The following is a 115,343-nucleotide window of genomic DNA, read 5'->3' on the forward strand; positions in this document are numbered from 1 at the left end:
CAGCTTTATTTGCTGGGGCATTTATTGGTATCGGTCTTGGGATCATATTTAAATACGGCGGAACTACTGGCGGTGTAGATATTATTGCGAGACTCGCTCATAAATATGTTGGCTGGAGTATGGGGAAAACGATGTTTATGTTTGATGCTATCGTCATTATCGTCTCTATCCTTACCTATTTATCATATCGCGAGGGTATGTATACGTTAGTTGCTGTTTTTATCGGGGCGAAAGTCATTGATTTTATGCAAGAAGGAGCCTATGCAGCAAAAGGAGCAACTATTATCTCCGATAAAAACGATGAAATTGCTGCTAAAATTTTATCTGAGATGGAGCGCGGAGCGACCTTTTTAAAAGCTGTTGGATCGTATACAAAAGTGGAACGGAACGTATTGTATTGCGTTGTTGCTAAAAATGAAATCGTGAAATTAAAAAATATTATTACTTCTGTAGATCCTCATGCATTTGTTGCAGTAAGTGACGTACATGATGTAGTTGGTGAAGGTTTTACGTTGGATGAAAATAAAAACCCATTACATACATAAACACAACTAGAAAAGCTTTTTAGCTTTTCTAGTTTTTTATTACGTATTGCTTAAGTTTCTCTAAATCCTCATAAATAAGCTCCAATAAGCTCCGATTATAAAAAATGGAAGCAGGATGGAAGGTCGGAAAAATATGATATTCTTTCTCTGACCATGTAAATTCTGCACTTTGCATATCCTTTAATTTTTGAATGGGTTGTTTGAATAATTGCCCGTGTACATCTGTGATTTTTTTACCTTTTCCTGTTAAACGCTGAAGACCGATATTGCCAAGCGTGACAATTAGCTTCGGATTTAGTTTCTCTAATTCATAATCTAACAAAGGTGCATGGGCAACTATTTCTCCTTGATTTGGCGTTCTATTATACTTTTTTTGTATAATAGAACCATTTCGTTCTTTTTTCTCTCGCCACTTATAAGGTCTACTCCGAACAGCACTCGTAATATATACTTCTTCCCTTGTAACGTGAATACGTTCTAAAAAACCCATTAATTGTTTTCCCGCTCTCCCGCTAAACGGAATCCCATTATGAATTTCTGTTTCACCAGGCGCTTCTCCTAACAACATAAATTTCGGATTTTCAGGGCCTTGTCCACTTAAAAAACCTTCTAATTGATAAGGAGCACTACGCTCTTTCACCTGTTTTACTAAATGGTCTGGATATTTCATTTCCCCACCGCCTTTCCGCATTACTTCTATTATTTCTATTTGCAATACATTATATAATTCAATCCACAAAACAAAAAAGACTATCAAAATTGATAGTCTTTAGTCGTCGCTACGCTGCATACCAGTATAAATTAATACGAGACGTAATAATTCAAATACCGCTACGGCTGCAGCTGCTACATATGTTAATGCTGCCGCATTTAATACTTTACGAGCTTGGCCATATTCATCTGTTGATACGATTCCTAACGCTTCAATTTGTTGCATCGCACGCTTTGATGCATCAAACTCAACTGGTAATGTAACGAGTTGGAACACAACACCTGCTGCCATTAAAATGATACCTAAAAATATCATGTTGGCCATCGATGCAAAAATACCGATCATAATAAATATCCAAGAAATATTTGAACCAAAGTTCGCAACTGGCACTAACGAATGACGAATACGCATAAAGTTATAATCTTTTGCATCTTGAATTGCGTGTCCTACTTCGTGTGCTGCAACTGCTGTACCAGCAACTGAATGACCGTAATAGTTATCTGTTGATAATCGAACTGTTTTGGCAGTTGGATCATAATGGTCTGATAAATGACCTGGTGTTTCTTCTACAGCTACGTTGTATAATCCATTCTCATCTAAAATTTTCCGAGCCACTTCTGCTCCTGTCATACCTGATGTTGAATAAACTTGTGAATACTTGCTATAGGCACTACGTACTTTTGACTGTGCATACAACGGTATGATCAAAATGATCGCGAAGTAAATTAAATAAAACATCATGAACCTCCATTGAAGTTTTAATTATAGTACTTCTCATTCTATTTTCTTCTGCCACCATTGTCAATGAATAAACCTTACAATCCGAATCTTTATTTATTACATTATCTATTCTTAGAATGTACATTACTTTTTCTTTTTTCTCTCTCTCCTTTATACTTTCTCCACCCAACATAAGTTAATGTGAATAAAATAAGACCTCCAGTAATTGTCATAAACCAAATGAGAGAAGGTGCAATTTCATCTTTTTTTACTGTATGAAATATTTTTTGCAAATCTCCTTTAATGATTCCTAATTGCATTTGCCCACCTTTTGTTTTTAACATAACGTTACGAAATTCATCTAAATAAGATAAATGGGCATTTACACGCTGCACTTCATTTTCTGGCAAGGCAATCATTAAGCTTGGATAAATAATATTAAATTCATGTAAAAATGTGTTTAACGTTTGTTGAAACTGTCCCGTATCTTCTTTTTTCATCGCTTTTTCCATTTGAGAAAAGGCATCCATTACTTTTCCTTCTCTTTCCATCCAAAGTGGTTGATATTTCGATACTTGCGCATCGACAGCGAGCTGCAGGGCTAACACATTATCAATTTTAACTTGTTTCCTTACATCTTCTTCCGCGAGAGATTGTTTCGCCTTGTCGTAAGCTAAAGAAATAACTCTAACTTGATCTGGCGTTACTTCCTGCTTCTTTTCATTCCCCTTTATTACAAACTGCTCCGAGAAATGTTGCAGTACTTGTACTGCTTTTTCATCTTCATTACGCTTCACTAATTGTAATGAGTCATCTAACAACCCTGTTAGTTCACTCCACTCCTCAGCATATATACGTAACGGAAACATGATAATTAGAAATGCAATCAGTCCAATTAATGTTCTCTTCATCACGGTCCCCCCTATAACTACTAGTACAAAATATGTTAATGTGGACAAGAATAGAACAGAACTGGACCGAAAAATATATTATCGTTTTACAAACAAAAAAATTCTCTTTAAACAGAGAATTTTTCTTTTGAAATCCTTTTCTTTTTTACGAAATATTTATACAAGCTATAACAAATTATGCTACCACATAAAATAAATAATAAAATAGCACACGCTGCATGCATAAAAAACTCTTCTGGTAACATTAATATAATCGGATCCTTCTCAGGATCAAAAACCCAATAATCATTACTGAATAAAAGCTTATGGAATATCACAAAACTCTTTTCAAAATTAATAACAATCGGTAACATTAACGCTATTGGAAAAATGATTGTTAAAATAGATCCATGTAGTAAAAACTTTTCATTTTTCTTTTTTAACAAATACATGCCGCCTACTATTGCAATTATAATTGTCGCATACATTACATATTGAATCTTTACTAAAATGTTTTTCACATCTACAAAATGAACACGGCCATTTGTAGACATATCTAGTGTTGGCAAATGTAATGCTCCGTCATAAAATGGCGATAAATATGTGATAAGCACATCATAATTTCTTTTAATATCATCCTTCGTCATATCTGCTAAATCTGGAATGTTCAAAAAATCAATTTCAAAATAATATAGCCATTTTCCATATACAACCGCCGTTGTTGCGAGTGCAAATATAGAAAATGCTATGCTATATGAAACAATTATCGTAATCAATCGATCCAATATTTTTGTACCACTCGTATTTTTCTTCATTTTCTCCCCCTACATATTCTAACTATCATAAAGAAAACTGTTTTCGATTCTCACGTAAGCAATAATAATATGTCATACAAAGCACAGCAATGCTTAACCAGAACGTAAAATAACCAATTTCTCCTACAAACAAATGCATAATTCCGTATCTCGGCATTTGCCAGAACAAATAATCAATTGCATCATTATGTAATGTCCATATAGCGGCTACCGCAAAATGCCATTTTTTTATACGGTAAAACGGTGCATATAGCACTGCTTGTACTGCCATCGCAAAATGCGAAAGCATTAACATATACCCGATAAGGCCAATAGGACCTTTTACATAGATCATAACCCCATTTACAACAACAGCCCATATACCATATTTTATTAAAGTAACAATCGCTAGCGCCTCTATTAATCCCCAATTTCTCTTTATTAAAAAAGCGATTAAAACAAAGACAAAAAAAAGACTTGCCATAGGACTATCGGGTACAAACGGCCAAAATATAGGTAAAGTTTCTTTTAATTGATTTCCATACCATATGAATCCGTATATTGTACCTAATATGTTAACAACTAATAAAAATAATAATACGGAGCGTTGCCTTAACATTGCATACAAGTAAACCAAGCTGTATGTCCAACACCTTTCATTCTTTCATCAAACTCTACTCTATTATATAGTAAACTTTCTATCATCAAAATAAAAAGCTGACTACAAATTTTGTAGTCAGCTTTTTATTATTTTTTATTATACTTTGCAACGAATTCCGAAAGCTTCTTCAGTTCCTCATCTGTACCTTTAAATACACCTTTAGGCATGGAACCTTTTCCCTCTTTCGCAATTTTAGCAATTTCTTCTGGCTTCAAAGTTAAATTTTGCAGTGCTGGTGCTGCTGCGCCGCCCTGTAAATTGTCACCGTGACATGTTAAACAAGTATTTTTTTGCATTAATTTATAACCGTCATCATTTTTATCAACTGGTGCTGTTTTTACAATTGCTCCTTGTTTTTTTGCAGCTTCCCAGTCGTGGTGTGCTACAGATTCCCAAGTTAAAAAGATAATCGATGCAACTGCTAAAAGCATAAATCCCGTTGCTACAGGACGCTTCAATGGGCGTCTTTCTGGGCCTCGATCAAGAAATGGAGCTAACAGTAATGCGCCAAACGCAATCCCTGGCATAATGAACGCTCCAATTACAGTAAATGAGCCAGAAGCATAAGAATACTTTAATAACTGATACAAGAATAAGAAATACCAATCTGGAAGTGGTATATACCCAGCATCAGTTGGATCCGCCATTCTTTCAAGCGGTGACGGATGCGCCACTGTTAAACATAAATAACCGATTAAAAAAACTGCACCAACCATCCATTCTTTTAACAAGAAGTTCGGCCAAAATGCTTCTGTTTTCCCTGGGTATTCCGAATAGTCTTTTGGAATATTTGGTTTCCGAGCTACTGGTACCCGAGAATCTCCTACAAACTTCATCCCTTTGCCGCGATGCATAATCTCCCTCCTTTAGTTCTTTCCCCTTTAATTTAGCAATCTCTTATAGTGGACCGGAAATACCTTGTTTGCGAATCATGATGAAGTGGAAGGCCATTAAACCTAGAAGTGCTGCTGGTAAGAAGAAGACGTGAATAGCAAAGAAGCGAGTTAATGTTTGAGCGCCAACAATTTCGGAATGACCAGCGAGTAATGTTTTAATGTAAGGACCAATGAGCGGCGTTTGCTCTGCAATTTGAATCCCTACTTTCGTAGCAAATAACGCTTTCATATCCCACGGTAATAAATATCCGGTAAAACCAAGACCTAACATAACAAAGAAAATAAGAACACCAACAATCCAGTTTAGCTCACGAGGCTTTTTATACGCACCCTGGAAGAAAACTCTAAGTGTATGTAAAAACATCATTACAATGACGAGACTAGCACCCCAGTGGTGCATACCACGAACAATTTGCCCATATGCAACTTCATTTTGCAAATAATAAACCGATTCCCAAGCATTTTTAATATCAGGCACATAATACATCGTCAAAAACATTCCAGATAAAATTTGAATTACAGTAACGAAAAAGGTAAGTCCGCCAAAGCAATAAACGAATGCAGAAAAGTGATGTGCCGGGTTTACATGTTCAGGTACTTCATGATCAGCGATATCACGCCATATTGGTGTAATATCTAACCTTTCATCTACCCAATCATAAATTTTATTTAGCATCTACTTTGCACCCCCTCTTGGCTTCGCTTTTCCTAAGTACAGCGTTCCATCTTTCACTTTAGATTCGTATACATCAAGTGGAGCAAGGGGCGGCGTGCCTTTAATGTTTATCCCGTCTTTTGTGTAACGGCCCCCGTGACATGGACAAAAGAATTGATTCGGATGTGCTTTGTCCGAATTCCAGTTCACTGTACATCCTAAATGTTTACATACTGGAGAGAACGCAACAATGTCTCCGCTTTCATCTTTATGAACCCAAGCTGATTTTGGCTCTTCGGACTTGTACCAACCATCAACCTGCTTCACCTTAAAGTCGAAACGTTTCGGCTCTGTTGTAATATCCTTTACTTGTGCAACAGCAACCATATCCGTTCCCGCTTCTTTTCTTAACACCGGATCAAGCGCAAATCGCGTCATCGGCATTAAAATACCCGCTGCCATAAAGCCTCCTACCCCTGTAAGGGTGTAATTTAAAAACTGTCTTCTTGACACACGATGTTCTTTCTCGCTCACGAAAATTTCCCCCCTCTATCAGAAATTGTCCCCTCGTGATAAATTATATAAAAAATAAAAACTAGGACACTATCATGATATAATACGCTCATGCACAGGTCAATATCATACTACTCATAATAATAAGAACTTTCTGTTTATTATTATTTTCCCCATTTTTCTTCTAACATTACCATTATATTTTTTATATGTGCATGAATCACTTCTCTTTTCGCTTGATCACTAAATTGTTCTAACGCTAATGAAGGAAACCAAAATAAATCTCCCTGCAATTCTTGCATATCTTCTTTCCATGAAAAATCACTTGTAACATAAGCAATATGCTTAAAACCTTGCTTTTTCAAATGATTTGTCCATTCTTGCAAACGACCTTTTTCGTTTTTTTGACTTTCTACTAGATACGTAAATGCAGGTAATAAAAGCACTCTTCCTTTATATTCTCTTTCTAGCTCCATACTCAACAATTCGATAAATTCCCCTTGTTCTACTACCATTTTCATTTCTTTCGCTGCTGAAATTGATAAAAGTGGTATAACACCCGTATCTACATATTCTCTTGCTTGCTCAAACTGTTCCACATCTTTTACAATCCATTTCAAATGTCTTCCCTCCCCCATCTATAAATGACAGAACTTTCACTTTATATATATTAAACCATACTAAAAGAGGTAAAAAAAGAAAAACTACCTATATTAAGGTAGTTTTTCTTGAAAAAGTCTGAAATTTGTAAAATTTTATGGATCCAAATGAATTCTATAACATCTTTAACTCCGCTGTCAACCTATGAAACGCTTCCTTATCTTGCTTATCCAGCGCTTCATCAATTTGTTTCAAAAGACGTTCTCTTCTAAAAGAAAATACACTTTCTTCTAAAAACCTTTCTGCAAGTAAACGATCTTTTTCATTTACTTCAATGTGCTTTGGTAAATATGGGTTTTCTTCTAATACAGCTACGTAATTGGCATTTTGAAACGATGATTTAAAATTGAGTTGAATATAAATATCCTCATCTCGATTTAAACGAATATCATGAAACGATTTTTCAGCATCTGTTGTCATAACATTTTGTTTAAAAAAGTGAAACGGTGTGTCTTTTACACAATTCGCGGACATTACTAAGCCACGCGGACAATATTTTGCATGCTCTACGAAGTGGACTTTATGCATCAATTGGTCGTGACTCATTAAATAATTCAAAATCCATACACATTCACGCTGTTTCAGTTGGTAATTATTCAAAAACCATTTTACAAAATCCTTCTTCTCGTTTACAGAAACAGGGGTATTCATAGCAATTAAGTCCCTCCTCTGTCTTTCTCTTTTCTTTTTAGATTCAAGAAGCGGTATTCAGTTTCCTTCCAACTTATGAAAAATCCTCTAAATTATATAACAATTCTTCAATATGAATTTGTGTCGGGTCTAGTTGTATTAACTGAGTAAATACTTCTTTCGCCTCTTTTCGCATACCTTCTTCCAATAAGAAATAACCGTACTCTTCCAAGAAGTCTGGATGATTCTTAAAAGAAGTATATGCACTTTCATAGTGTTTTAATGCATCCGAATACATTTCTAATTGTTTTTTTGCAAACGCAAGATCCCAAAGTAGTTGTGTATCTGGTTCTCCGCTATCGATAGCACGCTCTACAACGGCAATTAGCTCTTCATACTTTTCTTGTTCCTTTAAGATGTACGCATATTTTAATGTTGCACCTAAATGTCCTGGATCTAACTCAAGCGCTTTTTGAAGCACTTCCTCTGCTTCCGCTATTTTCCCTAATTTCGCTGCAATGTTCGCTAATTCTACATAGAATGGTACAGAAAGTTCATCTACTTTAATTCCTTCATGAAGTGTTTCATAGCTTTCTTGAAGCATTCCTTCTTTTTCATAGCTTTTCGCTAAATACATGTAAAGGGATGCATACTCAGGATCTAATTCTTTCAGTTCTTGCCAAGCACCAATTGCTCTTTGGTATTCTTCACCTTGGTATAATGTGAAGGCATATCCAAACAATGAGTGAATATCTTTTTGTTCTTCTAAACCTGCTTCGTAGTAAGAAATCGCCTCTTCCCAATTTCCAATCGCACTTAACGTTTCTCCAAGGCGTAAGGCAATGACAACACCACCCATTACTTTATGTTCCGCTAATAGCGACTCATAATAAGTGATTGCCTTTTGTTCTTCACCTTTACTACTATATAACTCTGCTAATCCAAACGTAATGACAGGCTCGTCAGGCATCATTTCTTTCGCCTTTAATAGTTTTTGTTCTGCTACATCATCGAAACCTTGCATTTGGAATAAATCCGCTACAAGTAATAACGATTGAACATATAAATCATCATTTTCCGGAATATCATGAAGTACTTCAATCGCTTCATCTTCTTTATCTAGATCAATATATAATTCTGCTAAAAATACAGTGAATTCACTTTCCTCTGGATACAATAAACGCAAATCTTCTGTAATAGATAACGCTTCATCCGTAAATCCAAGAGTATGATAATAGCGAGCAATATCATACTTCTCTTCATCATTCGCAATTTTTAATTGCTCTTTTAATAATTGTAATCCTTTTTCCGCTTCACCATTTTCAATATATGAAACAGCTTGTTCAAACTTTTGCATAAACGTCTCCTTTAATTCTAAAAAATATTCTTTTCTGTTCATTTACCCCGCTATTAACGGGCAGTAAGACCCCACCTCAAAATTCAGCTAGGGCAAAGAAGTTAGTTTTGGGGGCAACTGTCCGTAAAAGCCCGATTGGTGTGGGCTAATAATCAGCGGGGGATAAACATCCCCCCACTGATTAAAGTTTCACTTTATCATAAGCAACTCATTGTTAGAACGCAACCTTTAGAATGAGCATGCTTCTTCTTACAGAGTAGTTAATTGTTCAAAAGGTTCGGATATGATACCTTCTTACCTTCTTACCTTCTTACCTTCTTACCTTCTTACCTTCTTACCTTCTTACCTTCTTACCTTCTTCTATTGTACCGCTTTCTTTTATGACCGTGCAAATAACTTCTCCCACTAATTATCGAGCCATACCAATCTTGATTTACAGAACAACTTAATTACTAAACTTCAACTTTTTTAATGCGATAAAAAAGACTCCTCTAATAGGAGCCTTCACAATCTCTTAAGAATATGTTTCCTCTTTCTGTACTTGCTCATTTACAAGTTCTTTCAGTAACTCTATAATTTCATCATTTTCTTCTTTCAAACCGACAGTAATACGAATGCCATCATCGATACCAAATGCAGCACCAGAACGAACAATATATCCTTTTTTCATTAATCGTTCAAAAGCTTCATTACCAGGAATACCGAGTTTTAAGAAAATGAAATTTGTTTGAGATGGATAATAGAATACGTTATATTCCTTACAAAATGCGTAATATTGATGTAATCCTTCTTCATTCTTTTTCACACATTCTTGTAAAAATGCTTGATCTTCTAATGCAGCAAGTGCTACAGATTGCGCTACAGTCGATGTATTAAACGGTAACCTCGCTACTTCTAGCTGCCCGATTAACTCCGTATTACCAACTGCATATCCGATACGGAAAGCAGCTAAACCATATGCTTTTGAAAACGTACGCAATACCATAAGATTTTCATACTTTTCAAGAAGTGGTAATGTTTGCGGATAGTCTTCTGCTCCCGCATATTCATAATATGCTTCGTCCATAATAACAAGCGCTGACTTAGGAACTGATTCTAAAAATGAAAGTAATTTTTGTTTTTCTACATATGTACCTGTCGGATTATTCGGGTTACAAATCCATACAATCTTCGTTTGATCATCTACTTGCTGTAACATCGCATCTAAATCGTGAACGCCATCTTTAAGTGGTACTTCACGAACTTCTGCTCCTTCAATAACAGCATGGTGATGGTATTGTGAGAATGTTGGATTCGCCATTACAACATTTGTTCCTTCGTGTAGTAACGCACGACTAATCATTTGAATAACTTCATCTAATCCACTACCAAATAACAGTTGTTCCGCTTTAACACCTAAATGTTTTGCTACTTGTGTCCGAAGTTCAAAGGCATGTCCATCTGGATAAAGAGCGTATTGACTCGCTAAAGAAGTTAATGCTTCTGTTACGCGTGCTGAGCAACCGAATGGATTTTCGTTCGATGCTAATTTCACAATTTTTGATAATCCATATTCCCTTTTTACTTCTTCAATATTTTTCCCAGGTACATATGCTCTCAAAGTTAACAATTGCTCTTTCACTCTCATTTTTCTTCCCCCAGTCGTTTTATTCAATTCGATTACAATACGGTTATACTCCCTTACTATAATCGTTTATCATAACTGTCACTATTACGAAAATGCTTCTAAATAGGCTCTCCATAGCTGTTATCTACTTCTTATACCCATATCCTTTTGAAATGCCTCTAACGCAATATGAACAGTCTCATCAGGAATAGATACGACATTCACTACCCCATATTCCTGCATAAGTACCATATGAATTGTTCCTGCATTCGCTTTCTTATCTTGTTTCATCAACCCGACGAGGCGTTCTACACTTAAATCACTTGGCATTTTTGGATAGCCGTACTTCAAGAACCACTGCTTCATCTCTTCATAAGCAAGATTTACCTTATACACTTGTTCACTTAAGAATATAGCAAATAACATTCCAACCGCTACTCCGTCACCGTGAGTAATATTTCCATATCCTAGTTCTTTTTCTAGAGCATGGCCTAACGTATGTCCAAAGTTTAAATGTGCACGTACGCCTTTTTCTGTTTCATCTTGCGCTACAATGTTTGCCTTTACAGGAATCGCCTTCGTTAATATGTGGATTAATTTCTCATCACGAAGATCTGCTAATGTTTGCACTTCTTCTTTTAGCCAATAATATAGCTTTACATCACCAATTAGAGCATGTTTTATCACTTCTGCATAACCTGAGCGCCACTCTTTTTCAGGAAGAGACTGTAAAAACGGCGTATGATATACAACTGCTTCTGGTTGATGGAATGCACCTATCATATTTTTACCTAACGGATGATTGATTGCTACTTTCCCACCTACCGCGCTATCGTGAGCTAATAAAGTAGTGGGAACTTGAACAAAGCGAATTCCACGCATAAACGACGCAGCAACAAAACCAGCTAAATCTCCAATCATCCCGCCTCCAAGTGCGATAATTAAAGAATTTCTATCTAATTTATTTTCAAGAGCTGACGTATGAGCCGCATAGAAATTTTCAAAGGACTTCTCTTTTTCACCACTCGGTACAACGAATGAAAATACTTTTTGATCTATTTGCAACGCATCTACAACTGTCTGTAAATGTAAAGGTGCAACAGCCTCATCTGAAATAATCATAATGTTTGATACAGATGGCTGCATGTTTTGAACGATTGTTGTCAAATGTGACAACGATTCTTTTCCTACATGTACATCATATTCTTTTGATTTCGTTTGAATATGTATGTTTTCCATTAAAATCCCCTCGCATATTCATTATGTTTCTCAATATTTTCACGAATAAGGTCCATACGATCTAATCCAAATTGTTCTATTAAAGCTGTCGCTAATTCCCAAGCTACAACCGCTTCCGCAACGACACTAGCTGCTGGAACAGCACAACTATCTGAACGTTCAATACTTGCTGTAAAAGGCTCTTTCGTATCAATATCGACACTTTGAAGAGGTTTATATAGTGTAGGTATCGGTTTCATCACTCCGCGCACAACAATTGGCATTCCAGTCGTCATACCGCCTTCTAAACCACCCGCGTTATTTGTTCTTCTTGTATATCCATGCTCTTCATCCCACAAAATTTCATCATGAACTTCGCTACCCGGTCTATGTGCTGCTTCAAAACCAATTCCAATCTCGACCCCTTTAAAGGCATTAATGCTCATTATTGCGGCTGCTAATTTTGCATCTAGTTTTCGATCATAGTGCACATAGCTGCCTACTCCAATTGGCATTCCTTCCACAATTACTTCCACGATGCCACCGATTGAATCACCATTTGATTTCGCATCATCAATTGCTTTTATCATTTGATTACCAGCTTCTTCATCTAAACAGCGTACAGGTGATGCTTCTGTAATACTTTTTAATTCTTCAATTGAACGATACGTAGTCTCTTTAGCCTGTACACCTCCAATTTCAATTACATGGCCTGCTACTGCAATACCAAGTTCCGCTAACACTTTTTTTGCAACCGCACCAGCAGCAACACGTACTGTCGTTTCGCGTGCCGAAGAGCGTTCCAGTACATTTCTCATATCTCTATGACCATATTTAATCGCACCATTTAAATCAGCATGTCCAGGTCTTGGTTTTGTTACTTTCCTTTTCATTTCTTTTTCTTCTTGTTCCGTTAACGGCTCTGCACCCATAATTTTTGTCCAATGTGCAAAATCACGGTTTTCAACAACAAGTGCAATTGGAGAACCTAATGTCTCTCCATGTCTAACACCACTTACAATTTGCACTTGATCTGTTTCAATTTGCATGCGTCTACCACGCCCATATCCCTTTTGCCTTCTAGCTAACTCTTCATTTATATCATCCGCTACTAATGGTAGTCCGGCTGGAACACCTTCTATAATCGTTGTAAGTTGTGGACCATGAGATTCACCAGCTGTAATATATCGCATACGTTATTCCTCTTTTCGTATATGTATTTATCTCGCTATATTAAGCAATAATTTTATCTTTCATTACTCTAAAAATATGAAAGAGTTATTCATACATCAGCCATTCGCTTATTCTCCGATAGGCCTTTACTTTACATATCAATATATCATAACAGCTCTAACTTCGTAACTAATAGAAATAAAAAAAGTGCAAGAAGAATACCCCTATTCTCCTTGCACTTTCTACTATTATCACAGTGATTAAAGCGTTTACAAATTATTTCAAAATAATTAGTAAATCCATTCATTCATTAATTTTGAGTAGTCAACTAATTCTTCTTCCTTAAAGAAAATACCAATCTCGCGCTCTGCACTTTCTAACGAATCAGAACCATGGATAATGTTTTTTGCAACAGTTACACCGAAATCTCCACGAATTGTTCCAGGAGCTGCTTCATGTGGTCTTGTTTTACCCATCATGTTACGAGCTGTATCTACTACACCTTCACCTTGCCATACCATTGTGAATACAGGACCAGATGTAATAAAGTCTACTAATTCACCAAAGAAAGGTTTTTCTGTGTGCTCAGCATAGTGTTGTCCAGCGATTTCTGGAGTGACTTGCATTAATTTTGCACCAACTAATTGAAAGCCCTTCTTCTCAAAACGAGCTACAATTTCCCCAATGAAGGCACGTTGTACACCGTCTGGTTTAACCATTAGAAATGTTTTTTCCATAAAAAATCTCTCCACTTCTGAATTATGTATGTAATTGTATATCCCCACACACATATTAACACCCTTATCACAATTGTGCAATAGTTTTGAAATAGAGAGATTATTTTATTTTTTAGAAAAAACACTAAAATTTTCGTTTTCCAATATACTTTGCTACATTTTGTAATGCATACTTTGCTTGTCCACGTGGGAGTGGTTTTATCATTTCTAATGCTTTATGTAAATAACGTTCACTAAACGCAAATGCTTTATCAATAGCAGCACTATTCTTTACAGCTTCAATAATTTCTTTCATTTCGTCCGCTGTTGTATTTTCATGTACAGATCTGATTTTCTTACAAAGGATTGGATCTTCCATAGCATATAAGGCAGGAAGCGTAATGTTTCCTTGCAATAAATCGCCCCCAGCAGGTTTTCCAAGTTTCTCTTCTGTAGAAACGAAGTCTAAAATGTCATCAATAATTTGATACGACATCCCTACGAAATAGCCATACCAAAACAGACGGCTTACCGTATCACGATTAGCGCCAGCAGCAATCGCTCCTAGTTGGCAACTTGCAGCAATTAATAAAGCGGTTTTTCGCTTTATTCTTCTTAAATATGTTCTTAAATTTTGGTCATAGTTATACTTATCTTTAATTTGTTCGATTTCACCTTTACAAACTTCTAAAATGGTATGCGATAGCGCCTGATGCGCCTCTGGAATTTCAATATTCGTTATACATTCAAGAGACTTAGCGAATAAATAGTCCCCTGTATACATTGCAATACGATCTCCCCATTTCGCATTCACAGTTGCACTACCACGTCGTAAAAACGCAGCATCAATAACATCATCGTGAACAAGAGAAGCCATATGAATAAGTTCTAACGCAACAGCTACATGCTTAATTGCATCTAACTTATAATCTCCAAATTTCCCCGCAAGCAACACAAATACAGGACGAATTCGCTTCCCACCAGCTTCAATAAGTTGTAATGCCGCCTCTTCTACTAATGGCTGTTCAGAAGCAACTGTCTTTTTTAATTCTTTTTCTATCACATTAATATCCGATCGTAAAAAAGAGTACATAAGTTGTAACTTCATATTGTTCACCTTAACCTAAAACTTCTTTTTTCTATTTTGATTCTGGTTTCATGCCTAAATGCATCGCTGCTACCCCAAAAGTAAATGGCTTCACTTGCACACGTTCAAGTCCAGCTTTTTCGAACATATTAGCCAATTCTTTCATACCTGGGAATGTACTAGCAGATTCTTGTAGCCATGAATATTCTTTATAACTTTTCGCAAATAACTTTCCAAATAACGGCATGATATATTTAAAGTATAAAATATAACCTTGTCGAAAACCAATCATTGTTGGTTGAGATGTTTCTAAACAAATTACTTTTCCACCTGGTTTTACTACACGCGTCATTTCTTTTAATACGTGCATATAATCCGGTACATTACGTAAACCAAATCCAATCGTTACATAATCAAACGTGTTATCTTCAAATGGAAGTTCCATTGCATTCCCGTGCAGAAGTTCTACTTGTTTTAATTGTAACGCCTCTACCTTTTGCTTACCAACAGATAACATATTTTCGCTGAAGTCTAAACCAACAACCTTGCCCTGTTCACCCACCGCTCCAGCTAGCGCAATTGTCCAGTCCGCTGTTCCGCAACATACATCAAGCGCTTTACTACCTGGTTTTACATCCATAATGCGCATCGTCTCTTTGCGCCACGCTTTATGTCTTTGAAAACTAATTACAGAATTCATCACATCGTATTTATCAGAGATTTTCTCAAATACATCATGTACTCTTTCTTCTTTTGATTGTTGCATGCTCGTACCTTCTTCCAATGTAAAATTGCTTATGTCTTCGATGTATCTCTTAACACAGAGTTTATTTCGCTTATATCTGTGTGATTTTCTAAAAATTGATTTTCTTTCTTCCTAAGTTTCATCATCCATCCATTCATAACTGTTTCTGCATCTGCTTTATCGTTCACAATCCCTTGAACAGCTTGAAAAACAGGTGAATGTTGTTTATTAACATGTAGTTCACATTCTTTTTGGAGACGATTTTTCCCTAGTACATATGTTATAAACGGCTTCCAATGCGCTAAATGAAAATGATCACATGTTTTTTGCAACAGTGCAGACTCAATCATTACTACACTCTCCATTATGTCATCCACCGTTTTATGCGCTTTTTGATATAACATTATTTTGTGTTCATTAATTTCTTTAATTCCTTCAGCAAGCGCACGAATTAAAACAATATCACGATTCATAGACAATAAGTAATAATATAACCCGCTATAGTAATCACCAGCAAGCACTGTTAACTGGCGACGCTTATGCGATTCATTCGCTTCTTCCCCTGCTTTATTTGATACTCTTTCATGTGTATCAAGCGCAATTTGCACAAGCATAATCGTCACTACATAATGCTCAATTTGTTCTATATGTAAATTTGCACCTTTTAAAGCACCATATAACAATGCGATTTTCTCTTCATCAATAAATGGTTCTTCAATATAGTTTATAAAATAAGGATGGCGTAATTTCACCATCAATTTCTCTCTTATACCCGCATACCCTCCGTAGATGTCACACACAAAAATCACCCTTATTTTCTAATTCATAAAACTTATTATAACACATACACTCTATTTTCTATAACCAAAACTTGGCTACTCTTTCCAAACTTCTACCGAACTACATAACATCTTCTATTCTTTTAAGTAATCTTTCTATTCTCACTCTGCCTCGCTAAAACTATATCATTTATTTACAAAAAAAAAAAAAGAAAAGCAGTTTCCCACTTTTCTTTACTTCGTTTTAATAAAAGATAAAATTTCACTACGTGCTGCAGCATCATTTTCTAGCACACCACGTACTGCTGTTGTTACTGTTTTTGCACCTGGCTTTTTCACACCGCGCATCGTCATACACATATGTTCCGCTTCTACTACTACCATTACACCATGCGGCTCTAGTACTTCCATAATAGAGTTCGCTACCGTTGATGTAATACGTTCTTGCAGTTGTGGACGACGTGCAATTGTATCTACAGTACGAGCTAATTTACTTAACCCTGTCACTTTTCCGCCTTGCGGAATATATGCAACGTGAGCAACTCCATAGAATGGAACTAAATGATGCTCACACATCGAATAAAACGGTATATCTTTTACTAGTACAAGCTCCTCATGATCTTCTCCGAACACTTTGTGTAAATGTTCTTTCGGATCTTCATGCATACCTGAGAACACTTCTGCGTACATTTTTGCAACACGCTTTGGTGTATCAAGTACTCCCTCTCGATTAGGATCATCTCCAATTGCCTCTAAAATAAGGCGTACTGCATGTTCAATTTGTTCTAAATTAACTTTTGCCATCCGCTAGCCCTCCCGAAAACCTAAAAGTGATACGAACACATTCTAGCATATTTATGTTTTTAAAAGCAAAAAGAAGAGTTTCCAAAAAGGAAACTCTTCTTCCCTGTTAATATGTAAGGATTATTTAACCGCATCTTTTAACGCTTTACCAGGTTTGAATGCAGGTACTTTACTTGCAGCGATTTCAATCTCCTCACCTGTTTGTGGGTTACGACCTTTACGAGCCGCACGCTCACGAACTTCGAAGTTACCGAATCCGATCAGTTGTACTTTATCACCTTGTTTTAAAGCTTCTAAGATAGAATCAAAAACAGCGTCTACTGCTTTTGTTGCGTCCTTTTTAGAAAGGGAACTTGCTTCTGCAACAGCATTGATTAAATCTGTCTTGTTCATGCCATTCACCTCCTCCCAAAGATAAGACTGTATAATGATCATAAAATGAGTCTTACTTTCATTTGTAGGCAATTTTTGCAAATTCTATACTACAAAGATGTAGATAAATCATTATCAACGCCTATATTATACGATTCTCCTTTATAATTCAATATTTTTAAGGAAATTGTTACTCTTAAAATGTGAAAATCTGATGAAACTTGACAATTTACAACAATATATTAGATAATAGCTGTTTATTTTCCTATTCTATATGCGAAAATTAAAAAATCCCTCTACGATGAGAGGGATTTTTTCTTATAATATAATCGCAATTAATCCGCCAGATCCTTCATTAATAATTCTTTCTAGCGTTTCTTTTAATTTATATCTCGCATTTTCTGGCATTAAAGATAGTTTCGCTTGAATGCCTTCCCGAACAATAGAACTCAGTGAACGTCCAAATATATCAGAATTCCAAATTGATAATGGATCATCTTCAAAATCTTGCATTAAGTAACGAACTAGTTCTTCACTTTGTTTTTCCGTACCAATGATTGGCTCAAACGTAGACTCCACATCTACTTTAATCATATGAATAGATGGAGCTACAGCTTTTAATTTCACACCAAATCTTGAACCGTGACGAATAATTTCTGGTTCATCTAAACTCATGTCAGCTAACGCAGGCGCCGCTACACCATATCCTGTTTGTTTGACCATACGCAGAGCATCCGCCACTTGATCGTATTCTATTTTCGCATGAGATAAATCGAGCATAAGCTTCAATAAATGATCTTTCCCTCGAATTTCTACTCCTACTACTTCTTTTAAAATTTGATCATATAATTCATCTGGTGCATATAAATCAATCTCTGCTACGCCTTGCCCCATATCAATGCCAGCTAGGCTCGCTCGATCAATAAATTCATACTGACTAAACTGCCATACGACACGGTCTACATCACGAAGACGTTTTATATCCTTCACAGTCTCTTGAACGGCTTCTTGATAACTTTGGCGTAACCAATGCCCTTCATTTAGCACCATTACCCAGCTCGGAAGGTTCACATTCACTTCTAAAACAGGGAACTCGAATAACGCCTCTCGAAGTACATTGTATACATCTGTTTCTCTTAAACTTTCAACACTCATGGCAATGACTGGGATATCATATTCTTCAGATAAGCTTTGGCGCAATTGCTCTGTATCTGGATGATACGGCTGTACAGTGTTAATGATCATAATGAAAGGTTTTCCGACTTCTTTTAGCTCATTTACGACGCGTTCTTCTGCCTCTATATAATCTCTTCTTGGAATTTCACCAATCGTTCCATCTGTTGTAATTACAACACCAATTGTTGAATGTTCTTGAATTACTTTACGTGTTCCGATTTCTGCAGCTTCATGGAATGGAATAGGTTCTTCATACCAAGGAGTATTAATCATGCGCGGGCCATTCTCATCTTCATAACCTTTCGCTCCTGGAACAGTATATCCGACGCAATCTACTAATCGAATATTCACTTCAAGACCTTCATCTACTTCGATAGAAACCGCTTGGTTTGGAACAAATTTCGGTTCCGTCGTCATAATTGTACGGCCAGCAGCACTTTGAGGTAGTTCATCCTGCGCTCTTTGACGGTCAGACTCATTTTCAATATTAGGAATAACTACAAGTTCCATAAATTTTTTAATGAATGTTGATTTCCCTGTTCGAACAGCTCCTACAACTCCAAAATAAATATCACCGCCTGTGCGTTCCGCAATATCTTTAAAAATATCTACCTTTTCCAAGTGATTCCCTCCCTCAATATTTTTGGGAATAATTCCACGTTTATAGTCAACTAATACCTTCTCTAACGTTGCCTATAATATCTGATATAATATAATGGTATTCTAGAAGTTCGGACAATATATCATATAATTTTGTCCAATTTCATATGACTATTAAAAAAATACCTTTTGTTTGCATCGCAAGTTGTGTAACATAAAAAACCTTTCTTCTAGAACTTATTCACTAAAAGAAAGGTTCATGACTTATGATTTTAAAAAAATTGGTTCTCCACTCTTTACCGTATACGGTAAAGAATACGCAGGTACAAACGGAGAATCTTTCGAAAGTATATTTCGAATATCTTCCCCCTCCTTAAATTGCCCTTCATTTTTTTTCAACGCTTCATATAAGTCGATTCTATAATCAACATAAATTTCTCCCTTCTCATTAATTACAAAAGGAAGGCCTTTACCAGAATATGGACTTGTCACTTGCGGTACATCTTTATATCCAAGTTTTTTGAAATCTAATTCATACACACCATCTGAAATTACCTTTTTAAATGGTGGATATTGATGTTCATCTCGATACATCCTCAGCTTTAATGATAATTGCTGAATTTGTTCAGCCATCCTCACATCAATTAATTTTACTGTTGGGTTTGTTTCAACGTCTATTAATACGTATTGATATACTCCCCCGCTTTCATAGGCATTCCCTGGTGCTTCTTGTATGTAACGCGGAGAAATCTTTTGAAAATCGATTGGGTATTTTTGATAAATAGGCGTATTCATATCCCGCGTCTTAATTGGCAATATCCCGTCATTTTGCTCCTTAAATGTCGCAACAGCTTTTTGAACGACTTGTAGCTGATCTTCATAAGGAACAGCATTTTGTTTCATATTTTCTTTTGGATACAGACACCCTGTTAAAATGCTCATACAACAAAATATTAAAATAATATGGACTTTTTTCACTAGTAATCACCTTTTCATACTAATATAACTCGCTCCGTACCATGCCCTTTACTGCTGTACAGGACCACTAAATACAACAAGAAAAATAACAATTCCTGACACAATCATGAGGGTGTACGCTACCAATGCTGTAATCCCTTTCAAAACTTTATTCTTTATTTTATATCTGCTTAGTAAAATAAAACTTACTGCAAAAAACATAAATCCAATTGCCCCTAAAGCAAACCACATTTTTATAAGCCCTTCCGACATATACACACCCCTTTTTATCAATCTATTTTTATACTATTTTAACAAATTAAAATCTTTAAACAAATACAAAAAAGAACATTTTACTACAAATCGAGAATATGTAGTTTTAATCAATAGGTTTTTTAGCATTTTCCACCAGTCTAGATAAAAATAAAACCGAAGCGAGCATATCTCTCGCTTCGGTTGACCAAATATGCCCAAAACAGCTCTATTCCCATACTTTCATGGCTATCATATGCAATTTACAAACTCTTTGTTTCTCATATTTTATTTTTTAAACATTTTGCTTAACGAGCCAAAATCTGTCGGCATATTATTGTTAATAATCGCTTTTACAATTTGATCCTCTTGTTCTTTCGGCACTTCACGTCCTGCCATAAGAGCCACTTGATGAATCAATTGACGAAGTACAGTCTCATCACGTAAATTCGCATTTTGTACCGATGATGCTAATTTAAAAATATCTTCTTTATTCACTTTCGCTTCTTTTTCAATGTTATTAAAAATGTTGTTATCCATTCTTTTCACCCTCTCCTCAAGTTACTCTTCATCCTATGCAAAAATAAAAAAATGGTGAAAAGACCCAAAAAATAAAAAGCGACAGAAGTACAAATGTACTTCTGTCGCTTTTCTTTAAAGTAAGTCAGGTATAGCTTCCACTTCGTGTTTTCGAACACGCCCCATTAATGAGCCTACTGCATCTTTTACATTATTCCCATTGAATAGCACATCATATAAAGCAGCTGTAATCGGCATTTCTACTTCCATTTTTTCTGCCAATTCATGAGCAGCTTTCGTTGTTCTTACACCTTCGACAACCATACCCATACTTTCTAACACTTCTTCTAAAGAGTGTCCTTTTCCAAGCATATTTCCAGCACGCCAATTTCGGCTATGAACACTTGTACAAGTTACAATTAAGTCACCCATACCAGTTAGTCCAGCAAACGTTAACGGATTTCCACCCATTTTTCTTCCTAAACGAGCAATCTCCGTTAAACCACGCGTCATTAATGCCGCTTTCGCATTATCACCTAATCCAAGACCATCAGTTATCCCAGCAGCTAATGCGATAATATTTTTTAACGCACCACCAAGTTCAACTCCAACGATATCTGGATTTGTGTATACACGGAAGTAACTATTCATAAACAAATCTTGTACTTCCTCAGCCGCTTCCATACGCTTTGCTGCAGACGTAACAGTTGTCGCTTGACGCAACCCTACTTCTTCAGCATGACTCGGTCCAGACAGTACAACAACATCTTTAATCAAGTCCTCTGGAATTTCTTCCTCAATCACTTCCGAAATACGTTTTGACGTACCAGGTTCAATTCCTTTACTTGCATGAATCCAAGTAGTCGGGCCCGCTACATATTTCTTCATATCTTGCAGTACTTCTCTATACGCTTTCGTTGGTACTACAAGAAGTACTACATTTACATCTACTAATGCTTCTTCTAAAGAAGAGTAGGCTACGATTGTGCTTGGCAATGTAATTCCTGGGAGATATCGACTATTCTCATGTTTTGTATTAATCTCATCCATAAGCTCAGAACGATTTCCCCAAATACGTACATCATGCCCATTGTCAGCTAATACCATCGCTAACGCTGTTCCCCAGCTACCTGCTCCAACTACTGTGATTTTTGTCATAAAATCACATCCTCTCCATTAGTCTCTTGCTCTAGCGATAATGTGAATCGGTGTTCCTACAAAGCCGAATGATTCACGTAAACGATTCTTTAAGAAGCGCTCATATGAGAAGTGCAATAGTTCTGGATCGTTTACAAACACAACAAATGTTGGTGGTTTTACCGCAACTTGTGTTGCATAGAAAATCTTCAGACGACTACCATTATGCGTTGGCGTTGGATTCATCGCTACCGCATCCATAATTACATCATTTAATACGTTCGTTTGAATACGGATACTATGGCTTTCATTTACCTCATCAATAACCGGTATTAACGTTTGTGTACGTTTTCTCGTTTTTGCAGATAAGAATACAATCGGTGCGTACTCTAAAAATTGGAAATGAGCACGGATGTTTTCTTCAAATGCTTTCATTGTTTTCTCGTCTTTTTTCACTGCGTCCCATTTGTTTACAACGATCACGACAGCTCGCCCTGAATCATGAGCGTATCCAGCGATTTTTTTATCTTGTTCAATAATTCCTTCTTCACCGTCTAAAACGACTAAAACAACGTCAGAACGTTCAATCGCTCTTAGTGCACGAAGTACACTATACTTTTCTGTACTTTCATACACTTTCCCTTTTTTACGCATACCAGCTGTATCGATAATTACATAATCTTTTCCATCTTTACTATATGGTGTATCGACAGCATCACGAGTTGTTCCTGCTACATTACTAACAATTACACGCTCTTGACCAAGAAGAGCATTTACAAGTGATGATTTCCCTACGTTTGGACGTCCAATTAAAGAGAAACGAATTGTATCTTCATCATATCCGTCTTCTTCAATCTTTGGAAAATGCTGTGCAGCTTCGTCTAATAAGTCACCTAATCCTAATCCGTGTGTACCTGAAATTGGGAATGGCTCACCAAATCCTAATGCATAGAAATCATAAATGTCACTGCGCATTTCCGGATTGTCCACTTTATTTACTGCAAGTACAACCGGTTTATTTGAACGATATAATATTTTCGCAACTTCTTCATCAGCTGCTGTTACACCGTCACGACCATTTGTCATAAAAATGATAACATCCGCTTCATCAATTGCCACTTCAGCTTGTTGACGAATTTGTGTCAAAAATGGCTCGTCTCCAATATCAATTCCACCTGTATCAATAATGTTAAATTCATGATTTAACCATTCTCCAGCGCTATAAATACGATCGCGCGTTACACCTGGAATATCTTCTACAATTGAAACTCTCTCTCCAACAATTCTATTGAAAATAGTAGATTTCCCTACGTTCGGGCGGCCTACTATTGCTATTACTGGTTTCGGCATATACTTTCATCCTTTCAACTTGCTTCTGTTTATTATGTAAAAAACCCTTCTTTGTGCAAGAAGGGATTTGCATTCCAGAATATTTCTCAGCGTATCAAAACACCTCACATTATAACACACGTTGCTAATGTTTCACAATAATATATACATTCTCTTGTAAGCGATGCGCAATGCCATCTAGAATTGCCTCTAAATTATTTGCAACAAATTCTAACTCCTCTGTCGATTCACAAGTAAACAGAGGGGCACCACCAGCAAATTTCTCCGGAGTCGTTGTAATAACTGCAAGAATTACACTTTCTAACATCATCTCTTATCTCCCCTTCCTTTCGGGGCTTCCGATGACATATGAACAGCACTTTCTAACGTCGGCACGTTCCCTATGACACCTATTGCTTTCTCCACATCTTGATCTTGTGGTAAGACAAAGATTCCAACCCTGCCATCCTCTAAATCACGCTTTGCTAGCGGCGCAAGTGCCGGCGTACCAGAATCTCTATAAATCCCTAAAGCAACAGAAACATCATGTAAAATAGCTTGTCGTTGCCCTAAGTTTGAGATTGTCACCATCGCATCAATTGATTTCGGTCTTAAAATAAAGCCCATTCCATATTTCATAATTTCCTCTTGTCTTGCTGGCAATCCAATATTCATAATGTAAATATTATCAATATATAGCCCCGCCCCTTCAAAACGAAGTGGAACATGCTCGATATCAACAAGATCATGCAACCTCTTACCAGACATTAATGTTTTCGCGATAAAAAATGCGATGATAGCCATAACGACTCCAGCAATCCATGAACGGAACCCTATATAAGCAAACGTCGTTACAAACGACGTTAACATCGCCAAATAGTTGCGACTTTCAAAAACTAATGCAATTCCTTCAATATATGTATTCCCACGTGGTACAAGCTCATAACCATCTAATTGTTGAAGTGTATTTCTTTCCATATTACGCACATCACGAAACTGTGTTGCTGCTAACGTAAGAAACGTAATGGCAGAAAAATCTTTTTTCAATATAGACGGAATTGCAATCGCTCCTAAAGCCGCCGCAATTAACCCCATCGCAATATGAATAATTTTCCCGTGGAGCCTCGTCGGATATTGCCGGGTATCTGTCCGAAGCATGAGCACTCTCGTTACTGTCCCTGCTATTACGCCGCATAAAATGGCCGGTGTATATTCAATCATGTATTACCCTCGCCTTTCTTTTACGTGTTTTCCTCTTAAACTGTTCCATGTGTACGGAGACTTTCGCAATCCAAAATAAAATTGCCATGAATAATGTAGAAACAGCAACGATATCAAAAAACGCTAAACTACCGTAATCGTAAGGAAAATGCAGTTTCCGAAAAATAATCGTCACAAACAATTCTCCCTGTAACATCCCTATATAAAGAGAACATAGTCGTAATATGCGATCCTCATGTAATAAAACGGATGCATATACAAGAGCACTACTTAACAAAAACAACCTGTCCACCACAATCCAAATTGGATCATATACTTCTAACAAATGAAAACTTGTATATAACATTGCAATAATAAGTGCCGAAAGTAAGCTATATAATTTTTTCCAAATAGAATAGAGCGTGAGTCCTATAAAAGCTATACCAGAAAGTAAAAGTGCATTTACTGATACCGTGAATGAAGCAATCGTTACATGTAACGGAGAACAAATAATAAAAATCAATATACAGGCGCTTATCTTCCACCGAATAGAGTCCTTTTTCATAAAAAATGTTACGACAATCCACCCTATCCAAGCTACAAAATAAAAAGTACTCCCTTCCATCATTTCACCTCCTATGTTTTCCATTATGGGAACTTTTTATGAAAGTTAATCCACTTTCTTCGCGCATAGTTTTTTCATATAACAGCAACACTTTTAATAAGGAGGTGCTATTCATTATGGGTAAAGATCGTCAAGAAAAAAAACTAAGAGAATCTCGCCGCGTTGAATCTGATCGTGACCAATCACTACAATATCCGGGTGCAACTGGACTTGATACACCTGAGCAAGCTCGAAAACAGAATCAGCACTAATGAATACAAAAAGACGGTTTCGATATTGTACGAAACCGTCTTTTACATATTTCTTCATAATTTCTATTCATATTGAAATAACATTTCACATACAAATCTTTCTAAACTTTATTTTTATCCATACCTATTTTTCTTAGAAAAATTAAACCTTCTGCAATAATTCAATGGCACATTATCTACATTTCTCAGTCGCAAATTTTACAAGATACTGTTTATATATAGGAATTATTTCATTTTTCTAGAATATCAATTCCATCCCTCGCTTTATATTACTAAAATGAATAGAAAACAAAAAAATCAACCAAACGGTCGATTTTTTATCTTCTACTATAATGCGTCGTATCAATGCCACGCTGCGTTAACCAATGATACGTTTCGCCCTTTACAACAAGAGGAACAGACTGTAACTCTTCTATCGTCTTCGCGCCAAGAGCTGTCATAATAAATTTCAAGTCTGCATGTAATAGATCAATTTCATCCACTAACTTCTCGATGCCATCTTGCATTAAAATGCGTAAAAAGTATCCAGCAAAAGCAGTTGTATTCGCCCCTAATGCGATTGCTTTCGCTACGTCAAGCGCTGTTTGTATACCCCCAGATGCAATAAAAGAGAGGTTATTATTTGTAGAGGTTGCTTCAATAATCGAGGTAGCTGTTTGTATGCCCCAGTTATTAAAATAAGAAAGCATTCGCTGTCTTCTTTCATTTTCAACAGCAGCAAAATTCGTACCACCTTGTCCGCCAATATCAATTGCCGTTACACCTACGCTCGCTAACTGTTGCATTGTTTCCTTACTCATCCCAAATCCAACTTCTTTTACAATGACAGGAACTTTACTATTTAAAACAATTTTCTCAATACGCTGAAGTACACCAGTAAAGTCACGGTCTCCTTCTGGCATCGTTAACTCTTGTATGACATTTAAATGAATTTGCAATGCATTCGCTTCAACCATATCAACAGCACGCTCTGCCTGTTCAACAGTTGCCTCACTACCTAAATTAGCAAAGAAAATACCATTTGGATTTACCTTTCTAATAATCTTATAAGAAGCAGCCTCACTTTCATCTTTTAACGCTGCCATTTGCGATCCTACAGCCATAGCAAGGTTATGACGTTTCGCTACATATGCTAATTGCTCATTAATATGTAACGTTTTCTCTCCTCCACCACCAGTCATCGCATTGATAAAAATCGGCGAACTTAGTGAAAGTTCGCCGATTTTTGTTTCACATGTTATTGTGTCATAATTTGAATTTGGCAAGCTTTGATGCACAAAATCAATATCATGAAAGCCATGCGTACGAGACTGACCAGTAGAAAGAGCGTATTCAATATGATCTAATTTACGTTTTGCCCTTACCACTTGTACCCCTCTTTATTTTTTTAATTTTTTCAGTTGTTCACCAATAATGTCACTTAATTGGAAAGTAGCAGAATCAGCATTCGGTTCATACTGACTATAATCTTCAGTTACATTATTTTCCTCAAGCGCTTCTTTTATACTTAAAGAAATACGTTTCTCTGCTACATGCACTTCAAGCACTTTCACTTTTACTTCTTGTCCCATTTCCAATACTTCATTTGGATTTTTCACGTGACGATTTGCAATTTGAGATACATGCACAAGACCTTCAACGCCCGGTAAAATTTCAACGAATGCACCGAATGTAACAAGACGTTTTACTACTCCTTCACGAATATCTCCAGCTTTTACTTCGCCACCAACATTTTCCCAAGGTCCCGGTTGAGCTGCTTTAATTGATAAAGAAATACGTTGTGTGTCAGCATCAACAGATAATACCTTTACTTTTACCTTTTGACCTTGCTCTAATACTTCAGAAGGTTGCTCTACACGTTCGTGTGAAATTTGTGAAATATGAACTAAACCGTCCACACCGCCAACATTAACGAAAGCACCAAAATCCGTTAGTCGTTGTACTGTCCCTTCAACAACGTCGCCTTCTTTTAATGAAGAAATTGCTTCTTTCTTCTTAGAATCTAGTTCTAATTCTACTACCGCTTTATGCGAAAGGATTACACGATTTTTTTCACGGTCCAATTCAACAATTTTCACGGCTAATGTTTTGCCTTTATAGTCAGTAAAATCTTCTACATAATGTACTTCTACAAGTGAAGCTGGTATAAAGCCACGAACACCAAGGTCCACAACTAATCCACCATTCACGATATCTTTTACGGTAACATCAAATACGTGACCAGAAGTAAATTTCTCTTGTAATTCTACCCATGCTTTTTCTGCATCAACAGCACGTTTAGATAATACAAGATCATCCTCTTCTAACTTAATAACCTTTAATTCTAGTGTTTGATCTAATTCTACAACATCGCTTGCTTTTTCAATATGAACGTTAGCTAATTCACTAATTGGAATTACGCCATCTGTTTTGTATCCAACATTTACAAGCACTTGTTTCTCTTCAACTTTCGTTACAGTACCTGTAACAACGTCACCAACTTGTAATTCTTTTGAATCCATAACTTCTTCATTCATTTTCTCTACCATGGAAATACCTCCCTACAGAATTGACAAAGCATTTTTTATGTATATACGAAATGAAAACAATTGTTTTCATTTGCATGTTTAAGAATTTATCATCACATACGTAAGCTTCATACATTTCACTAGAAAATATATTAAACCTATATAAATAGTATACAGCAAAATCATGTTGAAGAAAGTATGTTTTGAAATATAATAGCGAATATATTCTGACAGTTTTATTCCTCTTTAACTAACTTCTTATAAATCCAGTCATTTGTCAAGGAAAGAGACTCACAATTCACGTATCCTTTACATTTTTATATAAACAAAAAAGAAAGAGGCTCCCCCCTTTCTTTATTTCGCAAACACTCCCGAAACAATACCCATAATTTTTTGGACAACTTCTTCAATTGATAAAGAAGTTGTATCTAATTCCAATGCATCATCAGCTTTTTTTAGAGGAGAAACTTCGCGTTCTGAATCTAATTTATCACGCTGAGCAATTTCTTCTTTTAATTGCTCTAAATTAGAATCGAAACCTTTATTCATATTTTCTAAATGTCTTCTTTCTGCTCTTTCTTCAACAGAAGCAAGCATAAAGATCTTCACTTCAGCATCTGGTAACACATGTGTACCAATATCACGACCATCCATTACAACGCCGCCTTTTTCCGCTAACTCTTGTTGACGGCGTACCATTTCTTCACGAACAAGGCGATGTTTCGCCACAATCGATACTCGATTCGTTACCTCAGGTGTACGAATTACTTCAGAAACATCTTGTCCATTTAAAAATACAAGTTGTGTATTTTCTCCTTGCTGAAACTCGATTTTCACATTTTTTACAACTTCCATTAACTGCTCTTCATTTTCAATATCCACTTTTTGCTCAAGGGCTGCGTATGTAATCGTACGATACATTGCGCCTGTATCAATATAAACGTAAGAAAGCTTCTTCGCTACAACTTTCGCAACTGTACTTTTTCCAGCAGCTGCTGGACCATCTATAGCAATTGAAATTCGTTTATCCATTGTAACACCTCATTTTTTCACTTATAAAACAAAACGAAAAGCAGGTATTCTCCTGCTTCTTCTCATTTGCTTCACGTCATTAAATCCTCAATTATTGTAGCATAATCCTTCATAGAAGAAAATGAAAACTACCTATTCACCTGTAAGATTTCTGCTTTGTTTTTTACCATGACACCTTCATAATAAACAATTTTAGATAAATATTTCACTGATGACTTATGTATAAATAACAATTGCACAACAGAAAGACAAATGAATTGTATTATTAATATACGAATAAGCATTCTCTCCATCTTTTTCAACGTAATGGCTCCCTCCTATACTGTATTTGCACATTTCGTTTCGTAATTTTATACATCGTACATATAGCATTTCATTTTATTGTCATTTTCGAGGCATACTTTTATACATTTCCATTGTCGAATTTACTCAAAACATGTTATGTTCTAAATGTATTTTTTTACTTGAAAGGGGTATAAGCATTGAAAAGAATCCTAGTTTTACACACAGGTGGAACAATTGCAATGGAGGAAGATAAAGAAACTGGGGTCGTACAACCAGGTGAAAAAAATCCTCTTTTAAAATTCATTCCTGATTTAGAAGGCGATGTTGATTTAATCGTTGAAGATGTGTTTCATCTACCATCTCCTCATATGACACCGAGCGAAATGTTACAATTACAAGTCATCATTGATGAAAGAGTAAAACAAGACAACATTCATGGCGTAGTCATTACGCATGGTACGGATACATTAGAAGAAACGGCCTATTTCTTAGATTTAACAGTACAAGCAACTATTCCGATCGTTGTAACAGGCGCAATGCGCTCTAGCAATGAATTAGGTGCTGATGGTCTATATAACTTCTTATCAGCTGTAAAAGTCGCTAGCAGTAGTGAAGCTGCCGAAAAAGGCGTTTTAGTCGTATTAAACGACGAAATTCATTGCGCTACAAACGTAACGAAAACACATACAAGTAATGTAGCAACATTCCAAAGTCCACAGTATGGACCAATCGGTATGGTAACAAAACGTGGTGTTGTATTCCACCATGCTTTAGTACATCACGAAACATATTCAGTAAATAAGGTTTCTAAAAATGTAGTCGTTCTAAAAGCGTACGCTGGTATGGACGATACATTGTTAGCAGCAATTGAAAATCTTCCAGTAGACGGGATTGTTATTGAAGCGCTTGGACAAGGTAATTTACCTCCAAGAACACTTCCTAGTCTAGAACGGCTAATAAATAAAGGAATTCCTGTCGTATTAGTTTCTCGCTGTTTCAATGGGATCGTTCAAGATGTATATTCATATGAAGGTGGCGGCAAACAATTAAAAGATATGGGTATTGTATTCACATACGGTTTAAACGCTCAAAAAGCACGTATTAAATTATTAGTTGCATTAGAGAATACAACTTCTCATGAAGCAATCCAAAACATGTTTATGCACGATTAAAAAAGAAGCTGTCGAAGTTTATTCCGACAGCTTCTTTTTATATTTCTCTTGTTGCAATGGTTTGCGCAATCGCATCCCCATGAAATCGACCGTTCTCAATAAATATTTCATTTGCATTATTTCCAGCAGCAATTACACCTGCAATGAAAATATTTGCAGCGTTCGTTTCCATCGTATCCTCTGCATAAATTGGACGTCCTGTCGCTTCATCAATCCGAACACCCATCTTTGTTAAGAAACTATGATCAGGATGGTAACCAGTCATCGCAAATACAAAATCATTTTGGATTGTATATGCTTCGCCATCAACTGTATACGTTAATGTATGTTCAGTAATTTCTTTCACATGAGCCCCGAAATGCATGTGAATTGTACCATTTCGAACTAACGCCTCAAACTCTGGCAAAATCCAAGGCTTTATGCTTGGTGAATACTCACTTCCGCGATATAGTACCGTTACACGCGCACCAGCTTTCACAAGCTCTAACGCGGCATCTACACTCGAGTTTTTCCCACCTATAACTACTACATCTCGATCAAAATAAGGATGTCCTTCTTTAAAATAGTGAGCTACCTTCTTCAATTCCTCACCTGGAACGTTCATATAATTTGGATTGTCATAATATCCAGTTGCTACAACAATATATTTCGCTATATACATTTCTTTACTTCCGTCACGCTTTGTCGTTTCAACCTGAAAAACTTCTCCATCTTTTTGAACTTTCTCTACTCGTTCAAAAGCATTTACACGTACAGATTTACGCTTTACTACTTCACGATAATACGCAAGCGCTTGATTTCGAACAGGCTTACGATTTTCTGTAATAAAAGCTACATCACCAATTTCTAACTTTTCACTAGAAGAGAAAAATGTTTGATGGGTTGGATAATTATAAATCGCATTTACAATGTTTCCTTTTTCAATTACTAACGGATTTATCCCTACCTTTTGCAACGAAATTGCTGCTGCTAATCCGCACGGACCGCCTCCAATTATGATAGCTGTTTCTTTCTGCATACTCGGTTCACTCCTAGTCTTCTACCAATACACTATTTATAAAAACAAGAAAAAACCTACTTACAGCAGTAGGCACCTATCTTTATTGTATTCATTTTTCATATATTTGTCATCTAAACGAAACGTACATCCGATAGACATCTGCTAAAAACTGCTGAAATTTAATACCTTGTTTCCCTAAAACATTTTCAGGATCAATCTTTCTGGCTGGATCAAGTGTTTTATGTGATACGATATCTTTTTTCGGATTCAAGCCGAAGTTTTGACATAAATACGCATGATACCACGTAAAACGTGTATATGCTTCCCAAAAATTAACATCACCGCCATAACAAAGCTCCACTCCAATGGCAGCCTTATTGGCATCATACCCATATAAGTCATTATCTGTCGGCACACCATATCGAACATGATAAGCAACTTCATTTATAGGAATAATTTCTAGTATTGTTTTGTCATCTATAAATGTATGTGCCGAAGCTTTCGGTTGTATTTCATTAAAATAATCCCGATTCCCAATCGCATTGCTACCAGGATTCCCCGTATCATGGCTTACAATAAACCTTACTTTAGAAAGAGGAATTCCCGGCCGTGAACTTCCATATCCAATATAGTTACGCTCTATAGGAAACATCGCCATTACTACCAACTCCCGCTTCAGAAGATTACCTTACTTCTTTATATATGTATTCGGTAGCAATGTCCTTATAGCATATTTCTTACGCGAAGAGAAAATCGAAAATATTTGATGTGAACACCATAAATAATAAAATACTTACAGCAACTCCATAAAAACCGTAAAACCAAACACAATCTTCTTTCGTATCTAAACCGAAAAATTTATTTACTGATTGTAATAATGTGCCGCGCTTACTTTGTTTGTTTCTTAATACTTCCACTCGTTCTACAACATCCGCTGGCATCATAAATCTTTGGTCTACTGTCATTTTCATCATTTATCTCTCCTTAAAATCATTTCCGTTTTGTTTATCTAAGGAGAGTATAGCACGTTTGTTCGCATAGAACAAGCGTTCTTTTCGTTTTTATTTTATTTTTCAGCAAATCCAGTAAGAATCGTGATTACAAAGGCGATAATTGGCCCTACTACAACCGCACCAAATATTAAAAACAGTAGCCCTTCCCCGAACACCCGAACAATACTTGTCTTTTTGGCTTTCGTCGTTCTTGCAAGTTCTCCCTCTAACCTCTTAACCTTTTCTTCTAATTGTTCTACCCGTTCCATCATTTCATTTCCCATTTACAACACCTCACTCTAATACTTCAACAAAAAAAACGTGATTCCCTCGAAAGGAATCACGTTTTCTCACAATATAATATTATACCCAACCTCTGAAGCGACTTGCTTCAGCCATTTTACGAACACCGACCATATACGCTGCTAAGCGCATATTCACTTTACGAACTTGTGCTGTTTCATAAATAGAATCAAATGATCTTACCATTACTTTTTCTAAACGTTGTTCTACTTCTTCTTCAGTCCAGTAGTAACCTTGGTTATTTTGTACCCACTCAAAGTAAGATACTGTTACCCCACCAGCACTCGCTAATACGTCTGGAACAAGTAAAATTCCGCGATCTGTTAAAATTTTAGTTGCTTCTAATGTTGTTGGACCATTTGCAGCTTCAACAACGATTTTTGCTTTAATATCATTAGCATTTTCTTCTGTAATTTGGTTCTCAATTGCAGCTGGAACTAAAATGTCGCAATCAAGTTCTAACAATTCTTTGTTTGAAATTGTATTATTAAATAGTTTTGTTACTGTACCGAAGCTATCACGACGGTCTAATAAATAATCAATATCTAATCCGTTTGGATCATGTAATGCGCCGTAAGCATCTGAGATCGCAATAACTTTCGCACCTGCATCATGCATAAATTTAGCTAAGAAGCTACCAGCATTACCGAATCCTTGAACAACAACGCGTGCACCTTTAATATCAATGTCGCGTTTTTTTGCAGCTTCGCGAATACAAATTGTAACACCTTTCGCTGTTGCTGTTTCACGTCCATGTGATCCACCTAATACAAGTGGCTTACCTGTAATAAATCCTGGTGAATTAAATTCGTCAATACGGCTATACTCATCCATCATCCATGCCATAATTTGAGAGTTTGTGAATACATCTGGAGCTGGAATATCTTTCGTCGGTCCTACGATTTGGCTAATTGCTCGTACATAACCGCGGCTTAATCTTTCTAACTCACGGAATGACATTTCACGCGGGTCACAGATAATTCCACCTTTACCTCCGCCATATGGTAAATCAACAATACCACATTTTAAACTCATCCAAATTGAAAGTGCTTTCACTTCATTTTCTGTTACATTCGGATGGAAGCGAATTCCACCTTTCGTTGGACCAACAGCATCATTATGTTGTGCACGATATCCTGTAAATATTTTAACAGTCCCGTCATCCATACGAACTGGTATTTTCACTGTCATCATACGAACTGGTTCTTTTAATAATTCATATACTTCGTTTGGATAACCCAATTTTTCTAACGCTTCACTGATAACAATTTGTGTTGAATTCAATAGTTCAAAATGTTGTTCCCTTTGTTGTTGTGTTTTTGTTTGAGTTCCCTTTTCGGCTACCATAGTAAGTAAACCCCCTGTAATTTCACTTGTTTAGTAAACCTTCATTGCCTAGTATACACCGTTAAATTTGGAATGCAATAGAAAACGCTAACAAATATATACAAAGTATTTTCTTTTGCAAGCGTTTTCACTATCATTATAGTCCTTTTATCGCTTTTAGAAAAGTAAAATACTTAAATATTTAAATATTTTTTATTTTATTCATGTACAGTACTTTGAAAAAATACATTTAAGTAAGGTAAAAAACAAAACCTTAGCTATGTTACATTAGCTAAGGTTTTGTTTTTTCACAAAGTAATTGTGTATTTGTTCAATTGCTTGAGAAGCCATTAATTCTTTACCATACTCCATTAGACGATAAATAGTTGCTGTAGACGGATTACCATATTCCGCTAAAATAGCTATAAAATCTGCCTTCAGTAATTGTATTTGCTCCTCTTCTTCCATCCAAAGATAGAAACGCCCATCCCACGTATATAATTTTCCGCCAGTTACATCAAGGTTATATAAACGATTCGACAGGTTAATTACGTCATCTAGTGTAGCAAACTCATAAAGGATATGCTCGCTTTCATCTAGAGTCACTTGCATTTCAATAAACTCGTCACGGAACTCATCATCTGTATCCGCTTCTTGATGTTCTTTCGTTACAATTACGACCATTCCTTGTGCTTGTAGAGAAAATACTTCAACTGCAATCGGGCCATCCGCTTCAAATCCCAATTCTTTATTTGCTTCTTGCATCATATCACGAAATAATTGCTGTACTTTCGGTGCATTTCTCCACAAATCTTCTTTCGTTAATCCTCGTTCAGATAAATCATCAAATGTTAAGAAAATTTTTATCTTATTGTAATTTAATCGTTCCAGCCTCATCTCATACCCTCCCTACGCAACCAATGAATATAATTTTTATTATATGAAATAGAAAATAGATGGTTCTTTTCGAACAACTATTCTAACATTTTTAACCAATCATCCCATTCTTCTTTCGTGTCACCAATTAGGCTTGTTTGAATGTTCAACTGATCTCCAGCACCTATTTCTCCTATAACCCCAACAGAAAGGTTTTCACTTTTTTCTTGCAACAAATTCAAGTAGCTCGTTGCGTTCTTCAGTTCTCGTCCGTCATCAAAAGAGATTACTACATATTTAGGTCTTATTTGCTCAACAGCTAACGTAATACTATCTTCCGCTAAGCTTGCCCTAATATATATCACCTCATATCCTTTTAATCGTAAATACGTTGAGAAAACAAACCCTTTCAACATATTACTTTCTAACACAACAACTTTGTGTATAGAAGAAAACAATGATGCATTATGATATACCATCCCTAGACGCGTTTGTAAAAATGATACGACATATTGGAATTGCACCATTGTAACTTCATTATTATTTTTTAACGTTAACAATTTATTTGACACTTGAAGAACAATACTTGCGATAACTTTTTCTGTTGCATAAATACTAAAGGCCTCGTTTAACAATGCAGAAGTTGTAATTTCATCAAATTTTAACAAAGCTTGTAGTAAATCGTCCACTAAAACAACTTCTCTATCGTAATGTATTTCATTTTGAACACTATTCTGCAAACGATTCCCTTCTAATAATTGAACTGCTTGTCCAATCATCATGCCGGAAGAAACCTTGTCCATTAACCATTTCAAAATTTGAATATGCTCTTCTGTATATAATCGATGCCCCGCATGATTCCGCTTTGGGGCAATCATTTGATATCTTCTTTCCCATGCACGAAGCGTACTTGGTTGAACTCCAATTATTTTTGAAACAGCTTTTATGTTATATTTTCCGTTTAGAGTTGGCATCATTTCCCTCCGCATAACGTAATAATATGTGTTTGAGCAGGTGCTCGGAAGCGAAGTGGAATCAACGTTGTTCCATACCCATTACTAACAAAAAGAGTTATATTTGAATGCTTATATACGCCACCTTTTAAATATTTTTTAGATGGGAATAATCGAATCTGCCCTCCATGTGTATGTCCACTTAGCACAAGTGAAATTTGTTCTTTTCCAGACATTTTATTTATTATATCAGGGTTGTGGCTAATTAATATGCGAAAACCATCTTCTTTACAATCAGCCAACGCTAAATCTAAACGATCACGTTCCAAACCAACATCATCTACACCGAGCAAACAAATTTTCTCTCCTAATTCAGACTCAAATACAACTCTTGTATTATCTAAAACTTTTACATTATTTTCTAATAACAAAGCATCTAATTCATGATATTCAATTTCATAATCATTATTTCCCCATACAAAATATACAGGAGCTATCGCTCTTAGCTTTTGTATATTTGCAGAGATTTTCGATAAAGGGACACCTTTTTCCGCTAAATCACCACCAATAATTACAAGATCAACTCTTCCTTTTACTTGTTCAATTAACGAATTCGAAATGACCCTTCTATGAATATCAGATATAAAAAATACATTTACTTTTTGAAAACTTTTCGGAAATTCTTCAAATATTAAAGTATGTTCTAGCACCGTATTACGCATTGCTTCTGTATACATTACAAGAAGCATTATAATACCAATACAAACGAGAGTACTTAATAAGATAATCCATATCATATATTTTTACTCCCCTCCTCATAAAGATAATCCTCAGTTTTTATAGTAAGTATTTTACTAACTTTCTCGCTTTGTGGACTTATCTTTTATCGGAATTTTTAATTCTTGACCTACATTCACTTCATCTTTTTGTAAATCATTATACTTTTTAATCACTTCGATCCCAGTTTCATCTGAAAAATATTGCTTCGCTATACTTTCTAAAGTTTCTCCCTCTTTCACCGTATGCGTGACGACTTTCTCAGATGATGCCTCGGACTCAGATTTAGCTGAATCAAAAAAAATAACCTCAAATGCACTTTTTCCAGCGTTATTACTATCACTTTTCACCTGAATATATTTATCTGTATACCATAAGATGCTAATTGGTAGTAATATGAATAGAAATGTTAAAACTCGAACGAAAATATGATTCATTTTAAACTTTTGTTTTTTTTCTTTATTTCTATGAATTTCACTACGCGGCGGTAAACCTTCTTTTTCTTCCACTCGCTCAACTTCTAATTCCTCTTCAAAATCAGGAATTCGTCTTCTCATGTTGTTCACCACCACCTTCCATTTATTTTCTTAATTGGAGTCCCATTATAAAATCAACAAGAAAGTGTGCAAAGATTGTTATAAACAAATTTCCTGTCCATTCAAATACGTAACCAAAGACAAAACTAATGAAACAGACGAAACAAAACAAAAATGGCTTTTTTATATACCGAATATGTAACACTGCAAATACAAAACTCGCTATTACAATTCCAAAGTGCGTCTGCACTACACCTCTAAATAAAAATTCTTCTGCAAAGCCGATAATGAACGTAATAACGAGTAGATGCATAACTGACATCCCTTGAAACATCCTATCATTAATACCACCATCATCAAACCAAGACTCTGGAAATACTCGCATTGCAACATAATCTAATAACACAATACCAATCGCTAACAAGCCACCTATTATAAATATAGACACCGGTTCCCATTTCCACAGACTATACACCGATTTTATATCTCGGAATAGTATATATGCTAGTAAACAACCGATACCGATAATAATGAACTGTGTGATATACAGATTCAGCCTTATTTCTTTCGGACTCATATCTTCAATATTATGCCTTTGAATGTTCATCATTCCCCCATCTTTTCTAGACCGAAAAGCTTTTGTAACTCTGTTTCCCAATTATAGTCGAAATCCGATTGTTGCGCTTGTCTTTTTTTATAATCTGTTTTTGTAATATGACAATAGTCGCAGCAATTCTTTAACTCGCCCTCTTTTCTGTAATCGAACTGTTGTAGCAAATATTCACGTCTACATCCTTTCACTTGTATCCACGATTTCATATTTTCTAGCTCACTATATTTATTACGTAACCTTATTTCTACTTCAGCTATTAATCTGTTCATAATTTCATCTGACAAGCTCTCTAATATTAGTTTTCGTTGTTGTATGATTCCAAGCTGTTCAAGATGATAGCGGATGAAACGCCAATATTGTTCATTAAATCTTGCTGCATTATAACAAATTTCTTCTACCTCTTCTATTGGTAATTCTTTCGTTTGAAACATTCTTTCCTGTAGTAAAGAAAATAAAAATTGTATTTGTGACTGGCTTGGCAATTCATCTTCAATTATTGAAATTGGTAAATCGTGATCTAACGGACTACATAGTAAAATAGCTATACTTGGTTCACCATCTCTTCCAGCTCTTCCGATTTCTTGTAAATAAGAAGTTATATTAGTCGGATAGTGAAAATGAATAATATATCTCGTGTTCGATTTATTTACTCCCATACCAAAAGCACTTGTACATATTACAAGCTGTAATTGGTCATTCATAAACTGCTGTTGAATTAACATACGCTCTTCATGTTCCATACCACCATGATAGAAAGCGACACCAGTAACGCCTTTTCCTCTTAAATATTCCGTTAAACGTTCTGTCCACGCTCTGCTTGAACAATATACAATCCCCGGCCCTTGTAAATACATCACCTGGTCCAAAAGCGCCTCTTTCTTCTCTTCTATCGTCTCTACAAATTGTACTTCCATTGCTATATTTGGACGATCAATAGAGTATACATGCTGCGTCACATTCTCCAAATTCAAACTCTCTGCTATATCTCGGAGTACATCTTTCGTCGCTGTTGCAGTTAATGCTAGCACTGTAGGAGACCCAATATTCTTAATAACTACATTTAGTTTTTTATAATCTGGTCTAAAATCATAACCCCATTGCGAAATACAATGAGCTTCATCCACAACAAATAATGAAATATGAACTTTCTTCAATTCTCTTATTAACAATTCCGACTGCAACATCTCTGGTGATACAAAAATAAATTTATAAGAAGCTAATCTTTTCATCGCTTCTCTTTTTTCCTGTAATGTCCGAAAACTATTAAATGCTATCACTCGGTTTTTCACAACATATTTTAATTGTGTAACCTGATCTTCCATCAAAGATAATAATGGTGATACAACAAGTACTGTCCCTTCTTGCATGAGCCCGGGAAGTTGATAGCACATAGACTTCCCTCTTCCGGTCGGAAGCATCGCTATAACATCTTTTCCTTCCAATAAATCTGTAATTACCCCTTTTTGACCTGGACGAAATTCAGAATATCCAAACCACCTATATAAATATTCCTCAAGTTTCATTTATACCCTCCATCCGCGCCAATACAAGACGAACTTCAAAATAAGAGATATCCTCTCCAACCGCTTGTTTCAACTCACGCAGCTTACGTGTTTGTAATGCATCAATTACTTCTGTTACTTTATCTATTTTGTCTTTTTCCATAAACATCTCGATTGAAAAATCTCTTTCTCGCAAAGCAATTTCAACAAAATGATCTTCTATCGTTGCAACCTTTAGATTTCTAATTGTCGCTATTTCTTCTAATGAGCGCCCTTGCCTCCAAAAATTATATGTTTTTTTTGTTGATAAACTAAATAATTCAGCTCTCTCATTTGGATAAGAAATAATTTCAGCTAATAATGGAAATTCATTTTCATAATCGCGAACTTCTTGTATAAGGAAATGAATTGTACCCCAAAATAAAAAGTACACCCTGAAAACATCTCGTTTCGTAATTTCTGCTAACTGCTGCAATGTACAACCGATACGTTCATATCCTGTTAATCTATATGTTACAATCGTTGCTTCTACCACATCACATTTCCTTAAAAGAGTATATATTTCTTTCCATAATCTTTTTGCCAATTCACTACGCCTATACGGCATACCTGTTAAAAAGCGTTTCACCCAAACCATTATTTCTGTATCTTGTTGAATAGGAATAAACTTCGTATTATTCTGTTGTAAATTAGATATAGTTTGAATAATTAAAGATAATCTTTTCCAAAATGTTTCACCTAATTCACCATAGTGCAAACCATGTAAATGCGCTGGAAAAGCATACCCTTCCTCCCATGTATGTAACTGCATTTTACCTTTAGGTGTTAACAAATATGTATTTTCATGTATTTCTTGAATCAAATCTGCTTGCAACAACTTTGCAACTTCACGATCATATTCAGCTCTATTTAGCGATTTATATATTCCAAACAAAAAAGAAATTCGGAACATATTTCCATCTTGTAACGTTTGCGAAGAACGTTTTCCCTTTAATAAATAATAAATAGAAGAAACGGTCCTTTCACCATTCAATTGTTTTAAACAATACAATACAGTATATTGTAGTTGCATTACCGCTTCCACCTTTCAATCTAACTTAGTTACTCATTAAACTTATCATATGGGCAATATGTACTTGTATATATTCTATTGTACCAAACGAAATAACATTTACGTATTTTGAAAATCTTATGACATAATGCAGAAATTAGTTGACACTCTAATTGATAAGGATTATCATTATAATTTTATGTTGAAAAGTTTTAAAAACCGTTTTACAATAAGGTTATAATTTTTATGGCGAGCTTTTCACATACATATTATCAGGAGGGAAAAAAGATGGCAAAATATACAATCGTTGATAAAGATACTTGTATCGCATGTGGTGCTTGTGGCGCTGCTGCACCAGACATTTATGACTATGATGATGAAGGTATTGCATTCGTAACATTAGACGATAACCAAGGTATTGTTGAAATTCCAGATGTATTACTTGAAGATATGATGGATGCATTTGAAGGTTGTCCAACTGACTCAATTAAAGTTGCTGACGAATCATTCGACGGCGATGCTTTAAAGTTCGAATAGTCTTTTATTAACTTCAAAAAATACCCCTCATTTCTTTGAGGGGTATTTTTTGTTTTCTATTTTCATTCTCCTTATTAAAAAACCATTAGTAGTTACATACTACTAATGGTTTTATTTTATATTTTATGCATTTTTCATTTTTGCAAACACCCATACTTTCAGGCGTGAGAATAACGCTACAAATACAATTGTCACAACAATTCCTTTAATCAAATTAAATGGTAAGATTGCCGTTACAACCGTTGTCTTTATCGCTTCGCTAGACATAGCTGGTGAATTTAAAAACCAAGTGTAAGCTGGGAATATGATGATGTAATTTAATATGCTCATAATAAGAGCCATTGTAATTGTCCCTAGCATTAATCCTGTCGTTAAACTCTTAACAGTACGATACTTTCTAAATAAGAAAGCTGCTGGTCCAATAAATAAACATCCTGCAATAAAGTTAGCAATTTCTCCAACTGGTACTCCCGTTAAACTCCCTTGAATCCCGTAATGTAAAATATTCTTTATCGCTTCTACAATTATCCCTGCAACCGGCCCGAAAATAATTGCAGCAATTAGAGCTGGTACATCACTAAAATCAATTTTTAAAAATGGCGGAAGCCCTGGGAATGGGAAATCCAACATCATCAGTAAATATGCAATACTACTTAGCATCGCTACACTCACCATCTGCACTACACTGTTTTTTTGTTTCATCTTTCTCTCTCCTTTTCCATCGATCATCTCATGGAAAGTGGAAAGGTTCTGCTATGCCTACTTTTTCATAGAACGAAAAAACCCTTTGTGTTTTACACAAAGGGAGAATTTAAGGCACATCAAACAGACGTTCAAATACTTATCTTTTTTGAACGCTTGAACCTCCATCTTCTCCCATCCAGACTGTACTGTCGGCTTTGGAATCACACCAAATCCTGCCTTAACGGCTCGCGGGCTTAGAACAAAATCACATATAGTTCATCACCGCCGGTCGGGATTTTCACCCTGCCCCGAAGATAGACCGATATTCTATTTTCCACTTCATTATACAACAACATGATCGTATTGTGAACAAAAAAATCGTAACTTATTAAAAATAAGTTGTTGATTTTACATAATCAAAATCATTCATTATATTTTACAATACACTCCATATTTTTTAGTATTCGGCATTTCTCCTATGAATCCCCTAGTCATATATAATTAAAAGTGATAAGATGTTGAATTGTTAAGATAAGAACATTTTCTGGATTATGGAGGAAATGTCATGAAGAAAGAGAAGAGACACTCTATTCGAGAAACAATGAAAAAAAACTTAAGGAAAGAATACTTTTACTTAAAAAAAGAATTACTTTTCTACTGTCCAATTGATTTAGGCACATTCTCAAGCGAGACATACTATGCTGCTTTCGATGAAGATGGCATCAGTATTTATCAGTATGATAAAAAGACAGAAAGTAAATTAAAATTATGTGAGCGTCATCCGTGGAAGAGTTGGAATAAAGTGAAGGTGGATCATTATTTAACAACTTCACAATTTATTTTTCAAGGTGAGCGAAACTGGATATTATCCCTTTTCCAAAAAGGAAAAGAAGCTCAAAAAATAATCGAAGAGCATACATCTTTACAAACTGAAGTTGTTTCCCGCTCTTTCTTAAAAAAACTTCCTGGTTTCCGTTCTAATGCACCGTTGAATAAATACATCGGCAGCATTTGCTATACTGCACTCATTGCATTTTTATTAAAATGGATGATTCCATTTCAAGGACCACAAATCGCCCTGTACTCTATTTCAATCGGTTGTATGCTTCTTGGTTTACTTTGTTTGACAATTGGTTTAATTGAACCGACTATTGTACTATTTCGAACAAACGAAAAAACAAGAGCGAAAGTATTTTACTTATATAGCTACTTAGCTATTTCTGGATTTATATGTGTCTTTATTTTTTGGTAAAAAAGAGCTAGTTAAACTAGCTCTTTTTTTTACTTTACATATAATTGTTGATTTGGATAAATGAGCTCTTGTTGCAACCCATTTTTTTCTTGAATTTCCTTAACGGACATTCTAAATTTCCGTGCAATGCTAACTAGAGTATCACCTTTTTGGACAACGTATAACGATGAAGAAACTGTTTCATTTCTTTGTTCATGTAAAACAAGCAATGGATTCATCGCATTCTTTTTTGCCATCGTCCATCTTCCTTGATGAACTTCTAAATGTAAGTGTGCACCTCGGGATTCTCCTGTATTTCCTACTTCTCCAATTATTTCTCCTTTTGAAATATAATCCCCTTGAACTACATATCTCTTATTTAAATGTGCATACACAGCCTCATATTCTCCATGTTTAATAAATATAACGTTTCCATAACTACTTGAATAATAAGACTTTGTTACCTTCCCTTCTTGAATAGCTGACACAGGCGTGCCGATCGGTGCCGCTATATCTATACCGTAGTGTTTTCCGTGCCTTGTTCCAAAATAATCACTTATCTGTCCTTCAACAGGCCATGCCCATTGATTTCCCTCTGCGTACACATGTAATTGAGATAAAAACAGTACTGTCAATAACATGACGCCGTATTTTAAAGCTTTCATATACATCCTCCGTTTTCTAATTACGACCATACCTTCTCTATTTTGGTATATTACAGAAAAAAGTATACAAAAAAAGAAAGTGAATCACTCCACTTCCTTCTCTTTCTTATCACGAAAAACGATTGCACTGCGATTATACTCTACATCTTTTACTTGTAATCGAGCGTTTATTACTCTAGCCACTGCAAATAAATAGTCAGATAATCTATTGACATACTTTAGAACAACTGCATTTATTTCTCCTTCCTTTTGCAAGGACACAATACATCGTTCTGCTCGCCTTACAACTGTACGTGCAATATGAATAGCAGCTGCTGATTCGCTTCCACCTGGTAAAATAAAGCGCTCTAGCGGCGGTGCTTCTTCTATATATGAATCAATTCTACCTTCTAAGTTTTCGACCATTTCAATTTTTACTTTATAAGGAATTTTCTCACCTACTATCGCCAAGTCTCCCCCGCAATCAAATAGTTCATGTTGAATATTTTCAAGTTCATTGTAAATATCTCCGAAAACCCCGCCTTGTAGTTTAGTCATCGCATATCCAATATGAGAATTCGCCTCATCTATCGTGCCATATGCTTCCACTCGGATATTATCTTTATCCACTCTGCCACCTATTACACTTGTTGTCCCTTTATCTCCTGTTTTTGTATATAATTTCATTGCTTTACGACACCCCTCTCATCATTCTTCATTCGACTAAGTTAGAAAAAAAGTTCTACTATTATTTATTTAATTGATTTTACAAAAAAATAAACAACAGTAGAACTTTATTCATTATCAACTTTTAAAACGCATATTTAAATTATACGATTCGGTAAATATACAGAGAATGTAGTTCCCTCTCCAACAACACTTGAAACAGCAATTTTCCCATCATGGCCTTGCACAATATTTTTTGCAATCGCAAGCCCGAGTCCTGTTCCACCTTTTTTCCCACGTGTTCTTGCTTTATCAGCTTTATAGAAACGATCAAATAAAAATGGAATATCTTCTTCTGGAATACCAGCGCCCGAATCTTGTACTTCAAAAATAAGACCATTATTTTTCGTATCAATTACAAGCGTTACGTGTCCACCTGCGTTCGTATGACGTATTGCGTTATCAATTAAATTCGTCAATACTTGTTCCATACGATCTGCATCAAACGGGTATTGCTCAATTGGATTTTTGAAATCAACCGTTAACGCGACTTCTTTATCCTTTGCAATTCCTTGGAATTTACGACCTATTTTTTCAACGAAAGGATGAATATCAACTTCACCTATATGTAACTCTACATTACCACTTTCCATACGCGCTAAATCTAACAATTCATTTACAAGTTTCCCTAAACGAACGGATTCATCATAAATGATTTGAACAAACTCGTTAATTTCTTCTTTTGTTTGCACAATATCATCTAAAATTGCTTCACTATACCCTTGGAGCATGACCATCGGTGTACGAAGTTCATGTGATACGTTCGCAATAAAGTCTTGGCGCATTTTCTCAAGACGGCGTTCTTCCGTCATATCACGCAATACAGCTACAGCCCCACGAATTTTCGTTTGATTGTAAAGCGGCGTCATAAGAACTACATAGTTACCTTTTTGTAAATTAATTTCAACCACTTGTTGTTGTTCGCTTTCTACAACGAGATGGAATAGTTCAACAAGTTCAGAAGGTAGTTTTTTACTGAGCTCTATCTCTTTTTCTTCTTGCCAAACTTGTAAGAAATGTTCAGCCGGCGGATTGATTACAACGACTTCACCCTCTTGATTTAATGTAATAACCCCATCTGCCATACTACTTAAAATACTAGCTAACTGTTCTTTCTCTTGCTGCAGGGCATTCATATTAAACTTCAACTGTTTCCCCATTTGATTTAAGGCTGTTGCAAGCTCACCAATCTCGTCCTGGGATACCATAGGAGCTTTTGCATCAAACTTCCCACGCGACACCTCAAAAGCAACCTCACGCATTTTACGAAGTGGCGCTGTAATTCGAGTAGATAAGAAGAATGCAAAGAAAGTTGTTAATATAATCGCAATCCCTGCTGATAAGAATATAAAATCAGTCGTTCTTTCCATACCTTGTATCGGTACTTGTAAAGATTCGTATACAAACACTGCACTTTGATTTTTTGACTGCACTGGTTTTCCGACAATCATAATATCATTTTCAGTATTTTTATTCTTTCTACTATTAGAGGCTTTTCTAATGTTATTCTTAATTTCTTTTTTGTCTGTAAAAACAGCCGCTAATTCTTTATCTTCTTTCAAATCATCCATTGTAAGAGTGACTAATCCTTCTTGTTTCGGTGAAGAAGATATTTCTTTACCATCTTCTACAATAATGATCCTTGAAAGTGGGTCAGAGAATTTGTACGCGATATTCTCAATCGTTTTTACATCGGCACCTTCTTCAATTAACTCTGAAACACTTGTTGCAACTTTTTGAAGCCTAGCTTCACTCATATCTACATAATATGTTCTAAAAAACTGTGAAAGTAAAATCGCAACAAATCCAAGCACGAACGAAACGAGAAGTAATATGGTCATCCATAACTTCCCTACTACACTTCTCCAAAGCATCAGTCGTTCACAACCTCAAACTTGTAACCTACGCCCCAAACGGTAACAATCATCTTCGCAGCATCGGGTGATTTTTTACTTAACTTCTCACGTAAACGCTTTACATGCGTATCAACTGTACGTAAATCTCCGAAGAATTCATATTGCCATACTTCTTTTAGCAATTGCTCACGATCGAATACTTTATCAGGCGCTTTCGCTAAGAATAATAGTAATTCGTACTCTTTCGGTGTTAAGTTCACCTCATTACCATCTGCTGTAACACGGTGTGCATCATTATCAATTGTTAAATGAGGGAATACAGTAACATCTTTTGTCGTTGTATCTTGTGTAAAGAATGTTGTTGGTACAGAACGGCGTAAGACCGCTTTCACTCGAAGCACTACTTCACGTGGGCTAAATGGTTTCACAATATAATCATCGGTTCCTACCTCAAACCCTTGTACTCGATTTACTTCTTCACCTTTTGCTGTCAACATAATAATTGGCGTCGCTTTCTTCTCACGAACCCCTTTACATACTTCAATACCATCTTTACCAGGCATCATAAGATCTAATAGGATTAAATCATAATCATTTTGCAGCGCCATTTCTAAAGCTGTATCACCATTGTCTGCTTCTTCAATTGTGTATTGTTCTCTCTCTAAATACATTTTCAACAAACGACGAATACGATCCTCATCGTCTACAATTAAAATTCTTGATTCATTTTCCATTTCTACCCGTTGCGTACTTTTACCACAACGGTTCACACCTACCCTTCTATACTATTATGTTGCGCTATTCTCGTTTATTTAAGCAATCTTCTAAATGTTTCACTTCCCATATTATGCTTCACAAGAATAATAAAGTTTGTTCAATTTTTTTCCAAAACTATGTATTTTTTTTGAACAGTATATAATGTCCTCGACATCATTTTACAAAATCAACCGCTACTTTGTCATGTTTTTCTCAAAAAAGAAGAAAAGTTGACAAAAATAAAATAGGAAAGTGACATACACTCTCCTATTTTATTTCTCTATGCGTATGAATGTAAACCCGCGATAATTAAGTTTACTACAATAAAGTTAAACATAATGATTGCAAAACCAATTACCGCTAACCATGCTGACTTCTCTCCATGCCATCCTTTTGATAAACGTAAATGTAATACCGCCGCATAAAAGAGCCACGTTATAAGTGCCCAAACCTCTTTCGGATCCCAGCCCCAAAAACGTGTCCACGCTATTTGAGCCCAAATCATAGCGAAAATTAATGCACCCAATGTGAAAACTGGGAATCCAATTGCAATAGAACGATATCCTATTTCATCTAACAAATCGCTATTCGTATTTTTCACTAACGGCTGAAGTGCCGCTGATAATCGTTTACGTAAAATTAGCCTTAATACAATATAGAGTAACGTTCCGACTAACACTGACCAAATAACAGTATTTAATTTTTTCGCATTTACAATCGCCGGAACTTCAACTGTCGGCTCTAATTTATTTTCTGTCAGTAACTTCCCTTCATGCGGCCCCACTAAAGCCGGAAGATTGTATTTCATTTCCACTTGTTGTTCATTTTTATCAATCCATTGAAACTTTGCTTCATATTTCATACTAGAATATACCGTTGTTACTCCAATAAACCCAACTGTACAAACAAGTGTGAATACTACCGTCTCTAGCCAAAATGTACGTTTACTTTTCACTGATTGATCTACATTTTTCAATAAATACATAACGCCTGTAATAAAACTAATTGCTAAAATTGCTTGCCCTGCAGCCGCAGTCGTCACGTGAATATGTAACCAATTACTTTTTAAAGATGGAATAAGCGGTGATATTTCCCTCGGAAACATACTCGCGTAGGCAATTAATAAAAGCGCAACTGGTAATGCAAAGAGCCCAATTATACTTACGCGGTACATAAAATACATGACAATAAATGCTCCGACAAGCATCATGCCGAAAAACGTACCGAACTCAAAAAAGTTACTAACCGGTGCATGTCCTGATGCAATCCATCTTGTAACAAAATATACCGTTTGTGCAATAAACCCTAAAATTGTAATCGTTATTCCTACATTTGCCCATTTATGACCCTTTTCTTTAATTGCTCCCCCAAAAAATAGAGTGGCAATTAAATATAAAATAAATGCGGTAAAGAGAAAGTTACTACTTATTTGCACCATATCGTTTCCCCACCTTAACTAATTTTTTTATCGACTACTTTATCATTTGGTTGCGGAATTGCTGTACCTTCTAGTACTCTTTCAATATCTTTCTTTAAACCGAACCAGTTTTTATTCGTATGTCCTGCAATCCACCATTCATCATTAACGCGTTGTATCCAAATACGGCGATGATTCCAATACATTCCTTGAATGACACCAACCATAAATATAAACCCTCCAATACCGAGAATCCAAAGCGTTAAATCTTTTCTTACAGTAAGTGCTGTTGCATTTTGCATTTCCACACCTGCAAAGGACATTTTATATTTGTTATTCCCATCAGGTTCTATATTTTGCTGGATACCAACAAAACTCACTTCACCATCTGGTGTTTCAGGTGTAAACATTTTAAATACAAATGCAGGGTTGTTTGGTAATTTTGTTTTTGTATTTGGTCTTCCATTCTCATCAAAATAAAAATCAGGGAAATAGCTTAATAGTTCTAAAGAATAACCATTTCCTAAATCATATTTTTCTGCAGGGTTTGTTAAATCAACTTTAATCGGTCCCCACTTTTGATTATTTTCTTTATTTTGCAAGTTAAAGGACATACTTTTAAATTCATTTTCTTTATAATCCACTTGATACACTGCAAACTTATCAAATTTCAGTGGTTCATTCACTCGAATTTCCGCTTCTTTTACTTTTTCCAATTTCGGCTTTTGTCCTGCTATATTTTCCCCTACTGCTTTATACAATACAGCATTCGTTTGGAAGTTTTTCGCAATCATTTTATCACCTACACGGTCAATTGCTTCATCAAAAACCTCCTTGTCCTTACTTTTATCATAAACTTCCTTTATAAACTTCTCGTTTTTTAAATAGTATTGACCATCTGTCCCTGGTATTTCTTTCATTTCTCCATCACGTAACCAAATCGCTTCGTCTACGTACATACTTGGTAAAAAACGGAGCATCGCACCGAATAAAAAGATGATGAGACCGATATGATTCACATATGGACCCCAGCGTGAAAACCGTCCCTTTTCTGCCAAAATATTTCCGTCTTCCACTTTTACGTTATAGTTTCTTTTCTTTAAATTCTTTTGAACTCTTTCAAAATCACCATCTTGCGGTGTACCAGTACCGTATAATCTTTGTCTCTTTAAAAAGCTAGGGTGTCTTTTCACCCCTTGCTTCTTTAAAGCTTTATAAAGTGGAATGACACGATCTAAACTGCATATCACAAGTGAAATACCAATTGAAGCAATTAAAATCATATACCACCACGAACCGTATAAATTATTAAAGCCTAATTGATAGTATAATTGCCCTAAAAATCCGTATTCTTGCTTATAATATTCAGCTGGTGCAATTCCTGGAGTTATGTACATTTCTTGCGGAAAAATAGTCCCTATCGCCGATGCAGCTAAAGTGATTACAATGAGCCATACACCGACTTTTACAGAAGAGAAAAAGCTCCAAATTTTATCAATAATCGTTTTTGTTTGCGTGAGAGATCTCCGAGCACTCCCCTCATAGCGCATATCCAATAGTTTTATATTTTCATTGCTTTCAAATGGTTTCCCGCAAGCTTCACAAAAAACAGTTCCTATCGGATTCACATGTCCACATTCACATTTAATTTCTTTCAACACTCTCACCGCCCCTGTATCTATATGTACTATTGTATATTCTAACCTCAAGTTACCGCAATACTCAGAATTTTTAAACCAAAGGCACTATAGGTAAGCGCCTTGTATGTAAAGGTTTTCTTTATTACGGAGTGATTTTCTTTAAATACTCCTCCAATTGTTCCTTCGTTTGTTCACCTTTAATCTCTTGAATCACCTTACCATCTTTATCAATCAAGAAGCTTGTTGGTAATGGTATTACTCCATACGTTTTTATAATTTCTCCACCTTTATCGATTGCAACAGGGAACTTAAGATCGTATTGTTTCACAAAATTCTTAACAGCAATATCCGTTTCATCTGCATCTAACGCAATGATTTCAACGTCTTTTTCTTTATACTTTGGATATAGTTCATTCATATAAGGCATTTCTTTTTCACAAGGTTTACACCACGTACCCCAAAAGTTTAAAAATACACCTTTTCCCTTAAAATCTTTTAGCTCAATTTTCTTTCCTTCTAAATCTGTCACAACAAAGTTAGGTGCTTCTTTTCCAATTTCCATTTTCTCTTCTTTAGAGAAATATCCTTGATAAAGTGTAAATCCTACAGCACCACATAAAATGAGCAGAATAATAACGCGAAATAATAAGCGATTTTTTTTCATATTGTCTCCCCTCTCTTCGACGAGTGATGAATATATGTATTTTTTAATAAATCACCAGCGGAGCATTCCACTGGTGAAATTTTCACAATATCGATTAGCGAGGCTTTGTAGAAGCCAATGCACGTAATTGTTTTACCTCATGTGGTGTCAATTCTCTTGCATCACCAGGTCGCAGGCTTCCTACTTCTAAGAAAGCATAGCGTTCACGCTTTAGTTTCACTACTTTACAATCTAACACTTCAAACATACGACGTACTTGACGGTTACGTCCTTCATGAATTGTTAATTGTACAATCGCCATTTCTTTACGCTTGTCCCAAGAAATAATCTTCACACGTGCTGGTGCTGTTTTTCCGTCTTCTAACATAACACCGCGTTCTAACATGCGGATTTTTTCACCTGTTAGAGGTCCTTTTATTTTTGCAACATATGTTTTTTCAACTTTATATCTAGGGTGCATTAATACGTTTGCGAAGTCCCCATCGTTTGTCATTAATAATACGCCAGACGTATCATAATCTAAACGTCCGATTGGGAATAAACGTTGTGTAATTTCCGGGAAAAAGTCTGTTACAACACTTCTTCCTTTATCATCTGATACACTTGAAATTACGCCAGTTGGTTTATATAGTAAAAAATAAACAGGTTCTTCTTTTTCAAGAGGGATGTTATTTACTTCTACTTTATCTTGAGGAGTTACTTTCGTTCCTAACTCCTTCACTATTTTTCCGTTAACTTTCACTTTTCCTTGCTGAATTAATTCCTCAGCCTTTCTTCTCGATGCAATACCTGCTTGCGCAATCACTTTTTGTAATCGTTCCATTTCTTTTTTTCACCTCGAATTTATCTTACCTTACATTAGAAAGACTTGGCAACCGCATACGCTTGACGGCTTTTTGCTCCATCTTACTTAAACAACATAGCGATGATAATAAACATATAAAGGTCAAATCATGTTTTTACCTTTTATTATTGTCCATATTTTTCATATTGCTCACAATAAAAGTTCATTATTTTGTCAAAAATACCGCATAAAAAAACCACTATTAAGCAACACCTTAATAGTGGTCGTATACGTATTATAAGCGAAATAGCATAAAAAATGAATAGCATTACTGAAACAATAGAGAAACAAATACAATCGAACAAATAATTCCGATTAAATCGGCAAAAAGTCCTACTTTTAATGCATCTCCCATTTTTCTAATTCCAACAGCTCCGAAGTATACTGTTAAAATATAAAAAGTTGTGTCTGTACTCCCTTGCATCGTAGAAGCCAATCGCCCAATGAACGAGTCCGGTCCATACGTCGCAATTAAATCGGTCGTAATACTTAAACCAGCAGAGCCCGAAATAGGACGTATAAGTGCTAGTGGAACAATTTCTGCTGGGACATGAATTAAATCTAACATCGGCTTCATTACTGATATCATTGCATCTAATGCACCTGAAGCTCGAAATATAGAAATAGATACGAGCATTCCAACCATAAACGGTAAAATAGAGATTGCAATTTGAATCCCTTCTTTTCCTCCCTCAACGAACGATTCATACGTCGGAACTTTCTTTATCGTGCCATATAGAAGGATAAAACCAATGACACAAGGGATTACCCATAATGATATCGTATTGACAATGCTCATTTTTTCCGCCCCTTCCTACTCCTTCTTCGGTAAAAATAGCGGTCAATCCAAATCGCTCCGATCATAGAGAGTACTTGTGCAATGAATGTTACCCCAACAATTTCAGTTGGATTTGCTGATTCATACGTCATTCGAATCGAAATGACGGTCGTAGGAATTAAAGTAATCGCTGATGTATTTAATGCCAAAAACGTTACCATAGAACGGCTCGCCGAATCCTTCCCTCCATTTAACTCTTTCAATTGTTCCATCGCTTTAATGCCAAGAGGGGTCGCTGCATTACCTAAACCAAAAAAGTTTGCCATCATATTTGATAAAATAAATCCCATTGACGGATGATCCTTCGGTATTTCTGGAAACAGCCTTTTTACTATCGGCATAAAAAGTGCCACTAACTTTTTTAACAATCCGGCTTCCTCTGCAATTTTCATTAAGCCGAGCCAAAATACTAAAACACTAATGAGTCCTATACAAATCGTTACCGCATCTTTCGCTCCATCAAATACAGCTTTATTTATTTCTTCCATTGTTCCATTTATCATCGCATACACAATCCCAATGACAGCCATCGCTACCCATACGAGATTAACCATCGTTCCCAACACCTATCATGTAAGAAAAAATTTCTTTCACATTATTCCAGTACATTCCCGTTGTAGCTACTAACTTTCGTTTACTATAAAATAAATTCCGTTCTCCAACTTTCTCATTGCCAACATAAACGTCTGTCTTTCCAACCTTTACTCCATCCACAAGCTTTGCACTTTTATCTAGTTCAACTTTTAATACTACGCTCTTTTTTTCTTCTTCAGTTAAAGGTACTGAAAAACTATTTTTCGTGTAAACATGATTGGCGTATTTCTTTTCGGTTATTTCAGCAAGTGCTCCTTGTCCTAAAACTTTTGTTTGTTCGAAACGGTCAAAACCTTTATCAAATAAATTCATATGATCATCCCAATCACTAGAAGCGCTCAAAGTTACGACAATTAGATCTAGTCCATCTTTTGATGCTGTTGTAACAAGCGTTCTTCCTGCTTTCTTCGTAAAACCTGTTTTTCCCCCTGTTGCAAATTCATAATACGACGTCACAAGTTTATGTTTATTTTTCCACGGATAATCCCACGAATCTGATTTATACGTTTTTGTTCCAAAAATTTTCTTAAAAGTTTCGTTCCCCATTGCATACCTTGTTAAAAGTGCCATATCATAGGCCGACGAATAATGGGATCCATCTCCATCCAAACCATGTGGGTTTGAAAAGTGAGTGTCTTTCATTCCAATTTGTTTCGCCTTTTCATTCATTAAATATACAAACCCTTCTATACTCCCTCCTACATTTTCAGCAATTACTTGTGCTGCATCATTACCAGATCTAAGCATGAGTCCATATACTAAATCCTCTAATTTTACTTTCTGTCCAGGCTTTAAATAAATTGCTGAGCCTTCTACTCTCACTGCTTCATTACTAACCGAGACCATTTCTTTCATTTTTCCTGACTCAGCAGCTAACAAGGCAGTCATAATTTTTGTTATACTAGCAATCTTTTGCGGCTCATGTTCTGCTTTTCCGTATAATACGCGACCTGACTGTTGCTCCATTAATACAGCATTTCGAGCACTAACATTGCTGGTCATCTTTGCATATGTAGGAATTGGTATAACGCTTGCGTACATAATAAGAAGCGTAATGATTACACAAATTCGTCTCATATTTCCCCCCACGTCCTTTTGGCACTTTTTGTACAAGTGTATGCTTGGCCTTTTAAAATATGAACGAAATCTCCCTCTCCTTCCAATAAAAAAGACGCAGAGAACCTGCGTCTAATAAGGTGTCCATTCTATTTGTTTTGCACTTTCAAATCTTTTTTCTACATCCGGCCAATTTACAACATTCCACCAATTTTTAATATATTCATCTTTTCGATTTTGGTATTGTAAATAATACGCATGTTCCCACACGTCTAGTACAAGGAGCGGTATCGTATCCCATTGTGTAAATAATTGATGAAGTGTACTCTGTAAAATTTCTAATCTTCCCGATCGCGGAACCCAAACGAGAATTGCCCATCCTGAACCTTCCACTTTAGAGGCTGCTTCTGTAAAATGTTTTTGAAAACGCAAGAAACTTCCAAAATCTTGTTCAATCCGGTGTGAAAGAGCCCCTCTTGGACTTCCGCCGCCACCTTTTTTCATGTTATTCCAAAATATTGTGTGCAAGTAATGACCTGATCCATGAAAAGCAGCTTCTCTTTCCCAATGCTTAATTAAATCAAATTGATTTGTTTTTCTTGCTTCTTCCATCATCTTCTCTGCCTTATTTAATCCTTCCACGTAACTACGATGATGTTTATCATGGTGTAACATCATAATTTCTCTAGAAATATACGGTTCTAACGCATTATATGGATAAGGTAGTGGTGGGAGTGTATGCCCTCCAATTGGAACAGCTCGTTCACTATCCCCTCTTTCACATAGTTCATATTCCTCTTCCCCCTGCACGAATACTTCCTGCAAATGATGCTGAATATGTTCTACATCATCACTTATTTCATACATAAACTCTGCATCTGTATCATACTCATGCTCTTTCATACGGTCTAATAACGTTTGAATTTTATAAGCAAGCATATGGACATCATACACTTCCATTGCACGGCTATCTAATACGTGAAGAACACTTTCACACCAGCTTTCTACTTCATGAAAGTAATCTGTGAATACACCTTGCTGACTCATGTTACACCTCCTTAATGCTATCCCCTTAAATATATTCAAAGGAAATCTCTTATATAACTGTACAAAAGGAAAAGAAGCTAAGTCCCCTCAGCTTCTTTTTCGCAGTTAATATTTGTGTAACATCTTTGTTTGATAATCAGTCTCATAATATTCTAATTCTTCACGCATCAATTGGAATTTCCCCTCTAAGCTCTTCATTACTTCCTCTACAGATGCAGGTGGTGTTTGTTGAAAAACGATGGAGTTTTTCCCTGTATAAGCAGACCGACTATTTTCATACCAATGATCACTCTTTGGTGAAAAAAACTCTGCAATTACTTGATGATAAATTTTATATAAAATCTTTTCAGCTGCTGTCTTTCGAAATGGCTGGCTATTTAACAAAACAAAACACGCATCATGTCCTTCTTCACAAAAAACGAGAAGACGTCTTATTGACGCTAATAACCCTTTATAATATTGTTCGTTTCCTGCCGGTGTCTCTTCTAATAAAGAAGGCAACGTATGATAATTTACATAATTGGTTATCAAATGAATAACATCTTCTAAAAACATAGAAACTTGTTCTGTTTGATTTTCCACCATTAGATTAGACATTTTTCCCTCTCCTTTTCCAGTTCACTCTATTTCTACTCTTTTATTTTTATGTAATTCAGCCAATATTTCTTGTACTTTCACGACTATTTCCTCATCAAAATATTGTTGGAATTCTTCTATATTATTTAAATACAAACGTTTTTGCATGCGAAGCTCATTCTCTTTCAGTAAACAACAGATCGCTACAATATCCCGCAAATATATGTCTTGATTTTCTACTTTACATACCGGATTTCCTTCAAAAGGAGTAATTTCTTGTACAACTTCTTCAAAATACCGAACATATAAAACAGAAAAGGTTCTTTCTTTATCATTTAATATATATGTCACTTCAGATCTATTAAAAAAATCTTCTGACGTATTAGGTTTTGCTTTCTCTAGCTCATATCCCGCATAACCTATTATAATCATCTACTTCCCCTCTCTTCCTTCTTTCAATTCATTTTAACTTAATTTTCTGACAAACGAAATACTCTTTTAAATATAACCCTTATAAAAAATAGCTTCCTTATACAGGAATTTACCTTTTTATTTTTCTTGAAGTTTGTCATAATAATATTATTGTCTCAGTTTTCTTATACAAGGAGAGTTGTATTTATGTCGTTTTCATGGAAACGTTTCTTACAAATCGGGAAAATTATCTTCCCATTTGTTGTATTAACAATTGTATTCTTTCAAGCAAAAAAAGAATTAGCAGGCATTTCTTTTTTAGAAGCAATCAATACAATTAAAAACATTCCAACCGGAGGAGTCTTTTTAGCCATTACACTTGGTGCATTTGCCGTATCAACAATGTTCTTTTACGACTATGTTATGCTTCGTTATTTAAAAGCTGATATACCTGTCCAAAAGATTTTTCGTATCTCATGGATTGCTAATACCTTAAATGGATTTATTGGATTTGGTGGTCTCGTTGGAGCGGGTGTACGTACGATGCTTTATCGTCCATACATAAAAGAAAATGGCAAGCTGATTAAAAGTATCGCCTGGATGACAACTGCTTTTATTAACGGACTCGCTATTCTTTCATTCCTCGGCCTTATTGGAATATTAGACACAAGTTTTATTTTGCATGAAAAACCGTGGCTATGGCCTGTTTTGATCTTCTTCGCCCTTTTCGTCCCTATATACATTGGCTTTTCTAAACTAAAAAATAGAAAACCAAAGCAAACCGAAGGACAAGATGAACGAGAAGAAGAGAAAAATCCAACTGTTTTATACTCATTAGTTTCATTAGTTGAGTGGGTATCTGCTGGTATTGTTATGTACGTCATACTAATATTATTTGGCATTGATATCGAATTTCAAAAGTTTTTAGGTGTGTATGTAATCGCTGCTTTAGCTGGTGTTGTTAGTCTTGTACCTGGTGGACTTGGTTCATTTGACCTTGTCTTTTTAACTGGGCTCGGACAATATGGCATTGATACAGGCGTATTACTACCTGCTATGTTATTATATCGCCTCGTCTATTACATTTTACCATTCTGCCTTGGTCTTATTTTTGCAGCTTTTGAAATGACAGGCGTGGCCATTAAAAAGTTTGAAGATAAGCCTTTTATTGCGCCTGCATTAGAAACAACTGGTGTTATATGGACTTTGCAGCGTGATTTTCTAGGAAAACTAGGTTCGTGGGCCTCTGCTGCTTTAACAGTATTTGCTGGATTAATGGTTATTTTATCGACCATTCTACCGACAAGTATAAACAGAGCACACGCCTTACATATTCTAGCTCCAAAACATCTTATTCAATTTTCTTTTAGCTTATCACTAACATTCGGTATTCTCCTCCTGATCCTTTCACGAGGCATATATTATGGAACAAAGCGTTCTTACTATATGACGATTATTTCTTTAATCGGAGCAGCTATCTTTAATACGCTAAAAGGGATTGATATTGAAGAAACGTTTATTTTATTAATTGTACTCGCTGTATTATATATGCTTCGTAAAAGATTTGTACGCGAGAAAATGGAAGTCTCACTTTCTGATATCGTAAAAGTTTTTATATTCTTACTTATAACTTTATATTTATATAAAAACTTAGGTATTTTATTTGCAGGTGCAAAAGAAGCTTTTAAACCCGATTTTGTCGTTCGTAATATTACGCAAGTGAAACGAAGTGCATTAGCTGCTGCCTTTTTCGTTCCTACATTTTTATTGATTGGCTCACTCATTGCTAATCGTTATCGAAATGAATTTCCCGGGCAACCAGCTAATGATAAAAGATTGCAAAACTTTTTAGATGAACATGGCGGAAATGTACTTAGTCATTTAGGATTTTTAGGTGATAAACAATTCTTCTTCAGTAGCGATGGGAAAGCGCTCCTTCTCTTCTCTATAACTGGAAAACGTCTTGTTGTACTAGGTGATCCAATTGGAGATCCTTCCTCCTACCGTACTGTGTTACAAGAGTTTTTAGCTGAAGCTGACCGATTTGGATACATTTGTGTATTCTACCAAATCGAAAGTAAATGGATGAGTTTATATCATGATTTTGGTTACAACTTCTTTAAGCTTGGTGAAGAAGCTGTCGTTGATTTGAATACATTTACAATAACAGGAAAAAAACGCGCCGGTATGCGAGCGACTTTCAACCGTTTTGAACGAGAAGGCTATACATTCTCTATTCACCAGCCGCCGTTCTCAGATGAACTATTTGAAGAATTAAAAAAAGTTTCAGATGCGTGGCTCGGTGGAAAAAAAGAGAAAAGTTTCTCACTCGGATACTTTGATCGTGAATATATTAGCCGTGCTCCTATCGCTACATTATCTGATGCAGATGGAAAAATCATTGCATTCACGACATTTATGCCCGTATATCAAGACGGATCATTGTCTGTTGATTTAATGCGGTATTATCCAGATGCACCTAGCGGCATTATGGATGCCATTTTCATCCACCTATTCCAGTGGGCAAAAGAAAATGAATACCACTCCTTTAATATTGGCATGGCGCCACTTTCGAATGTAGGTTTATCGACACAATCTTTCTGGTCTGAACGAGTTGCCGCTGCCATCTTTAATAATGTTCGTTACACATATAGTTTCAGCGGGTTACGACATTTTAAAGAAAAATATAAACCAACATGGAGCGGTAAATATTTAGCATTTAGAAAGAATCATTCTTTACCAATTACAATGCTCTCTGTAACAAAATTAATAGGAAAAAGAAAAAACAGCTAAATAGTTAGCTGTTTTTTCTTTTTTGAACTTGTACAATAAATTCTTTTTCATATTTCTTACCATTTATATAGAAATCTCCCCATATTTTGTACGTTCCTTCAACGGGAAATGTAATACGGTATTGTAATTGCCCCTCTGTATCAACAGGGATTGCATATAAAAAATTTTCTCTCGTTTCATCCACAATATAGAGCGCCTCCACTTCTCCTCTCTCTGCATGTAATTTCAATTTCTCACCCTTTTTCGCTTGAAATTGAAATGTTAACGTCACTGGCTCATTCGGATGCAGTGCACCGAATAAAAGAGAAACTTCATACTCCCCTATTTTTTTTGTAAGTACACTATCGATTGGAAATTTTACTTTTTTCTTATTTTTCTCGTCTATTTCTTTCCCAAAATCTTTCTTCGCAAATGATTGCACAGACTTATTTTTGTCTTCATATAAAAATATTGTATATCCTTCATCTTTCGCTATTTTAGAAGATACTTTATATGATCCATTTCCTGCGAATGTAGGTTTCATTTGTTGTACATGTTTTAATTGTCCGTCTACAATAACTGCCCGAATTTGATCGTTCACACCACGAACTTCGTTATTTTTATTATTTAATAATTGAAATGAAATATTTGCTTTCTCATTTCCTTTTCCATTTGATACATCCCATTTTACTTCCTGAACATCACCTACAGTCTCTGTAGTTTCCTGATACTTTTTTATGTAAAATCCACCTACCACAATAAATAACAAAGCAACAAGTCCAATGACAAGATTTTTCAAAACATCACCTACCATTTTTATAGTCTCTATTCATACAAAACTTCTTTCATATATATTCTAGATTATGATTTATGAAATCCTTCTGTTTTGCACATATTACAAAGGATAAAAAAGATTTTAATTGAAAGGATTCATAGTGTATAATGCAAATGATATTGATTTCTATCAATACATTATAAGGAGGACTTTTCATGAGTGTACATATTGAAGCAAAACAAGGTGAAATCGCTGAATCTATTCTATTACCTGGTGATCCATTGCGTGCAAAATATATTGCTGAAACATTTCTAGAGGACGTTACTTGCTATAATAACGTACGTGGTATGTTAGGTTTCACTGGAACTTATAAAGGAAAACGTGTATCTGTGCAAGGTACAGGTATGGGTGTTCCTTCTATTTCTATTTATGTAAACGAATTAATCCAAAGCTACGGAGTTAAAAATTTAATTCGCGTTGGAACTTGCGGTGCTATTCAAAAAGACGTAAAAGTACGTGACGTTATTATTGCAATGACAGCTTGTACGGATTCTAATATGAACCGTTTAACATTCCCAGGATTTGATTTTGCACCAGCTGCAAACTTCGACCTTCTAAAAAAAGCTTACGATGCTGGAACTGAAAAAGGCCTACACGTTCGTGTTGGTAACGTTTTAACAGCAGATGTATTTTACCGTGAGAGCATGGACATGGTGAAAAAGCTTGGAGATTACGGTGTACTAGCAGTAGAAATGGAAACAACTGCGCTTTACACATTAGCAGCGAAATACGGTGTAAATGCATTATCTGTCTTAACAGTAAGTGATCACATCTTCACTGGTGAAGAAACAACATCTGAAGAGCGTCAAACTACATTTAACGAAATGATTGAAATCGCTTTAGATGCAGCAATTCAACAATAATACATTAAAGAACTCGTCATACGTCTGTCGAGTTCTTTTTATGTGACTTTTTATTAAAAACTACTTTCGGAAGAGACAGATTTTCTCCTCTACTTTTTTGTACCATTTGTTATAATAAAGAAATCATTTACAGTATTTCTCACAAGAGGTGACGCAGTGAAAAACAGAAGTATCGTCTTTAAACTATTTTTATTAACATCGACATTATTTACAATCATATTCCTCCTTTTTTTCTTAGGACAATCTCTATTTTTAGAGAAATTTTATATTAATAAAAAAGTAAAAACAGTTCAAACTGCTTTTGAGGATTTCGTAGATACGTACGAAAAAAGTGGGAAAAGTTATGAAGAAATTCGAAAACTAAAACAAGAATTTCATGATAAAACAAATGCTGATATGCAATTTCTATCTCCTGAAGGCATTATTAAAAGTGACAACAATTACTATATCGATGTAATTAATCCTAAAAATAGTGAAGCATATTCCATTCCGCTCAATAATCTTTTAACGCCCGAAGAATATAAAAAATTTGAAAACTTAGGATTGAAAAAAGATGACATGATCAACGTCGTCGGTTGGGTACGAGGGAAAATAATAACACCACTAGAATTGACAACAAGTTATAATCGATGGCAAAACGAACGTATCAATTCAGATTTTTCATCCATTAATGGCAATCCTTCTAAAAATAGAATTACAAGCCGATACAAACCTGTGACTCAAATTGAGTTTACTGGTATTGTTTCTAAGTTACAGCTTCCATCCAAAGCGGATGTTCGTCTTGCAAATGATTTTGAAACATTACAAGCCGTTCAATATTTTGCAGATATTATTAGAAATGGTACTGCTAACTCGCATCAATTAAGCTATTTTCTACTAGATAGTGAAGAGAATATAAAAAATAGCATCTTTGTAAAGCCTATTATGGAAAATGGAAAGATTACAGAATATGCTTTTGCGATAGCATCCTTGCAACCTGTTAATGAAGCGATGCTCGTTTTGAAAGATTATTATGTCTATGCCTTAATCATCGTATTTCTCGTAATTATTTTGTTATCCTTCTACTACTCAAAAATTATTGTGAAACCATTAATTAAAATGAATCGTGTTACAAAAAAAATGGCCAATTTTGATTTTAGCGAGAAATTACCTGTAACAGCAGATGATGAAATTGGCGGACTTTCCGGTAGTATTAATACGTTATCTGTAAACTTAAAAGACCGAATTGATCGATTAAATGTTGCCAATACAAAATTACAACAAGATATTGAACGTGAACGTCAATTAGAAAAAACGCGGAAAGAATTCATCTCTGGTGTATCACACGAATTAAAAACACCGCTCAGTGTAATTAGAAGTTTTGCAGAAGGAATTAAAGATGGCGTTAGTAAAGATACGACGTATTACACAGATGTTATTTTAGAAGAAACAGAAAACATGAACAGACTTATTGTTGAAATGTTAGAGTTAGCAAAATTAGAATCAGGTACGTACAAACTAGATATGACGACATTCTCAATCGGTGAATTAATTCAACAAGTCTATACAAAATTATTATTTAGCATGGAGGAAAAACATTTACAAGTGAATATAGATGTAGACCCTTCTATATTTGTGAAAGCGAATCGTAGTCGAATTGAACAAGTAGTTGTGAACTTACTTAGCAATGCAATTCGCTATACGCCAGATGGAGAAAAAATACAAGTCTCCGTTATAGAAATGGAAGATACAGTAAAAGTTGAAATCGAAAACACAGGAAACCCTATTCCAGAAGACAGTCTTGAAAAAATTTGGGATCGTTTCTACCGTTTAGATGCATCGCGTAGCCGTCATACTGGTGGTACTGGTCTTGGATTATCTATTGTTAAAAATATTTTAGACCTACACCATGCCGAGTACGGTGTATATAATACGACTAATAGTGTTGTATTCTACTTTAATTTACAAAAAGTAAAAGAAGTCAAATAATTTGTCTTAATTTCACTAGGAGTTCACATGAAATTCACACTCTCCCTTTATAGTAAGAAACAAGTTAATCCTTTCCTTTACACATATAAAAGAGGAGAGTGCGTGAAATGAAACAAGCAGGACAACCTATTCAAAATGAAAAACAATTAGAAACTATCAAAAATATACTTTTACAATCTTCGAAACGTGATGGCTTATTATTCGTATTAGCTGTAAATTCTGGCTTAAAAGTAAGTGAAATCTTACAATTAAAAGTTAGTGATGTAATCGATGAAAATGAAAATGTTCGCCATTCCATTTTATTTTACAATGAAAAAGTAAAGAAACATAAATGGTTCGCTGTAAATGAAGACTTACAGCACGCGATCGAAGACTACATGAAAGAACGTAAAACTTGGAAACGTAATGAACCATTGTTAAAGTCTCAAAAAGGAACAAAATCTATTACGAGACAACATGCGTGGTACATTTTAAACAAAGCTGCAAAAGAAGTTGGATTAGAAGGGATTAGCTCACATACACTTCGAAAAACTTGGGGATATTGCGCATACAAATCAGGTGTTGATATCGCATTTTTACAACACTTCTTTGATCATAGTACTCCATCAAAAACTTTAAAGTATATCGGTATTGCTTAATAACTCTTATACATAAAAAAGGTTACCATTTATAAATGGTAACCTTTTTTATGTTTCACATTCTCTTTTCTTGTCTCTCCTATATTGTAGTGGTACTCTAATAGTAAGGGGGAGAAATTATGAACACTTTAACAATTGAATTACCGAAAGAAACGGCTGAAAAACTTGATTTATTGAAACAAGCTTATGAAAAGAAAACAGGTGCTTCTATTTCTGAGAGTACTCTTGTTCAAACACTTATCTCAAAAGAATTTATCCAAGCGATAACTCCTTTTGATTTACAACAATTCATCACTAGCAAAGAACAGCATTAATTGCTGTTCTTTTTTTATACGTTATCAGGAGTTTGCTAGAAATTTACCTCGAAACAACTCATTACTTCAGCCAAACTTCTATTAGAGATCTCCCTATCGCTCCTATCTCCTAAAAAGTTTTTTATTTATTTTTAGGAAAACTATTGACAATGATAATGATAACCATTATCATTTATTACGAAGCCAACAATTGATGAATCAACCAAACGCTCAGTAACATTGTTACCCCTCTTTTTCATATAGAAAGGCACTGTACATTCCCCCTGTTTGTACAGTGCCTTTCTTGTTTATTATCACTCAAACAAATTTAATTGCTCAGGCTTTGGCTCACCATATGTAATGTTCATCATTTTCATAAGCTGTTTCGCATTATCAGCTGCATCTCCGCCTGAATTATTGTTAAATAATACGTATATGTCCTTTGTCTTCTTTTTTAATTGTTCTAGTCTTTCTACCCATTCTTCTAATTCTTTATTGTTGTAGCGATATAAGCAACGAACCGCTCTCCAATTTTCCCCTTTATCAAGCCAGCCATGAACATTTCGGCCATGAAAACGTATTAACACCATCTCTGCATTCGTTACTTCTAATACGAGCGGTACTGACCCCATCCCTGCCTGTGGCTCATCACAAATTGTATGAATCCATTTCTCCTGCTCTAGAAACTGTAACGTCTTATCTCTCATTTCTGGATAAAACCATGTTTGATTTCGAAATTCTATCGCACACGGCAAACCTTCCATTTTTTCTTTCGTATATCGGAGAAAATCTACATTCTTCTTTTTACAATCAAACCATGGTGGATATTGAAATAAAATCATTTTTAATTTACTAGCTTCAATTAAAGGAAGAATAGATTGTTTATATACATCAAACATCTCATCGAACGTAGAAAAAGGAATCTCTCCTTTCATATGTCCTGTCATTCCTTGATATGCTTTTACGATAAAAGAAAAATCTTTCGGTGTTTCCATTGCCCATTTTGTATAATTTCGTTCAGGTTGCATCGCATAAAATGAACTGTCCACTTCTACTATAGGAAAATACTCACTATATGTTCGTAATTTATTTCTATTTTCATAGGGGTCTATATATAAAGAATCATGATCTCCCCACCCTGTTACTCCAATGAAAAGCAAATATATTCCTCCCTTTTTCACTTCACTTTCTATCCATTCTACCCACTTTCTGAACACTTTGACCAATCAATTTCATTAAGTAGTCCCATCTTTAAGAGTATTCATATAAAAATATGATATACTAGATGGAAGAATTTTTAAATTGAGGGGTTATTTATTTATGCTTCCAAACGATGATATTATATCTCATGAAAAACGAATAGAAGAACTAGAGAATAAAGTACGTTTTTATGAAGAACTTGTAAATCAATTACCACATCATTTCACATATAAAAATCCACATATTGGTTTACAAATAAAGAAAACGAGATCGACTCATTCCATTCAAAACATACAAAAAGAGAATAAAGAGGCTGACTTTCAACTTACTTGCGATTCATTATTTTTATTTAAACAACTTGAAACATACTTTATTCATATTTTTGATGCTTTTTCACATCATGTAACCTTTGTTGATAATAAAGGAAATATAACTTTATGTAATCAGGCTGCAGCAGATGATTTTGGTGTAGTACGAAATGATATAATTGGAAAACCAATTCAACAATTACTAAAATTGCCTGAAGAAAAAATTAAAGCTCTAGAAACATTAAGAACAGGCACAGAAATATATAATGAAGAAGTTTTAGACAAAAACTATGGCATTTTAAATAACCGAATTATTCGTGATTATAACGGAGAGATTTTTAGGGTTATTAGTGTTTTTCATTATTTAAACACAGAACGTGATGCAGAAAAATTTTCGTTAGCAGGGCGAATCGCGGCTGGTATTGCGCATGAAGTACGTAATCCTCTTACAACCGTACGAGGATATTTACAATTTTTACAAGAAAATGTTTCTCCATCTAATAAAGAACTATTTAAAAACTTACTTATTCCTGAATTAGATCGCGCAAATAGCATCATTACAAAATTTTTATCTATTTCAAAAACACGGGAATTTACAAGAGAACCCTTTCCCATTAATACGTTTTTACGTGAGTATATTCAACAGTTACTAGCTAGTGAAGTCTTTTTACATAACATTTCAATTGATTATAATTTTTCTACCGAATTAGATGATATTTTAGTTCATATTGATCGTCATGAACTTGTGCAAGTTTTTTTAAACTTATTCCAGAACGCTGTCGATGCTCAAGGAGAAAAAAAACTTTCTATACAAATTACTAGTTACCGTCTTGATAATTTTGTTCGTATTACTTTCACTGATAATGGGACTGGTATTCCACCAGCGATTCAAGAATATATCTTTGATCCATTCTTCTCAACAAAAGATTCCGGTACAGGACTCGGCTTGGCAGTAACGAAAAAAATTATTCAAAATCATAATGGTACATTAAAAATGACTAGCAATGAAGATGGTACTACTTTTACTATTTCAATTCCAATCTTACCTAAAACAGCCCTTGAAAGATTAAATCAAGACAAATAAAATCCAATCCACGAACTGCATGTCAATTGTTAAATCCCTTAACAATCGACATGCAGTTTTTTATGTTGAACTTTTCTTCTTTACATTATATGAAACCTTCTCTATATCTTACTTATTTGTTTGCCAAGCGGGCCAATTTCTTATTTTTTTAGAAATGGTAGTTTGTCCATCACGAATTCAGTATAAATTTCATTTTAATATATAGTAATGACTATTGATTCTATGAAAGAAAGGAATGAAAAGATGAACAATAAAAATAAAGGAAAAGTATTTTATGGTAATGACTGTTGCGAAGTCAGAGCTTGTAGTCATATTAACATCTCTAAGTCCGAACTTACAGAATTTGTTAGACTCCTTCAAGTTCTTGGCCAAGCTATTCAAGCTGTCTTTCAGAACCCTTCTCAAACTAATATCGATAACTTGATAGCTGCGCTCAATAACTTACAAAAGTTCCTCAATTGCTTAGATTTATCCCCAGCACAAAAACAAATTGGAAATTCTATCATTGCTAATCTATTAACTATTTTAAGAACAACACCTTTCTCATGCGGAGCATTATACGTTGAACTACAAAGTCTGCTTAATTATTTATTGTATATCGCTAAGTTATTCAAAGTAGATTGTTGTACGACCGACAAACTAGTTAAACTCATAACAGAGATCCAAGCTATCCTAGTTCAATACGGATCAGGTTGTCTTGGAGGCGGAGGCGCTACCGGTGCTACCGGTGCTACCGGTGCTACTGGCGCTACTGGTGCTCAAGGACCTCAAGGCGCAACAGGTGCTACTGGTGCTCAAGGACCTCAAGGTGTTCAAGGGCCAGCGGGGGCTACTGGACCTCAAGGGCCTCAAGGTATTCAAGGGCCAGCAGGGGCTACCGGTGCTACTGGACCTCAAGGCGTTCAAGGACCAGCGGGGGCTACTGGCGCTACTGGTGCTCAAGGACCTCAAGGCGTTCAAGGGCCTGCAGGGGCTACTGGCGCTACTGGTGCTCAAGGACCTCAAGGCGTTCAAGGGCCAGCGGGGGCTACTGGCGCTACTGGTGCTCAAGGACCTCAAGGCGTTCAAGGGCCAGCGGGGGCTACTGGCGCTACTGGTGCTCAAGGACCTCAAGGCGTTCAAGGGCCAGCAGGCGCAACAGGGGCTACTGGCGCTACTGGACCTCAAGGGCCTCAAGGTATTCAAGGGCCTGCAGGGGCTACCGGTGCTACTGGCGCTACTGGACCTCAAGGCGTTCAAGGGCCTGCAGGGGCTACTGGCGCTACTGGTGCTCAAGGACCTCAAGGTGTTCAAGGGCCAGCGGGGGCTACTGGCGCTACTGGTGCTCAAGGACCTCAAGGTGTTCAAGGACCTGCGGGGGCTACTGGCGCTACTGGTGCTCAAGGACCTCAAGGCGTTCAAGGGCCTGCAGGGGCTACTGGCGCTACTGGGCCTCAAGGTGTTCAAGGGCCTGCAGGGGCTACTGGCGCTACTGGTGCTCAAGGACCGGCAGGCGCAACAGGTGCTACTGGTGCTACTGGTGCAACCGGACCAGCGGGTACACCAATTCCTGTAACAATCGCGGCAATCGGAAACTCAAATCCACAAACTATATCACCTGGAACAAACCTTCAATTCAATCAAGTGTTTGAATTAACTAATATCTCTTTCAATGATACTTCAGATACTTTAACAATTTTAGAAACAGGCGTATATGATATTAGTTTCTCAGCGTCTACAACTTTCCCAGGGTCTTCACCATTTGGATTCGGTATTTCATTCAATGGTCAACCACCTACTCGTAATTTCTCAACTAACGTTATCGGTAGTGCTGTTTCTTTCTCTACAATTGTTACTTTACAAGCTGGTACAACGATTTCTATACAGCCTACAGCAAACACTATTTCTATTCCTAACACAGGCGATACAACCGCAACACTATCTGTATTCCGAATTTACTAATTTTCGCTTAAAAAGTATATTTATAATAATATGTATCGTTTAACCGTGCATTAAATCTCTCTTTATATAGAAAGGAGCACTTATTTGGGAGGATAAGTGCTCCTTCTTTACGTTTCTTTACCTCAAATTTACTCTATCTTAATCCTTATTTTGTATGATAAATAGTGAAGTCAAAGATATGAAAGAGGGATGAAAATGAGAGTTATGTCACTAATACGTATTTGGTTTGCACTTATGGTATGCATTATTTTATGTGTAGGATTTTTCTTAACTCTAAAATATTCCACTATATCAAAAGCAGAGAAAAAAACTACTCCATACAAACTTCTATATACGAAACAAAGTAACATCCCTTATTCCAACGCCACAAAGAATGAAAAAAAAGTTATAAAAGGAATGCTTATTACGAAAGCTTCTAGTTCCGAGGCGTTGCTCCAGATTGCTGAAACGATTAAAAATCAGTATACAAATAAAAAAATCGATGAAATTACACTTTCTATCCACAATGAAAATAACGGTAATTACGAAGAAGAATTACCTTACGAACCTATTAGTAAAGGCAAAATAATCGTAACATACGATTCCGAATCCTTTGGCAGTACGAATATTGTACTTAACGAGTAATCTCATGTATCTCAACGGATATGGATTAATAGCTAATTAAGATAGACAAAAATCTCTACCGATTAAAATTTTATTTTGTTTTCATACAAAATAAGAGGCGAATTTTTTTATTCGCCTCTTTCTTTTACCAAAATGAAGGAATCCATTCTTTCACTTTATCAAGCCACTCTTGTTGCTCTTGTTTTCGTTGTTGTTCCTCTTCTTTCCTTCTCTTCTCTTCTTCTTTTCTTCGTTTTTCCTCTTCTATTGTAGTCAATTGTTTTTTATAATCAGCCTCAGATATGAGCGATAACTGGAATGCTTTTTGAGCTGGATTTGCGTTCGCTTTTTTCATAATATCCCGGAACATTGTCGTCGTAATTTGACTACCACCCGGAACATAATGATCGCTATCGGTTTTATCATATCCTACCCAAATCGCACCTACTAAATCTGGTGTGTATCCAACAAACCATGAGTCCTTTGCACCGGTGCTCGGGCCATTTACAATTTGAGTAGTTCCTGTCTTACCTGCCGTATCAACATTAGTAACTTTTGCCTTTTCGCCCGTTCCCTTTTCGACAACACCTTTTAATAAATATGTCATTTTTTGAGAAACTTTCTCACTCGTCACTCGTGTCTCTTTCTTATACCACTTTCCAAGCGTTTCACCTTCAGCATTTTGTATCTCCCTAATTGCATGAGCTTCCACTTGGACTCCGTCATTTGCAAATGTACTGTATGCTTGAGCCATTACAAATGGAGATGTCCCCACATGCATACCGCCTAAAGCAATAGGATACGTACGATCTTCCGGCACTAATGGAATACCAAATCGCTCTAAAGATTTCAATCCTTTATCTAATCCAATTTGTTCTAATAGCCACACAGCTGAAACATTATACGACTTTGCTACGGCTTCATACATTGTCACATCACCGTGAAAAGTATGATCGCTATTTTGTGGTTTATATTCTTTAATGTTAAATGGTTCATCTTTTAATATATCGTATACTTCATATCCTTGTTCTAACGCTGGTACATATACAGCCAAAGGTTTTAACGTTGAGCCCGGTTGTCTTTTTAATTGGGTTGCATGGTTAAACTGTAAAAACTGATACGGCCCTCTGCCTCCAACTAAAGCTGGTATACCACCTGTTTTGGGATTCATAAGAACTACACCCGTTTGCATGAGTTGGTCTGAGCCACTATCTTTGAAATAACTATCATTATTCACAACGTCTTCTACGGCCTGTTGTTTTTTCGGGTCAAGCTCTGTATAAATACGATAACCACCTGCTAAAATTTCATTTTGTGTTAATTCGTACTTGTCCATCGCCTCTCTAACAATATAGTCTACATATTGAGAGTATTTTCCCTTGTATTTATCATCAACGCCACGTTTTAACACAAGTCCACTCTCTTTTTCTTTATTATACTGTTCGTCCGAAATATACCCTTGCTCTTTCATTAAACTTAATACGACATTACGTCTTTCAATTGACTTGTTAAAGTTTTTATAAGGTGAATACGCAGATGGTGCTTTAATCAAGCCCGCAATCGTTGCTGCTTCTGAAATTGTTAAATCTTTTACATCTTTATCAAAATAAGATTTAGCTGCTCTTTTTATACCCCAAGCACCTTCACCAAAATAAATTTGGTTCATATACATTTCAATGATTTCATCTTTCGTATACGTACGCTCTATTTTTTTTGTTAAAAAATATTCCTTAATTTTTCGAGAGTATGTGCGGTCTTGTGTCAGAAATACATTTTTCGCAAGTTGTTGTGTAATTGTACTTCCCCCTGCTACAACTTCTCCTGCTGTAATATTTTTAAAAACTGCACTTATAATTCCACTATAGTAAATCCCGTGATGGTTAAAAAATTCCTTATCTTCTACTGCAACAATGGCCTGAACCATAATATCAGGAATATCTTTCTTTTTTACGCCTTCTGTTTTAGAAGAAGCTAATTTAGTCGCAACTTCATTATTTGCATCATAAATTAAGGTCGGCTGCGGAACAGCTTGCTTTAATTCAGATATGTCTTGAATAGAAATTATTATATTTATAGCAATAAATAGAGTAGCGAGCAAACTTCCTAATACAATTAATGAATTACGAAGCTTCTTCCTCTTGTTGAACCACTCCTGCATTTTTTTTAAGTGAGTGTTCTTCAATTTCATTCGTTCACTTCCTTCGTTTGTTTACACTCTTCTTTTCAAAAGGAAGAATATACCTCCTTTTAAATTTATTATAATAACGTAGTCTTTCCTGTAGTGTAAAGCTTTTCTTTCACATTCATACTTTTTGCAAGAAAAGGACATTCTACAAGTAAGATATTCAATATTGATTATTAATATTATTAATACAACAATAAGAGTTATGTTAAGTTTTTGTAAACTTTTCGATAAAATGTTTTAAAAAACGACAGTTTTTTGTTAGAATTGACTAGCCAATATATTTTACATATATTACTTTTGTGGGGGTAACTAATAATGGTCTTTAAATCAAAAAAAGATAAATTTTCTGAAATGTTAATGAATGTTTCCGAAAATTTAAAAGAAGGCGCGCAGTTTTTCGTGGAGTATAAAATTAAAAATGCTAGCGATTTAAAAGAGTTTTCTATGCGCATGAAAGAGTATGAGTCAAAAGGTGACTCATTTATTCACGAAATCATTATGGAGCTAAATAAAGCGTTTATTACTCCTATTGAACGTGAGGACATCCTACAGCTTGCAATGAGTATGGATGATGTATTAGACGGATTAGATCATAGTGCTGGTCTATTCGAAATGTATTCTATTACAGAAGCTGATGAATACATGATTAAATTCGTAGAAGCAATTAATCAATGTGCGATTGAAATTGCAAACTCTGTTGAATTAATGTCTAACAAAAAATTAGTCGACATTCGTACAAATGCGATTAAGATTAAAGATTATGAATCACAATGTGATGATATTCGCCGTCACGCGATTAAGCACTTATTCTCTCGTGAAAAAGATCCAATTAAGATCATTCAATACAAAGAGATTTACGAAGAGCTTGAAGAAGTAGCGGATAGCTGCCAAAGCGTTGCAAACGTATTAGAAACAATTATTATGAAGAACGCGTAAGGAGTTTGATCATGGATACACTCTTGATACTGACCGTTTTAGTAGTCATTTGCGCTTTAGCTTTTGACTTTATTAATGGATTTCACGATACAGCAAACGCTATTGCAACGGCTGTTTCAACGAAAGCTCTAAAGCCTAGACATGCAATTATTATGGCAGCTATTATGAACTTTTTAGGTGCGATGACATTTACAGGTGTAGCAAAAACGATTACAAAAGATATCGTTGATCCGTTCGCTTTACAAAATGGTTCTCTTGTAATTTTAGCCGCTTTACTTGCAGCAATAGCATGGAATTTGATTACTTGGTACTACGGTATTCCAAGTAGTTCTTCGCATGCAATCATTGGCTCCATCGCAGGTGCAGCTATCGCTGCTGCTGGTTTTAGTTCATTAAACTTTAAAGGATTCATAAAAATTATTGAAGCTTTAATCATTTCACCAATTATCGCATTTGTTATTGGTTATATCGTATACAGTATTTTTAAAGTCGTCTTTAAAAACTTTAATTTAACGAAGACGAACAAAAACTTCCGTATATTCCAGATTTTCACTGCTGCATTACAAGCTTATACACATGGTACGAATGATGCGCAAAAAGCAATGGGAATTATTACAATGGCTCTTATGGCGAATAGTTATCATACTTCTAGCGACATCCCGTTCTGGGTACAATTATCTTGTGCCATTGCAATGGGTCTTGGTACTTCTGTCGGCGGATGGAAAATTATTAAAACTGTCGGTGGACAAATTATGAAAATTCGTCCTGTAAATGGTGTAGCTGCTGATTTATCATCATCTCTTGTTATTTTCGGGGCAACATTCATTCACTTACCAGTTAGTACGACGCACGTTATCTCCTCTTCTATTTTAGGGGTTGGTGCTTCTCATCGTGTAAAAGGTGTAAAATGGGGAACTGCAAAACGCATGTTAATTACTTGGGTTATCACACTTCCTATTTCAGCTTCATTAGCTGCTTTATTTTATTCTTTATTACACTTAATCTTTTAATTAAAAGTCGTCTTCCTTATTTTTCTAGGAAGACGACTTTTTTGTGAACAAAGCTTTTTCTCATGAAAAAGCGTGTATAATAATTGGTGGATAAGTTATATAGAGGAGTTGGCAATTTTGGAATACATCATGTTACTTTTCATCGGGCTAATCGCCGGGACAGTCGGGAGTCTAGTCGGACTTGGCGGCGGAATTATTATTGTTCCGTTATTAATCGGATTACATAGCCTGTCACCACAACTTGCAGTAGGAACTTCAATGGTAACAGTCGTTTTTACGGGACTATCTTCCACCCTTACTTATATGAAGCATAAACGAGTAGATTACAAAAGTGGACTTATTTTATTTATCGGGAGTGGCCCTGGTGGTATCATCGGCTCGTGGGCGAATAAATTTTTAAACCAAGATACATTTTCTTTATATTTTGGGATTTTTCTTATTTTTGTCTCCATTCTTCTTATGTTACGAGACAAATTAAAACCCCTTTCTTTATCAAATATGACTGTAATCAAGCGCTCTTTTACAGATAACGAAGGAAACACTGTACACTATCAATTCCCACCGCTTCTCGCTATCTTTATCGCCTTTATAGTTGGTTTTATATCTGGATTATTTGGAATTGGTGGCGGTGCTTTACTTGTTCCAGCAATGATGCTACTTTTTGCATTCCCAGCACATATTGCTGTAGCAACTTCGATGTTTATCGTATTTCTATCAGCAATTGTAAGTTCTGCAACTCACATCTCCCTTGGAAATGTCAGCTGGATTTACGCATTAATTCTTATTCCTGGTGCATGGATTGGTGGAAAAATCGGGGCATATATTAATACAAAATTAAGCGGTAACGCCGTAATTAATTTATTGCGTATCACATTAATTATTCTTGGGACTAGATTAATCATTACTTCTTTTTTATAACGCGTTCTTTTTAGAATGCGTTTTTTTTATACACATGAATATAAAAATCCTCCTAAGAGAACAAATAAAATTAGACAAACACATAATAACATGTAATTGGAAATATGTACTTTCTTCACGTTGACCACTCCTATGACTGCGACTGTTATCTTTATGATAGCGAAAAAATAATTCAGTTGCAGTTACAAAGTGCTAACAATGCAAAATCATTTATTACAAATTTTATCCTTATATTTCATTTCTTTGTATATTCTATCGGTTTAATAAAAAAAGATGTCATATTGACATCTTTTTTAATGAAGAAGTGACCATCCCATAAAATCTTCATGTACTTGGCACGCCCTCTTATCGTTTCGATCATATAATTCAGCATAACTATCTGTTTCTTCATCATAAGCCATCGTATAAATAATTTGGCCGTCTACTTCAACGGATAACACGACTCCACCTTTCATCTCTTCTACATGAATGATGGCATTCGCTGGAATTCTCATATCCGTCATTTTTATCGCATCTAACAATATACTAAACCCCCTACAGCGTATTCATTGCTAGTACTATTACACACTAAATAGTATACTACTGTAATAGCATATATTTCGTCAATGAAATTGCTGTTGTAAAGTATATTATCTTTATACATATACGCTAAAATAAAAGAAATAGAGATGTTTAAATGGGGGGCTAACATTGATTTTACACAAAGGAGATGTACTATTCCGTCAAGGTGAGGACGGTCCTTTATATTTTATAAAAACAGGTTTATTAAAAGTAGTAAGGTTAGAAGAAAATGGAACACCATTTCTATTCAATATTATCGTTCCAGGAGAAACGATACCTCACCATTCTTTAATTTCACCGAAGGAATATCACGGTACAGCAATCGCTTTAATGAAAACAGAAGTTGAACCTATAATGAGTAATGAATGGTATGATCAACTTCAAGCGGATCCTGCATCATATGCAAATATCGCCATGCAATTACAGTCAAAATTAAGAATGATGCAGCAACGTATCGACCAATTGACGACCGTCTCTCCGAAAGAACGCCTTCACCGCTTACAAGAATGGTTCACACTATATTTAGGTGACATTCCTATATATGAAATATTAACGCAAACTGAAATTGGTCAACTGATCGGTATACGCCGTGAAACAGTAAATCGACTATTACGAGAACAAATAAAAAACGAGGTAAAATAACACCTCGTTTTTTTTGCTTCTTAAAGCTCAATTTATTGTAAACTTGCTGCTGGACCGAAAAATTCATAATGAATATGTTCTTGTTTCACACCTAAATCAGTTAGTACAGCATTTATATGTTTCATAAATGGTATTGGACCACAGAAATAAAACTCTGCTTCAGTTGTCGGAATAATAGTTTGTAACCATTCTCTTTCAACAAAACCTTCTTTATCAAAGTTCTTCATTTCTAAATCTTTTTCAGTTGGTGCAGAATAACAAGTATATGCTTTAACTTGTTCATATTCATTATCTACTGCCTCAACGTGTTCTTTCATTGCATGTGTATTACTATTTATCGCTGCATGAACAAAACATACATTACGTTTTGAATCTTGTTCAATTAACGTATTTAGCATACTCATCATTGGTGTAATACCTACTCCACCACTAATTAAGACAACTGGTAAAGTTGAATCCATATTTAATACGAAATCTCCTGCTGGTGCACTTACTGGTAACATATCGCCTTCTTTTACATGATCATGTAAGTAATTAGATACTTTACCATCCGGCGTATCTATACCTTTTTCTTTCTTTACACTAATACGATAATATTCTTTTCCAGGAGCATCTGATAAGCTATATTGACGATTATGTGTATATGTTTCACCTTCGATATTTATTTGAACCGTTACATATTGTCCTGGGATGAATGAAGAAACTTTCCCTCCATCTTCAGGTTTTAAATAAAATGACGTAATAACATCGCTTTCCTTCACTTTTTTAACAACTACAAAGTTACGGAAATCTTTCCATCCACCTTCTTTATGTGCCGCTTCTTCATACATCTCTGCTTCAATGCTAATGAATGCATCAGCAATGACACCATACGCTTCTCCCCATGCGTTTAATACTTCATCAGGTGCACCTGCGACCTCTTTAATTGCACGTAATAAACATGTACCTACAATCGGATAATGCTCTGCTTTAATACCTAAACTTCTATGCTTATGACCAATTTGTTTTACAACTGGAATAATAGCTTCTAAATTATCAATGTACGTTGCAGCTGCATAAACAGCATTCGCTAACGCTTGTTGTTGTCTTCCCTTTTTCTGATTTGTATGGTTGAAAATATTCAATAACTCCGGATGTTCCGAAAATAAAATTTCATAAAATCTCGTTGTAATTTCAACGCCTTTTTCCTGTAATAATGGTACTGTTGACTTTACGATTTCAATTGTTTTTTCACTTAACATTGTATCCCACTCCTCTATTTCCTTAACTGTTTTTAGTTTAACTGAATTGTATAATACAGATTGTGATTTTAATCACTATTAACACGGTGTTTTTGTGAAAAATATATGAACATTGAACTTACAAAATAAAATAAGCCAACTAGAATGCTAGCTCGCTTATTATTTAGACTGTATCGCTTGTTCAATTACCCTTATATCTTTCCCATCTCCAACTTCTGTATACCCCCAGATGTTCGTTTCACCCCTATATTTATTTACAATAATGTCTAAATCATGGTATACGCGATGTGCATACACTACATACTCAATATTTTGGAGCTCCACACCTTTTTTTACAATTTCATAGCTTCTATTTACATCACGTTTTATTTTTTCATTCTTTATGTCTGTATGTATATTTTTTAACGATGATTCTTGTTGTTGAAACCATTGTTTAAATTGGTTCCAGTCCCCTTCTGTATAATTCTCTGCTTTGCCATAATTTAAGAAATTATTATAACTTTCATGTGTCATACGAATAAAATCTAGTACTTTTGTCTCTTCTTGCACATCTTCTATTTCAGCTGTTGTACTTACCTCAGCGGGCTTATTCGCATAATGTAATAATACTTTCATAAGACTATAGCTCGCAATGATCATTACGATAATAATCACGAATACATTTAACAATTTCTTCATATACAGAACTCCTTCTCTACTAAAGATATTACAATGTATGACTATACTTGTAACATTCTCTCGTAGAAATATAATTCCTGTATAAATTCTTCCTATCATTTCGACAATATTCTTTTATACATTTCTCGTTGGCAAATGTTCTTGTAAAACAATATATCCTTCATAAGCTGCGTAGCCAAGTATAGCCATTAATCCGATATAACAAGCAAATACCGTCCATTTCGTTTTTGTATCCACTTTATAGTAGTTTTCCTGTTGTCTCTTTTCCGCATCCCATTCCTCTAATTTTCTTTCTGACATTTCAAATGCTTCTCTTATATGAATGGTATGTGTTTCTTTTTCATCTTCATACGGGACGTAATCCAGTGGCTCAAACTTCGGTAACAAATACTCTAACACTTCAATCTTTTGAAATTCTCCTGTTTTTAATTCTTTCTCTCTTTCTTTTTGCCTTAATACATTTATTTCATGTTGCATCATATATATATTTCGATGCACAGCACCAGTTTCTTTTAACTCCTCTTCAAGCCTTGCAACATATTCTTTCATTCCATCAATTTTATATCCTAATTCCTTAATTGGCTCATCTCTTTTTATTACTCTATACAATTCCATACAGCCGATAATAACAATAAATCCTCCCAAAATACTTTTAAAATAAATTGAATACCCAAGTAATAAAACAAGCCCCGCTCCCCAAATTTTCGTACTTACAACTGAAATAATCCGTCCCCCGTCTAACGGAGAAACCGGAATTAAATTAAAGAAATTAATCATACTTCCGAGTAAAATAATGAGCGCCCAAAACGGCTCTTTCGTTATCATATAAAGTGGAATAGCCGGTAAAAATGAAAATAATCCGAAAAGAGGTCCCATATAGGCAATATATGCTTCATCTTTTGCATTTTTAGGCATCTCTTTCATCCCAATAAGAGCGCCCATAAATGGAATAAATATTGCTGGCGATGTTGGTATACCTTTCCTTTTCGCAGCCCATAAATGGCCCATTTCATGAATAAACAACAAATAAATGAGCGCTACCCCAAATTTCCAACCATATATAACCGCGTACGCACCAAGTGATAGAAACATACTAAATACCGTTGAAAACTTTGCTAATTTAAAAATTGCAAATACCCACTTTAACTTAGAAAGTAAAAATAGCCCTATTGCAACAAGAATTCCCCATAATCCTTTTTTATTATTTTTCATATTCCTCTCCTTTATCTTTCATTAATGAATCATATACATTCATCAAAGCTTGTTCTTTTCTCTATTATGACATATTTTTTTCTATTGTTAGAAATAATGTTTATATAATCCATTTTTAGCCAAAAATATAAATAAAAGGAGGTGCACACAATTGAATTTACAATCTCTCATAATAGGCGCTCTATCGTTTTTAGCTTCAACTCTTATTTTTTATACTGTTAGTTACGTATTATTATTAGATTTGTTGCCCAATCACGTATTTATTGCCCTTATCATCCTTTCCGCTCTTATGATTTCTTTCCTTATTACACGAAAATCAATGAATGAGCCATCTGCAAAAGCAAAGTAATAGAGAGGGGCGTCCCCTCTCTATTATCATTTCCTAGGAAAGTACATATAAAATTGACAAATTTTTATTCACCCCAATCCGTAAAAACTAAATAAAGATTCACTTTACCTTTGTAAATTCATTTTTTCACCATACTCTTTAACAATTTGAATAATATTTTGAAAAACACCTATTTTTTCTTGTTTACTATTTAATATTTTTAAATCATAATTTTCATAATATGTTTCTAATGACTTTAATTGTGATTCTGAAGCACCTTGTACCGGAACAGTAGCATGCAATTCATACTGTTTATATCCTTCCTTTACCTTTTCTCCTAAGATTTTTTCACTCTCTTTTGCTCCAATTAATTTTTGAACTTTTTCTGGAAAAATAACCTGCAAATAGTATTTTTGTTCCTTCTCTAACTTGTTGTATAGTGATTGTGAAATCGTATACCGTACTGTATAATTCACTTTTTGATCGCCCGCTTTAATATGAAACGCGGTAATCTGCAAATCTTTTTTCGTTACTTCCGTTAAAGGACCTACTTGTATCTCATCTTCTTTTTGTTCTGATACATTTGGAAATATAGCCAAAAGCTTTTCTGTATCTTTTTTATTCAGCATATACATAGCTTTCTTATGTTGTATCCATCCTCGTCTATCCTCTCCTCTTAGCCATGCATAATATGTTTCCTTTTTCCCATCTCTACTAATTTGTATTTCATATTCAGGTTCACCGAAGCTACCTGTTATTTCTTGTTTTTCAGCTTTATCTATAATGTCTATTACTACATTAGCTTCAGATTCCTGTAACTTTTTCTCTTTATCTTTTTTTTGTATAACGGTTACCTCTATTGTTTCTCTCACTTCATTCACCGTCTCTTCCACTTTTTTTGTTTCTTTTTTTTGCTCAACTTGACTACAAGATGCTAGTAACATAGCAAATAACAACAATACATATTTCCTTTTCAACTGAATCCTCCTTTTACAATAAGAAACTCTTATAATCTTCATATAAAAAACAAAAACGTGACACACTATAAAATACGCTATACTAAGCATTGAAAGGAGGTCTTTTTCATGCCCATTAATTTTCACGATGCAAATAATAAATACACATACGCACAGCGAAACGCCCATATTTCTTGGAGAGAAATGATAAAAAATATTACAGACATACAAAACAAACGAATAATTGATATCGGCTGTGGTGGCGGGATTTATACGAAAGAACTTGCTCTTATGGGAGCAAAAAGTGTTGTTGGGCTTGATTTTTCAAAAGAAATATTACAAGCTGCAAAAGAAAACTGTAGTGGATTTTCAAATATTTCATTCATTCACGGTGATGCACATAGTACTCCATATCCTAACGATACATTCGACATTGTTATTTCGCGTGCGGTTATTCATCATTTGCAAGACATTCCTACATTTCTACGTGAAGCTTCTCGTATATTAAAGAAAAACGGTGTACTTATTGTACAAGACCGAACCATTGAAGATTGTACAATTCCTGGAAGCCCTGAACACATTCGTGGATATTTTTTCTCTATATTTCCGAAACTTATCGAAATAGAATCAAAAAGACGACCAAAAACCACCACGATACAACAAGAATTACAAAAATATTTTCTTCACGTGTTCCCCACTCAAACACAATGGGAAGTACGAAAAATACATGAGTCTGTCGAAGCATTATTGCAAGATTTATCCCCCCGAACAGGTCGATCCATTCTATACGAATTAACAGATTATGAACTTTCTCAACTTCTACAACAAGTACAGACTGCCTTACAAAACGTCTCTCCTATTATCGAAAGGGATAGGTGGACCATTTGGAGCGCCATGAAGTTGTAAGGAAGGAAGCCTCACAAAATAATGTGAGGCTTCCTTCTTTCATAATCTAATTTTGCAACACTCTTGATACCCTCCACTTCTGGCCTGTGCACTTCCACACTTCGGACATACTAAATATCTAGACTGATTTGTCAACAAACTACCTTTTTGAAAGAGTAAAACTTCTGCTTGTTTAAACGAACGCGAATAATATAACCACATAAAACCAATTATAGCAATAATGCCAAATAATACTCCCATCGCAAGCATTCCAGTCACCTCTTTTGGTTTGTTCTTTCCAGCAAGTGGATTGTTGTATTATTCTCTGTAAATTCAAATAATCCCTTCTTTACTCCTATAAATATCAACTTTCTCCGCAAACTTTACAATTCTCTACAAATTTTTACTCCCATTTTACAATCCAATTTACATCCCCCTTTACCTCAAAAAAAGAATATTACCTCAAATAATTCCGCATATAAATATATCTTTTTCAAAAAAATATTGACTTTCAAAAAAAAACATGTAACAATACTGTCAGAATACTTGAATAAAAATTCATTGACGAGAACGAGTACGTTATAGGACTGTCCCCCAGAGAGTTGGCGATTTGCTGAAAGCCAACGTTCAGTGCATAACCGAAAATCATCTCCGAGAAGTAGAACCGAATGTTATAGTAAGTTCTTACCGGCTGTCCCCCGTTACAAGGAACACGTATCATGTTGTACGTTGTAAAGCCGTATACATATAGACTCATTTCTACATGTATAAATTAGGGTGGTATCGCGGGTAAATATAACTCGTCCCTTTCTTTAGGGACGAGTTTTTTGTGTTCTTACAAATGAATGTAAAAAAGGAGGAAAAACAATGAACACTGTATCAAAAAAACATATTTTTTTCACGGGTCTTATGCTATTTTCTTTATTTTTTGGGGCAGGTAATTTAATTTTCCCTCCCATGCTTGGACAAAATGCAGGTGAAAACTTTTGGCCGGCAATGATTGGATTTTTACTAACAGGAGTCGGTTTACCACTACTAACTGTTATCGCAATTTCTCTATCAGGAAATGGTATGCAACAACTTGCAAGTCATGTTCACCCATTATTCGGAATATTCTTTACGGTAGTTGTATACATTGCCATTGGTCCTTCTATGGGTATTCCACGCGTTGCAAATGTCGCTTATGAAATGGGTGTAAGTTCTTTCTTACCAGAAACAATCCGTTCTAGCAGCCTAGTGCTATTTGTATATACAATCATATTCTTTGCTATCGTATATTGGCTGAGCTTGAATCCATCTAAACTTGTAGATCGCATTGGAAATATATTAACACCTATTTTATTACTCTCTATTTTCTTATTGTTTGTTAAAAGTGTATTTACACCACTCGGGCAATCAGGACCAGCGATGCAAGAGTATCAAACTTCCCCGATCTTCAAAGGATTTATGGAAGGATACTTAACGATGGATACCATTTCAGCACTTGCATTTGGAATTATCGTTGTAAATGCTATTCGCTCTAAAGGTGTGAATGATCGTAAATCCATTGCCATCGCAACAGCAAAAGCAGGACTTATTGCCGCTACTGGTCTCGTACTTATATATGGTGCGCTTGGCTGGCTCGGTACAACTAGCGTCTCGCTCGGATATGCAAAAAATGGCGGACAGTTACTTACTGTTATCGTACAACAATTATTCGGTCCATACGGCTTACTTCTACTAGCTCTAATCGTTACACTCGCTTGCTTAACGACATGTGTTGGACTCGTATCTGCATGTAGTCAATATTTCTCAACATTATTGACTAAATTTTCATACAAAACATTCGCAAGTATCATTTGTGCTTTAGGGTTACTAGTTGCTAACTTAGGTTTAACAAAAATCATTGCCATCTCTGTTCCAATTCTACTCGTTGTATATCCAATTGCAATCGTACTTGTTCTACTATCGTTACTTCATAAATATTTTGGTGGATATCGTTCTGTTTATGTAGGTGCTTTAATTGGAGCAGCTATAGTGAGCGTATTTGATGGATTAAAACAAGGGGGTATTTCAGTTTCATTTATCACATCATATTTTGAATTTATCCCTTTATATAATGAAGGCATAGGCTGGCTAGTACCTGCATTAGCTGGAGCTCTTATTGGCCTTGCAATCGCTAAGCTAAGTGGCGCGAAAAAAGTTCCCTTACTAACCGAATCTTGTGAAGTAAAAGCATCCTAAAAAAACTCCCAAAAGGGAGTTTTTTACTTTTGATAAGCAGTATGATTAAAACTGCTTATTTTATACGCTTTCGTATAATAGTCAATATTTGTATCCACTGTTTCTACTTTGACAACATCGTAGCACTCTTCTTGCTTTATTAAAAATAAATAGTACTCTTCTGTCGCCTCAACAATTGCAATTTTATCTGTTTCAACATTATATTGTTCACAAAGCGCTTGTAATGCGTTCACATAATCCCCTAATTTTTTTGATTTATCCATGCCAAATATCGTTTGAACTAGCATATACATTCTCCCCTTTGTATGTACTGTTAACAACTAAATGATAACGCTTACATTTATTAGCGTCAATAAAAAGATTTTGTACAAACTAATAACCAGTGGGGACCACCCCACTGGTTAAAATTTCACTTTCTCATTTCGTCAATTGATGTCGAAACGCATAAATAACTGCCTGTGTCCGGTCACTTACATTTAGCTTATTTAATATATTGCTCACATGTGTCTTTACTGTTTTGAGGGCAATAAACAACTCGTCTGCAATCTCTTGATTACTTTTCCCCTCTGCAATTAATAACAAAATTTCAGACTCTCTTTCTGTTAACTCCTCATGCAAAGGTTGTTCTTTCTTCTGACGCATACGAGACATCATTTTACCAGTAACTTTCGGCTCTAATACCGTTTCTCCATCATAAGTAGCTCGTACAGCGTCTGCTATATCACTCGCTCTTGATGTTTTTAATAAATAACTTGTCGCTCCGGCCTCAATAACAGGATACAATTTCTCATCATCTAAAAAGCTCGTTACAACTACAATTTTTGCTTCTGGCCATTCTTGAATAATAGCACGTGTTGCTTCAACACCATCCATCTCATCCATGACAAGGTCCATCAAAATAATATCCGGCCTTAATTGCAAAGCTAACTCTGAACCTTTTCTTCCATTTTCAGCTTCTCCAACTACTTCAATATCTGGCTGCGTTGATAAATATGCTGATACACCCATTCGAACCATTTCATGATCATCCACTAGTAATACTTTAATCATGATTCTCCCCCTCTCTCAATCATAATCGGTACTTTTACTTCTATTTGTGTACCTTTATTTGGAAAACTAAGCACCTTTAATGTCCCACCAATTTCATGAACACGCTCTTGTATTGACCTTAATCCGTAAGAACCAGCCTTATTCACTCCTACTTTAAAACCTACACCATCATCAATAATTTTCAATATTGCATATTGATCAATTTTTCGAAGACGCACTTCCGTTTTCTTTGCCTTCGCATGACGTAAAGTGTTAGATAGCGCCTCTTGTACAATGCGGAATAAGTGATCTTCTACACCTTTTTTTAATTGAATCGGTTCAATTAACCATTCAATTTTCATATGTTGCTTTCTAGATAGTTCTGTTAATAATTCTTCTATACCTTCTGTTAGTTTCTTACCTTCTAACTGTACTGGGCGTAAATGAAGAAGCAATGCTCTCATCTCTGATTGTGCATTTACAACCATATTTTCAACAAGTTGCAACTGCTTTTTCGTCGTTTCTGGAAATTCAGCTACTTGTTCATTAATAGCCGACATCATCATCGACATTGCAAAAAGCTGCTGACTTACAGAATCATGCAGCTCCCTCGCCAATCGATGCCTTTCTTGGGAAATCGCTTCTTGTCTCATCTCTTCATTCCAATGAGCTCGTTCATTCGTTACTTTTTGAAAGAGTCCAGCTTGCTCCTCTAATCGACGAGCCAGACCGATTACTTTTCGTTCCACTTCATGAAATTCATCATCTGCAGTAAACGAAACATCGCTTGGAAAATTCCCTCGCTCCACTTCAAATAGAAACGTATTTAACCCTTGTATACGCTGCTCTATATAGTAACCGATTACATATCCTACAATTCCCCCGATAAGTAAACTTGTAGTCATAATAAACAAGCCAATTGGAACAGAAGCGATGGATTCCTTCCATAATAAATCATATACTTGTTGCTCACTTTTCCATACATATACAATTGTACAAATGAGTGCGATACTAACTGAGGACAACATAGAATAACGAATATACATCCACGAAATATTTTTTTGTTTCTTCATTATACTTTCCTCACTTCCGTATCGCCTACGACAAGCGAAGAAATAATTTTAATACGACGAGGAGCCTCTTTATACTGCTCTGTTCTAAATGTAACATTGCGGTTAAACCCTGTCTCCTCATGACCTGGCAAGAGCACACGTCCGACAATAACAGAATGATTTAAAGACAGTTCAATATCATATGGCACATATAAACGAATATTACCAACGACACCCCGAATAACAATTACCGTTTCTCCTTCTGGAATCATGGCAGTTGTTAAATCTATTTCCACATCACAAGCACCATATTGAACATTTATATCCTCAAGTTCATAAATATGATCCATCATTCGTACATTGCCTACAAACATATTTTTCAAATATGGTTCTGTACGATATATTTGCTTCTCTTCGTCTATAATCCCTTTTTCTTTAATTTCAACCTTCATTGCCTTTTGCTTATGTCCTTGTTGAATCAATTGATAACCAATTAAAGCTAAACAAGCAAATACGACAAGAACAAATGCTGCTGATGAAAATAAGAAGAATAAAAATACGATACCACCAATAAATAAAAATACATTTCCCCGTACATAACGATTCTTTTTACGATAATGTCTTCCAAACATAAGCATAATAAATGCAAAAATGAGACCACCTGGTTCAAAATGTCCAAGTATCATATCAAGAAAAAGACCGAATCCAAATATGATGAGGAGCATCCCCATTAATTGTGTCTTTGAAAAATGTTTCTTCATTTCAGCTCCCCCCTTCTTGTCACATATACATAGAAGAAAAGGCATTGCTTTCCAACACCTTTTCTCCTATCACTATATCATAAGCCTGTTTTATAATATACTACTATTATTTTGTTAACTCTTTCGTTAACGATACATCATTCTTTTCTTTCATTTCACGCTCAAGCTTTGCAATCTTCATATCAAATGTATCACGTTCATGCTCCTCATTCATACGAGTTTCTAAGTCGCGAATATGATCTTCAATTTCTTCAAAGCGTAAGAATGGATTATTTTCATCCATTTTATGCATCGCAGTATTCATACGACGATTTGCATGTGCCATATTTTCACGTGCCATTAATTCCATACGTTTTGCGTGCATTTCTTTTAATTTATTTTTCATTTCAGAAAGACGACGCTCTAACTCATCAATTTGTTCTACAACACCTGTATACATTTCTTCTAATCGAGTTACTTGCCCTTCATAATAAGCTACTTCTTCTAATGCACGCTCATGTAGTTGTAATTCGCCTGCTTCTTGAGCGATGATCGCTTGCTTAGATCTTTTATTCACGAAATAACGTGCTTGCTCAAGCTCACGGGCAAAGTTAGATTTTAATGTTTTATGACGCTGAATTAACTTCTCAATTTTTGTTATTTCACGCTCACTATCACGTAAATATTGGTTTAACATAGCAATTGGATTTTTTCTTTCTTTCTCATCTAACACATTATGAAAATCTGCTAAAATTGCATCGCGTACACGTCCGAATAAAGATTGTTTCATTATAATCTTCCTCTCTTCTACTTTATAAATTTGATTGATTTTATATTAGTTTTTCATTAACTTGTTCCACTCATCTTCAAAGTTGCTATATGGTTTAGAACTTTCTGGAGCAGAATCAACAACTACATCTTTTTCTTTTTTCCACTCACGGTATCCGTAGTATAAAACTACTAATGCTGCAATACCAATTAATGCTGGGGAATGAGAAAGGGCGATGGACAAGCCGATCAAACCAACAATACCCCAAGCTAACTTTCCAAAAAATGATTGTGCTCGCACAAATGATTTATAGCTCCAGTACACAACTCCTGCTCCGATTGCGAATCCTACAATACCAGCAAGACTACCAAGAGCAATTAAAGCTAAAATACCAGCCGCGATAAACGCTAGAAATTGTTTCACCTTGTGCTTGCCTCCCTTCGATTTGATACTCTTATCTTAACTATTTTTTCTTTTTTCCATAACGAGCTTAAGAACCGTTTTTAACTCAGACTTAAGACCGAGTTGCATTCAGCCTTTTGTAAAAACATACGGTAGCATGGGATCATTCACTCTTTTCCCGCACATAAAAAGCCGTACAGAGAACATTCTCTGTACGGCTTTCGTTACTTTTCATACACTTCATTTTCATTATGCTGTTTTATGATACTCTTTCTTTTCCGCTACTTTAGAAAACCTCGGGAAACCAATTAATATAGAAATGATTCCACATACTCCAACTAAGATTGGATAAAACGCATATGGTAACAGTTCAATTGGAGATAACGCCGCAAATCCTGCTGCTGTTAACATTTGCGCACCATACGGAATTAACCCTTGCACACAGCACGAGAAAAGATCTAATACACTCGCTGATTTACGAGGATCAATTTCATATTGATCTGCAATGTTTTTCGCAAGCGGACCTGTAAATATAATAGAAATGGTATTATTCGCTGTACACATATTCGTCATACCTACTAAACCAGCTATACCGAACTCTGCTCCTTTTTTTGAACGAATGTTACGCGTTAAAATATTCATTAAATATTGAATGCCACCATTATATTGAATCAATTCGACCATACCGCCAATTAAAATAGCGAGTAATACTAACTCCATCATACCGCCCATTCCAGTCGTTACACTTTTAAAGAAACTCTCTAACGTATAACTTCCATCTAAAAGACCGATAACCCCAGATAGTACAGTTCCACCAGTTAACACGATAAGTACATTCCAACCAAGTAGCGCTGTAATAAGTACTCCTGCATACGGTAAAATCTTTATCCAGTCAAAGCTATGCGTTTTAATCTGCGTATCACTTCCTAAAGTAATGATTACTAATAGTACGATTGTAATAATAGCCGCTGGTAATACAATTAAAAAGTTCGTTTTAAACTTATCTTTCATTTCTGTTCCTTGTGAACGTACAGCTGCGATTGTTGTATCTGAAATAAATGATAAATTATCACCAAACATCGCTCCGCCAACAACAGTAGCCATCGTAAGTGCAATTGAGATATCAGTTTGCCCACTAATACCTACAGCAATTGGTGCTAATGCAGCAATTGTTCCCATTGAAGTTCCCATCGCTAATGAAATAAATGCTCCTATAACGAAAATGCCAGCTACGATAAATCCTTGTGGTAAAATTGATAGCGCTAAGTTAACTGTAGAATCAACGCCACCCATCCCTTTTGCTGTTTCAGAAAATGCTCCTGCCAGTACAAAAATTAGAACCATAATCATAATGTCTGGGTTCCCTGCACCTTTAGCAAATCGTTCCACTTTTACATGAAAACTTTCTTTACGATTCATTGCTAAAGCGACTCCTACAGCAATTGAAATTGCTACAAGTATCGGCAATTTATAGAAATCACCTGTAATAATTCCAGAACCAATAAATAGCGCCAAAAATATCCCAAGTGGTAATAATGCCAAACCATTTCCTCTCGTTTCTTTCAAAGTACCATCTCTCCCTAGTTTCAACCTTTTTCTAATGAATAACAAAAGACCTCTTCCAACGAGAAGAGGTCTTATACATCTATAAGAAACGCTCTTCTCATCTTTCAAGCATATGCTTGCTGGATTTGGCACAGCACTCTGAAATCGAGTCCGCTGCCGAGGCATCGTAGGGCCAGTCCCTCCGCCTCTCTTTATAAGAAGGTTTCATATTTATTTTTTAATAATAATTTCTTCCCTAACTTTACTCGCTTACAAAACAAAAGTCAATTATTTTTTGTATAGATTTTTTTGGTAATTATACAAAAATTTGAATACAATAATCATTTTAACTTTTTGATTTCTTCTTCCAATATTGAAATCCAATAAAATTCATTATTTTTTATTGCAGCTATAATCCATTTTGTAGTGTACCAAGCTAACTCATACTCTTCTTTTGTAACATCGCCACTTTTATAAGCATCCTCTAACTCATCTTCATCCAATACATAGATTTTACCATTCGGTAATAATACTACATCTAAATATAAATCATCAAAATACGGTAAACCACGCTCGTCTATTTCATAGTCTTTCGCCACATCGATATAATATTGCACTAATTCCTTTTGATCATCTAACATAGCGGTAATCGCAAAGTTTTTCTCGTCTATGAAATATTGAATCCACGTATACTGATTGCCAGCAATACATAGCTCTTTACCGTCATATTCTTTACAACTAGGTTCTCTCACCTTTTTTATTTCCAGTATTCCTAGCATTCCTTCTTCTATTTGCTTAACAGTATAATCCTTCTCTAGTAGTCGCTTCCACGAAGAACCGTCACCATATTTACGTTTCATTACGTCTGCTCCCCTTCTATATAGAAAAGCCCCCACATATTATGTGAGAGCTTGTTCAAATTATAATTAAGCTGCTTGCTTATTAGAAATTTCTTTCAAGTAGGCTTGTCCTTTTTCAGCGTCATATTGACCTTCCCATTTAGACATAACTACAGCTGCTAAAGAGTTACCTACAACGTTAACTGCTGTACGAGCCATATCTAGAATACGGTCAATACCTGCAATAAACGCTAAACCTTCAGGTGGAATACCTACTGTACCAAGTGTCGCTAATAATACAACGAACGATACGCCTGGTACACCTGCGATACCTTTTGATGTAACCATTAATACAAGCAATAATGTAATTTGTTGTGTAATGGATAAATCAATACCGTACATTTGCGCTAAGAAAATAGCCGCAATTGCTTGATATAAAGTTGATCCATCTAAGTTAAATGAATAACCTGTCGGAATAACGAAAGATGTAATTGCTTTCGGACAACCGAACTTCTCCATCTTCTCCATGATTTTCGGTAAAACTGTTTCTGAACTCGCTGTAGAATATGCTAAGATCAGCTCGTCTTTTAAAATCTTAAAGAATTGGAAAATGTTAATTCCAAATATTTTCGCTGTAAGTCCTAAGACAACTACAACGAAGAAAATCATTGCCCCGTATACTACAATTAATAATTTCCCTAATGGAATTAACGAAGCAAGACCAAATGTAGAAACTGTAACTCCAATTAGTGCAAACACACCAAATGGTGCAAATTTCATAACTTGATTTGTTACGTAAAACATCGCATCAGCTACACCTTGGAAAAATTGAAGAACCGGTCTTCCTCTTTCACCAATTGCTGCTACACCTAAACCAAATAATACAGAGAAGAAGATAATAGCAAGCATATCTCCGTCAGCTAATGACTTTACAATGTTTGTTGGAACAATATTTACAAATGTATCTGCAAACGAATGACTTTGTACTTGCTCTGTCGTATGTGTATATTTTGAAATATCTGTCTTTGTTAACTGCTCCATATTTACGCCTTTTCCTGGTTGGAAAATATTCGCAATTAATAGACCGACAATAATTGCAATTGTTGTAATAATTTCAAAGTAAATAATTGTTTTTCCGCCTAGTCGACCTAATTTTTTAACATCGCCAACACCAGCAACCCCAACAACAATACTTGCTACAACAATAGGTACTACAATCATTTTAATTAGTCGGATGAAAATATCACCAATTGGTTGTAAGTAACTCACCACTGCTGGATTGCCAAAGAAAATCGCACCAACCGCAATACCAAGCACAAGTCCTATTAATATTTGCCATGCAAGTCCTATTCTTTTCATATTTGTTGTAACCCCCTCTTCGATGTGTCACTCTACCTCTCATTCTATATCTATAAAACTTGAAATTAAGAGTATTACATATTATTCGACAATTCACTACATTTTGTCCCTGTTAAAAATCATAAATCAAAATTTAAAATCTGACAACAAAATAAGTTTGCCCGAACGCAAATAATTTTCTTGACAAAAATAAAACCCATGTCAGAAAACCTAACATGAGAACGATTCCTTACTAGTATTTTATTGAGTTTCCAAATTAAATTTCACTACATAAAATAGACCTATTTATTCCTTTATTTAACAAAACGTAATCCAGAACACACCTTTGTTACACAAATTAAGAAAGAGAATCACCATTACAATTACCGTAAAAAAATGATAAATTCCGACAAAACTTAGTAATTTTATAAAATTTTCTTTACATTATGGTTACAACGATAGACACTCTTCTTCTTATGATATATAACATTCATAGGGAAAGGAGCCAGACAACCATGAAAAAGAAATTTGTAGCGTTCAGCGTTTTAGCAGCAGGAACGATTTTTGCTTCCCCGTTACTTTCACCCGCATACGCTGAAACGAATCAAGATAAATTATCTAATATTCAATCTGAATTAGAAGGAAAACAAAATGACTTACAAAATAAATCAGCCGAGAAAGAACAAATAGAAAAAGAAATTCAAGAATTACAAAAGAAAATCGACGATTTAACTACTTCTATTAATAAAAACGAAGCTGAATTAAACGATACAAAAAAAGAAATTAGTAAGACACAACAAGTAATTACTGAAAAAAAGAAACATATAGAGCAATTACAAACAAACATAGATACGCGTCAGGAAGTTATTAAGCAACGACTGCAATCTATGCAAGAAAAACCTCGCACAAATATCATTACGGAAGTATTAACAAATTCTGCAAACATTGCTGATCTTGTTGATAATATGTACTCTGTCAGTTTAATTTTAAATAATGATACTGATATTGTGAAAAAACAAACAAATGACCAAGATGCTGTGACGAAAGAAAAAGAGGCTGTTGAGAAAAAAGAGCAACAACTGAAAGAATCCGAGCAAAAATTAGAACAAAAACAACAAGAATTACAAAACAACCAACAACAGCAACAAACTCTTATTAGCGATCTACATACGAAAGTAGCAAAAGTAGATTCAGAGATTGAAGGATTAGAAGAATCTAAAGGCATTTTAGAAAATCAGCGTCAAGCTGTTCAAAAGGCAATTGAAGAAGAAAAACGCGCAGAAGAAGCTCGTAAAGCTGAGGAAGCTCGCAAGGCGGAAGAAGCTCGTAAACAAGCTGCTACATCTGCTCAAACAGCTCAAGCGGCCCCAACACCACACGATACAAACATCGGAGGATTTATTAAACCAGCAGCTGGATCAAAAACTTCTGGTTTTGGCGTACGCTCTATAGATAACCATAAAGGAATCGATATCGCTGCTTCAGGAACTGTTCCAATTATTGCCGCTGCAGATGGCGTTGTTATTCGCTCAGAATTATCATCTAGTTACGGAAATGTTGTGTACTTATCTCACCGTATTAACGGAAAAACATATACAACAGTATATGCTCATATGAGTAGCCGTTCTGTATCAAATGGACAAACTGTAAAACAAGGAACTCAACTTGGATTTATGGGGAATACTGGCCAATCATACGGACAACATTTACACTTCGAACTTCATCTGGGAGAATGGAATGTCGGCAAGACAAACGCAGTTGATCCATCTCCTTATATAGGATTATAAAAAAAACTCGGTGCATACCGAGTTCTTTTATTTCCACTTCACACACTATAGGCATTCTACATAGACTATAACTAAATGCCTATAGTTTACGGGGTGAATTATATGAATACACAATTACAGCAAGAAATACAAGAAGCTAGAGAGACTTTTATTGGCCGGATATTTACATTTGGTGGCTCAGTTTTATTTTTAATCGGATCATTCCTCGCAGTCATCACAGCCTACAAAGCATATAATCGCTTACTAAATACACCTACAACATAATAAATACACCTATCACATTTAAAAATACAATAATTACAGTTACTGGAATAACATAACGAAGTAAGAAGAACCAAATATTAAATAATGTTTTCCCTTTCGTTTCCGTAACTTCTAATTCTTTCATTAACATTTCTTTACTCATTTTATTTGGTACGAATAGCGAAATAGCTAGTACCCCTAACGGCAGCAATACGTTACTTACTGAGAAGTCGACTAAGTCAAAGAATGTTTTCCCAAATATTTTCACATCACTCATAATACCAAACGATAACGCTGACGGAATTCCAACCGCAAAAATTAGAATACCAATTAATAATGATGCTGACGGACGCTTTTTCTCATTATCTTTCGCAACAGATGCTACTACAATTTCAAGCATGGAAATCGCAGATGTTAGCGTTGCAAAGAAGAATAACACCAAAAACATAATGAAGAAAAATTGTCCAAATGGTATTTTCGCAAATACCGCTGGAAGGACGATAAATAGTAACCCCGGTCCTTCAGTCGGCTTAACACCTAATGCGAAAATCGCTGGAAAAATCGCTAATCCTGCAAGTACTGTAATAAAAACAGTTAAACTTACAATAGATGTTGCTGATTTTGCTAAATGTTCTTCTTTCTTCAAATAAGAACTATACGTGACCATTACCGAGGCCCCAACTGTTAGCGAGAAGAATGATTGTCCCATCGCGTATAAAATCGTATCTGCTGTCAGCTTTGAAAAATCTGGTTTTAAGAAGAACTCTACCCCAACAAAAGCACCATCCAGTGTTAACGCACGAACAATAATTGCAATAAACAAAATAAATAATAGCGGCATCATATACTTACTTGCTTTTTCTATCCCTTTCTCTACACCTTTACTTACAACAAAAATCGTACAAAGCATAAAGACAAATTGCGCTCCAATCGCGCTTACTGGATTTGAAATCGTCTCACCGAATAATTGCCCATAATCAGTCACTCCATTCCAGAAACTTCCTGTCACACTATAGTATAAGTAAAGTAAAATCCATCCACCTACAACACTATAAAAAGATAGTACACTAAAACAAGTAACAACTCCCATACGACCAATCCAAGGATATAACTTGCTATTTGGCACCAATACTTTATACGCTGTAACTGCCTCTTTTTGCGTACTACGTCCAATAACAAATTCAGCTAAAAGGAGTGGCATACCTATAAATAAAGTTAATAGTAAAAATACAAGGAAGAATGCGCCTCCCCCGCCATTACCTGCAACATATGGAAATTTCCATATTGCACCAAGACCTACTGCGGCTCCGGCTGCTGCGAGTACAAAGCCTATTTTCGACGTCCATTGCTGTGTTTCTTTCATCATAAATTCCCCTTTTCTGAATATTTAAACTTTTATCAATTATACACTTTCATTTCATACTCGCACACCTCCTTTAGAAAATAAAAAAGTCCCCTACACGCAAATATGCATGTAGAGGACGATATATGTAATGTTAATACCGTGGTACCACCTCAATTGGATTGATAAATCCCACTTGTTCAAGTACAGGAAAAACTCCGATACTCTATCCTTTTAACGGCGGAACCCGGGTCGCCTACTACAATGTTCAACATACCTCTCGCAAGCCCATTCTGTATATCTTATCGTACCGGGCTCACACCTTACCCCAGCTCTCTGAACGTATCAAATATACATACTCTTCTTGCTCATCGATTTCATCTATTGAAGTTACTTGTGATTATAAATTATATTTTTATAGTTGTAAAGTACAATTTACTCATTATCCTATATGAACTCTTCTCTCTAATTCTTGTAAAAACAATTCTCTTTTTTGTTCATTTTGAACATATATCGACTTCAATACCTCTTGCAACAATATATTTTTCTCTCTTTTCTCTATTTGTAATTCTTTCACCTTTATTCTAACTTCGTATAAAAAATCAAGATACGATTCATACGTCTCATCATATTTATTTGCGATATCATCTCGAATTTTTTTTGCAAGTTTTGGGCTCGCTCCGCCAGTAGAAACAGCCACATTCAGTAATCCACGATGAATCGCTGCCGGAAAATGAACATTACCACTTTCCGGATTCGTAATAACATTTACTAATTGATTCTCTGCGACATCTTCAGCAATTTGTTCATTCAATACAGCATCACTACTCGCTGCAACAACTAAAAAGGCGTCTTTAATATCACTTTTTTCATACTCCCTTTGATACCAACGAATTTTCTTTTCTTCTACAAGTTTCACTAAATTTGCATCCAATTCAGGACTTACCACGACTATATCTGCACCTTGTTTGAGTAAAGGAATAATTTTGAATCCCGCGACTTTCCCTCCACCAATGACAACAACACGTTTCTTCTCAACTCGCACTGTAAGTGGATACATATTGATCTCCCTTCAATAATTTCTTCGTTTTCTGAATTAACATATACTGAAACGCTTCATTCTTCCCTAAATATGGACTTATTTTTATCTCATCTAGCTCATATTGGCGTACTTCTTTTTCAATATGCTTCATAAGCAAACCTGTAAATAACAAGTAAGGCAGTACAACGATATTCTTTTCTTTTCGTTCTACAACTTCCTTTAACTTCTCCTCAAATTTCGGCTCGGCAGCTGCTAAATAACAAACTTCTACTTTTTTAATTTTCTCTTCCGTTTGAAATAAAGAAGCGATCCAGTTTATATCTTTTAGTACTTCAGGATCACTGCTCCCTCTTGCAACGAGAAGTAACGTCACTTCATTCTTATCTTCCTGTTCAATGCCACTTCCGCTATACACCGATTTAACAAGTGTTTCTGATACACCAAACGGATTACCATAGGTCACTTTAACATTCAAAAATTGATTAGTTAACTTTTCCAATTCAAACGGAATATCTTTTTTCACATGACCTGCCGCTAATAAAAAAACTGGAATAACAATAATCTCTGTAGCACCACGCTTCACACATGTACGGAACCCTTCATCAATAGTTGGACTCGCTAACTCTAAAAAACAAATTTCTTGAATACTTGCCTCTACACGGTTCATACATGACGTAATAAATGCAACCGCTTCTTCTTTCGCTGCTTTCAAGCGACTTCCATGACATATATATAAGATGGCTTTCATTTTATAACACTCCACTTACTTGATACGTACCTTCTGTCTGTTTCTCAAACCAATGAATTTTTTCTCTAAAACGGACGACTTCTCCAATTACAATCATGCTTGGATTTTGGATTTGTTCTTTTTTCGCAACATCTACAATTGTTCCTAACGTCCCAACAACTGTGCGCTGCATAGATGTCGTTCCCCGCTCAATAATAGCAGCAGGCGTACTTTTATCTTTTCCATGCTTTATCAGTTGCTCACATATGTAGGGTAAATTGCTAACCCCCATATATACAGCTAAAGTCTCTACACCTTTCGCTAAATTTTCCCACTTCACTTCCTCTTCAGCATCTTCTTTTCTATGCCCTGTCACAATAGCAAAACTTGCACTTGCATCACGATGTGTCACTGGAATACCAGCATAAGCAGGAGCAGCTATTCCAGCTGAAATACCAGGAACGATTTCAAACGGTACACCTTGCTTTGCTAACGCTTCAGCTTCTTCTCCTCCTCTACCAAATACAAATGGATCCCCACCTTTTAGCCTCGTTACAACTTTTCCTTTTTTCGCATATTTAATAAGAAACGTGTTAATTGTCTCTTGCTTCATCGTGTGATAATTTGGTAGTTTTCCGCAATAAATTAAATCCGCTTCAGGCTTTGCATAAGAAAGCAATTCTTTATTCACGAGACGGTCGTATAAAATAACATCTGCTTTCTCAATGCATTTCAATCCTTTTACAGTAATTAAATCTGGATCACCAGGGCCCGCTCCAACGATATATACTTTTCCCATCATCTCTCCTCATTTCTACTATTAAAGTGAAACTTCCATCCTTATATAGGAATGGAAGTTTTCATTTCTTCATATTTCAATGTTCCTTACTCATGAATAACAAAGGCTGCGCTTTTTCGAATCTTCTTTTTTTCAAATAAAGCAATCTCCTTTACTTCTGGTAACGGTAAAAAATGTTTTTCAAGTTCAATCTCCGCCATCTTAAATGCCTTTTCTTCACTTTCAGCAACAACAACAATTGGAACAATACTATTCTCTAATACAGCTTCAAATCGATATAAATCCATATTGTCCCTCCTAAGACGCTATTACTTCTTCTAACACGTTATTTAACGCTGTTTGTAATGTCTCTACACCAACACGGCCTACAAAATCATAAAACGTTTCAGCTGGTAATTTATTTTCTTTGAAATAACTTATAAATGATGCGAGTACATCAGGTAGATCCTCGCCATCTATTTTTCCTTTTAACTTTTGATTATAAGCACCACCATCTAACAACGTTCCACCTACATATATTTCAAAGGCTTCAACAATTCCTTTTTCCTTCGTTTTCATTTTTACACCTTGTAATCCAATGTCAGCAATTTGACGTTGACCACATGAATTCGGGCATCCTACCATATGAATACGAATCGGAACATCGAGTGCAATTTGCGTATCTAAGTATTCGGCAATTTTTCGTAATCTTTCTTTCGTTTCTACTAAAGCAAGATTGCAATATTCAATACCAGTACAAGAAACCGCGTGACCAATAAACGATTTCGGATTTGCTGATATCGCTTCAAACAACGGCTCATTTAGCAAGCCAGTTACATTTTCTGGCGGAATATTCGGAATAATGAAGTTTTGTGAATTACATGTACGAATTTGTCCATTTCCATATTGTTTAGCAATTCTTGCAATCTCAAACATTTCTTCTGCATGTAGGCGTCCTACCGGCACATTAAAACCTACATATTTTAGTCCTTCTTGTTTTTGGTCTTGGACACCATAAAAGTATCCCGCATTCCAGCCTTTAAGAGCACTTTCTCCTTTACTTTGTAATGGTCCTGTATATTCTATTAGTTTCTCTTTAAACTTCTCTGCTCCCCAGTCTGCAACAAGAAATTTCAAACGAGCTAAATGACGTTTTTCACGATATCCAAAATCACGGAATATCGTAGCAATTGCAATCGCTACCGCTTTGACTTCTTCTGGCAAAACGAATACATCTAATTCATCAGCTAAATATGGACGAGCCGATAACCCACCGCCTACTTTTATATGAAAACCAACTTTTTTCTCACCATCTATTTCTTTCGTAGCAGGTGTAAATGCAACACAGTTAATCTCTGCGTTTGCTGCGTTATAAATGTTAGAACTAATAGACATTTTAAATTTACGTGGTAAGTTAGAAAACTCTTCATTATGTTGGAAGTAGTCATATACCTCTTTCACAATATGCGTTGTATCAAATAATTCATTTGCATCAATGCCAGCAAGTGGATTTCCCGTAATATTACGCGTTATATCACCACACGCCCCAGCTGAAGATAACCCAACTCTTGCTAACCTTTTAAAAATATCTGGAATTTGATGAATTTCTAACCAATGAAACTGAATCGCCTGTCTTGTCGTAATATCGATTACGTCACGTCCATAATCCTCAGCGATAGAAGCAAGCACTTCTGCCTGTGCATTCGTAATAATTCCAGAAGGAATATTTACGCGCATCATAAAATAACCCGCTTCTTTCGGTCTTTGTAAATACAACCCTGCCCATTTGAATGCGTCCCACTCTTCTTTCGGAATAGATTCGAAGCCATTCTCTGCATAGTAAGGAATATCATTAAAGATTTCCAATCCATCTTTTTTTAATTTATTTTTCTCAGTTTGATTTAATTTTTCATTGTTAGCCCATACTTTTTCATAACTCATTTTTTATCCCCCTATATAAAACTACGCTCTTGTAAGTATTTCACGATTTGTTCTGCACATTCTTCAATAGAATACTTATTCGTTTCTACAATTAATTCCGCTTTTTCTGGTTCCTCATACGGTGAATCGATACCTGTAAAGTCTTTAATATCACCTTTTCTTGCTTTTTTATAAAGCCCTTTCGGATCACGTTTCTCACACTCTTCAATTGGACATTTTACAAACACTTCTATAAATTCATCTGCAGCTAATAGATCTCTAACTTGTTTTCGGTCTACTCGAAACGGTGAAATAAACGCTGTAAGAACAACAGTCCCTTGATCTACAAATAACTTCGCCACTTCGCCAATCCGTCTTATATTTTCCATACGATCACTTTCAGAAAAGCCTAAGTCTTTATTTAAACCGTGGCGTATATTATCTCCATCAAGTACATAGTTTCCAATATTCTTTTCAAATAGTTTACGAGCAACCGCGTTCGCTACTGTAGATTTACCCGAAGCTGATAAACCAGTAAACCAAATTACAAAACTATGATGCCCATTCTTCACTCTTCTCTCATCTTTTGAAACAGAAGTTGTATGCCAAGTAATATTCGTATCCATCTCATTCTCTCCCTATTCTGTTACTACTTCTTTTTTCAAACCTTTAATTAGTACCTCTACTACCTCTTTACGACTAAATGTACTTGGCGGAATCTCACCGTTTCTTAATAGTTCTCTTACTTTCGTACCCGATAAAATAACATGATCTTCTTTTCCATGCGGGCATGTTTTTGTCGAAGCCATCGCTTCACATTTCGTACAGTAAAAACTATGTTCAAAAAATAACGGTGTAATCCCTAACTCTTCCACTGTAAAGTTTGTAAAAATTTCTTGTGCTTCATAAGTTCCGTAATAATCTCCTACCCCAGCATGATCGCGCCCTACGATAAAGTGGGTACATCCAAAATTCTTTCTAACTAACGCATGGAATATTGCTTCCCTCGGTCCTGCGTAACGCATTGCCGCAGGAAATACACTTAAAAAGACACGATCTTTCGGATAATAGTTTTGAAGTAATACTTCATAGCTTTCCATCCTTACATCAGCTGGAATATCATCCGACTTCGTTTCCCCAACGAGTGGATTTAAAAAGAGTCCATCTACAATTTCAAGGGCAGATTTTTGAATGTATTCATGGGCACGATGCACCGGGTTCCTCGTTTGAAATCCTACTACTGTTTTCCAACCACGTTTTTTAAATTCTTCTCTCGTTTCAATTGGGTCTAAATGATAAGCAGGAAACGGATTATTTTCAAAGCGTTTCGTAAGAACAATAGCCCCACCGACATAAACGTTCGGTCGTTCATATAATTTTTTCACTCCCGGATGAGCCTCATCCGTCGTTTTATATACTAGTAACGCTTCTTTTTCCTTATCAGGCACAAAAATATCTTCTATTTGAATGACACCATATACATTTCCACCGTTAACAAGTTTTACTTCCTCTCCAACTTTTAGCGTCTCTGCTACTTCTTCTGTTACTGGTAATGTAATGGGTATACTCCAAACGCTCCCATTAGCTAAACGAAGCGTTTCTACAACCGAATCATAATCTTTCTTTCCTAAAAAACCAGTAAGCGGGCTATATCCCCCTGTCGCTAATAGTTCTAAATCACTTAACGCAATGTTATCTAGCCCAATTTCTTTTTCAATTTGTAATACGTCATATGTCTCGTCTACACGGTTTACTAATTCGTTTACTGTACTCATGTTCTATATCCCCTCTTAGTTTTATTTCAAGATTCATCTTATTGATAATGAAGACCACATTCAGTTTTCACTTTCCCAGCCCATCTACCATCTCTTGAATCGCCACCCTCTCCTACAGGCAACGTACACTTCTCACACCCAATACTTGGATATCCAATATCATGTAATGGGTTATACGGCAAGCTATGCTTGTATACATATCGCCATACCTCTTTCCACGTCCAATGAATGAGCGGACAAACTTTAATAGATTGAAAGCGATGATCTTGATTTATAAACTTTGTATGCTTACGCGTTTCTGATTGTTCCCTCCTCAACCCCGAGATCCACGCTTTTTCATTCGCTAATGATTCTTCTAACGGTAAAATTTTCCTAATCTTACAACAAAGATTAGGATTGCTTTCCCATAGCTTGTTACCATGCAAGTTAGCTTGTTCATCAAGTGTAAGTTTTGGCTGTTTTTCTATAATATTTAATGAAGGAAATCGTTCCCGTACTTTTTGAATTAATTCATACGTTTCTTGAAAATGTACGTTAGTATCTAAAAAAACAACTTTAGCAGATGGATTTACTTGGTTAATAAGATGCAGCAGTACCATCCCTTCCACTCCGAAGCTACATGCGTATACAATTTCATTTTCATATTCTTTATACGCCCAACTTAATACTGATAGCGCGCCTTTCGTTTCATCTTCTTCTGAAAATGAAACATCATTTTCTTCCCACGTTTCATACGTCAACATGTTTTTTCCCCCTGTAAAAGCAAAAAGACGGTTTTAACCTAATAAAATAGGTTAAAACCGCCTCTAGTTTTTCTAGTCAGCGCTTTTTACTTTAAACGTACTTTTTCACTTTTCTCTAATTGAATGACTTTTCCATCTTGCACAACAATTGTAATTGAACCATATTTCATATCAGCAAGCATCGCTTCAATTTTCTCAGATACTTCCTCAAAATGTTCCCGTACGCTCACGCGAACAGCCCCCCTTTTTATTCATAAAAAAAATCTTTCCCATTTCGAAAAGACTGTTCGGTAATATATTTTACCTTATCTTTCAAAATGGATTCCATTTTGCTGGATTTAGCACCTTGCTTTCTATAAGCAGGTTGCCGAGCTTCGCCGGGCCAGTTCCCTCCGCTTCTCTTGATAAGCTTTGTATTTGTATTTTATCACAATTCTGATTTTTTTCAATCCTAGTTTTCCGATATATTTTAATTATTTTATTTTACAAAAAAGGAATTGCCCATCCGAACAACTCCTTTTTCCTCATTTAAACAAGTTCTTTAATACGTATGCGATCGTTCCCAATAATATTTTCATATGTTTCGCGCTCTACAACAATTTGTGATGTACCGCCTTTCACGAAGACGACAGCTGGTCTACGAATCCGATTATAATTATTCGCCATCGAGTACCCGTATGCCCCTGTACAAGAAATCGCTAGTAAATCGGCAGAGGCAACTTTCGGTAAAGTAATATCCCAAATTAACATATCTCCACTCTCACAGCATTTCCCTGCAATCGAAACAACTTCCTCATTCTCATCATTCCCTCGATTCGCTAACATCGCTTCATAACGAGCGTTATATAAAGCAGGTCTTAAATTATCAGTCATCCCACCATCCACTGATACATATTTCCGAATACCCGGAATGTCCTTCACAGATCCGACTGTATAAAGTGTCGTTCCAGCATCACCTACAATGCTACGGCCTGGTTCAACCCATATTTCTGGCAATGGATAATTACATAACGTAAATTGTTCTCTCACCGCACTTGTTACAGCTCGCACATACGTCTCAAGAGTTAATGGTGTATCGGACTCTGTGTAGCGTATTCCGAATCCTCCCCCTACATTTAGCACTTTTACTACATAGTTTGTTCGCTCTCTCACTGCTTCTAAAAATTGACGAAGAACTTCAATCGCTCGCACAAAGCCAGCCGTTTCAAATATTTGTGATCCGATATGTGAATGAATTCCTAACACGTTATAATTTGATTTTTGTAAAGCAAGCTCAATTGCCTGCATCGCTTGACCATTTGACACGCCAAATCCAAATTTTGAATCATCTTGACCTGTTGTAATATATTCATGTGTGTGCGCCTCTACTCCGGGCGTTACACGAATTAATATGTTCACAAATTTCCCATGTTGCACTGCTAAATCATGCAAAATTTCTAATTCTAAGAAGTTATCTACGACAAAACAACCAATATTCGCCTGAAGAGCCATCACAATTTCTTCATCTGTTTTGTTATTGCCATGAAAATGAATGCGCGATGCAGGAAATCCTGCTTGTAGTGCAGTATATAATTCTCCTCCAGAAACAACATCTAATGACATATTCTCTTCACGAGCTACTCGGCACATCTCCATGCACAAGAACGCCTTGCTTGCATATGCTACTTGATAAGAGAACCCACTTTCTTTAAAAGCACGATGAAACGCGCGGCACTTTCCTCGAATTGACTCTTCATCGTATACATAAAGTGGTGTTCCATATTGTTTTGCTAGCTGCGTCGTGTCGCACCCTCCAATTTCTAAGTGTCCTTGCCCATTGATTCGGCTTGTGCCGTGTAAATACATTTGAATTCCTCCCTTATTTCCTCTAAAACTCATAACCCCAATCTTCTATTCATTGCAGCACGCTTTTAGATAGACAAAAAACGCGCGGAACAATGTTCACACGCGTTTCTTATTAGGAAAAATATATATTGAAAAAATAAACGAGTTGTTATCTCCTCAAAATAAGAAACCGCATCAACATCTCCAAATAGCTCTCCATAAAATAAATCTTATGACAGTACTACATTTATTCAATGCAGTCCCAATATATGAATAAGATGGTTATTCTTATATTTCGGCAATAGTCCCTTTCAACCTATGATCACAGATTCCATTAAATCTCCCATAGCTTACTCTTTCCTATCGCGGCCTCTACCTTTGAGAGTAGATGAGGTAAGTCTATTTAATTTTCAAACATCTAATTGTTGCTATTAACAATACCAAAGGACCATTTTATTTGTCAAACAATTTTTTATATTGCTTTTTGACAGTTTAGTTTCGTATCGTTTGGTAAGCGCTTTACTGAAACCTTTGTCACTTCCCATTCACCTTCTTCGTTATTAAATGTAATCGTTACCTTCTCAAATGGTGGCGCAATTTTCCCTGCAACACGTTCATACTTAGTCACTTCAATACTCGCTTGAAATAAATATGTACCGCTATACACTTCTTTTAAACTAATAATTTTCGGGCATTGATAAGGCTTCAAGCTCCCATATTGTTTTTCGATTGCTTTATTTATTTTCGGAAATAACACAGAATAAAGGGCATCTTCCATAAGAGGTGCATCATACTCTGCTACCGACACACTTGGTGAAGCAAAAAGTATAACACTACTGCATACTATAAAATATAATAATTTTCGCATTATAACCTCCGTATTGTTACACGATTCTTTCCGCGCACGATAATAATCATACATAGACACTCCATTTTATTGTCTCCTACTGCCCTTTTTCTACTCAATTGTTATAAAAAAGTCCACAACTCTCTTTTATTTTCGTATAATGATACTCATAGTATAATAAACATAATAATAAAGGACTGTTCGTATATATAAAATGAGGCGCTAATTAAATAGGCCCACAAGAACCGTCATGCTTTTTAGGAGAGGAGTATATTATGCTACAACGTCTGTTTCCAAAACTGCGATTCGCACTCGTTGCAGTCGTTTTATTATGGATAAAAACATATATTGTGTACAAGCTAGCGTTTGATATTAAAATTGATAATTTCTTTGAAGAATTTATGCTTTTTATGAATCCACTAGCTGCGTTACTTTTATTTTTCGGTTTTGCATTATTTGCATCTAAACACCGAAATCGCATTATAGTTGGAATTAGTTTTATACTGTCATTCATTTTATTTGGAAATGCAATGTTTTATGGGTTTTATAACGATTTCGTTACGTTCCCAGTATTATTTCAAACAAATAATATGGCTGATTTAGGGACGAGTATAAAAGAACTCTTTACGTATAAAACATTACTGTTATTCGCAGATGCGATCATCTTAATGTTTCTTTCGCGTAAATTCCCATCATTTTGCGACAAAACGCCGCTTTCTCGCTCTGAGAAGAGAACTTTCTTTAGCGGTGTAACAGCTCTATTAGCACTACAAATTGTTGTTTCTGTTATTTATAAACCACAAATGTTCTCACGCTCATTCGATCGTCAAACTGTCGTGAAAAATTTAGGTTTATACACATATCATCTATTTGATATTACACTGCAATCAAAATCTTCAGCTGAACGTGTATTTGCAAGTGGGGACGGGTTCTCTGAAATTAAAAACTATACAGACTCAAAAGATAAGCAAGTTGATAAGAACTTATTTGGATCTGCAAAAGGTAAAAATGTCATTTTGATTTCAATGGAATCTACACAAAGTTTTGTTATTAATAAAAAAATAAATGGAAAAGAAATTACTCCATTTTTAAACGAATTTATTAAAGATAGTTTTTATTTCGATAACTTCTATCATCAAACAGGACAAGGTAAAACTTCTGATGCTGAATTTATCGTTGAAAATTCACTTTATCCGTTAGACCGCGGTTCTGTATTCTTTACTCACGCAACAAATGAATATACAGCTACACCCGAACAATTAAAAAAATACGGATATTCTTCTGCTGTCTTCCATTCAAACGATAAAGCGTTTTGGAATCGTGATGTAATGTATCCTGCACTTGGATATGATCGTTACTTTAATTTGAATGATTACGTAGGCACAGAACAAATGTCTGTCGGTTGGGGATTAAAAGATAAAGAGTTCTTTGAACAATCTATTCCAAAGTTAAAATCCTTACCACAGCCGTTCTATACAAAATTCATTACTTTAACAAATCATTTTCCATTTCTTCTAAATCCAGAAGATCAATATGTTGATGAGTTTAATTCGGAAAGTGGCGTTGTAAACCGTTACTTCCCAACCGTTCGTTATACGGATGAAGCTCTTAAACAATTTATTAAACAATTAAAAGCAGAAGGACTGTATGACAACTCTGTTATTGTCATTTACGGAGATCATTACGGTATTTCTGAAAACCATAACGCAGCTATGGCTCAGTTCCTTGGGAAAGACGCTATTACACCATTTGATTCTATGCAATTACAACGCGTCCCTCTCATTATTCATGTACCTGGTCAAGAAGGAAAAGTCATTTCTAAAGTGTCTGGTCAAATTGATATTAAACCAACGCTACTTCATTTACTTGGTATTAAAACAAATAAATCAGTTGAATTTGGAACTGACTTATTTATTAAAGAAGAAGATCCACTTATGGTAATGCGTGATGGTAGCTTCGTTTCGGAAGATTATGTGTATACAAAAAACATGTGCTATAAACGAAACACAGGTGAAGAAGCAGACATCTCATTATGTCAACCGAATATTGAAAAAGCAAAAACAGAATTGAAACTTTCCGACAAACTCATTTATGGAGATTTGTTACGTTTCGATCCTAACAATCGGTATAAAACTGGAACTATGATAACGAACTTTGAATAATACAAGAAGAGGCTGTCCCCAAAAGTGCTTTTTAGCCAAAATCGAATAAAAAGTGAAGGGCAGAAATGTTAATTTTATAACGTTTCTGCCTTTTCAATTTCATGTGATCTTACTTCGAAAGAGACTTATGAGACAGCCCATTCTTTTTTCACTTATTTTTCAAATCATTCTGATATGAAATCTTTCACAAATTGGGAATTTCTTTCGTGTGAAGAAGAAATTTATGGTATGATAAAATAAGTAAACTTTCATACACTAATTAAGAATTTATTACAGAAAGCAAGGGATCAGATTTTGTATAGAGCAGCTATTCCAAACTTATTTACGCTCGGAAATTTATATAGTGGATTCTTGTCAATCGGCTATGCATCTTTAGGATATTATAAATCAGCTGCTATTTTAGTACTTATCGGGATGATGTTAGATAGTCTTGATGGGCGTGTTGCTCGTTTATTACGTGTTGATTCACAAATGGGAAAAGAGCTTGACTCGCTTGCGGATGTCGTAACATTTGGTGCAGCACCTGCTGTTCTCATGTATTACACATCTTTCTCTAATTATGGAATCATCGGACTATACATAGCGGGGCTATTCCCTCTTTTCGGAGCATATCGTTTAGCACGATTTAATGTAACACCATCTTCTACTTCAATGAAATATTTCACTGGGGTACCGATTACAGCAGCGGGAGGGCTTGTTGCTTTCTTAACATTATTTTCACATACCATTCCAAAAATCGTTCTTATTACAGTATTTGTAACGTTCGCATTTTTAATGGTGAGCCGCATTCGTATCCCAAGTTTAAAAGATGTACCAATTCCACGATATAGCATCATTATTACACTATTTTTAGTGGGCATCATTATCACAATGTACCAAACAGGGTTCGGTAATTTTTCTGTTTTCTTATTCATTGCTATTCCACTATATATTTTGTACATGCTATCTCAATTCCTTAGACAAAGACCATCAAAAAGAGCAAATAAAGAAAAATAAAAAGAAACCTTCCGATTCCGGAAGGTTTCTTTTTATTTTGTAACGAATACTTTTTGATTGACAGGCGTTACAGCTTCTTCGCCATTTAATACAGCTAAAATATTTCTTACCGCCGTTTCGGCCATCGCATCACGCGTTTCGAATGTTGCATTTCCTACGTGAGGAGCAAGTACCACATTCTTTAATCCTTTTAGCTCTTCAGTAATTTTCGGCTCAAATTCAAACACGTCAAGAGCTGCCCCTTCAATTTCATTTGTTTTTAAAGCATGAGCAAGTGCCGCTTCATGCATAATTGGTCCGCGTGAAGCATTTATAATATACGCTGTTTTCTTCATCATTTTGAACTGTTCTTCATCAATCATATGGTGCAATTTCGGATTATACGCACAGTTAATTGTAATAAAGTCTGCTGTTTGTAATAATTCTTCCAATGTTACATATGTTGCTTCCAGTTCACTTTCAGCTTCAGGCTTTCGATTTGGTCCTGTATATAAAACATTCATTCCAAACGCTTTCGCACGCTTTGCAACTGCCTTTCCGATTTCTCCAAGGCCGATAATTCCAATTGTCTTACCATGTACTTCGCGGCCTAAGAAAAATAACGGTGCCCATCCGTTAAATCCAGTTGTACGACATAGCGTATCACCTTCAGGAATTCTACGTGCCGCTGCTAAAAGAAGTGCAAATGTTAGTTCTGCAGTAGCTTCCGTTGATACTTTCGGTGTATTCGTTACCGCAATCCCTTTTTTTTCGGCATATGAGTAATCAATATTATCGTAACCAGCACCGTAGTTTGCAACAATCTTCAAATTAGGTGCCGCATCAATCACTTCTTTTGTCACCTTTGTAGAAAGTAGGCTTAACAATGCATCTTTGTCTTTTACACGCTCTGTTAATTCATCTAAAGAAATTAACTCCTCTTTATCGTACATTTCTACATCATGATCCTTTAATAGTTCTAATCCGATTGCTGGAATTTTCCCTGCTACTAATATTTTTGCCACTACTAACACCTCTTCTATAGAAAATAAGATCTCTCTTATCTTTCATTGTAAGAAATCCACATATAAAAACCAAGGAATTTGATTATAGTTTTGAAAATCGACACTTTTCCACAAAAAAAGAGGAGATGCAAGTCTCCCCCTCTTCTTATGCTTTTTCTTGCGATTGTTTTCCAAGCTTCACATCGATCGTTCCTTCTGCAACTGTATCACTAATTTGTTCCTCAATAACGGATTGAGATGTAGCATTCGTTTCAGAAGTATACGCTTGTTGCTGTGCACCTTGTACATTTTGTTTATTTTGCTGTTTCGACATTTCTTACCCTCCTTTTTATTCTTTCTTATTTTGAACAAAAAGATGGGTTTTCATCAAAAAATCGTGATCATTTTGAAATTGTTACTTCTTCTAGTAATCTCATCGTTCTAACTCGTTTCGTAAATGTAGCTAAGTGAGCAATATCATGATTACGTAACGTCTTTATATTCTCTTCCACATATTTTCCTAAATCATTCGGATAATGAGCATCTGAAGAGAGTGTAATCGGAACTTCGTGTTTAGCTAATACTTGTAAATATAGTGGACTCGGACACATTTCGCGCACAGGATAGCGATAGTACAATCCCGCATTTATTTCCGTTGCTGTATTTGTTTCTACTAATGCACGCGCAATTTTCTTATAATAAGAAAGTTGTTCATTCTCATCTAATCGATAATTAAATACTTTTATGTTGTCAAGATGAGCAATAATATCAAATAACTCAGAACGAACTGCGCAATCAACCGTTTTGAAAAACGTATCATATAAAACATATAAGTCATGTTCCTTAAAATATTCTTTCGTATCTGGATTATCAAATCCCCAGCCATTTAAAAAATGAACAGAACCAATTACATAATCAAAATCTCCTAATGCGAGTAAAGATTGTAATTGTTGTTCACCACCAATAAAATAATCTGCTTCAATTCCAAGTTTAAGCGTAACACCTCTTTTACTCCACCGTTCTTTCGCCTCTTCAATTGCCTTTGTAAAATCATGTAGTGAAGCTACCCTTACTTGGTCTAACCATTCCTTTTGTAAACGTCCAAGCCCCGAATCACTAATATCAACATATGTTTCATAGTATTCTTTCGCTTCATAAAAACGATATAAATGATCGACAATACCAACTTCTTTTATCCCTTTTCGCAAAGCTTCTTCTAAATATAAATCAATCCATTTCATTGTAAATGGCCCTTCATTCACACGTCTTTGCAGGCGTTCTTGTGTTTTCACAAGCCATTCCATAGAATGTTTTTCTTCTTTTAGCGGTTCATAATGTTGTAATGATTCATTTATTTTAGCTAGCCATCCTATTGAATATGGCCCTTCTTCTAAATGAATGTGATAATCCACCTTCATACATATTCCCCCTATAATGTATCTATTTCTCTTCTGTCCCCTACTCTCGAAAGCTTCCCATTTCTTTCTGTCACTTCCTCCATAATATCTTCTAATGATATATTTTTTTCGGCTAATAAAACGAAGCAGTGATACATTACATCAACCATTTCTTTCACTAGCTCTTCGTTATCATTATTTTTGGATGCAATAATTACTTCCGTACATTCCTCACCAATTTTCTTTAAAATTTTATCTTCTCCTTTTGAAAACAAGTAATTTGTATATGATTCAGAAAGTGGATTTCTCTTTCGTTCTTTAATTGTTTCGAATAGTAATGTAAAGGCGTTTTTCATATGTATCCCCCTATATAATTTTGTAATGAAAACATGTTTTTTCTCCCGTATGACATGCAGGCCCTACTTGCTTTACGACAACAACGATTGAATCTTGATCACAATCTAAATAAAGAGATTGCACATGTTGGACATTACCTGATGTTTCTCCTTTATTCCATAACGACCTTCTTGAACGAGAATAAAACCATGTTCTTTTCGTTTCTATTGTTTTTTCATATGCCTCTTCATTCATATAAGCTAGCATTAAAACTTCTTTTGTATCTTCTTCAATTACAACTGCTGGTAATAGTCCTTTTGAAAAGTTAGGTTTCATAGCCGCACCTCAACATTTGCATTTCTTAACTTTCTCTTTACGTCCCCTATTGTCGCCTCACCGTAATGAAAGATTGATGCCGCTAATGCTGCATCAACTGTTGTCTTTTGAAACACTTCTATAATGTGATCAGCATGACCGCATCCACCTGACGCGATGACAGGTACGGAAACACTTTTTGAAATTTCTTCTGTTAAACGAAGGTCATATCCGTTTTTCGTTCCGTCTGCATCCATACTCGTTAATAAAATTTCGCCTGCGCCTAGCTCTGTAACGCGCTTTGCCCACCCGATTGCATCCATTCCCGTATCAACTCTTCCGCCGTTCACATATACATTCCACTTATCCTCCGCTACTTTTCTAGCATCAATTGCGACAACAATACATTGTGAACCAAAGTGCTGTGCCCCTTCTTCGATTAATTTTGGATTTCGCACTGCTGCTGAGTTAATTGAAACTTTATCTGCTCCAGCTCTTAGTAAATTGTACATATCTTTCACACTTGAAATTCCTCCGCCAACTGTAAGAGGAATAAATACTTTTGAAGCCGTTTTTTCTACAACATCTATAATCGTTTTTCGTCCTTCATGCGTTGCCGTAATATCTAAAAATACTATTTCATCTGCTCCCGCATCATTATATAAAGCTGCTATTTCAACAGGATCCCCGACATCTTGTAGTCCTATAAAATTTACACCCTTTACGACTCGCCCTTCTTTCACATCTAAACATGGAATAATGCGTTTCGCTAACATAACTTTGTTACCTCTAGCACTTCTTCTAAATCAATCGTTTTCTCGTAAAGAGCCTTACCAATTATGACACCGTATATGTTCATATCATTTAACTTTTTCACATCTTGTATAGATGCAATTCCTCCAGAAGCAATAAGTCGAGTAGCAACGTTCTTTTGTAGTAACTCCAATTGCTCTACATTCGGTCCTGCAAGTGTTCCGTCTTTCGAAATGTCTGTAAACACAATCGTTTGAACACCTATCTTCTCCATTTGTTTTGCTAAATCAATGTAAGAAATTTCAGACACATCAAGCCAGCCTCTCGTTGCTACAAAACCATTTTTCGCATCAATTCCGACGATGATTTTTTCTTTATATAGACGAACTGTCTCTTCTAAAAATGGCTTATCATAAAGAGCGGCTGTTCCTAAAATCACTTTATCTACTCCTACTGAAAATAATTTCTCTACGGATACAAGTGATCGAATTCCTCCGCCAACTTGCACTGGAATACGTACTGCCTTGCAAATTCTTTCAATGACGGACAAGTTTAACGACTCACCAGCAACTGCACCATCTAAATCAACAATGTGCAACCGTTTCGCTCCAAATGTTTCAAATATAATCGCTTGCGCAACTGGGTCTTCATTCATTACTGTTTCTTTACTAAATTCTCCTTGATACAGTCTAACGCATCTCCCTTCTTTTAAATCGATAGCTGGGAAGATTTCCATGTTTCTACCACTCCTTTAAAATTTTTCAACATTTGCATGCCAATGTCACCACTTTTTTCAGGATGAAACTGCGCACCGTATATATTTCCTTTTGCTACAAAACCAGGTACTTTCACTCCATATTCACTTATTCCATATACAATTTCATTTGGACAATCTGCGTAATAAGAGTGGACATAATATACGAAAGAACCATCCTCTACTCCATTCCAAAGCGCTATTTCTCCTTCTTTCTTTAACTCATTCCATCCCATATGAGGAATTTTATAAGGAACCTTTAACTTTCGAATAACGCCTGGCAATAAACTTAACCCGTTACAGTCTTGTAGTTCCTCACTTTTTTCAAATAAAAGCTGCATTCCTAGGCAAATACCTAGAAGTGGTTTTCTGGAACGCCCAATTTCTTGTAACACACGTACTAAATCTTTTTCTTCCAATACATCCATTGCTTTTGGAAATGCACCTACTCCTGGTAAAATCACTCCATCACTTCTAAAAATCTCTTCTTTATCACTCGTTACGATATACGCTGCTCCAATATGCTTTAATGCTTGTTCTACACTACGAATGTTTCCCATTCCATAATCTATAATGGCAATCAATTACAACATCCCTTTCGTTGAATTTACACCAGTAATATTGGCATTTCTTTCGACTGCTTCTCTAAGCGCTCTACCAAACGCTTTAAATAACGCTTCAATTTTGTGATGTGTATTGCTTCCATATAAAATACGAGCATGTAATGTAATATTGGCAGCATGAGCAACTGCTCTAAAAAATTCTTCCGTTAGTTCTGTATCAAAATCCCCAAGCTTCGGATTCGTTAATTCTCCTTGAAATACAATATATGAGCGTCCACTTATATCAATTGCAACAAAGCCTAAAGACTCATCCATCGGTACATATGCTGAGCCGTACCTGTTAATCCCCTCTTTACTGTGCAATGCTTCTTTCAAACAATTTCCGAGTACAATCCCAACATCCTCAACTGTATGATGTGCATCAACGAATACATCCCCTTCTGCCTCCACTTGCAAACCGAATCTTCCATGCCTTGCAAATAAAGTTAGCATATGATCAAAAAAACCAACTCCCGTTCGTACAGAAACGTTCTTCCCATCATCAAGCTGTAAACTTAATTTTATTTTTGTCTCTGTCGTCTCACGTATTTGACTAGACTCACGCATTATTCTTCCTCCTCAAATCTTATTTGAATTGCTCTCGCATGCGCATGTAACCCTTCTTTATTGGCAAGCTCTACAATATGATGTTTTACATCTCTTAATGCTTCCTCTGTATAAGACAGAAAGCTTGATTTTTTCACAAAATCATCGACTGATAACGGTGAGAAAAACCTTGCCGTTCCACTTGTCGGTAACACGTGATTCGGTCCTGCTAAATAATCCCCGAGCGGTTCTGGTGCATATGGTCCAAGAAAGATAGATCCTGCATGTTTCACATAAGCTAGAGCATTCATTGGTTCTTTTATATGTAACTCTAAATGTTCCGGGGCAATTTCATTCGATAACTTTAGCGCCTCCTCTAAAGAAGGAACGATAAAAATGGCCCCATTTCTCTTTATTGATTCACGTGCAATTTCGCTTCTTGGTAATGTTTCTAACTGCCTTTCTATCTCTTTTTCTACTTTTTTTGCTAAATCTATATTTGTTGTAATACAAATTGCTGTCGCTCTCTCGTCATGTTCTGCTTGTGCTAATAAATCAGCAGCAATATATTTTGCATTGCCGGTTTCATCTGCAATAACTACAATTTCTGACGGTCCAGCAATCATATCGATATTTACTATTCCATATACTTCTCGTTTCGCTAGAGCGACGTACAAATTTCCTGGTCCAACTATTTTATCCACTTTCGGAATCGATTCCGTCCCGTATGCTAAAGCAGCAATTGCTTGCGCACCACCTATCGTATAAATTTCATCTACTCCTGCAAGACTTGCAGCAACTAAAATATGTGGATCAATTCCTCCTTCTCTTGGCGGTGTTGCCATTACAATCTTTTTCACACCAGCGAGTTTTGCTGGCAATACATTCATTAATACTGACGAAGGATACGAAGCAGTTCCGCCTGGCACATATACGCCTACATTCTCTAATGGCCGAATGATTTGTCCTCTCATGATGCCTTTACTCGCGCAATCGAACATCGATTGTCTTTTTTGCTTTTCATGGTACGAAATAATGTTTTTCTTCGCCTCTTGTAACGCTTCTAAAAATGAATTCTCTACAAACATACTCGCTCGTTTTATTTCTTCTTCACTTACACGAAACTCTTTCATCTTTACACCATCAAACTTTTTTGTATAAAAAGATAAGGCCTCATCCCTACTCTCCCTTACATTTTGAACGATTTCACTTACATTTCTTTGAACAGTTTCTTCTATTATATTAGCGTTTTCTCGTAGCAATTTTATTTTCGATAACGCCTTTTGAAAATCTTCAAAAACGATCTCCATTACAAGTCCCCCTATTTTCCTGACAAAATTTCTTGCTCCATCATATTTATAATACTGAATATTTCGTCTTTTTTAGTTTTTAATGCAGCCTTATTTACAATCATTCGAGCAGATATAGAATACATTTCCTCAAATACAATGAGTCCATTTTCTTGTAATGTTTTTCCTGTTTCAACAATATCAACAATCGCATCTGCCAATCCAAGAATAGGAGCAATTTCTACAGAACCTTCTATTTTAATAATTTCTACATCCTCTCCTTTATCATGAAAATAGTTAGAAGTAATATGTGGATATTTCGTCGCAATGCATTTCTTCCGGTAGCTCTTCGGATTATAAGTAGGAATAGAAGCGACACAAAACTTACACACGCCTACTCCTAAATCTAACATTTCATAAATATCTTTCTCGTTTTCCATTAAAATATCTTTTCCAACGACTCCGATATCCGCTACTCCATGTTCTACATAAGTAGCAACATCTACTGCTTTCACTAAAATAAATGAGATATCCGTATTTTTACTTTGAAAGACAAGTTTTCTTCCTTTATTTTTGAGCTCTGAACAATCAATTCCAATCTGCTCAAAGAGCGGAATCACATGTTTTTCTAATCTCCCTTTCGTTAACGCAATTTGAATGTTACGCATGAAGTTTCTCCTTCTTTCTGGACGACCCATTTCTCTTTCCATACATATTCCACTAATGATTCGTTCTTTGCCTCAACGACCGTTACAATTTGATTTTTTCTAGCAAATTGAAAAGTATCATTTAAATTAGAGAATAAAGATAGCGCTACTTTTTTCCCGTCCTTTTGAAGTAAATTTCGTAATCGTTCCGCTTCTGCTAATCTATTTAACTCGTAATGAATCATAATATCTATTCTCTTTCGTTCATATGGCTCTTGCTGCTCTTGCAGCGCCTTTACAATTTGATTAACTTGCACCGCGAGTCCAACAGCCGGTAACATTTCTCCAAAATTTCCAATTAACTCATCATATCTTCCGCCACTAACAATTTCTTCCCCAATTTCATATATATACCCTTTGAAAATAACACCTGTATAATAGTCCAAATGTTGAATCATACCTAAATCAATGGATATGTACGATCCATAGCCTAGTTTTTCAATTGCTTCATATATTTCTTTCACTCTTGTAATAGCCATTTTCATTTCATTACTTGAGGCGAGTTTTTCTGCTTCCTCAATCACTTCTAAATTCCCAAATAACCTCGGTAATTTCTCCAGTAACTTTACTGTTTCATCACATCGATCTAATTTCTTATCTCTAATAAAATTGGATAAAGCGGCATAATTTTTACTTTCAATATATGTTCTAAGAACTTTCTCTTCTTCCTCATGAATGGAGAGCTTTTTGACAATACATTTATATAACTGTACTTGCCCAATCTCTATTGTAAAAGATTGCACCTTCAACTTTTGAAGTGATTGAATGACGCTTATAACACATTCAATTTCAGCTCTTACATTATCAATACCGATAATTTCAATACCACTTTGCACGATTTCATTATATTTTCCAGTAAGGGACTCATTCGCTCGAAATACATTTCCGCTATACGTCACTTTAAGTGGTGTATCACACCTCTGCGTTCCGATCACTCTCGCTAAAGGAATTGTCATATCTGGACGCAATACGATAATCCTTCCCTTTTCATCAAAAAATTTATACATCTTTTCTTCATCTATCGGCCTGCTTTGAAAGGCGAACACATCATAAAATTCAATTGTTGGTGTCCTTATTTCTTCATAACCTCTCTCTAAAAAAGTACGCCTTAAATTTTGCTCCACTTCTTCAATTAACGTACATTCTTCGAATAAATAATCTCTCGTTCCATTTGGATTTGCCCGTTTCCATTTTGTCATCGAAATTCTCACACCTTTCCCTTTCTAATGTATGCTTATTTCATGCACCTAAACCGAAAATAAAAAGAGCCTTGTAGATAAAATATACCTACAAGGCTCTTTAGTAGCGTGTAGGTACAACGGGAATAACCCTTGCACCTACACGTTTTCACGCTAGGTTCAAGGGCTTTATGTATGATGATGTAGTTGTGTAAGCATTTTAATAGATTGCATTGTTTTCATAATACTTACTCCCTTTCTCCTCTAATTTTTACATA

126 protein-coding genes, 4 riboswitches and 2 other annotated features (1 of these 132 running past the window's edge) are annotated in these 115,343 nt (G+C 35.6%); of the genes, 24 read left to right on the top strand and 102 right to left on the bottom strand.

From position 1 onward, the window contains the following. Positions 1–545, top strand: the 3' portion of a protein-coding gene (locus QCI47_RS20395; protein WP_000203301.1) for a YitT family protein. Its footprint begins 337 nt before the window's first position; the window shows 545 of its 882 coding nt (coding positions 338–882); the start codon falls outside the window, past its left edge; the stop codon is at positions 543–545. A gap of 28 nt (positions 546–573) precedes the next feature. Here QCI47_RS20395 and QCI47_RS20400 read toward each other — a convergent pair whose 3' ends face one another. From QCI47_RS20400 to QCI47_RS20540, 29 genes are all read right to left on the bottom strand, one after another. After that, on the bottom strand, positions 574–1,215 hold the full coding sequence (locus tag QCI47_RS20400; protein ID WP_074540234.1) for a uracil-DNA glycosylase: 642 nt from the start codon (positions 1,213–1,215) through the stop codon (positions 574–576). 99 nt (positions 1,216–1,314) lie between these two features. Then, a complete protein-coding gene (locus tag QCI47_RS20405; protein WP_000499536.1) occupies positions 1,315–1,995 on the bottom strand; it encodes a zinc metallopeptidase in 681 nt (226 codons plus the stop codon). A gap of 104 nt (positions 1,996–2,099) precedes the next feature. After that, positions 2,100–2,888, bottom strand: a complete 789-nt coding sequence (gene ypjB, locus QCI47_RS20410) for a sporulation protein YpjB (RefSeq protein ID WP_000831595.1) — start codon at positions 2,886–2,888, stop codon at positions 2,100–2,102. Between the two features lie 107 nt (positions 2,889–2,995). Continuing rightward, positions 2,996–3,682: a lipoprotein intramolecular transacylase Lit gene (lit, locus tag QCI47_RS20415; protein WP_000742533.1), complete on the bottom strand. Its 687-nt coding sequence runs from the start codon at positions 3,680–3,682 to the stop codon at positions 2,996–2,998. A 25-nt stretch (positions 3,683–3,707) separates the two neighbouring features. Further along, positions 3,708–4,298, bottom strand: a complete 591-nt coding sequence (gene lhaT, locus QCI47_RS20420) for a lipoprotein heptaprenylglyceryl N-acetyltransferase LhaT (protein ID WP_000262820.1) — start codon at positions 4,296–4,298, stop codon at positions 3,708–3,710. A 110-nt stretch (positions 4,299–4,408) separates the two neighbouring features. Beyond that, entirely contained in the window at positions 4,409–5,176 is a 768-nt protein-coding gene (gene qcrC, locus QCI47_RS20425; RefSeq protein WP_000554606.1) for a menaquinol-cytochrome c reductase cytochrome b/c subunit, read from the bottom strand. Between the two features lie 43 nt (positions 5,177–5,219). Next, positions 5,220–5,894 carry a menaquinol-cytochrome c reductase cytochrome b subunit gene (qcrB, locus tag QCI47_RS20430; protein ID WP_000932700.1) on the bottom strand — a complete coding sequence of 225 codons (675 nt, stop codon included), beginning with the start codon at positions 5,892–5,894 and terminating at the stop codon, positions 5,220–5,222. Next, positions 5,895–6,407 carry a menaquinol-cytochrome c reductase iron-sulfur subunit gene (gene qcrA / locus QCI47_RS20435; protein ID WP_001290418.1) on the bottom strand — a complete coding sequence of 171 codons (513 nt, stop codon included), beginning with the start codon at positions 6,405–6,407 and terminating at the stop codon, positions 5,895–5,897. A gap of 143 nt (positions 6,408–6,550) precedes the next feature. After that, positions 6,551–7,006, bottom strand: coding sequence for a YpiF family protein (locus QCI47_RS20440; RefSeq protein ID WP_000871307.1), 456 nt, complete (start codon positions 7,004–7,006; stop codon positions 6,551–6,553). Between the two features lie 154 nt (positions 7,007–7,160). Further along, a complete protein-coding gene (locus QCI47_RS20445; RefSeq protein WP_001095923.1) occupies positions 7,161–7,697 on the bottom strand; it encodes a ReoY family proteolytic degradation factor in 537 nt (178 codons plus the stop codon). A 73-nt stretch (positions 7,698–7,770) separates the two neighbouring features. After that, positions 7,771–9,033 carry a tetratricopeptide repeat protein gene (locus QCI47_RS20450; protein WP_001168679.1) on the bottom strand — a complete coding sequence of 421 codons (1,263 nt, stop codon included), beginning with the start codon at positions 9,031–9,033 and terminating at the stop codon, positions 7,771–7,773. A gap of 514 nt (positions 9,034–9,547) precedes the next feature. Then, positions 9,548–10,660 (bottom strand): histidinol-phosphate transaminase, encoded by a 1,113-nt coding sequence (gene hisC, locus QCI47_RS20455; RefSeq protein WP_001264009.1) that lies wholly within the window; start codon positions 10,658–10,660, stop codon positions 9,548–9,550. Positions 10,661–10,780: 120 nt separating this feature from the next. Further along, complete coding sequence (aroB, locus tag QCI47_RS20460; protein WP_000427695.1) at positions 10,781–11,878, bottom strand: 3-dehydroquinate synthase; 1,098 nt, start codon at positions 11,876–11,878, stop codon at positions 10,781–10,783. Beyond that, positions 11,878–13,050, bottom strand: coding sequence for a chorismate synthase (gene aroC, locus QCI47_RS20465; protein ID WP_001269362.1), 1,173 nt, complete (start codon positions 13,048–13,050; stop codon positions 11,878–11,880). Before aroC ends, aroB begins: the two co-directional genes overlap by 1 nt. Positions 13,051–13,320: 270 nt before the next feature. Then, a complete protein-coding gene (ndk, locus tag QCI47_RS20470) occupies positions 13,321–13,767 on the bottom strand; it encodes a nucleoside-diphosphate kinase (RefSeq protein ID WP_353811939.1) in 447 nt (148 codons plus the stop codon). A gap of 124 nt (positions 13,768–13,891) precedes the next feature. Next, a complete protein-coding gene (hepT, locus tag QCI47_RS20475) occupies positions 13,892–14,854 on the bottom strand; it encodes a heptaprenyl diphosphate synthase component II (RefSeq protein ID WP_000776082.1) in 963 nt (320 codons plus the stop codon). A 31-nt stretch (positions 14,855–14,885) separates the two neighbouring features. Continuing rightward, positions 14,886–15,599, bottom strand: a complete 714-nt coding sequence (menG, locus tag QCI47_RS20480) for a 2-heptaprenyl-1,4-naphthoquinone methyltransferase (protein ID WP_001187667.1) — start codon at positions 15,597–15,599, stop codon at positions 14,886–14,888. A 29-nt stretch (positions 15,600–15,628) separates the two neighbouring features. After that, a complete protein-coding gene (locus QCI47_RS20485; RefSeq protein ID WP_002163716.1) occupies positions 15,629–16,378 on the bottom strand; it encodes a heptaprenyl diphosphate synthase component 1 in 750 nt (249 codons plus the stop codon). Between the two features lie 213 nt (positions 16,379–16,591). Then, entirely contained in the window at positions 16,592–17,161 is a 570-nt protein-coding gene (folE, locus tag QCI47_RS20490; RefSeq protein ID WP_001151482.1) for a GTP cyclohydrolase I FolE, read from the bottom strand. A 120-nt stretch (positions 17,162–17,281) separates the two neighbouring features. Further along, positions 17,282–17,554 (bottom strand): HU family DNA-binding protein, encoded by a 273-nt coding sequence (locus QCI47_RS20495; protein ID WP_001043860.1) that lies wholly within the window; start codon positions 17,552–17,554, stop codon positions 17,282–17,284. Between the two features lie 297 nt (positions 17,555–17,851). Next, positions 17,852–19,330 carry a stage IV sporulation protein A gene (spoIVA, locus tag QCI47_RS20500; RefSeq protein WP_000416519.1) on the bottom strand — a complete coding sequence of 493 codons (1,479 nt, stop codon included), beginning with the start codon at positions 19,328–19,330 and terminating at the stop codon, positions 17,852–17,854. Between the two features lie 243 nt (positions 19,331–19,573). Continuing rightward, a complete protein-coding gene (locus QCI47_RS20505) occupies positions 19,574–20,287 on the bottom strand; it encodes a hypothetical protein (RefSeq protein WP_000755470.1) in 714 nt (237 codons plus the stop codon). Positions 20,288–20,335: 48 nt separating this feature from the next. Then, positions 20,336–20,539, bottom strand: a complete 204-nt coding sequence (locus QCI47_RS20510) for a DUF2768 domain-containing protein (RefSeq protein WP_001288998.1) — start codon at positions 20,537–20,539, stop codon at positions 20,336–20,338. Between the two features lie 267 nt (positions 20,540–20,806). Next, the gene (locus QCI47_RS20515; protein ID WP_000369754.1) at positions 20,807–21,058 is read right to left on the bottom strand and encodes a stage VI sporulation protein F; all 252 of its coding nucleotides are present in this window, start codon (positions 21,056–21,058) and stop codon (positions 20,807–20,809) included. 114 nt (positions 21,059–21,172) lie between these two features. Next, positions 21,173–22,195 carry an NAD(P)H-dependent glycerol-3-phosphate dehydrogenase gene (locus tag QCI47_RS20520; protein ID WP_000161776.1) on the bottom strand — a complete coding sequence of 341 codons (1,023 nt, stop codon included), beginning with the start codon at positions 22,193–22,195 and terminating at the stop codon, positions 21,173–21,175. A gap of 18 nt (positions 22,196–22,213) precedes the next feature. Continuing rightward, positions 22,214–23,524: a ribosome biogenesis GTPase Der gene (der, locus tag QCI47_RS20525; protein ID WP_001125893.1), complete on the bottom strand. Its 1,311-nt coding sequence runs from the start codon at positions 23,522–23,524 to the stop codon at positions 22,214–22,216. A 124-nt stretch (positions 23,525–23,648) separates the two neighbouring features. Beyond that, the gene (locus QCI47_RS20530; RefSeq protein ID WP_000979054.1) at positions 23,649–23,834 is read right to left on the bottom strand and encodes a capping complex subunit for YIEGIA; all 186 of its coding nucleotides are present in this window, start codon (positions 23,832–23,834) and stop codon (positions 23,649–23,651) included. Continuing rightward, on the bottom strand, positions 23,831–24,724 hold the full coding sequence (locus QCI47_RS20535; RefSeq protein ID WP_000575282.1) for a YIEGIA family protein: 894 nt from the start codon (positions 24,722–24,724) through the stop codon (positions 23,831–23,833). The genes QCI47_RS20530 and QCI47_RS20535 overlap by 4 nt, the downstream gene beginning before the upstream one ends. Then, the gene (locus tag QCI47_RS20540) at positions 24,717–25,328 is read right to left on the bottom strand and encodes a YphA family membrane protein (protein WP_000399224.1); all 612 of its coding nucleotides are present in this window, start codon (positions 25,326–25,328) and stop codon (positions 24,717–24,719) included. Before QCI47_RS20540 ends, QCI47_RS20535 begins: the two co-directional genes overlap by 8 nt. Before the next feature lie 116 nt (positions 25,329–25,444). Between QCI47_RS20540 and QCI47_RS20545 the strand changes: the two genes are divergently transcribed. After that, complete coding sequence (locus QCI47_RS20545; RefSeq protein ID WP_000513898.1) at positions 25,445–25,579, top strand: YpzI family protein; 135 nt, start codon at positions 25,445–25,447, stop codon at positions 25,577–25,579. A 317-nt stretch (positions 25,580–25,896) separates the two neighbouring features. On the opposite strand, the gene QCI47_RS20550 is transcribed toward QCI47_RS20545, so the two are convergent. From QCI47_RS20550 to QCI47_RS20565, 4 genes are all read right to left on the bottom strand, one after another. Then, the gene (locus tag QCI47_RS20550; RefSeq protein WP_000251042.1) at positions 25,897–26,946 is read right to left on the bottom strand and encodes a type 2 isopentenyl-diphosphate Delta-isomerase; all 1,050 of its coding nucleotides are present in this window, start codon (positions 26,944–26,946) and stop codon (positions 25,897–25,899) included. 12 nt (positions 26,947–26,958) lie between these two features. After that, a complete protein-coding gene (gene rpsA, locus QCI47_RS20555; RefSeq protein ID WP_000229577.1) occupies positions 26,959–28,107 on the bottom strand; it encodes a 30S ribosomal protein S1 in 1,149 nt (382 codons plus the stop codon). 333 nt (positions 28,108–28,440) lie between these two features. Beyond that, positions 28,441–29,118: a (d)CMP kinase gene (gene cmk, locus QCI47_RS20560; protein WP_000361264.1), complete on the bottom strand. Its 678-nt coding sequence runs from the start codon at positions 29,116–29,118 to the stop codon at positions 28,441–28,443. A gap of 128 nt (positions 29,119–29,246) precedes the next feature. Continuing rightward, positions 29,247–29,420, bottom strand: coding sequence for a YpfB family protein (locus QCI47_RS20565; protein WP_000738061.1), 174 nt, complete (start codon positions 29,418–29,420; stop codon positions 29,247–29,249). A 180-nt stretch (positions 29,421–29,600) separates the two neighbouring features. Between QCI47_RS20565 and ansA the strand changes: the two genes are divergently transcribed. Next, positions 29,601–30,575: an asparaginase gene (gene ansA, locus QCI47_RS20570; protein WP_000822020.1), complete on the top strand. Its 975-nt coding sequence runs from the start codon at positions 29,601–29,603 to the stop codon at positions 30,573–30,575. 37 nt (positions 30,576–30,612) lie between these two features. On the opposite strand, the gene QCI47_RS20575 is transcribed toward ansA, so the two are convergent. From QCI47_RS20575 to QCI47_RS20630, 12 genes are all read right to left on the bottom strand, one after another. After that, entirely contained in the window at positions 30,613–31,593 is a 981-nt protein-coding gene (locus QCI47_RS20575) for a YpdA family putative bacillithiol disulfide reductase (RefSeq protein ID WP_001168493.1), read from the bottom strand. A 109-nt stretch (positions 31,594–31,702) separates the two neighbouring features. After that, on the bottom strand, positions 31,703–32,233 hold the full coding sequence (locus QCI47_RS20580; RefSeq protein WP_001240643.1) for a peptidoglycan recognition protein family protein: 531 nt from the start codon (positions 32,231–32,233) through the stop codon (positions 31,703–31,705). Between the two features lie 79 nt (positions 32,234–32,312). Then, entirely contained in the window at positions 32,313–32,549 is a 237-nt protein-coding gene (locus tag QCI47_RS20585; protein WP_001983018.1) for a DUF3961 domain-containing protein, read from the bottom strand. Between the two features lie 92 nt (positions 32,550–32,641). Continuing rightward, a complete protein-coding gene (locus QCI47_RS20590; RefSeq protein WP_000526181.1) occupies positions 32,642–32,851 on the bottom strand; it encodes a hypothetical protein in 210 nt (69 codons plus the stop codon). A gap of 79 nt (positions 32,852–32,930) precedes the next feature. Then, complete coding sequence (gudB, locus tag QCI47_RS20595) at positions 32,931–34,217, bottom strand: NAD-specific glutamate dehydrogenase (protein WP_000225176.1); 1,287 nt, start codon at positions 34,215–34,217, stop codon at positions 32,931–32,933. 267 nt (positions 34,218–34,484) lie between these two features. Beyond that, the gene (locus QCI47_RS20600) at positions 34,485–35,093 is read right to left on the bottom strand and encodes a genetic competence negative regulator (RefSeq protein WP_001235392.1); all 609 of its coding nucleotides are present in this window, start codon (positions 35,091–35,093) and stop codon (positions 34,485–34,487) included. A gap of 77 nt (positions 35,094–35,170) precedes the next feature. After that, positions 35,171–36,046 carry a MerR family transcriptional regulator gene (locus QCI47_RS20605; protein ID WP_309422595.1) on the bottom strand — a complete coding sequence of 292 codons (876 nt, stop codon included), beginning with the start codon at positions 36,044–36,046 and terminating at the stop codon, positions 35,171–35,173. Beyond that, positions 36,046–36,822: a metallophosphoesterase gene (locus QCI47_RS20610; RefSeq protein WP_000637818.1), complete on the bottom strand. Its 777-nt coding sequence runs from the start codon at positions 36,820–36,822 to the stop codon at positions 36,046–36,048. Before QCI47_RS20610 ends, QCI47_RS20605 begins: the two co-directional genes overlap by 1 nt. 57 nt (positions 36,823–36,879) lie before the next feature. After that, the gene (locus QCI47_RS20615; RefSeq protein ID WP_001254345.1) at positions 36,880–37,359 is read right to left on the bottom strand and encodes a LysM peptidoglycan-binding domain-containing protein; all 480 of its coding nucleotides are present in this window, start codon (positions 37,357–37,359) and stop codon (positions 36,880–36,882) included. Positions 37,360–37,381: 22 nt separating this feature from the next. Continuing rightward, a complete protein-coding gene (locus QCI47_RS20620) occupies positions 37,382–37,945 on the bottom strand; it encodes a CPBP family intramembrane glutamic endopeptidase (protein ID WP_061130497.1) in 564 nt (187 codons plus the stop codon). Continuing rightward, positions 37,945–39,474: a RecQ family ATP-dependent DNA helicase gene (locus QCI47_RS20625; protein ID WP_353811940.1), complete on the bottom strand. Its 1,530-nt coding sequence runs from the start codon at positions 39,472–39,474 to the stop codon at positions 37,945–37,947. The genes QCI47_RS20620 and QCI47_RS20625 overlap by 1 nt, the downstream gene beginning before the upstream one ends. Beyond that, positions 39,464–40,525, bottom strand: coding sequence for a YpbB family protein (locus QCI47_RS20630; protein WP_001176996.1), 1,062 nt, complete (start codon positions 40,523–40,525; stop codon positions 39,464–39,466). Before QCI47_RS20630 ends, QCI47_RS20625 begins: the two co-directional genes overlap by 11 nt. Positions 40,526–40,792: 267 nt before the next feature. Between QCI47_RS20630 and QCI47_RS20635 the strand changes: the two genes are divergently transcribed. Next, positions 40,793–41,041 carry a ferredoxin gene (locus QCI47_RS20635; protein WP_001151996.1) on the top strand — a complete coding sequence of 83 codons (249 nt, stop codon included), beginning with the start codon at positions 40,793–40,795 and terminating at the stop codon, positions 41,039–41,041. A gap of 123 nt (positions 41,042–41,164) precedes the next feature. On the opposite strand, the gene QCI47_RS20640 is transcribed toward QCI47_RS20635, so the two are convergent. Then, positions 41,165–41,743 (bottom strand): ECF transporter S component, encoded by a 579-nt coding sequence (locus QCI47_RS20640; RefSeq protein WP_061686127.1) that lies wholly within the window; start codon positions 41,741–41,743, stop codon positions 41,165–41,167. 162 nt (positions 41,744–41,905) lie between these two features. After that, positions 41,906–42,045, bottom strand: a riboswitch (FMN riboswitch). Between the two features lie 245 nt (positions 42,046–42,290). On the opposite strand from QCI47_RS20640, the gene QCI47_RS20645 reads away from it, so the two are divergent. Beyond that, a complete protein-coding gene (locus QCI47_RS20645; protein WP_000711807.1) occupies positions 42,291–42,977 on the top strand; it encodes a hypothetical protein in 687 nt (228 codons plus the stop codon). 29 nt (positions 42,978–43,006) lie between these two features. Here the strand turns inward: QCI47_RS20645 and QCI47_RS20650 are convergent, their stop codons facing one another. The 14 genes from QCI47_RS20650 to QCI47_RS20715 all read right to left on the bottom strand — a co-directional run bounded on the left by QCI47_RS20650 (position 43,007) and on the right by QCI47_RS20715 (position 56,046). Next, on the bottom strand, positions 43,007–43,621 hold the full coding sequence (locus QCI47_RS20650) for a peptidoglycan DD-metalloendopeptidase family protein (protein ID WP_000645703.1): 615 nt from the start codon (positions 43,619–43,621) through the stop codon (positions 43,007–43,009). A gap of 84 nt (positions 43,622–43,705) precedes the next feature. Further along, positions 43,706–44,287 carry a cob(I)yrinic acid a,c-diamide adenosyltransferase gene (locus tag QCI47_RS20655; RefSeq protein ID WP_076873271.1) on the bottom strand — a complete coding sequence of 194 codons (582 nt, stop codon included), beginning with the start codon at positions 44,285–44,287 and terminating at the stop codon, positions 43,706–43,708. A 137-nt stretch (positions 44,288–44,424) separates the two neighbouring features. Then, a complete protein-coding gene (gene resE / locus QCI47_RS20660; RefSeq protein ID WP_000964682.1) occupies positions 44,425–46,200 on the bottom strand; it encodes a sensor histidine kinase ResE in 1,776 nt (591 codons plus the stop codon). Further along, entirely contained in the window at positions 46,200–46,916 is a 717-nt protein-coding gene (resD, locus tag QCI47_RS20665) for a DNA-binding response regulator ResD (protein ID WP_000426862.1), read from the bottom strand. Before resD ends, resE begins: the two co-directional genes overlap by 1 nt. Before the next feature lie 302 nt (positions 46,917–47,218). Then, entirely contained in the window at positions 47,219–48,376 is a 1,158-nt protein-coding gene (gene resC, locus QCI47_RS20670) for a cytochrome c biogenesis protein ResC (protein WP_309422592.1), read from the bottom strand. Between the two features lie 14 nt (positions 48,377–48,390). Then, positions 48,391–50,016 (bottom strand): cytochrome c biogenesis protein ResB, encoded by a 1,626-nt coding sequence (resB, locus tag QCI47_RS20675; protein WP_000910527.1) that lies wholly within the window; start codon positions 50,014–50,016, stop codon positions 48,391–48,393. Positions 50,017–50,137: 121 nt separating this feature from the next. Next, entirely contained in the window at positions 50,138–50,659 is a 522-nt protein-coding gene (resA, locus tag QCI47_RS20680) for a thiol-disulfide oxidoreductase ResA (RefSeq protein ID WP_309422591.1), read from the bottom strand. A gap of 94 nt (positions 50,660–50,753) precedes the next feature. Then, a complete protein-coding gene (rluB, locus tag QCI47_RS20685) occupies positions 50,754–51,482 on the bottom strand; it encodes a 23S rRNA pseudouridine(2605) synthase RluB (RefSeq protein ID WP_061130455.1) in 729 nt (242 codons plus the stop codon). A gap of 289 nt (positions 51,483–51,771) precedes the next feature. After that, complete coding sequence (gene spmB, locus QCI47_RS20690; RefSeq protein ID WP_000029510.1) at positions 51,772–52,302, bottom strand: spore maturation protein SpmB; 531 nt, start codon at positions 52,300–52,302, stop codon at positions 51,772–51,774. After that, complete coding sequence (gene spmA, locus QCI47_RS20695) at positions 52,299–52,895, bottom strand: spore maturation protein SpmA (protein WP_000247808.1); 597 nt, start codon at positions 52,893–52,895, stop codon at positions 52,299–52,301. Before spmA ends, spmB begins: the two co-directional genes overlap by 4 nt. Beyond that, the gene (gene dacB, locus QCI47_RS20700; RefSeq protein ID WP_001252622.1) at positions 52,888–54,012 is read right to left on the bottom strand and encodes a D-alanyl-D-alanine carboxypeptidase DacB; all 1,125 of its coding nucleotides are present in this window, start codon (positions 54,010–54,012) and stop codon (positions 52,888–52,890) included. Before dacB ends, spmA begins: the two co-directional genes overlap by 8 nt. Before the next feature lie 111 nt (positions 54,013–54,123). Continuing rightward, entirely contained in the window at positions 54,124–55,038 is a 915-nt protein-coding gene (locus QCI47_RS20705) for a superoxide dismutase (protein WP_000082669.1), read from the bottom strand. Between the two features lie 105 nt (positions 55,039–55,143). Next, positions 55,144–55,635 (bottom strand): YpuI family protein, encoded by a 492-nt coding sequence (locus QCI47_RS20710; RefSeq protein WP_000067567.1) that lies wholly within the window; start codon positions 55,633–55,635, stop codon positions 55,144–55,146. A gap of 21 nt (positions 55,636–55,656) precedes the next feature. Further along, positions 55,657–56,046, bottom strand: a complete 390-nt coding sequence (locus QCI47_RS20715; RefSeq protein WP_000583786.1) for a hypothetical protein — start codon at positions 56,044–56,046, stop codon at positions 55,657–55,659. 186 nt (positions 56,047–56,232) lie between these two features. Between QCI47_RS20715 and mprF the strand changes: the two genes are divergently transcribed. Further along, the gene (gene mprF / locus QCI47_RS20720) at positions 56,233–58,818 is read left to right on the top strand and encodes a bifunctional lysylphosphatidylglycerol flippase/synthetase MprF (RefSeq protein ID WP_000010860.1); all 2,586 of its coding nucleotides are present in this window, start codon (positions 56,233–56,235) and stop codon (positions 58,816–58,818) included. 4 nt (positions 58,819–58,822) lie between these two features. Here mprF and QCI47_RS20725 read toward each other — a convergent pair whose 3' ends face one another. Next, the gene (locus QCI47_RS20725) at positions 58,823–59,611 is read right to left on the bottom strand and encodes a hypothetical protein (RefSeq protein ID WP_073536390.1); all 789 of its coding nucleotides are present in this window, start codon (positions 59,609–59,611) and stop codon (positions 58,823–58,825) included. Positions 59,612–59,787: 176 nt separating this feature from the next. Between QCI47_RS20725 and deoD the strand changes: the two genes are divergently transcribed. The 4 genes from deoD (at position 59,788) to QCI47_RS20745 (ending at position 63,415) form a co-directional block, all read left to right on the top strand. Beyond that, entirely contained in the window at positions 59,788–60,495 is a 708-nt protein-coding gene (gene deoD / locus QCI47_RS20730; RefSeq protein WP_000110707.1) for a purine-nucleoside phosphorylase, read from the top strand. 156 nt (positions 60,496–60,651) lie between these two features. Further along, complete coding sequence (locus QCI47_RS20735; protein WP_000797491.1) at positions 60,652–62,463, top strand: sensor histidine kinase; 1,812 nt, start codon at positions 60,652–60,654, stop codon at positions 62,461–62,463. A 107-nt stretch (positions 62,464–62,570) separates the two neighbouring features. Beyond that, entirely contained in the window at positions 62,571–63,101 is a 531-nt protein-coding gene (locus QCI47_RS20740; RefSeq protein ID WP_000806236.1) for a tyrosine-type recombinase/integrase, read from the top strand. Positions 63,102–63,220: 119 nt separating this feature from the next. Further along, the gene (locus tag QCI47_RS20745) at positions 63,221–63,415 is read left to right on the top strand and encodes a DUF3924 family protein (protein WP_001094859.1); all 195 of its coding nucleotides are present in this window, start codon (positions 63,221–63,223) and stop codon (positions 63,413–63,415) included. Positions 63,416–63,708: 293 nt separating this feature from the next. On the opposite strand, the gene QCI47_RS20750 is transcribed toward QCI47_RS20745, so the two are convergent. Beyond that, positions 63,709–64,554 (bottom strand): DUF72 domain-containing protein, encoded by an 846-nt coding sequence (locus QCI47_RS20750; protein ID WP_061130452.1) that lies wholly within the window; start codon positions 64,552–64,554, stop codon positions 63,709–63,711. 160 nt (positions 64,555–64,714) lie between these two features. Here QCI47_RS20750 and QCI47_RS20755 point away from each other — a divergent pair, with 160 nt between their 5' ends. From QCI47_RS20755 to QCI47_RS20765, 3 genes are all read left to right on the top strand, one after another. Next, the gene (locus tag QCI47_RS20755) at positions 64,715–65,986 is read left to right on the top strand and encodes an ATP-binding protein (RefSeq protein ID WP_061130457.1); all 1,272 of its coding nucleotides are present in this window, start codon (positions 64,715–64,717) and stop codon (positions 65,984–65,986) included. 243 nt (positions 65,987–66,229) lie between these two features. After that, the gene (locus tag QCI47_RS20760) at positions 66,230–67,927 is read left to right on the top strand and encodes a Gly-Xaa-Xaa repeat protein (protein WP_353812015.1); all 1,698 of its coding nucleotides are present in this window, start codon (positions 66,230–66,232) and stop codon (positions 67,925–67,927) included. A 195-nt stretch (positions 67,928–68,122) separates the two neighbouring features. Then, on the top strand, positions 68,123–68,551 hold the full coding sequence (locus tag QCI47_RS20765) for a hypothetical protein (RefSeq protein WP_001265559.1): 429 nt from the start codon (positions 68,123–68,125) through the stop codon (positions 68,549–68,551). Positions 68,552–68,675: 124 nt separating this feature from the next. On the opposite strand, the gene QCI47_RS20770 is transcribed toward QCI47_RS20765, so the two are convergent. Continuing rightward, the gene (locus QCI47_RS20770; protein ID WP_000769282.1) at positions 68,676–70,718 is read right to left on the bottom strand and encodes a transglycosylase domain-containing protein; all 2,043 of its coding nucleotides are present in this window, start codon (positions 70,716–70,718) and stop codon (positions 68,676–68,678) included. 312 nt (positions 70,719–71,030) lie between these two features. On the opposite strand from QCI47_RS20770, the gene QCI47_RS20775 reads away from it, so the two are divergent. The 3 genes from QCI47_RS20775 (at position 71,031) to QCI47_RS20785 (ending at position 73,579) form a co-directional block, all read left to right on the top strand. Next, a complete protein-coding gene (locus QCI47_RS20775) occupies positions 71,031–71,651 on the top strand; it encodes a DUF47 domain-containing protein (RefSeq protein WP_000231448.1) in 621 nt (206 codons plus the stop codon). A gap of 11 nt (positions 71,652–71,662) precedes the next feature. Further along, positions 71,663–72,661 (top strand): inorganic phosphate transporter, encoded by a 999-nt coding sequence (locus tag QCI47_RS20780; protein WP_000380271.1) that lies wholly within the window; start codon positions 71,663–71,665, stop codon positions 72,659–72,661. Between the two features lie 117 nt (positions 72,662–72,778). Further along, positions 72,779–73,579, top strand: a complete 801-nt coding sequence (locus QCI47_RS20785; RefSeq protein WP_000455758.1) for a sulfite exporter TauE/SafE family protein — start codon at positions 72,779–72,781, stop codon at positions 73,577–73,579. 293 nt (positions 73,580–73,872) lie between these two features. Here the strand turns inward: QCI47_RS20785 and QCI47_RS20790 are convergent, their stop codons facing one another. Next, positions 73,873–74,100 (bottom strand): hypothetical protein, encoded by a 228-nt coding sequence (locus QCI47_RS20790; protein WP_000882907.1) that lies wholly within the window; start codon positions 74,098–74,100, stop codon positions 73,873–73,875. Between the two features lie 169 nt (positions 74,101–74,269). Here QCI47_RS20790 and QCI47_RS20795 point away from each other — a divergent pair, with 169 nt between their 5' ends. Next, positions 74,270–74,782 carry a Crp/Fnr family transcriptional regulator gene (locus QCI47_RS20795; protein WP_000600590.1) on the top strand — a complete coding sequence of 171 codons (513 nt, stop codon included), beginning with the start codon at positions 74,270–74,272 and terminating at the stop codon, positions 74,780–74,782. Positions 74,783–74,814: 32 nt separating this feature from the next. Here the strand turns inward: QCI47_RS20795 and hmpA are convergent, their stop codons facing one another. From hmpA to QCI47_RS20810, 3 genes are all read right to left on the bottom strand, one after another. Continuing rightward, positions 74,815–76,023 carry an NO-inducible flavohemoprotein gene (gene hmpA / locus QCI47_RS20800; RefSeq protein ID WP_000947704.1) on the bottom strand — a complete coding sequence of 403 codons (1,209 nt, stop codon included), beginning with the start codon at positions 76,021–76,023 and terminating at the stop codon, positions 74,815–74,817. 159 nt (positions 76,024–76,182) lie between these two features. Next, complete coding sequence (locus QCI47_RS20805; protein ID WP_000735216.1) at positions 76,183–76,701, bottom strand: hypothetical protein; 519 nt, start codon at positions 76,699–76,701, stop codon at positions 76,183–76,185. Between the two features lie 114 nt (positions 76,702–76,815). After that, positions 76,816–77,913, bottom strand: a complete 1,098-nt coding sequence (locus QCI47_RS20810) for a site-2 protease family protein (protein ID WP_000794507.1) — start codon at positions 77,911–77,913, stop codon at positions 76,816–76,818. A gap of 151 nt (positions 77,914–78,064) precedes the next feature. On the opposite strand from QCI47_RS20810, the gene QCI47_RS20815 reads away from it, so the two are divergent. Next, on the top strand, positions 78,065–78,262 hold the full coding sequence (locus QCI47_RS20815) for a hypothetical protein (RefSeq protein ID WP_001053353.1): 198 nt from the start codon (positions 78,065–78,067) through the stop codon (positions 78,260–78,262). Between the two features lie 104 nt (positions 78,263–78,366). On the opposite strand, the gene QCI47_RS20820 is transcribed toward QCI47_RS20815, so the two are convergent. Beyond that, on the bottom strand, positions 78,367–79,218 hold the full coding sequence (locus QCI47_RS20820; protein ID WP_061131234.1) for a YhfM domain-containing protein: 852 nt from the start codon (positions 79,216–79,218) through the stop codon (positions 78,367–78,369). A 108-nt stretch (positions 79,219–79,326) separates the two neighbouring features. On the opposite strand from QCI47_RS20820, the gene QCI47_RS20825 reads away from it, so the two are divergent. Then, complete coding sequence (locus QCI47_RS20825) at positions 79,327–80,103, top strand: class I SAM-dependent methyltransferase (protein ID WP_001122122.1); 777 nt, start codon at positions 79,327–79,329, stop codon at positions 80,101–80,103. Between the two features lie 39 nt (positions 80,104–80,142). On the opposite strand, the gene QCI47_RS20830 is transcribed toward QCI47_RS20825, so the two are convergent. Beyond that, entirely contained in the window at positions 80,143–80,352 is a 210-nt protein-coding gene (locus QCI47_RS20830; RefSeq protein ID WP_000880630.1) for a hypothetical protein, read from the bottom strand. A 282-nt stretch (positions 80,353–80,634) separates the two neighbouring features. After that, positions 80,635–80,893, top strand: a binding site (T-box leader). Positions 80,894–80,949: 56 nt separating this feature from the next. Here QCI47_RS20830 and brnQ3 point away from each other — a divergent pair. Next, on the top strand, positions 80,950–82,305 hold the full coding sequence (brnQ3, locus tag QCI47_RS20835; RefSeq protein WP_309422149.1) for a branched-chain amino acid transport system II carrier protein BrnQ3: 1,356 nt from the start codon (positions 80,950–80,952) through the stop codon (positions 82,303–82,305). A gap of 23 nt (positions 82,306–82,328) precedes the next feature. Here brnQ3 and QCI47_RS20840 read toward each other — a convergent pair whose 3' ends face one another. From QCI47_RS20840 to gltP, 9 genes are all read right to left on the bottom strand, one after another. Next, positions 82,329–82,598, bottom strand: coding sequence for a DUF3992 domain-containing protein (locus QCI47_RS20840; protein ID WP_001997062.1), 270 nt, complete (start codon positions 82,596–82,598; stop codon positions 82,329–82,331). Between the two features lie 124 nt (positions 82,599–82,722). Next, complete coding sequence (locus tag QCI47_RS20845) at positions 82,723–83,355, bottom strand: response regulator (RefSeq protein ID WP_000598709.1); 633 nt, start codon at positions 83,353–83,355, stop codon at positions 82,723–82,725. Then, positions 83,352–84,407, bottom strand: coding sequence for a sensor histidine kinase (locus QCI47_RS20850; RefSeq protein WP_353811941.1), 1,056 nt, complete (start codon positions 84,405–84,407; stop codon positions 83,352–83,354). Before QCI47_RS20850 ends, QCI47_RS20845 begins: the two co-directional genes overlap by 4 nt. Beyond that, positions 84,407–85,147, bottom strand: a complete 741-nt coding sequence (gene liaF, locus QCI47_RS20855) for a cell wall-active antibiotics response protein LiaF (RefSeq protein ID WP_000716087.1) — start codon at positions 85,145–85,147, stop codon at positions 84,407–84,409. Before liaF ends, QCI47_RS20850 begins: the two co-directional genes overlap by 1 nt. A gap of 106 nt (positions 85,148–85,253) precedes the next feature. Then, positions 85,254–85,916 (bottom strand): PspA/IM30 family protein, encoded by a 663-nt coding sequence (locus tag QCI47_RS20860; RefSeq protein ID WP_000814144.1) that lies wholly within the window; start codon positions 85,914–85,916, stop codon positions 85,254–85,256. Positions 85,917–85,961: 45 nt separating this feature from the next. Further along, on the bottom strand, positions 85,962–86,318 hold the full coding sequence (locus QCI47_RS20865) for a lmo0954 family membrane protein (RefSeq protein WP_000808648.1): 357 nt from the start codon (positions 86,316–86,318) through the stop codon (positions 85,962–85,964). Positions 86,319–86,546: 228 nt separating this feature from the next. After that, on the bottom strand, positions 86,547–87,863 hold the full coding sequence (locus tag QCI47_RS20870; RefSeq protein ID WP_000665478.1) for a Na+/H+ antiporter NhaC family protein: 1,317 nt from the start codon (positions 87,861–87,863) through the stop codon (positions 86,547–86,549). Between the two features lie 94 nt (positions 87,864–87,957). Continuing rightward, positions 87,958–88,063: riboswitch (SAM riboswitch) on the bottom strand. A 120-nt stretch (positions 88,064–88,183) separates the two neighbouring features. Further along, entirely contained in the window at positions 88,184–88,702 is a 519-nt protein-coding gene (locus tag QCI47_RS20875; RefSeq protein ID WP_000824677.1) for a ribonuclease FAU-1 family protein, read from the bottom strand. Between the two features lie 66 nt (positions 88,703–88,768). Beyond that, complete coding sequence (gltP, locus tag QCI47_RS20880; RefSeq protein WP_000821149.1) at positions 88,769–90,040, bottom strand: glutamate/aspartate:proton symporter GltP; 1,272 nt, start codon at positions 90,038–90,040, stop codon at positions 88,769–88,771. 494 nt (positions 90,041–90,534) lie between these two features. Between gltP and QCI47_RS20885 the strand changes: the two genes are divergently transcribed. Next, positions 90,535–91,806, top strand: a complete 1,272-nt coding sequence (locus QCI47_RS20885) for a murein hydrolase activator EnvC family protein (protein WP_000726431.1) — start codon at positions 90,535–90,537, stop codon at positions 91,804–91,806. Positions 91,807–91,899: 93 nt separating this feature from the next. Then, on the top strand, positions 91,900–92,070 hold the full coding sequence (locus QCI47_RS20890) for a hypothetical protein (RefSeq protein WP_353812019.1): 171 nt from the start codon (positions 91,900–91,902) through the stop codon (positions 92,068–92,070). Here QCI47_RS20890 and QCI47_RS20895 read toward each other — a convergent pair. From QCI47_RS20895 to QCI47_RS20950, 12 genes are all read right to left on the bottom strand, one after another. Further along, positions 92,060–93,412, bottom strand: a complete 1,353-nt coding sequence (locus QCI47_RS20895; protein ID WP_353811942.1) for a sodium-dependent transporter — start codon at positions 93,410–93,412, stop codon at positions 92,060–92,062. The genes QCI47_RS20890 and QCI47_RS20895 overlap by 11 nt on opposite strands. Positions 93,413–93,523: 111 nt before the next feature. Further along, positions 93,524–93,772, bottom strand: a binding site (T-box leader). A gap of 61 nt (positions 93,773–93,833) precedes the next feature. Beyond that, positions 93,834–94,451: an NAD(P)-binding protein gene (locus QCI47_RS20900; protein WP_000283343.1), complete on the bottom strand. Its 618-nt coding sequence runs from the start codon at positions 94,449–94,451 to the stop codon at positions 93,834–93,836. Further along, complete coding sequence (locus QCI47_RS20905; protein ID WP_000644366.1) at positions 94,426–95,181, bottom strand: sirohydrochlorin chelatase; 756 nt, start codon at positions 95,179–95,181, stop codon at positions 94,426–94,428. Before QCI47_RS20905 ends, QCI47_RS20900 begins: the two co-directional genes overlap by 26 nt. Position 95,182: 1 nt before the next feature. Continuing rightward, positions 95,183–95,959 carry a uroporphyrinogen-III C-methyltransferase gene (gene cobA, locus QCI47_RS20910; protein WP_071741632.1) on the bottom strand — a complete coding sequence of 259 codons (777 nt, stop codon included), beginning with the start codon at positions 95,957–95,959 and terminating at the stop codon, positions 95,183–95,185. A gap of 86 nt (positions 95,960–96,045) precedes the next feature. Then, complete coding sequence (locus tag QCI47_RS20915; RefSeq protein WP_000366909.1) at positions 96,046–96,246, bottom strand: DUF3906 family protein; 201 nt, start codon at positions 96,244–96,246, stop codon at positions 96,046–96,048. A gap of 10 nt (positions 96,247–96,256) precedes the next feature. Further along, entirely contained in the window at positions 96,257–97,879 is a 1,623-nt protein-coding gene (locus tag QCI47_RS20920) for a nitrite/sulfite reductase (protein ID WP_353811943.1), read from the bottom strand. Positions 97,880–97,890: 11 nt separating this feature from the next. Then, a complete protein-coding gene (gene cysC, locus QCI47_RS20925) occupies positions 97,891–98,484 on the bottom strand; it encodes an adenylyl-sulfate kinase (protein WP_000380525.1) in 594 nt (197 codons plus the stop codon). Positions 98,485–98,496: 12 nt separating this feature from the next. After that, entirely contained in the window at positions 98,497–99,633 is a 1,137-nt protein-coding gene (sat, locus tag QCI47_RS20930) for a sulfate adenylyltransferase (protein WP_000108787.1), read from the bottom strand. A 38-nt stretch (positions 99,634–99,671) separates the two neighbouring features. Further along, entirely contained in the window at positions 99,672–100,376 is a 705-nt protein-coding gene (locus QCI47_RS20935; protein ID WP_061131229.1) for a phosphoadenylyl-sulfate reductase, read from the bottom strand. A gap of 86 nt (positions 100,377–100,462) precedes the next feature. Continuing rightward, entirely contained in the window at positions 100,463–100,606 is a 144-nt protein-coding gene (locus QCI47_RS20940) for a YezD family protein (protein WP_000116161.1), read from the bottom strand. A 72-nt stretch (positions 100,607–100,678) separates the two neighbouring features. Next, positions 100,679–100,787, bottom strand: a riboswitch (SAM riboswitch). 117 nt (positions 100,788–100,904) lie between these two features. Next, positions 100,905–102,221, bottom strand: coding sequence for a diaminopimelate decarboxylase (lysA, locus tag QCI47_RS20945; RefSeq protein WP_000280639.1), 1,317 nt, complete (start codon positions 102,219–102,221; stop codon positions 100,905–100,907). A gap of 180 nt (positions 102,222–102,401) precedes the next feature. Then, a riboswitch (Lysine riboswitch) is annotated at positions 102,402–102,583 on the bottom strand. Between the two features lie 89 nt (positions 102,584–102,672). Then, on the bottom strand, positions 102,673–103,122 hold the full coding sequence (locus QCI47_RS20950) for a DUF3888 domain-containing protein (RefSeq protein ID WP_353812016.1): 450 nt from the start codon (positions 103,120–103,122) through the stop codon (positions 102,673–102,675). A gap of 200 nt (positions 103,123–103,322) precedes the next feature. On the opposite strand from QCI47_RS20950, the gene QCI47_RS20955 reads away from it, so the two are divergent. Together QCI47_RS20955 and pssA are read left to right on the top strand one after the other, a co-directional pair. Continuing rightward, a complete protein-coding gene (locus QCI47_RS20955) occupies positions 103,323–105,209 on the top strand; it encodes an LTA synthase family protein (RefSeq protein ID WP_000941733.1) in 1,887 nt (628 codons plus the stop codon). A gap of 294 nt (positions 105,210–105,503) precedes the next feature. Continuing rightward, a complete protein-coding gene (gene pssA, locus QCI47_RS20960; protein WP_000285422.1) occupies positions 105,504–106,205 on the top strand; it encodes a CDP-diacylglycerol--serine O-phosphatidyltransferase in 702 nt (233 codons plus the stop codon). 32 nt (positions 106,206–106,237) lie between these two features. On the opposite strand, the gene QCI47_RS20965 is transcribed toward pssA, so the two are convergent. The 12 genes from QCI47_RS20965 to hisZ form a co-directional block, all read right to left on the bottom strand. Then, on the bottom strand, positions 106,238–107,209 hold the full coding sequence (locus tag QCI47_RS20965) for an NAD(P)-dependent oxidoreductase (protein WP_001062823.1): 972 nt from the start codon (positions 107,207–107,209) through the stop codon (positions 106,238–106,240). 145 nt (positions 107,210–107,354) lie between these two features. Continuing rightward, a complete protein-coding gene (locus QCI47_RS20970; RefSeq protein ID WP_000043572.1) occupies positions 107,355–107,522 on the bottom strand; it encodes a YozQ family protein in 168 nt (55 codons plus the stop codon). A 67-nt stretch (positions 107,523–107,589) separates the two neighbouring features. Then, complete coding sequence (locus QCI47_RS20975) at positions 107,590–108,606, bottom strand: histidinol phosphate phosphatase domain-containing protein (RefSeq protein WP_061131226.1); 1,017 nt, start codon at positions 108,604–108,606, stop codon at positions 107,590–107,592. An 11-nt stretch (positions 108,607–108,617) separates the two neighbouring features. Next, on the bottom strand, positions 108,618–108,941 hold the full coding sequence (hisE, locus tag QCI47_RS20980) for a phosphoribosyl-ATP diphosphatase (RefSeq protein ID WP_000786132.1): 324 nt from the start codon (positions 108,939–108,941) through the stop codon (positions 108,618–108,620). Between the two features lie 10 nt (positions 108,942–108,951). Next, positions 108,952–109,257, bottom strand: coding sequence for a phosphoribosyl-AMP cyclohydrolase (gene hisI / locus QCI47_RS20985; RefSeq protein ID WP_000803969.1), 306 nt, complete (start codon positions 109,255–109,257; stop codon positions 108,952–108,954). Further along, positions 109,254–110,012 carry an imidazoleglycerol phosphate synthase cyclase subunit gene (gene hisF / locus QCI47_RS20990; RefSeq protein ID WP_061535657.1) on the bottom strand — a complete coding sequence of 253 codons (759 nt, stop codon included), beginning with the start codon at positions 110,010–110,012 and terminating at the stop codon, positions 109,254–109,256. The genes hisI and hisF overlap by 4 nt, the downstream gene beginning before the upstream one ends. Beyond that, positions 110,006–110,725, bottom strand: a complete 720-nt coding sequence (gene hisA, locus QCI47_RS20995; RefSeq protein WP_000402310.1) for a 1-(5-phosphoribosyl)-5-[(5-phosphoribosylamino)methylideneamino]imidazole-4-carboxamide isomerase — start codon at positions 110,723–110,725, stop codon at positions 110,006–110,008. The genes hisF and hisA overlap by 7 nt, the downstream gene beginning before the upstream one ends. After that, positions 110,698–111,327 (bottom strand): imidazole glycerol phosphate synthase subunit HisH, encoded by a 630-nt coding sequence (gene hisH, locus QCI47_RS21000; RefSeq protein WP_000560333.1) that lies wholly within the window; start codon positions 111,325–111,327, stop codon positions 110,698–110,700. Before hisH ends, hisA begins: the two co-directional genes overlap by 28 nt. Continuing rightward, positions 111,328–111,912 (bottom strand): imidazoleglycerol-phosphate dehydratase HisB, encoded by a 585-nt coding sequence (hisB, locus tag QCI47_RS21005; protein WP_001209290.1) that lies wholly within the window; start codon positions 111,910–111,912, stop codon positions 111,328–111,330. Beyond that, on the bottom strand, positions 111,912–113,201 hold the full coding sequence (gene hisD / locus QCI47_RS21010) for a histidinol dehydrogenase (protein WP_076867498.1): 1,290 nt from the start codon (positions 113,199–113,201) through the stop codon (positions 111,912–111,914). The genes hisB and hisD overlap by 1 nt, the downstream gene beginning before the upstream one ends. Before the next feature lie 11 nt (positions 113,202–113,212). Continuing rightward, positions 113,213–113,848, bottom strand: coding sequence for an ATP phosphoribosyltransferase (hisG, locus tag QCI47_RS21015; RefSeq protein ID WP_001244470.1), 636 nt, complete (start codon positions 113,846–113,848; stop codon positions 113,213–113,215). Next, positions 113,824–115,086: an ATP phosphoribosyltransferase regulatory subunit gene (hisZ, locus tag QCI47_RS21020; RefSeq protein WP_074543509.1), complete on the bottom strand. Its 1,263-nt coding sequence runs from the start codon at positions 115,084–115,086 to the stop codon at positions 113,824–113,826. Before hisZ ends, hisG begins: the two co-directional genes overlap by 25 nt. Between the last annotated feature and the right edge of the window lie 257 nt (positions 115,087–115,343).

Origin of the sequence: Bacillus cereus group sp. RP29 (assembly GCF_040459765.1) — a bacterium.
GTDB lineage: Bacteria > Bacillota > Bacilli > Bacillales > Bacillaceae_G > Bacillus_A > Bacillus_A paranthracis.

Bases quoted from the DNA above. Each gene is read 5' to 3' on its own strand.
- QCI47_RS20400 (WP_074540234.1), bottom strand. From the start codon at position 1,215: ATGAAATATCCAGACCATTTAGTAAAACAGGTGAAAGAGCGTAGTGCT.
- QCI47_RS20405 (WP_000499536.1), bottom strand. From the start codon at position 1,995: ATGTTTTATTTAATTTACTTCGCGATCATTTTGATCATACCGTTGTAT.
- ypjB (WP_000831595.1), bottom strand. From the start codon at position 2,888: ATGAAGAGAACATTAATTGGACTGATTGCATTTCTAATTATCATGTTT.
- lit (WP_000742533.1), bottom strand. From the start codon at position 3,682: ATGAAGAAAAATACGAGTGGTACAAAAATATTGGATCGATTGATTACG.
- qcrC (WP_000554606.1), bottom strand. From the start codon at position 5,176: ATGCATCGCGGCAAAGGGATGAAGTTTGTAGGAGATTCTCGGGTACCA.
- qcrB (WP_000932700.1), bottom strand. From the start codon at position 5,894: ATGCTAAATAAAATTTATGATTGGGTAGATGAAAGGTTAGATATTACA.
- QCI47_RS20445 (WP_001095923.1), bottom strand. From the start codon at position 7,697: ATGAATACCCCTGTTTCTGTAAACGAGAAGAAGGATTTTGTAAAATGG.
- QCI47_RS20450 (WP_001168679.1), bottom strand. From the start codon at position 9,033: ATGCAAAAGTTTGAACAAGCTGTTTCATATATTGAAAATGGTGAAGCG.
- hisC (WP_001264009.1), bottom strand. From the start codon at position 10,660: ATGAGAGTGAAAGAGCAATTGTTAACTTTGAGAGCATATGTACCTGGG.
- aroB (WP_000427695.1), bottom strand. From the start codon at position 11,878: ATGGAAAACATACATATTCAAACGAAATCAAAAGAATATGATGTACAT.
- aroC (WP_001269362.1), bottom strand. From the start codon at position 13,050: ATGCGATATATTACAGCTGGTGAATCTCATGGTCCACAACTTACAACG.
- ndk (WP_353811939.1), bottom strand. From the start codon at position 13,767: ATGGAAAAAACATTTCTAATGGTTAAACCAGACGGTGTACAACGTGCC.
- hepT (WP_000776082.1), bottom strand. From the start codon at position 14,854: ATGAAGTTACAACTTATGTACTCTTTTTTACGATCGGATATTAATGTG.
- menG (WP_001187667.1), bottom strand. From the start codon at position 15,599: ATGCAACAATCAAAAGAAGAAAGAGTACATGATGTATTTGAGAAAATC.
- folE (WP_001151482.1), bottom strand. From the start codon at position 17,161: ATGGCAAAAGTTAATTTAGAACAAATTGAACATGCAGTACGCCTTATT.
- QCI47_RS20495 (WP_001043860.1), bottom strand. From the start codon at position 17,554: ATGAACAAGACAGATTTAATCAATGCTGTTGCAGAAGCAAGTTCCCTT.
- QCI47_RS20510 (WP_001288998.1), bottom strand. From the start codon at position 20,539: ATGTCGGAAGGGCTTATAAAAATGTGGTTTGCTTTAGGGGCAATTGGA.
- QCI47_RS20515 (WP_000369754.1), bottom strand. From the start codon at position 21,058: ATGGATAACAACATTTTTAATAACATTGAAAAAGAAGCGAAAGTGAAT.
- QCI47_RS20520 (WP_000161776.1), bottom strand. From the start codon at position 22,195: ATGACAAAAATCACAGTAGTTGGAGCAGGTAGCTGGGGAACAGCGTTA.
- der (WP_001125893.1), bottom strand. From the start codon at position 23,524: ATGCCGAAACCAGTAATAGCAATAGTAGGCCGCCCGAACGTAGGGAAA.
- QCI47_RS20530 (WP_000979054.1), bottom strand. From the start codon at position 23,834: ATGATGTTAGAAAGTGTAATTCTTGCAGTTATTACAACGACTCCGGAG.
- QCI47_RS20535 (WP_000575282.1), bottom strand. From the start codon at position 24,724: ATGATTGAATATACACCGGCCATTTTATGCGGCGTAATAGCAGGGACA.
- QCI47_RS20540 (WP_000399224.1), bottom strand. From the start codon at position 25,328: ATGGAAGGGAGTACTTTTTATTTTGTAGCTTGGATAGGGTGGATTGTC.
- QCI47_RS20545 (WP_000513898.1), top strand. From the start codon at position 25,445: ATGGGTAAAGATCGTCAAGAAAAAAAACTAAGAGAATCTCGCCGCGTT.
- rpsA (WP_000229577.1), bottom strand. From the start codon at position 28,107: ATGGTAGAGAAAATGAATGAAGAAGTTATGGATTCAAAAGAATTACAA.
- cmk (WP_000361264.1), bottom strand. From the start codon at position 29,118: ATGGATAAACGAATTTCAATTGCTATAGATGGTCCAGCAGCTGCTGGA.
- QCI47_RS20575 (WP_001168493.1), bottom strand. From the start codon at position 31,593: ATGCAGAAAGAAACAGCTATCATAATTGGAGGCGGTCCGTGCGGATTA.
- QCI47_RS20580 (WP_001240643.1), bottom strand. From the start codon at position 32,233: ATGGCGATGTTTCCTATAGAGCGTAACTATATTGGATATGGAAGTTCA.
- QCI47_RS20585 (WP_001983018.1), bottom strand. From the start codon at position 32,549: ATGATGAAAATGACAGTAGACCAAAGATTTATGATGCCAGCGGATGTT.
- QCI47_RS20590 (WP_000526181.1), bottom strand. From the start codon at position 32,851: ATGGGAAATGAAATGATGGAACGGGTAGAACAATTAGAAGAAAAGGTT.
- gudB (WP_000225176.1), bottom strand. From the start codon at position 34,217: ATGGTAGCCGAAAAGGGAACTCAAACAAAAACACAACAACAAAGGGAA.
- QCI47_RS20600 (WP_001235392.1), bottom strand. From the start codon at position 35,093: ATGAGGCTGGAACGATTAAATTACAATAAGATAAAAATTTTCTTAACA.
- QCI47_RS20605 (WP_309422595.1), bottom strand. From the start codon at position 36,046: ATGCCAACTCTAAACGGAAAATATAACATAAAAGCTGTTTCAAAAATA.
- QCI47_RS20610 (WP_000637818.1), bottom strand. From the start codon at position 36,822: ATGATATGGATTATCTTATTAAGTACTCTCGTTTGTATTGGTATTATA.
- QCI47_RS20615 (WP_001254345.1), bottom strand. From the start codon at position 37,359: ATGAGAAGACGAATTCCTGATTTTGAAGAGGAATTAGAAGTTGAGCGA.
- QCI47_RS20620 (WP_061130497.1), bottom strand. From the start codon at position 37,945: ATGAACATTCAAAGGCATAATATTGAAGATATGAGTCCGAAAGAAATA.
- QCI47_RS20625 (WP_353811940.1), bottom strand. From the start codon at position 39,474: ATGAAACTTGAGGAATATTTATATAGGTGGTTTGGATATTCTGAATTT.
- QCI47_RS20630 (WP_001176996.1), bottom strand. From the start codon at position 40,525: ATGCAACTACAATATACTGTATTGTATTGTTTAAAACAATTGAATGGT.
- QCI47_RS20635 (WP_001151996.1), top strand. From the start codon at position 40,793: ATGGCAAAATATACAATCGTTGATAAAGATACTTGTATCGCATGTGGT.
- QCI47_RS20640 (WP_061686127.1), bottom strand. From the start codon at position 41,743: ATGAAACAAAAAAACAGTGTAGTGCAGATGGTGAGTGTAGCGATGCTA.
- QCI47_RS20645 (WP_000711807.1), top strand. From the start codon at position 42,291: ATGAAGAAAGAGAAGAGACACTCTATTCGAGAAACAATGAAAAAAAAC.
- QCI47_RS20650 (WP_000645703.1), bottom strand. From the start codon at position 43,621: ATGAAAGCTTTAAAATACGGCGTCATGTTATTGACAGTACTGTTTTTA.
- QCI47_RS20655 (WP_076873271.1), bottom strand. From the start codon at position 44,287: ATGAAATTATATACAAAAACAGGAGATAAAGGGACAACAAGTGTAATA.
- resE (WP_000964682.1), bottom strand. From the start codon at position 46,200: ATGCTTTGGAGAAGTGTAGTAGGGAAGTTATGGATGACCATATTACTT.
- resD (WP_000426862.1), bottom strand. From the start codon at position 46,916: ATGGAAAATGAATCAAGAATTTTAATTGTAGACGATGAGGATCGTATT.
- resC (WP_309422592.1), bottom strand. From the start codon at position 48,376: ATGGTGCAAATAAGTAGTAACTTTCTCTTTACCGCATTTATTTTATAT.
- resA (WP_309422591.1), bottom strand. From the start codon at position 50,659: ATGAAAAAAAATCGCTTATTATTTCGCGTTATTATTCTGCTCATTTTA.
- rluB (WP_061130455.1), bottom strand. From the start codon at position 51,482: ATGGAACGATTACAAAAAGTGATTGCGCAAGCAGGTATTGCATCGAGA.
- spmB (WP_000029510.1), bottom strand. From the start codon at position 52,302: ATGAGCATTGTCAATACGATATCATTATGGGTAATCCCTTGTGTCATT.
- spmA (WP_000247808.1), bottom strand. From the start codon at position 52,895: ATGGTTAATCTCGTATGGGTAGCGATGGCTGTCATTGGGATTGTGTAT.
- dacB (WP_001252622.1), bottom strand. From the start codon at position 54,012: ATGAGACGAATTTGTGTAATCATTACGCTTCTTATTATGTACGCAAGC.
- QCI47_RS20705 (WP_000082669.1), bottom strand. From the start codon at position 55,038: ATGAGTCAGCAAGGTGTATTCACAGATTACTTTCATGAAGTAGAAAGC.
- QCI47_RS20710 (WP_000067567.1), bottom strand. From the start codon at position 55,635: ATGTCTAATCTAATGGTGGAAAATCAAACAGAACAAGTTTCTATGTTT.
- QCI47_RS20715 (WP_000583786.1), bottom strand. From the start codon at position 56,046: ATGATTATAATAGGTTATGCGGGATATGAGCTAGAGAAAGCAAAACCT.
- mprF (WP_000010860.1), top strand. From the start codon at position 56,233: ATGTCGTTTTCATGGAAACGTTTCTTACAAATCGGGAAAATTATCTTC.
- QCI47_RS20725 (WP_073536390.1), bottom strand. From the start codon at position 59,611: ATGGTAGGTGATGTTTTGAAAAATCTTGTCATTGGACTTGTTGCTTTG.
- deoD (WP_000110707.1), top strand. From the start codon at position 59,788: ATGAGTGTACATATTGAAGCAAAACAAGGTGAAATCGCTGAATCTATT.
- QCI47_RS20740 (WP_000806236.1), top strand. From the start codon at position 62,571: ATGAAACAAGCAGGACAACCTATTCAAAATGAAAAACAATTAGAAACT.
- QCI47_RS20745 (WP_001094859.1), top strand. From the start codon at position 63,221: ATGAACACTTTAACAATTGAATTACCGAAAGAAACGGCTGAAAAACTT.
- QCI47_RS20755 (WP_061130457.1), top strand. From the start codon at position 64,715: ATGCTTCCAAACGATGATATTATATCTCATGAAAAACGAATAGAAGAA.
- QCI47_RS20760 (WP_353812015.1), top strand. From the start codon at position 66,230: ATGAACAATAAAAATAAAGGAAAAGTATTTTATGGTAATGACTGTTGC.
- QCI47_RS20765 (WP_001265559.1), top strand. From the start codon at position 68,123: ATGAGAGTTATGTCACTAATACGTATTTGGTTTGCACTTATGGTATGC.
- QCI47_RS20770 (WP_000769282.1), bottom strand. From the start codon at position 70,718: ATGAAATTGAAGAACACTCACTTAAAAAAAATGCAGGAGTGGTTCAAC.
- QCI47_RS20775 (WP_000231448.1), top strand. From the start codon at position 71,031: ATGGTCTTTAAATCAAAAAAAGATAAATTTTCTGAAATGTTAATGAAT.
- QCI47_RS20780 (WP_000380271.1), top strand. From the start codon at position 71,663: ATGGATACACTCTTGATACTGACCGTTTTAGTAGTCATTTGCGCTTTA.
- hmpA (WP_000947704.1), bottom strand. From the start codon at position 76,023: ATGTTAAGTGAAAAAACAATTGAAATCGTAAAGTCAACAGTACCATTA.
- QCI47_RS20805 (WP_000735216.1), bottom strand. From the start codon at position 76,701: ATGAAGAAATTGTTAAATGTATTCGTGATTATTATCGTAATGATCATT.
- QCI47_RS20810 (WP_000794507.1), bottom strand. From the start codon at position 77,913: ATGAAAAATAATAAAAAAGGATTATGGGGAATTCTTGTTGCAATAGGG.
- QCI47_RS20825 (WP_001122122.1), top strand. From the start codon at position 79,327: ATGCCCATTAATTTTCACGATGCAAATAATAAATACACATACGCACAG.
- QCI47_RS20830 (WP_000880630.1), bottom strand. From the start codon at position 80,352: ATGCTTGCGATGGGAGTATTATTTGGCATTATTGCTATAATTGGTTTT.
- brnQ3 (WP_309422149.1), top strand. From the start codon at position 80,950: ATGAACACTGTATCAAAAAAACATATTTTTTTCACGGGTCTTATGCTA.
- QCI47_RS20840 (WP_001997062.1), bottom strand. From the start codon at position 82,598: ATGTATATGCTAGTTCAAACGATATTTGGCATGGATAAATCAAAAAAA.
- QCI47_RS20845 (WP_000598709.1), bottom strand. From the start codon at position 83,355: ATGATTAAAGTATTACTAGTGGATGATCATGAAATGGTTCGAATGGGT.
- QCI47_RS20850 (WP_353811941.1), bottom strand. From the start codon at position 84,407: ATGAAGAAACAAAAAAATATTTCGTGGATGTATATTCGTTATTCTATG.
- liaF (WP_000716087.1), bottom strand. From the start codon at position 85,147: ATGAAGAAACATTTTTCAAAGACACAATTAATGGGGATGCTCCTCATC.
- QCI47_RS20860 (WP_000814144.1), bottom strand. From the start codon at position 85,916: ATGAAACAATCTTTATTCGGACGTGTACGCGATGCAATTTTAGCAGAT.
- QCI47_RS20875 (WP_000824677.1), bottom strand. From the start codon at position 88,702: ATGAAACGTAAATATGGTGACGGTTCTTCGTGGAAGCGACTACTAGAG.
- gltP (WP_000821149.1), bottom strand. From the start codon at position 90,040: ATGAAAAGAATAGGACTTGCATGGCAAATATTAATAGGACTTGTGCTT.
- QCI47_RS20885 (WP_000726431.1), top strand. From the start codon at position 90,535: ATGAAAAAGAAATTTGTAGCGTTCAGCGTTTTAGCAGCAGGAACGATT.
- QCI47_RS20895 (WP_353811942.1), bottom strand. From the start codon at position 93,412: ATGAAAGAAACACAGCAATGGACGTCGAAAATAGGCTTTGTACTCGCA.
- QCI47_RS20900 (WP_000283343.1), bottom strand. From the start codon at position 94,451: ATGTATCCACTTACAGTGCGAGTTGAGAAGAAACGTGTTGTTGTCATT.
- QCI47_RS20905 (WP_000644366.1), bottom strand. From the start codon at position 95,181: ATGAAAGCCATCTTATATATATGTCATGGAAGTCGCTTGAAAGCAGCG.
- cobA (WP_071741632.1), bottom strand. From the start codon at position 95,959: ATGGGAAAAGTATATATCGTTGGAGCGGGCCCTGGTGATCCAGATTTA.
- QCI47_RS20915 (WP_000366909.1), bottom strand. From the start codon at position 96,246: ATGGATTTATATCGATTTGAAGCTGTATTAGAGAATAGTATTGTTCCA.
- QCI47_RS20920 (WP_353811943.1), bottom strand. From the start codon at position 97,879: ATGAGTTATGAAAAAGTATGGGCTAACAATGAAAAATTAAATCAAACT.
- cysC (WP_000380525.1), bottom strand. From the start codon at position 98,484: ATGGATACGAATATTACTTGGCATACAACTTCTGTTTCAAAAGATGAG.
- sat (WP_000108787.1), bottom strand. From the start codon at position 99,633: ATGAGTACAGTAAACGAATTAGTAAACCGTGTAGACGAGACATATGAC.
- QCI47_RS20935 (WP_061131229.1), bottom strand. From the start codon at position 100,376: ATGTTGACGTATGAAACGTGGGAAGAAAATGATGTTTCATTTTCAGAA.
- lysA (WP_000280639.1), bottom strand. From the start codon at position 102,221: ATGTATTTACACGGCACAAGCCGAATCAATGGGCAAGGACACTTAGAA.
- QCI47_RS20950 (WP_353812016.1), bottom strand. From the start codon at position 103,122: ATGTATGATTATTATCGTGCGCGGAAAGAATCGTGTAACAATACGGAG.
- QCI47_RS20955 (WP_000941733.1), top strand. From the start codon at position 103,323: ATGCTACAACGTCTGTTTCCAAAACTGCGATTCGCACTCGTTGCAGTC.
- QCI47_RS20970 (WP_000043572.1), bottom strand. From the start codon at position 107,522: ATGTCGAAACAGCAAAATAAACAAAATGTACAAGGTGCACAGCAACAA.
- QCI47_RS20975 (WP_061131226.1), bottom strand. From the start codon at position 108,606: ATGAAGGTGGATTATCACATTCATTTAGAAGAAGGGCCATATTCAATA.
- hisE (WP_000786132.1), bottom strand. From the start codon at position 108,941: ATGAAAAACGCCTTTACATTACTATTCGAAACAATTAAAGAACGAAAG.
- hisI (WP_000803969.1), bottom strand. From the start codon at position 109,257: ATGAAACCTAACTTTTCAAAAGGACTATTACCAGCAGTTGTAATTGAA.
- hisF (WP_061535657.1), bottom strand. From the start codon at position 110,012: ATGTTAGCGAAACGCATTATTCCATGTTTAGATGTGAAAGAAGGGCGA.
- hisA (WP_000402310.1), bottom strand. From the start codon at position 110,725: ATGGAAATCTTCCCAGCTATCGATTTAAAAGAAGGGAGATGCGTTAGA.
- hisB (WP_001209290.1), bottom strand. From the start codon at position 111,912: ATGCGTGAGTCTAGTCAAATACGTGAGACGACAGAGACAAAAATAAAA.
- hisD (WP_076867498.1), bottom strand. From the start codon at position 113,201: ATGGAGATCGTTTTTGAAGATTTTCAAAAGGCGTTATCGAAAATAAAA.
- hisG (WP_001244470.1), bottom strand. From the start codon at position 113,848: ATGCGTAACATTCAAATTGCGTTAACGAAAGGGAGATTAGAAAAACAT.
- hisZ (WP_074543509.1), bottom strand. From the start codon at position 115,086: ATGACAAAATGGAAACGGGCAAATCCAAATGGAACGAGAGATTATTTA.